The organism is Halomonas sp. GFAJ-1 (assembly GCF_000236625.2).
In the GTDB taxonomy this organism is placed as follows: domain Bacteria; phylum Pseudomonadota; class Gammaproteobacteria; order Pseudomonadales; family Halomonadaceae; genus Vreelandella.
Genome location: NZ_AHBC01000019.1, coordinates 1 through 87921 on the forward strand (window position 1 = coordinate 1; position 87921 = coordinate 87921).

An 87921-nucleotide genomic window follows, 5' to 3' on the forward strand; every position below is an offset into this window, starting at 1 on the left:
GGTGATCACGATGCTGTTGATCGTGCCGTTGGTTTCAACGCGGCCACTGAAGGTGACGTTGTCTTTTTCACCGTCGTTGATCAGGCCATCGGCGGCGTCGAAGGCGATGTTGTTGTTCTCGCCAGTGCCATCGCCGGGGGCGACGGTGTCGATAGCGCCATTATCAAAAGCGGTTGCTTCGTTTCCAGCCGCATCCGTAATACTGGCATCTACGGTGTAGTCGCCTTCGGCTAGCGGCGTGGTTACTTCAACACTCCATGTGCCGTCAGACCCCACTACTGACTCTAGTTCTTGGGTATTGCCTGCAGCATCGGTGACGATGACTGTGACCGTGCCGCCAACTTCATTGGAAGTGCCAGTAATTATCGGCGTATTGTCGTTGCCGCTGGGGGCGTCGACAGTAAGCGTGGGAGGTGTAGTATCAACAACGACAGTGTCTGCATCATCAGTGGCGGCAGCGACGGCTCCGCCATCAAACTCAACGAACTCCGCACCTTCTAGGCCTCCATCAGTGCTAAAGGCCAACGGGTCGGTTTCTTCCGCGACTCGCGCAACGCGCACGAAGCTACTCCCGCCACCGCCGCCACCACCGGCGCCAGCACCTGCTGCAGTGGCATCAAGTAACTCGAGTAGGTCACCGTCATCATCTAATGCTGACAAAAGTGCCTCAAGGTCATCATCCATCGCACTGGCGTCTTCTGTCGCTACGATGAGATCACTGTCTAACTCAGGAGTGACGGCAACTTCCTGACCACCTTCGACGACACTGGCGCCGCTGCCGTCGGCAAAATCTAGCTGCACTTGGCCATTGGCAGAGGTAATTAAGACCTCGCCTTCTTGCAGCACATCACCAATACGCAACTCGCGAATATTACCTGCTTCATCACGCGCCCAAGCTTGGCCAGAAATTGCAATAATGGTTGCAGCTGCCATGTGTCACTCCTCGATCACAAATGTAGAGCCACTGTTCTAGTAAATTGGCACCAGACTGAATAGCGGCATATATGTCGATACTAGGAGGTAAAACAACAGAAAAGTATTGTACCGATGGACAAAAAAGCGCGCCTTATGAGGAGGCGCGCTTCAGGTATCAACAAACTATCTCATTAGAGTAACTAGCTTATAGTAAGGGCTATTAATTAGCTGTTTGTTCAGAAACAGGCGCCAGCTTTAATATCAGCTGTAACCGGTCACGCACCGTTAGCTTTTTGAAAATAGCGCTTAGATGCGCTTTCACCGTACGCTCAGTAATATCTAACTGACGCGCTACCTCTTTATTAGTTGCACCGCGAGCAACTGCCAGGGCTACGCCCCGCTCACGCTCAGTAAGCACGTTCAAACATTCACTGTACTGATCCTCTTCCCCGCCTAAGCGGTTTTGCAGTGCCTTAAATGTTCCACCCATCACTTTTGCAAGCAGTTCTTGGCCCACCCAAACCCCTTGATTGGTCACGACAAGAGCCACTTGGTTAAGCACATCAGGCGCCGCAAACGTATGCACATAACCTCTCGCACCAAGGTCAAGTGCTTGCAAGGCTTCTCGCTCACCAGGGGCATAGCTCATCACTACTGCGATGGCTCCCTTTGTCGTAACTGCATTGATAAGAACATGCCAATCCTCAACCGTCGTTAGCAGCCAAACTACATCGTTGGGCTGAAGATGATCACTCAGCGTTTGAGGTGTCAAGATAGATGCCTCGGGGAACGCTTTTATCCAACGGGCTTTTAGGCTGCCATCTGTTGTTATAAACCAATGCTTCATTAACGCTCCCCCATGGAATCTCGCCATGCTCTTAAAACAGGCTTAAGCAGGAACTGCATCACCGTTCGCTTACCTGTCACAATGTCTACTTGTGCCGTCATGCCTGGAATAACCTGAAGCCGCTCGGCGATGTTTTCATCTTCCGTGCTACGCACACGCACCAAGTAGAAGGTATTGCCATCATCATCAGTGATAGTGTCCGCACTAATGTGATCAAGCTCTGCCTGCAATCCACCAAAAATGGCGTAATCGTAGGCAGTAAGCTTAATAGTCGCAGGCTGTCCAGGGTGCAGGAACGCAATATCTTGGGGGGCGATGCGCGCCTCTACCAGCAACTGCTCATCACTGGGCACAATTTCGACAACCTCTTGGCCGGGTTGGGCAACACCACCGATAGTGTTGATGTGAAGCCGCTGAACGACACCATCCACGGGCGAACGAATTTCGGTAAGTCGCACACGATCCTGTAAACCCGTACCCGATTGCTGAAGCGCATTGAGATCACCTGAGACTTGTGCCAGGTCGTTGCGCCACTCGCTCCTTCTCTCTGCCCCTAGCTCTCGTAGCTGTGTTTGGGCTTCCTCTACAGCGGCCTCTAAGCGTGATACGGCTGCATCTGCTTGATTACGCTCGCCGGTCGCTCTGGAAACTTCACGCTGCAGGCGAAGCACCTCCACTTCTGAAACAGCACCTGAAGCAAGTAGCGGCCGAGTTAAGTTCAGCTCTTGGCCAGCCATATTGGCTTCGCGTTGTGCAGTATCTCTGCGTGCCTGTGCTTCTCTGAGCTCTTCACGGCGCTGACGAATGCGATCATTCAGCACTGTTTCCTGCTCTCTAAGCTCCTCTCGTCTGCTTTCGTAGACATCGCGCTCTTGCATAACAATACCAGGCACTTCTTGTCGTAACTCCTCGGAAGGCTCAAACGCTGTATTAGTTGCTAACGCGCGTAAGCGCTCCGCCCGGGCTTCCAGCGCAAACCGCTGTGCTCGGTTTTCACGAAAGTCTGACACAAACCGAGTGGGGTCAATTTGCATAAGCACTTCGCCTGCACTGACCACCTGCCCCTCTCTTACCCTGATCTGCTCGACCACGCCACCATCAAACGACTGAATACGCTGTAACTGGCTAGCAGGTATCACGCGTCCAGAGCCACGGGTAACTTCATCAATTGGTGCAAAATATGCCCATGTTACTAATACAATAATCGTCAGCAACACCGTGTAGAGAAACAGACGAGCGCGAATAGGCTCTTGCTGCATTCGTGCCCAGTCAGTATCACTCGCCCAGTCACGACTGAGGTGCGCAGAAGTAACACGCCGTGCGAACAGGCGATCCATAAAGGGGCGAAACGGTTTTTGACCTTTTTCCGAGAAACGCCCTATGGCTTCGAAGCCTTTTTGCTCTGAGGTTGAAGAGGGTTTCTTAGTCATTACGACGCCCTCCCAATCTGCCCTTTCCGCAATGCTTCAACTACCGTATCACGAGGGCCATCGGCCACGACCTTACCGGCATCCATAACAACGATACGATCCACAAGGGAGAGTAACGAAGTGCGATGTGTCACCACCAGTATCGTTTTACCTGCGGCTACTTTGGTGAGATTGGCCTTAAACGCCTCTTCGCTGGCGTTATCCATCGAGCTAGTAGGCTCATCCAATAATAGGATAGGAGGGTCTTGCACCATCGCCCTGGCAATGGCGACTGCCTGTTTCTGCCCACCAGAGAGAGCCTGTCCACGCTCGCCTACCTGAAGATCAATGCCATTAGGATGGCTATTCACCAATGACTCTAAGCCAGCGATTTCGATAGCTCTTAGTAGCGCCTCATCATCTATGCGGTCACTTCCGCCGCCTGCCACAATGTTGTCGCGCAATGAGCCAGCGAAAAGACTTACATCTTGAGGTACATAACCAATGTGACGACGCAGCTGGAGAGGGTCTAACTGCCGAATATCGACGTTATCAATGAGCACCGCGCCCGATGTGGGTTGGTAAAAACCTAATAAAAGCTTATTGAGAGAAGACTTACCGCAACCAATACGGCCCAGCAAAGCAACTTTTTCGCCCGATTTTATAGAAATAGAAACATCTCGCAGCGCTTCGCGCTCTTCATCAGGGTAGCGTAACGTGACCTTATCCAAACGGATGCTGCCCGAAACACTCGGCTTTTCCACATAGGCTTTGCCTTCGTGACGCTCAACCTGTTTACCCATCACGTTATTCAGCGACTCTAATGCTGTCGAAGACTGGTGATACTGCGCCAACAAAGCGGCGGCTTGACTAATAGGCGCCATCGCTCGAGACGAAAGCATATAAGCCGCAATTAACCCACCTTGAGTCAGGTTGCCCTCAATGATCTGGTATACACCCACAATAATGACGCACACCGCTACGCTATGCTGGGCCCATTGAGCAACATTGGAGACTGATGTGCTCACCAGACGTAGTTGAGCAGAGGTTCTTGAAAGAAAAGCAGACGCTTTTTCCCAGTGCCGCTGAATCCGACTTTCCGCCCTTAATGCTTTTACATTTTCTAGCTGCGAGACCGACTCGACTAAAAGCGCGTTACGCTGTGCACTCACTTCCCAGGTGGTTTGTGAAAGCTCGTGAAGCTTGCCTTGCGCGGCCAGCGCATAAAGCAGCACAAATACGATACCCACCAGTACAGGTAGCACTAACCAAGGATTAATTAACGCAATAATGGCGGCAAAAAGCAGTACGAAGGGCAAATCAACAATGCCTATGACCGTCGCAGATCCGATAAACGCACGTACTGACTCAAACGACTGAAGTGTTGCCGTAAAAGAGCCAGTAGACGCTGGACGCTCTTCCAAACGCATCCCTAGCACTTTGGCCATGATTGAAGAGGAGAGCTTTACATCAGCACGACTAGCCGCCAAATCAACAAAACTACTGCGCATTAAGCGCAGCGCCAAATCGAAACACAACACAATAAAAATGCCTAACGCGAGCACCCAGAGGGTCTCCGTCGCCTGATTAGGCACTACGCGATCATAGACATTGAGCACAAACAGCGGCATCGCCAGTGCAAATAGGTTAATCGCGATTGAGCCAAGCACAATATCGCGATATAGCCGCCTATTTTCACGAATAACGCCCCAAAACCAGTGTTCATCCCGCCGTTTTTTAACGCCAGACTCCGAGGTGCTGTCAACGCGAAATTTAGGTCGTACGTAGATTGCCTCGCCACTGTAACCAGAATACAGCTCCTCCAAAGGCACTTCTATGTCGGCCTCTGAAAGCTCAGGGAAAATCACCCGAGCTTTTTGGTGCTTGAGGTCTAACCCTAAAAGCACGCAAGCGCGGCCAGGCTCCAACAGCAAAATCGCCGGAAAAAGAGCAGGATTGAGCGCTGACAAATTGCTTTTTACAATTCTGGCGGTTAACCCTGCCCGTGAAGCGGCTCGACCAAATACTGATGGAATAAGCTTGCCTTGCTCTAACGGCAAACCAGCCTTTAAAGCCTCAGATGACACTTCATGCTGATGATAGGAAGCAACCGTTTTCAAGCATTCCAACAGTTCATCGCTTGGCTCCTGCCCATTACTACGGGCAGCTTCAGACACTCTCAGCTGACTTTGCGCCACAGAAACCTCATTTTCCTTCCGAAATATGAACATCCCGGATGACTAGATGCACATAGCTCACAATTTAACCACGTGTAATAAACGCATCCGCATAGCCAAATCCTTGCAATTCAGACTGCAGTGACTTGGCATCATCAAAGGATTCAAAAGGCCCTACTTGCACACGGAAGTTCCCTGCGGCAGCTAACACTCTAGCGCCATCGGTTAACTGATTACTTAACTGGTTACTAAGCGCCTCAGCGCGCTCAATAGCACTTAAAGACGCCACCTGAACATAAAGACCTTGGACTGGTTTTGGCGCTGACATGTGTGTAACAGCCGCTTCAACAGGAGCAGCCATCACCACATTTTCAGATTCTGAGTAAGCGCTTTGCGGCATATCGTTTTGCCGCGCAGAGATTCCACGTGTGAAATCATCTAGGGTAAAACCACGCGGCCCCTCTACACCGCAAGCCATGCGAATATTGTCAGCCATATCCTCATAGCCAAGCTCGCTAAGGCTTGGGATGTCATCTCGGGTGACTTGCAGGGTATGCATGAGCTGACCCATCGCAGCAAGCGTACGCGCCTGGGCCAATGTCAGATCAAACTGCGCATTGGAATACGCGCGACTGGCTTCAAAGAACTCGTTTTCACTGTCCAGTACGTCTAGCAAGGTACGCTGACCAATATCAAACTGCTGTTGATACGCGCCACGGACGCGATCAATCGACTGGCGATGCTCATTTAAATAGCTAAGTTGCTCGCTCAAACGCTGAGTGTCGTTATAAGCAATTTGCGTCGTCTGCCTCACATTAGTGCAAGCGGTTTCACGCTGATTTTCAGCTTGTTCAATGCGTGTGCTTGCCGCATTAAAAGCTGCTTGGTCGGAACCACCACGATAGAGGTTCATGCTAGCGACTAACTGAATGCTATGCTCGTCCCGGCGACCTGCAATCGCATCATCCTGGTTATTGGTGCCTGTGCGCCCTTGAATATCCAACCGGGGCATGTATGCGGACCGAGCACCCTCTAACTCCGCCCGTTGCACGGCAATGTTCTCAATGGCCGCGTGGAATTCAGGGTTACCCTGAAACGCCATTTCTACCGCTTGGCTAACATCCTCTGGTAACTCATTTGCCAATGAAGGAGCTGGCAGCATATTTTGCGCGGGTAGCGTGCCTACAATACGCTGAAAACGTGCCGTTACGTCATGGAGGTTGGACGCCTCGGTCATGAGATTCGATTCAGCAAGTGCTAGGCGGCCGCTGATTTGCTCTAAATCAACACCGCGCCCCGCTCCCGAAAGCGCCCTTTCCTCAATTTGGCTAAAAACACGCTGGTGCTCTCGGTAATTATCTTGTGCTAAACGGACCAGTTCGCGATGCCGAAGCACATCAACGTAGGCCCTAAAAGCCTCTAGCGTTATCTCTTCACTTGCACCAAGTAATTGAAAATATGCGATCAGCCTAGCACGGTCTAAACGCTCAACTTCACTGCGGGTAGCAAAACCATCGAACACCATTTGCGTAAGCGTTAATTCTGCGAAATCAGAGCTATAGCTGCCACGACCGTCATTTTGCTGATCTTGCCGACCCACTCCAGCACGTACATCAATTGACGGCAGGTAATTGCCCCTTGCACCCCTTGCGTCACTACCCGTGGCACTAAAGTTAGCCCAGGCTGCATTTACTTCAGGGTTAGTAACAATGGTTTGCTGGATGGTGCTTGGCAAGTCAGTGGCACCAGGTGCGTACAAACTCGCTGGAAGCGATTGTGCAAGCGCTGAAAGTGGTAAAAACGCCAGGGTAGTGACCGTTAACGGCCGAAAAGCGTGTTGTGAAAATAGTTTTTTCAATTTCAAAGTGACGTTGCTTTTCATGGTCATAATTTCCTTGTGAACGTTTGAGGCTGCTCACAAACAAGCAGCCTGCACTTTTCAGCACCTGTAGAACCACTTACTTGGCTTTTTCTCACAGCCAAAATAAAAGAACTAGTTTGCCAACCAAAAACATCTCATAAAGCAAACTTCGTTTTAGTGAGACTAGCTTAATTTAATTACGCTAGCATTTCTATTCTCCCATCAAAGCAAAAGTCACAAAAACTTACAATAAAACTATTAAAAAAACATTACCCCTTGGTGCTAGTTTGCCCATGCCCTGGCAGCTGCTGAATCGCCAATCCCGATAAAATTAATGCTAATCCCACAAGCGTAGAAGCCAGCAACGGTTCACCAGCCACGAGATAGAGAAGCAACAATGAAACAGGCGGGGATAGAAAAATCAGATTAGACACCTTAGCTGTACGAGAGACTTTTTGAACCGCCATTTGCCAAAGTATGAAAGCGATGCCCATTTCAAATAGCCCCACGTACACACCTGCACCAATGGCTGGCCAACCAGGCCACTCAAAGCCAGGGCCCAAAAGCAATAACACCGTTAACACAGGCAGCCCAACGCTAAAATTCTGCCATTGGCCAACCAGGGGTTGACGCTTGTCCTTGGTATTGAGCAGCCAATAGAGCGCCCAAAGCAGTGTCGATGACAGCGCCAATACCACGCCTAATGGGTCTTCAAACGCAACGTCGATCACCTGCCCCCGTGTCGCAATTACCCATACGCCGGAATAGGCCACTAAACCCGCCAAAACGTCTAACCGCGTCAGCCGTTGACCCAGTAAGGGAACGGCTAAAAATGCCATGGCAAGCGCCCAGGTATAGTTCAGCGCCATCGCTTCTTGCCCAGGCAATCGGTCGTAAGCCCCGAAAAGAGCCAGGTAATACGCAACTGGATTCATCAACCCTGCCCAGGCGGCGGTCTTCCAGCCACTGCGTAAGGCCGATGCAAGGTTGCCTTGCTTAATCACTACCACGCCCATCAGTACCCATGACACCAGTGCGGCCAGCCACATAAGCTCCAGAGGACTCATCCAGACAAGGGCCACTTTGAAAGCAGTCGCAACCGTTGACCATAACGCAACGGCACCTAACCCATAAAAAATGGCCTGGCGATCCTGATTCATCGATCTACATGCCCAAGATTAAGGCTCGGCTCGATATGGTCTCTTACCTGTTGCTTTAGGGATTTAATGTCAGGGAAACCGCCATCACGCTGACGTTCCCACAGCAACGAGCCGTCACACCATATTTCAAATGTGCCACCATGGGAGGGTGAAAGCGCTACTTCAGATAAGCGCTCGCCGAAGGTGGATAGCAACTCCTGTGCGTACCAAGCACTGCGAAGCAACCATTGGCACTGGGTACAATAACGAATATGAATTCGCGACATACTGAACTCCGTAAGCTGTTAAAGCGTGTATGTTATTAAGGTGTAATAGCCCGGCATTTTGTCACCATCCATCAGCAACCGCCAAGGACCCCCTAATGGCTGAACACAACGTATCTCAATCACGTTTATACGAGTGGCTGACAGGGGACGACGACAGCCGCATGTGTGATGACATCCCTGAAGAAGCCTGCAATGAACAGCCTCGTAACTTTTTCAAGCATCTCATCGCATCGCTAGGTAATAAGCTGGCCGACGAGCTATCCAGCGCTCGCTTGGTGTTACCGTGGTTAATGGGCATTATCGGTGCGCCAGTTTGGATGGTGGGCCTTTTAGTCCCTATTCGTGAAGCAGGCGCGCTGCTGCCGCAGTTATTTGTGGCGGGCTTTATTCGCTTACGACCACAACGTAAATGGGCGTGGGTAGTCGGCGCTGCTCTACAAGCCCTGGCCGCCTTTGCTTTAGCACTGCTTGCCTTAATGGGCAGCGGCTCTTTGGGGGGTATGTTGGTGCTGTGCGTGCTGGTATTGCTTGCACTGGCACGAGGACTATCATCCATTGCCACCAAGGATGTATTGGGCAAAACCATTGCCAAGCGGCGGCGTGGCACACTAATGGGCTGGAGTGGCAGCGTAGCAGGTGCTGCCACGCTGGTGGCTGGCGGGGTACTGATGTGGTTCGGAGACCGCCCCGGCAATGTGGCTCTGGCCATTTTGCTTAGCGTGGCAGGTTTGGGGTGGCTGCTTAACGCCTTTTGCGCAGCCCGTATAAAAGAAACCCCAGGCGCGGTCGAGGGTGGCGAAAATGCCTGGGACAGCATTAAGCTAGGCCTCTCGTTAATGAAATCAGACCCCACTTTTTTACACTTTAACCTCTCCCGCTCTTTGCTCCTATCAAGTGCTTTGGCTCTGCCCTACTTAGCCCTTCTCGGCCAACAACAGAGCGGCACTGAACTAGGGGGGCTGGGGCTGCTAGTAGTCGTCTCTGGCATCGCTGCAATAGTAGCAAGCCCTGTATGGGGCAAGCGGGCTGACCAGTCGAGCCGCCGTGTGATGCGCGACGCTGCCATCGGCACAGTACTGTGCTGTCTGCTAGGGGCTAGTCTTGGCTGGCTTCCCGGGGAGTGGACCCAAAGCGTGTGGCCTTATGCGGTTATTTACGCCTTGCTAGTCATTGTGCACCATGGCGTACGCTTAGGGCGTAAAACTTACCTCGTTGATATGGCGAGCCAGGATAACCGCGCGCTCTATGTTGCTCTTTCTAATACACTAACAGGCGTTTTAATGCTTATCGTCGGGGGTATCATTGGCGCCATTGCGCAGTGGCTAGGCAGCGCTATGTTACTGGTGATACTTGCCGTGACTGCTTTCTGCGCCATGCTCAGCGCCCAGCGTTTACCTGAAGTAGAATAGCGCTATCGGTACTCTTTTTAGCATTCGCTTACGTTAAGGTTTGTCAATCGCCTTAACCCACCCGAATAGTTAACCTCAATAGTAGCAATAGTGGTTTGCAAAGCATGGCAACGCTCGCCATGATAGGGAGTAGATAGCGGTGGCTAGTTGGTTTTTTTTGCTATTTTTGCTTTGTTAGCGAACATAAAATGCAGCATAGTCCCGCATCAAGAGATTTCCACAAGGCAAGCCCCGCGTTGACTTACAACGTCATGGCTACGAAAGAATGAGAGCGGCAACAGGAACCCATTGATGAAACGATCTCCTTTAATTAGCCCTGAGCTACTCGAACGCATTGTTGACGCTTCAGAAGATGGTATTGTCGTTGCGGAGCAGGAAGGCGACGAAAATATACTCATCTATGTAAACAAGGGGTTTGAACGCTTAACCGGCTATAGTGCTGATGAAATTCTTTACCGCGACTGCCGTTTCTTACAAAACGAAGACCGCGACCAAGATGCCTTAGCATCCATTAGGGACGCCCTGAAAGATGGTCACCCCTCGCGAGAAGTGCTGCGCAACTATCGTAAAGACGGCACCATGTTCTGGAATGAACTGTCGATCACACCAGTCTATGACGAAGCCGATAACTTGATGTACTACATTGGCGTACAAAAAGATGTTACTGAGCGTGTAGAAGCGCAGCTAGCGCTTGCCGCGCTGCAAAAGCAGCAGGAGCATGCCAAATAATATTATTTGAGCGAATTTAAAAAATTGCGCTTGATCTTTAACCCAAGCAGCGTTATATAGCGGCTAAGTACTTATGAAGCAGTACATAGTGCTAGGCGCTTCTTATCTAACTAACGTTTAAGCAACGTAAGATAGGAAGCCATTGTGATGCCGGCGCGCCGGCTTGGGTTGGAGGGCATACCGTGAGCCGTGACCCCTTAAATCGTGAAACCTACACCACCGAGACACTTGACGCTGACGAGTTTGATAACTTGGATGCTGTTAACGATGATCATTACGGTAAAAGCAAACCCAGCAAAGCAGATACCCTACGCGCTCGACGACAAGTTGAAGCTTGGCTGGAAGAGCGGCGACTGCAACGTGCTATAAAAGACGACTGGGAGGAAGAAGAGTAGCTGATCGCCAATATAGCCGGCCGTGCACATAGCGCTATCAAGCCCGGGCATCAATGATTACGCTTCTTTATTTCAAAACCCTCTAGGTATTTATTGTTCAGCCGTTACCTTCTTGATGCTCCGCTTTGTCCAGAATAGCCGCAGCTTTATCGCTATTCTGGCCTTTGTGCGCCCTGAGCACTATCATCTAAGCCTAACGCCAGCACTCAGTGGCGTCTCTTTTTTCCATCAACCTAACGGATCTCCATGGCGCAATACGTATTCACCATGAACCGGGTTGGCAAAGTTGTGCCACCCAAAAAGCAAATTCTCAAGGATATATCGCTATCGTTCTTCCCTGGCGCCAAAATTGGTGTGCTCGGCTTGAACGGTGCTGGTAAGTCCACACTGCTGCGGATCATGGCCGGTGTCGATAAAGAGTTTGAAGGTGAAGCTCGTCCGATGCCTGGCATTAATGTGGGCTACCTCCCCCAGGAGCCGCAGCTCGATGACGAAAAGAGTGTGCGCGACACTGTTGAAGAAGCATTAGGCGCTATTAAAGAAGCCCAAGAGAAGCTGGATGCCGTTTATTCTGCCTATGCCGAACCTGATGCTGACTTTGATGCCCTAGCCAGTGAACAAGCGCGCCTTGAGAACATTATCGAAGCCGCTGACGCACACAACCTTGAGCGAAAGCTTGAAGTTGCAGCCGAAGCCCTGCGCCTGCCGCCCTGGGATGCCAAAGTAGGCAACCTATCCGGTGGTGAGCGCCGTCGCGTGGCGCTTTGCCGCCTGCTGCTCTCCAGCCCAGATATGCTCTTGCTGGATGAGCCTACTAACCACTTGGACGCAGAATCAGTTGCCTGGCTGGAGCGTTTCCTCCACGACTACAACGGCACCGTAGTGGCTATCACCCACGACCGCTACTTCCTTGATAATGTAGCTGGCTGGATTTTAGAGCTGGATCGTGGTCAAGGCATCCCGTTTGAAGGCAACTACTCTCAGTGGCTTGAGCAGAAGGATCAGCGCCTCTCTCAAGAAGCGAAGCAAGAAGCCACCCGCCAAAAAGCGATTAAGCAAGAACTTGAGTGGGTACGCAGTAACGCTAAAGGACGCCAAGCTAAAAGCAAAGCTCGCCTTAACCGTTTTGAAGAAATGCAGTCAGGCGACTTTCAAAAGCGTAACGAAACCAATGAAATCTATATTCCACCTGGCCCACGCCTAGGGGATAAGGTCATTGACTTTCACAACGTGGCTAAGCGCTTTGATGACAAACTGCTCTACCAAGACCTGTCGTTTAGTATTCCTCAGGGCGCTATCGTGGGCATTGTGGGCGGTAACGGTGCAGGTAAATCGACACTGTTTAAGCTAATCACAGGCAAAGAGCAGCCTGATGCAGGCGAGGTGGTGATTGGCGAAACGGTCAATATCGCTTATGTCGAACAGCTTCGCGATGCACTGGATGATAAGCAAACCGTCTGGGAAGCCGTCTCCGATGGCCAAGATGTTCTCAATATTAACGGGTATGAAGTTTCATCACGCGCTTACGTTGGCCGTTTCAACTTTAAGGGTAACGACCAGCAAAAGCGGCTAGACGAACTCTCCGGGGGTGAGCGTGGCCGACTCCAGCTTGCACAGACGCTGAAACAGGGCGCAAACGTGCTGTTGCTGGATGAACCCTCTAATGACCTGGACATTGAGACTCTACGGGCACTTGAGGAAGCGTTATTGGCTTTCCCTGGCTGCGCCATGGTGATCTCGCATGATCGCTGGTTCTTAGACCGTATCGCGACGCATATTCTGGCATTTGAAGGAGACTCTGAAGTAGTGTTCTTTGATGGCAACTACACAGATTATGAAGCTGATCATAAAAAGCGGGTCGGCAACGATACACCTAAGCGAATGAAATATAAGCGCATTGATGCCTAAAGTTGATGCCTAAAGAGCTATTACCGGCCCACACCTAGCTTGTATAAGCAAAGCATCTAAGTAGCAAAAAGCCCCTGGCTATTATATATAGACAGGGGCTTTTTGTTGTTCTCACATTACGTCACTTCAACGACGCCGACCGGTAAAAATCGATACCAAAAACAGAATCAAAAAGATTGCAAATAAAACCTGAGCAATAGTTGAAGCTACCCCAGCGATACCTGAGAAACCTAATACACCCGCAATAATGGCGATAATCAAAAACAGCATTGCATTGCCTAGCATCGTCTTACTCCTTTTCCATGGTGACGTTTCTGCTATAGCCGATAATAATCCTGTCATCAGAGAATACGCTCGAAAGCATATCTATCTCAGCGCTTATAGGGCACTTTTCTCCGCCTATCGACTACTTACCCTCATAAGGTTTGGCTATAAAACGCTATCCGTCAAGGACAAATATCCGCCAACCCTACGCATAATAGGCAATTTTCATAACGCCACTGGCCAGCAGACCCACTCCCCACTTGATCGGCGTGGGAAACCGGGTGCCACTAGCCTCAATAGCAAGCCGAGCATGATGGCCGTTATCCGCCGCCATTTGACGAAAAAGGGGACGAGAATTAAGGTCTTCAACAGGCAACTGGGTGGACTGCTCACTGAGTTGCTGGCTCATTAATTCTTTTGTGACCGCCGTCATACCCAAACCAAAACGGTCGCCGATAGCGCCCGCTGTTAATCCCAGCCCAAGAGAGAAACCATACCAAACAGGTGTAAAGTAACTTGTGCGGCTCTTAAGCTGGGCAAGCCGCTGATGGCACCAGGCAAGATGGTCCAGCGTTTCCCCGCACAGTGACTCAATTTGCCGACGTGAAGCCGGCAGTTTAATAAGCGCCATTTGCCCTTGATAAAACCCCTGAACACCTACTGTCGCAATATGGGCCGCCCGTACCAGCCCGGCAACATGTTGACGCTCAAACTCATCCAGCGCCACTTCAGCAACGGCAGCGGCTGGGTTGATTCGGCTTGCCACAACGGCATTAGGCACCAGGGTACGTAAAGCACTATCCATGTGAACAATTAGACGATCTGAACGGCTCAGCTGACGCTCCATCATAACGCTTACTCCGTTAAGCAGTGTTGTGGGCGACGTTACCTGCCCTACTAACCTGCAGGCCACGTAAATTGGCGCCCACCCATTAGATGCATATGAATGTGATAAACCGTTTGGCCCCCCATTTCATTACAGTTCATGACTACACGATAGCCATCATCGGCAAATCCTTGCTGCTTAGCTAACTGAGCAGCGGTGTACTGTAATCGACCAATAATCGCCAAGTCACCTGACTCAATATCGTTTAGCGTTGCAATGTGCTTTTTAGGGATAATGAGATGATGGGTAGGCGCTTGAGGGCTTATGTCATTGAAGGCGAGGACATGTTCATCCTCAAATACGATATCGGCGGGAATTTCACGGTTAATAATTTTGCAAAACAGGCATTCCATAGCGGCCTCCTTCATTATTGTAATAAAGCGAATTTCAATACAACAACACGTTCAAACGTAAACCAATAGGCTAGCGAAAACGGCGTTGAGCGAGCAAATGACGCACCAAAGGCGCTAGTATCAACTCCATCGCCAGCGACATACGTGCCCCAGGCACTACCAAGGTATGTGGGCGGGTCATAAAGGCGTCTTTAATCATCGCTAATAACCAAGGGAAGTCTACCGTTGATGGGTCCCTAAACCGTATGACCACGAACGACTCTGCATCCGTTGGAATATCCTGCACCTCAAAGGGGTTTGAGGTATCTACCGTAGGCACCCGCTGAAAATTAATGTGTGTACGGGAGAACTGCGGCTGGATATAACGCACATAGTCATCCATACGCCCTAGAATAGTATCGATGACCGCTTCTTGAGAGTAACCACGGAGCTTCGTATCACGGTCAATTTTCTGGATCCATTCCAGGTTCATGGTTGGCGCGACACCCACTAACAAATCAACATGGCGCGCAATATCATACTCCTGGGTCACCAACCCGCCATGCAACCCTTCATAAAAAAGCAGATCCGTGCCACAAGGTAGAGACTGCCACTCGGTAAAGGTGCCCACCCGATACCCTGCTTCGATTTTTTGCTTATCTTCGGCATGAATATAGTGGCGGAAAGTGCCGGTTCCGTGTTCGCCGTACTCAACAAAAAGCCCTTCTAGCCGATCAAGAAGATTAGCCTCCACTGCAAAGTGAGATAGCTCATCTTTGCGCTCTGGCTCTTCACGGAACATACGCTGCAAATCATCACGGGTATAACGATGAAACGCATCGCCATCTACCATAGCAGCATGCACATCTTCACGTAGGAACATGCGCTCAAAGCTACGCCTAACCGTGGTGGTTCCCGCGCCTGATGAGCCAGTTATCCCAATGATGGGGTACTCCCGGGACATTAGGTTCCCCTCGCCTGGGCTAAGGCCTGTTTAACGCTCTCAGGAACATCCACAGGCCGCCCAGTCGAAAGGTCCAGCAGCAGCTGATTCACCCTCGCGGTCGCTACTACTTTATCCTTTTCAGCGTTGCGAATACGCTGGTAAACCGTGAGTGCTTTGCCGGTCGGCTCGGGTACCGCCGTATCAATAACCAGTGCATCAGGCCAGCGTGCTTCATATTGATACTGAACCGCCAAATCCACCACCACGCTGGGATACCCCTGCATGTCCCACTCCGGCAAGCCAAGTGCCGCGAAGGCGTGCACCCGCGCTTCGTGGAGCAGCGACACCAGGGCATCATGCCCCAAGTGTCGCCCGTAATTCATATCGGTTACTCGTACCGTTAAGGGGTGACGATGAATAACCGCTGCCGCAGGAAACTCCAGCGTAACTCGCTCCATACATGACTCCTTATCGGTGAAAACAGGCGGTAAAACGTACTCTTTTGATTCGTGTTCACTCTTCCCGAGCAATGGCACGAAACGCAATATCCCGGCGATACTCTGCGCCATCCCAGTGAATCTTGCTGACGCCTTGGTAGGCCAGTTGCTGCGCAGCAGATACGCTCTCTCCTAACGCGGTAACACACAGCACTCGGCCGCCAGCGGTGGCGATACTGCCTTGATCGGTTTGCACGGTTCCTGCATGAAAAACTTTACAGTGTGTTTTCTCTGCCGCTTCCAACCCCTGGATAACATCGCCTTTACGATAGCTACCCGGGTAACCGCCTGCCGCTATCACAACGCCTACAGCAGCCCGGCTATCCCATTCGCACTGCTGTCCGGCAAGCTCGCCTTTTGCTCCAGCCAAGCAAAGTGCAGCAAGGTCTGACTGCAAACGCAGCATAATTGGCTGTGTTTCAGGATCACCAAAGCGACAGTTGTACTCAATGACTTTAGGATTTCCTTCGGCGTCAATCATAAGCCCAGCATAAAGAAAGCCCGTATACGCATTGCCCTCTTTCGCCATGCCCCGCACGGTTGGCAGAATGACCTGCTCCATGATGCGTTCGTCTACTTCTGGAGTAACTACCGGGGCTGGTGAATATGCACCCATGCCTCCCGTATTTGGGCCAGTGTCGCCATCGTAGGCACGCTTGTGGTCTTGGCTAGTGGCCATTGGCACCACATTCTCACCATCCACCATGACGATAAAGCTCGCTTCTTCTCCCTCAAGAAACTCTTCAATAACCACGCGAGCACCCGCGTCCCCGAAAGCATTAGCGTCAAGCATATCGCGAACCGCTGATTCCGCCTCCGCTTCACTCATCGCCACAATGACGCCTTTACCAGCGGCTAACCCGTCCGCTTTAATCACAATCGGCGCGCCTACTTCCGCTAAGTAAGCGAGCGCTGGCTCTACGGTGGTGAATGTTTGATAGTCAGCGGTAGGAATTTTATGGCGGGCCAAAAAATCTTTCGTGAACGACTTGGAGCCTTCCAGCTGAGCGGCCTGTTGAGTAGGACCAAAAATCGTTAGCCCTGCTGCCTGAAAACGGTCAACAACACCGTCAACCAAGGGGGCTTCAGGCCCTACTACAGTTAAACCAATTTGCTCGCGCTGAGCAAACGCGACTAATTCAGCCAAATCGGTCGCGGCAATATCAACATTGGTGAGGCCAGGCTCCGTTGCCGTGCCCGCATTACCTGGGGCGACAAACACCTGTTCGACATCACTAGATTGAGCCAATTTCCATGCCAACGCATGTTCACGGCCACCGCCACCTATCATCAAAACTTTCATGGTCGTCCTTCTTAAACGAGAGAGCGTTTATGGGGCGCATTATGCCACAACGCAGCCCCAAGTGGTCTTATGTGTAAGTAGAGGCTCTGACAGCGACAACGTGGATAAGTAGCGGCTTATGAACAGTGGCGTTACGGCTTTTTATCCTCTTTAGGTTCCGGCTTCTCTTCGTCTTCCGGTGGCGTTGGCTGGTTGATCGCTTTTTGCCAAAAACGCATGTTCTCTTCCGCCAGTTCGCGCATAAACTCTATGGGCGAATGGCGCATGGCCTGCTTCCACTGGGTTTGCATACGTTTTTGCTGTTCCAGCATCAGCTGAGTGCCCTGCTCAAGATAGCGAGCCAAAGGTAGCGGAGAAGACATATCGTAAACACGAATCAACTGGGCCAACAGGTCATTAGAAAACACCTCTGCCTCGCTATCCGCTTGCTCCTGTTCGATAATAATCGACAGTAAAATCGTGCGCGTTAAGTCTTCACCGCTTTTAGCATCCTCGACGCGAAAAGGCTCTTCTTCAATAATCAAACACCGCAGATCTTCAAGCGTTACGTAACGACTCTGTTGAGTATCGTATAACCTGCGGTTGGCATATTTGCGAATTACGCGCACTGCGCATCTCCTTAAACGTGATAGAGGCTTTTGTCGCCGTTGCTGGTATTGTGCCTGCAACACACGCTCATGCAAGCCAGCTTAACCGATTAGCCGCGTTAAGCGAGCCTCTCTTATGACAATAGACGACCACCATGAACCTGATTCTGCTTGATCCCAACGACATAGGCGCTGACCACCATGTTCGCATTACCGATGCCCGCCGTCTCAAACATTTAATAGAGGTTAATCGCGCCACCGAAGGCGAAAGCTTCAACGTGGGCATTCAAGGCGGCAACATGGGCAAAGCCGAACTTATTGAGCTAAGCCATGAGCAAGCTATTTTCTCACTAGGCCAGTTAGAAGAATTACCGCCACCTCCCCTGCCCGTTCATTTGGTACTGGCCCTGCCTCGCCCTCGCATGCTGGCTCGCACCCTGGAGCACGTCACTGCCCTAGGGGTAAAACAGATCACTCTGCTGCACACCAAGCGGGTAGAGAAAAGTTACTGGCAGTCGCCAGAGCTTCGCCCGGATAAAATACATCAGCACCTGTTACTCGGCCTTGAACAAGCCAGAGATACTCAGCTGCCCACCATCACTCTACGTAAAGGCTTTAGGCCGTTTATTGAGGTGCAGTTGCCGGCATTGCTGAATGAACGGCGTGGCTTAGTCGCCCACCCCGGCATGCCAAACCCATGCCCTAGAGGCATTAGCGATGAAACGCTGCTGCTTGTTGGCCCAGAAGGGGGATTCATAGAGTGGGAAGTAGAGCAGTTGCTTGCCGCAGGCTGCCAAGGCATGCACCTAGGCCCTCGCATTCTGCGGGTCGAAACGGCAGTTACAGCGCTGTTATCACGGCTGTTTTAAGAGGCTATGAGACAGACGACCCTGCGCCTGTGATTACACACTCATTAGGTCTGCTCATCGTCGGGGTCGTAAGGCACGTGCTCTGCATTATCCCCACACTTAGGGTTTTGCAAAAACGTGCTACGTACATCAAGCAAGCCTAAGTGACTGATCGTGCGGCGGCCTAAGAGCAGTGGGTAGATCATCTCTTCGCGATCACGCAGGCTAAACTGCTCTTCGTAAAGTGTATCGCCCATACAGACATCCATCAGTACTACTGGACGTTCATCGCGTCCCCCGGCGCCTCGCACCGTAAGCTCGCGATATAGTGGACGCTCAATTTGATCGCTAAACGTTTCACCACTCTCTTGATCTTCGAGCTTTAGGCGAAAACGTACCCACTCTTCGCCCGCTTTTTCAAAAAGCTCGATATCACGTGCATCCATCGATGACGTAAGGGCGCCGCTATCCAACTTCGCCTTAACCGCAATACCCCAAGGCTCGATAGTGGCATTTTCAACCCAACCAAAGACATCAGGCTTCTCAGCGTTAGCGTTGGTACCTATCATTAAGGTACCGACCATTACCGTAGTTGCTAATGCGCCTGCCCATGTCGCGCCTAAAAACGTTTTACCCATTGCATCTCGTCCCTGTTGAGAAATTAATTAGCGAAGCAGATCCAGCAACGCCTGGGTTGCGAAACCATCCGGCGTCAGCCCCTGATCACGCTGGAAAGCGCGCACTCCTTCCCGCGTATTGGGTCCCATAATACCGTCTGCGGTACCCACCGAATAACCAGCACTGTTCAAACGCTGCTGGAGAGTTCTGACATCATCACGGGTTAAAGGTGCCTGATCTCTCGGCCAAGAGCCGCTGATACCCGCTCGACCAGCAATGGCGTCGGCAAGTGTCGCCACGGCTAACGCGTAGCTGGTCGCGTTGTTGTAACGCAAAATAGCGCGGAAATTAGCCCCTACTATAAAGGCAGGCCCTTCTGCCCCCGCAGGGACTATAACGGCAGCGCTCTCAAATGCTGGAAGCTCACCACTCACCGCACGTACACCCTGCGCTGCCCACTCCGCACTACTGCGCCGCTCGGTTTGCGAATAATCAAACGATGACGGTAGCACGACCTCTGCGCCCCACGGCTGCCCTGACTGCCAGCCAGCACGCGCCAAGTAATTGGCCGTTGAGGCCATCACATCAGGAATACTACCCCAAATATCACGGCGGCCGTCGTTGTCGCCATCCACTGCATAGGCTTCAAAACTACTGGGTATGAACTGAGTATGTCCCATAGCCCCTGCCCACGAACCGCGCATTTGCTCAGCGGCGATATCCCCCTGATCTATAATCCGCAGCGCGGCGAGAAGCTCTCCCCGGGCAAAATCCTGGCGGCGCCCGTCATACGCCAGCGTCGCGAGTGACTCTAGCGTTGAGAAGTCGCCAAAATTGCTACCGTAGTTACTTTCGATACCCCAAATCGAGACAATAATTTCAGCGGGAACACCATAGCGTCGCTGCATTTCGAGAGCCGTGTCACGATGCTGTTCAAGCTTTTCACGACCATTATTGATACGTGTACTAGACACAGCCGTGTCCAAGTAGTCCCATATCGGGCGGACAAACTCAGGCTGATGGCGATCAAGTTCAATGACACGCTCGCGATAGCGCAGCCCGTCAAAAGCAGAAACAAGCGTTGCTTCACTAATGCCTTGAGCAGCAGCATAACGCCTAAACTCACTCAACCATTGATTAAAACTGGCATAGCGAAGCTCTTCTGCTGCCCGCGCATCTACTTCAGTCATTAACCGCTGGCTCGCCTGTGCGTCGACACTCACTACAGAGGCCGCACCTGTCGCGAGCAGTAATGATAAGCAAAACGCCGCACCAGAACCTAGTGACCCTTTATTTTTCAATAACATAGCAACACTCTCTCGGCAATCCTTAGCGTGAGCCTGATAATGACGTAGAAAGCCGACAGATACTAGCCCCGCGCTAGCCGCGTAAGCGTAACAACAGAAACCCATGGAGAATAGCAACCACCAACGTAAGCACAGCGCGAAGCAGAAGGTACCAGCGAGGAAAACCGACCCGCCCTTCGCGGCTCATGTCGTAACCACCTATTAGTATAAAACCCGCTAATAAAATCCAGAGACCAGAGACTGTGTTCATCATGAGTGCTGGCCAAGCAAGTAAACTCGGCACCATAGCGAGCACTAATCGGCGGCGACTGCCCTCCTGAGCGTTTTGAACAGCCGCCCCCCAATGCACCCCACCTAAGAAAGATAGGATCACCGCGCTGTAATAAACAAAACTGTAAGTGGCCACTACTTGCCACACAGTAGGGCCCCACCATACGAGCAACAGCGCAACCGCAAAAGGAATTAACCCAGCAACGCCCAATCCCCAGGCTAAACGGCGATCACTGCACAGCAGCTTCATTACTCCCCCCTTGTTTGTGCTCGGCATTTAAAGGCTCAGCTTCCGCAATCAACCAGCGCTGCCACTCGTCAGGCATCACCAGTGGCTCAGGGAACTGCGTCGGCGCTACGCGCCAAGGTTGATGACGCTCTAAGCCACACGGCAGTGACGCTAAAGCGGGTAGCCAATAGGCAACATACAGCCCTTTTGGATCATAGTGCCCAGCCTGCTTGAGTACATTAAAATAGCGATCCTGACGGGGGTCACGTCCAACGCCTGCAATATAGCGCCAGTTGCCCCAATTACTGGCAACGTCGTAATCAATCAAGCAGTGTTCGAACCACCACGCGCCTAGCCGCCAATCTACCTCTAAATCTTTTACCAAAAAGCTCGCTACATTCTGACGCGAGCGATTAGATATCCACCCAGTACGATAAAGCTCAAGCATAGCAGCATCAATAAAAGGCACACCGGTGGAAGCGTTGCGCCATGCATTAAAGGCTTCGGTTGGCTCGGGTAACTCTTCACGACCGAACAGTAAACGGCCTTCAAGCTGGGCTGCACGATGGAAATAGTCGCGCCACAGCAGTTCAAAAATAATCCAGTAGCTTGACTCCGTGCTGCCGTTCACCTCTTCCCATGCCTTAACCTCTTGATGGACTTGCCGCGCTGATAAGCAGCCGCGCGCTAGCCAGGGAGAAAGTCGCGTCGAAAAACTAGCACCTAATAAACCATTGCGAGTTTTCTTATACGACTCACCCCCTTTTTGCTGCCACAAATAGTTCTTCAGCCTATCGACTGCAGCAGCCTCACCGCCTATAAACGTAAAGCCTTGCCGATCATCCGGCTGCCATGCATCACTGTCTTGGCATACTGACTTAAGCGGCGGAAAGCCACGTGGCGCGTCTGGCCAGGATGGCAAGGTCACTGGCGCATGCATAGGGGGAGCAATGACACATTGTTTTTCAACACTTCTACGAAATGCTGAAAAATTTGCGGGCAGCAGCTCTGCTGCGAAGGGTAACGTATCGGCGCTAATTAAGTAGCCACTATCAACACAGGCTAACTGAATTGAGGCTGGAAGCTGCTGTGACACTTTAGCGATATGTGCCACTTCTTCGCTACCAGAGTGTGCTGCCGTTCGGACTTGCCGGGCATTTAATGACGTTGCTAGCTGAACAACCACCTCAGCAGGGTCGCCAATACGCACTAATAAGTCACTGCCACGTTGCAACAGCTCGCCACGGAGTTCCATTAAGCTTTGCCAGAGAAACCTCAGCCGGGCAGGGCCTAACCTGGGCGTTGGCTCTCCTGCCACACAAGGCTGCAACCAGTTCTGATCTAGCACGTAAAGGCAAAGCAATTGTTCAGGAGGAGAATCAAATTGTAATAACGGATTATCGGCTACGCGCAAGTTGTCTTGCAGCCAGACAATGTCAATCGTAGTGGTCATGCACTTGCCTCCTAGGCGTGCTTTACTGCTTGGATTCGCGACGACAGCGTTCGCTGCAGTAGCGCACTTCATCCCAACAGCGCGCCCATTTCTTTCGCCAACTAAAGGGGCGTAAGCAGTGGGCGCACTCTTTTTGCGGTAGATTTTGCTTGTGATGCATGAGTCTTTCTCTGTATCTCGCAGCGCGCTAACCTTAAATGTAACCTCAAAAGATAGACACGCCGAACACATTGGTACAATTATTGTACATGAAAAATATATTTATACGGCGCTATTTGTGATTTTCAGGCGTAAAAAAAGCCACCCCGTAGGATGGCTTGTGCTGATAGCGAGCGGAGAGAGCTTAATCTCAAACCCACATTAACGGTGATGTTTGTGCGGCCGCCATTAACAATAGCGTTTAGCGTCTGCTTAACTGGGATCAGTTTCCCGTGGATGACGTTTAGCGTTTTCGTGGGTTTCAAGGCCACTTTTTAGCTCATGGGTTAGCGGATCATAGTTAGGGCGCAGCTCATCTTTAACGGTGCCACTCCATAGCCGTGAACCAACAAAGTAGGCTGCTCGGCCAATCACGTGAGCGGCTACCGGCGCCGTCATTAGAATAAACACAATAATGGCAAACGAACGGGCCACTATACCCACTTCTGCAAAGTGCATGGCTGCTGCGAGCATGATCAAAATTACCCCTAGTGCAGCCGCCTTGGTAGTGGCATGCATGCGGGTTAATAGATCCGGCAAACGTAATAGGCCAATGGCCGCTAGCAGCATAAATAGTGAGCCCGCTATCAGCAGCGTACCTTTGATAAACTCAATCATCCCGCGGCCCCCCACGTTCCAAAAAGCGTGCAAAACCAATGGCCGCCAAAAAGCCCATTAGTGCAATAACAATGGCAGCATCAAGAAAGCTCGCCACGCCAGACTGAATAGCGTAGACCCCCACCAGACCAACCACCGTGGTAGAGAAAAGCTCCAAAGCTACTACACGGTCTGGCAGGCTAGGGCCTCGCACAACTCGTACAAAAGTCAAGACAAGCGCCATACCCATAATAATTTGGCTGATTAATATAACGGTATCCATCAACGAAATAACTCCAGTGCGCGATGCTCCATGTTTTTAAGGCTGCGCCGTAGCTCATCTTCATCATCTAAGAACATCGCATGAATATAGAGCACTTTACGATCATCAGACACGTCTAAACTTAGTGTGCCTGGTGTTAACGAGATAAGACTCGCCACCATGGTAATTTCCATTTCAGTCCGGGCCGAAAGGGGGAAGGCAATGACGCCAGGCTGCATATGCCAAGGAGGCGTGAGCACGTCAAACGCTACGCGTAGGTTGGCTTGCATTAGCTCTTTGATAAAAAAGCAAATAAAGCCAATTATTCTTGGCACTCGCGCTGGGTAGCCTTTTAGTGAGTCTACCTGCGGCTCAATGAGCACCAGCGCTATATAGCCAAACACCACACCGACCAGCATATTCAGCCCTGAAAAGTCGCCGCTTAACAGCACCCAGGCCAAGCCTAGCATAAGGTTCCAAATTGCACCGGTCATGGGGTTCCCTCCATGCTTTCACCTACCTGCTCTGCCTGTATCTCGGTGGGCGTTAGCAGCGCCGACTCAGCACTGGCAGAAGGCCCCAATACTGCTTCAATATAACCAGCGGGCGTCATGAGCTGATCACCAATAAGGTTCATTACCTGCATAATGGGCTCCGCAAAGACACCTATTAACAGCGACATCGCGGCTAATACCACTACCGGCAGGTACATAATCCAAAGGCTAGGTTTCAATAAGCGGCCATCATCCCCCACGGGGGTTTGCGATGCAGGCACGTGATTCTCTTCTGGCAAGGCCTTCCAAAACACCTCGTTCCAAATTTTCACCATGGAGTAAAGCGTCATAACACCCACTGCAAGGGCAATACCCGTCGCTACATAAGCCCCGGCCTCGATGCCAGCCCGCACCAGCACGAATTTGGCAAAGAAACCCGATAGCGGGGGAATACCCGCCAGCGAAAAGGCAGAGATAAAGAAGGCAACGGCTAACCATGGGCGCTCACGATAAAGCCCGCCCATTTTTTTAAGCTGATAAGTACCTTGTAAACGATGGGTGATACCACTGATCAAGAAAAGATTCGTCTTAACAATAATGTTGTGCATGATGGCAAAAACACCACCGGCAATCGCCAAGGGAGTGTAAAGCGCCAGCCCCAATATCATGTAGCCAATCTGGCTAACGATGTGAAAAGAGAGGATACGCCTGAACTCATATTGGGCGGCCGCCCCTAACACGCCAGTCACCATGGTCAACACGGCCCCCCACAGCATAATATCCTGCAGGTACCCCATGGTCTGATCAAACATCAGTGTAAAGACACGGAAAAGTGAATAAACGCCCACTTTTGTTAACAAACCGGCAAACAGCGCCGAAACCGCCACCGGTGGGGTGTGATAAGACGCCGGTAACCAGAAAAACAGTGGAAAAGCTGCCGCTTTAATACCGAAGGCCACCATAAACATGACGGCCAACACTTCAACCATGCCGCTGTGCTCGGCTTCGTCCAAGCGCAGCGCAATATCGGCCATATTGAGCGTACCGACAGTGCCGTATAAAAGGCCAATGGCGGTTAAGAAGATAACCGATGCCAGCAGGTTCAAGGTCACGTACTTAATTGCACCTTCCATCTGCGCCCGCTCACCGCCCAAGATCAGCAGCGCAAACGAGGCAACCAGCATGACCTCGAACCATACGTAGAGGTTAAAGATATCGCCCGTTAGAAAGCCACCGGCTACCCCTGCTAACAGCAAATGCATAAGGGGATAGTAGCCAAACTTTTCATGCCCTCGGCCGGTCGAGGCCAGCGAGTAAACCCCCATCGCCAACCCGATGATACCTGTCATCAGTATCATGACCGCACTGAGCATATCCGCGATTAACGTGATACCAAAGGGCGCTGGCCAATTGCCCATTTGCATAGTGACGTAGCCATCTGACAGTACTGCAACAAACAGCCATAAACTAGCTAGCAGGAGCGCTACGTTGCCCGCAACAGCAAAAAAGCGCTGCATAGGGCGTGAACGCCAAAAAAGCAGTGAAATTGCTCCAGAAAGCAGCGGCAACAGGACGGGAAGTGCAACTTCAGGCCTCACGTGTCGGTATCCTTCATTTTGTCCAAATCATCTGCCTTAACAATCTCGTAGGCTCGGCGAATCAATACCACCGCGAACGCCAGCACGCCAAAAGCGATCACAATAGCGGTCAAAACCACCGCTTGGGGGAGCGGGTCAGCCACCTCTCCCAAAGGCTGCAGCATGCCTTCAGGTATCAAGGGGGGTGCGCCTCTTGTCATTCCGGCCGTTGTAAAAATAAGTAGATTGGCGCCGTTGGAAAGCAGTAATAGGCCAATCACTAATTTAACAATTGAGCGGCGAAGCATCATAAAAATGGCGGCGGCGTACAGTAGCCCAATCGCCAATGCCATTATTGGTTCCATTGAAGGCCTCCTGTTAACTTAGGGTTCATCCTTATCCACCTCCATCAAGGCCATGACCATTCCCATTACCGAGCCAAGTACCGCAAGGTAAACCCCAACATCAAAAATAAGCGGGGTAGAGGCTTTAAAATCGATAACAGGGATCGTCCACCACTGAGCTGTTAGGAAGGGCTGCCCCATAAACCAAGCTGGCACCACAGAGATCATGCCAAGCAGTAGCCCCACGCCAATCAAATCCCGGGGGTCCACCATACGCAGCACTGCTTTAGTGGCACTGACGCCAAATGCAAACAGGTAGAGCGTGAACGCCCCTGCTGCCACTAGCCCGGCAATAAACCCACCGCCGGGTTCATCATGGCCACGCAGCAATAAAAAGACCGAAAACATTAACTGCAACGGCATTAAAAAGCGCGCGGCCGTATTAAGAATAATGGTGCCTGACTTAACCATCGTACGGCTCCTTAGCGCTATTTTTGTCGCCCTCGTTGGCTTTATCACCAGTGGTGTCATGACGCAGCTTCAGCATGGCGATTACGCCAATCGCGGCCAATGCAAGAACGAACATTTCTCCTAAGGTGTCGAGTGCACGGTAATCCACCAGAATGACGTTTACGATATTGCGGCCATGTGCCAGCGGCGCGCTATTCTCCACCATATAGGTGGAGATTGTTTCAAACTGATCGATACTCCACGCAGTCATGATGAGCAGAAAAATCAACACCCCCATCATGGCTGCGACAAAGCCGTCTCGTATACGCTCAAGACTGGTTGAGAGGTTCGAAAACCGCGGCAACCGGAACAATACTAATACCAGTAAGATAACGGTAAGGGTCTCGACCAGTAGCTGGGTAATCCCCAGGTCAGGAGCGCTAAAGAGAATAAAGAGCAGCGCGATAGAGAAGCCCATAATGCCGACGGACACCACAGCACCTAGACGAGAGCGGGAAATCGTCGCAAAGAGCGCACCCATCACCATCGTGCCCACAACGATTATTTCGTGAAAGCGAACATCCAACGTAAACGCTAGCTGGGGGGAGTGACGCAGCAAGATTGAGTTGCCGATCAATCCAATAAGCACCAGCAGCATCACCAGAATGTAATTTCGCATGTAGCCGTTTTGCAGCAGATGCGTTTGCCACTCGGAGAAGCGCACAACACCGTTCATGAATCCTTCGTAGCCAGCCTCAGGACCATGGCGCATGACCGGCGCCAATATAGACAGTTTTGCGCGAACGCGATCCCACCGCTTAAACAGTAAAAAGCCCAGCCCGAGGCTAACGATCGACATAATCAACGCAGCATTAATGCCGTGCCAAAGCGAGAGAGATACCGCTAGCGGCTTCCCGGCCACCGCCGTTGCGGCCGCTGTCAAGAGTGCATCGCCACCCAGTACGGCGGGGAGCAGCCCCAGCGAAAGTGACCCCACTACCAATAAGCCTGGGCCAAGCAACATACTAAAAGGTGCTTCATGGGGTGTTTTAGGCGTTTCGTGGCGATGCCCATAAAACGGCCGTAGGGCAATAATCGCCGCCACCGCGATGGTTAGAATGGCAGACATAAACGCAAAGAGTATCAATAATGCTCTGAACCCATCAGCGCCAAACACTGCCTCAAGCATCAACTCCTTTCCGATAAATCCAAAGAGCGGCGGCACACCCGCTAGCGAAAGTGCCGCTATCATGGCAATGGCTGCCGTTATTGGCATTTGCTTGCGTAACCCGCCCATGGCCGTCACGTCTTTGGTGCCGGTTTCATGATCCAAAATACCGGCCACCATAAAGAGCGCGCCTTTATACATGGAGTGGCCCAGCAAGAACGTCACAAAGGCAGTCATTGCATAATCAGTGCCGATCCCCACTAGCATGGTCAAGGTGCCCAAGGCCATGATGGTGGAGTATGCGAGCAGCTTCTTAATATTGGTATGCTGGATCGCCAGGAAAGCGCCCGTAAGCATCGTAGTCGCACCCACTACAGAGAGAATACCTACCCACAGCGCTGTACCGCCTAACTCCGGCTGCAACCGCGCCAGTAGATAAATGCCCGCTTTCACCATGGTCGCCGAGTGTAAGTAAGCGGATACAGGGGTGGGCGCCGCCATGGCGTTGGGCAACCAGAAATGGAAAGGGAACTGGGCCGATTTGGTAAAAGCGCCAAGCAGTAAGCAAATTAACATAGGTGTATAAAGAGCATGCTCACGCAAGTCGCTCTCCATTTGGCCGATGTCTGAGAATGACCAGCCACCGCTTGCCACACCTAGCAGCACTAGACCTGCCATCAGCGCAAGGCCGCCCGCTACGGTGACAAACAGCCCCTGACGTGCCGACTTCCGCGCCTCAATATCGGTGTGATTAAAACCGATTAGCAGGTAAGAGGTAATACTGGTGAGCTCCCAAAATATAAACAGGGTAATCAGCCCGTCAGCAAGCACTAACCCAAGCATCGAGACCATGAAGGCCAGCAGTGCTAAATGAAAGCGCGCAATATCCTCGTGCCCTTTTAAGTAGCCACCTGCGTAAATTAAAACGCAGGTGCCTATCACGGTAATCAGCAGCCCAAAGAGCAGTGATAACCCATCAAGCATAAACGTCAAGCTAATGCCTAGCGAAGGTACCCACTGCCATTCCAGTAGCAACGGGCCGTCATTAAGTACTGAGGGGGCTTGGCTGAATAGCCAAGCAGCCATCAAGGCTGGATACAGCGCTAGCACCATGCTTGCACGCTGACCAAACCAGCGGTTAAGCAGTGGCGACGACGCGGCCAGCACAAATCCTAATAATACGGCGAGTTGCATCTAGCAAAATCTCCTGAGTAACAAACTGCTTTTCCCGTATGGAAAAACCCCATGCGGCATGACGCCTTTTCACTATTATCCAAGGCTGCAAGCGGGCATAGAATCACTTATGCCTATGATGTAACACTAAAGTACGATAGGCGTAAGTCGCCTACCATCCAAGCGGCTGCCTCTATAAACTTGGCTGCGTTAGCAGACAAGGCCGTGTTAGATAACAGGAATCTTCAGGTTATAAACCTTATATCAGGCACCTGCGGGTTACCAGTCATGCATCTTAACGCGCCTTTTCGCTAGCACTAACCCCTCAGTCCTTATCTGCAGCGTAGTCTATCTATTGATAGCATCCGCTGCCGCCCAGAATGTGGAACGCTAGCAATGCCGCTGCTATGGATACCACTGTTAACCCTGGTTGGCACGTTAGTGCCGTTACTAACCGTCTCTCGCGGACGATTGTTCTGCACCGCCGCGACAGCAATCGTTCCCATTACCGCCCTAGCCTTACTGCTTAGCCACCTGCCAATACTACTAGACGATGGTACGGTATCACAGCAGCTAAGCTGGATACCGTTGTTAGGACTAGACCTTGCCCTACGAGTTGATGGCCTAACCCTACTGTTTGGTCTGCTCATCTTGGGCATCGGCAGTTTAATCATCATTTACGCGGGCTATTACCTCTCTAGCAGCGAAAATGACGGGCGGTTCTTCTCTTACATGATGCTGTTCATGACCGCTATGCTCGGCATTGTCATGGCCGACAATTTGCTGCTTTTATGGCTGTTCTGGGAACTTACTAGCGTTGCCTCTTTTTTACTGATTGGTTTTTGGGGACACCGTAGTGATGCGCGGCGCGGAGCACGCATGGCCCTTACCGTCACTGGTGCTGGCGGTTTGGCATTGCTAGCCGGTATTTTGCTTATAGGCCATGAAGTAGGTAGTTTTGCGCTGCCCGACGTACTGGCCGCTGGCGATCAGTTGCGCCAAGCATCCACCTACCCTGTCATTATGGCCTTGGTATTACTGGGCGCCTTTACTAAATCGGCCCAGTTCCCCTTCCATTTTTGGTTACCCCACGCCATGGCCGCGCCCACCCCGGTGTCCGCCTACCTGCACTCATCCACCATGGTAAAAGCAGGGATTTTTCTTCTCGCTCGGCTACATCCAGCATTAGGCGACACATCATTATGGTCGATCAGTCTAACACTAGCAGGCTTGGCTACGCTCGTGTACGGCGCTTGGTTCGCCTTATTAGAGCGTGATTTAAAAGGCACTTTAGCCTTTTCAACGGTAAGCCACCTTGGATTAGTGGTGCTACTGCTTGGCTTGGATACACCGCTGGCGATTGTCGCAGCCCTTTTTCATATTCTTAACCATGCGCTGTTTAAAGCAACGCTGTTTATGAGCGCTGGCATTATCGACCACGAAACCGGCACACGGGATATCAGGCGCCTAGGTGGGTTATGGTCCCTTATGCCTATCACCGGAACATTAACGCTCATGGCCGGCGCGGCAATGGCGGGTTTCCCTCCGTTTAATGGCTTTCTAACGAAAGAGATGCTGCTGACCAAGGCCTTAGCCACCGATCTATTTGGTGGCCTAGGCAGCGTGATTCCATTACTGGTGCTGGTAGGCGCCACCCTGTCAGTGGCTTACTCACTGCGCTTGGTATATTGCGTATTTTTTGCTCCTAGCGATAATCCGCCGGAGGAATCACACACTCCCCACGACCCGCCTAAAGGCATGTACCTACCGGGTTTAATGCTTGCCTGCTTGTGCCTGCTCGTAGGCCTGTTCCCCATGACGCTAGCCGCTCCCCTCATTCGCACGGCAAGCATCGCAGTACAAGGGGATAACACACCGCTTTTCGTTTTTGCACTGTGGCACGGGATTAACCTACCGCTCTTAATGAGCTTGTTCGCAATCCTCGGCGGTATCATTTTATTGTGGCGGCATAAAAACATTAGCAGCTTAGCCTCTTTGCTACCTACACCTAGCGCCCCGGCTCTGTTTGAAAAAGCTGTCACCCGCCTTATTAAAGCCTCGCTTTGGATAACGCTACGTTTAGAAAACGGCTCCCTACAGCGTTATCAAGCGCTGCTTCTATTATCGGCTCTTGGCATGACTGCTCTCGGCCTTAGTCAATTGGATACATTGTCTGGAAACATAGACATGCAGCCAATTGACGGGCTTACCCTACTAGGTGCCAGCGTGATGATGATTGGCGCCATTGGCAGCGCGCTTGCACACCGCTGGCGACTAGTATCACTGTTAATGCTTTCCATGGTGGGGCTTACTGTCTCGCTTACGTTTATCCGCTTTTCAGCACCCGACCTCGCAATGACGCAGCTATCCGTTGAAGTGGCGTCAATGATACTGCTAATACTGGCCCTGTTTTTCCTCCCTCAGCGGCCCCCTCGCTGGGTCTCCTCGCAGCGAATCGTACGGGATGTTTTACTGGCAGGTTCATTAGGGTTAGTTATTGCTGGATTGAACTACGCCCTTCTAACCCGGGAAGTGCTGAGCATTTCTGATTACTTCCTCACCAACAGTGTGCCTGGCGGCGGCGGCACCAACGTCGTCAACGTAATTTTGGTTGATTTCCGCGGGTTCGATACGTTAGGGGAAATTACCGTACTCACTCTTGCCGGGCTAGCGACCTATAAACTGCTTAACCGGCTGCGGCTGTTTAAGCCCTCCGGTAACCTTGAAGGGATTCGCTGGTCGCGCCACCGCTACCCGATGATTCTTGAAGTAGTCGCTCAAATCATTTTGCCGCTGGCACTGCTTGTCTCGGTCTATATTTTCTTACGTGGGCACAACCAACCTGGCGGCGGCTTTATTGCGGGGTTGATTACCGCTATTGCACTACTATTGCAGTACATTGCACGGGGCTACGAATGGACCAGCCGCCGCTTGCCGCTATCGTATCCAGTTATTTCAGTCATTGGTCTTGTCATAGCCGTACTCACCGGCTTGGGAAGCTGGCTGTTCGGGTATCCCTTCTTAACCTCCTCGTTCGGCTACTTTAATATTCCGCTTGTTGGCAAAACAGAGCTAGCAACGGCGCTACTGTTCGACTTGGGGGTCTATCTTGCGGTAGTGGGCGCCACACTGATGATTTTGGTGAACCTGGGCAGCGTTACCACAGCGCATCGCCCTACGCTCAAAACTACGGAACAAACGGCATCAAAAGAGGGCAATAAGTAATGGAGCTGCTTTTTTCGTTGGTAACCGGAGTATTAAGCGCTAGCGGTATTTATTTACTGCTTCGAGGCCGCACCTTCTCAATTATCGTAGGACTTGCGTTGCTCTCCTATGCGGTCAACCTGTTTTTATTTTCAACCGGTGGCCTGCATACCCATTCAGCGGCGGTGATAGGTGCCTCAGCCGCACCTGCCGACCCTCTCCCTCAGGCACTGGTGTTAACGGCCATCGTAATTGGTTTTGCCATGTCTGCGTTCATGGTCATTCTTGCGATACGAGCGCGCGCCGAGCTAGGTAATGACCACGTGGATGGTAAGCAAGGTGAAGAAGGAAGCACCCGCTAATGAGCCAGCACCTGCTAGTTTTTCCTATTCTTTTACCCATGCTGACTGCGCTTGGTTTACTGCTCATGGGGCAAGCCCCCAGCGCGCTACAGCGGCGTATTAGCATTATCTCAACCGCACTATTAGTGGTGCTATCGGGCTTACTACTGGTACATGCCAATAGCGATATTATCAATATTTATAACCTGGGGAACTGGCAGGCACCGTTTGGCATTGTGCTGGTATTAGATCGTCTCTCAGCACTGATGGTGGCACTCACCGCCGTACTGGCTTTAGGGTGCATCCTGTTTGCCAGCGCAGGAGATGATAGCCGCGGGAGTAACTTTCACGGCATTTTTCAGCTTCAATTGCTGGGTTTAAACGGCGCCTTTTTAACTGGAGACTTATTCAACCTCTTTGTATTTTTTGAAATCTTACTGCTGGCTTCCTACGCGTTGCTTATGCATGGCGGTGGTAAAGCGCGCATTGGCGCAGGACTTCACTATGTTGTGCTTAATCTAGTGGGTTCAGCGCTGTTCATAATTGCCCTTGGGATACTGTATGGCGCCACTGGCACGCTCAACATGGCAGATATGGGGCGTCGCATTGCCCAGATGGATGAAGCTAATGCCGCGCTGGTGACCGCGGGGGCTTTGCTGCTTACCGTCGTATTTAGTTTGAAGGCCGCTATTTTACCCCTCTATTTTTGGTTACCGAGCACCTATGCCTCTGCGCCCGCACCGGTAGCAGCGCTGTTTGCGATTATGACAAAGGTCGGTTTATACGCCCTGCTTCGGGTTCAAACGCTCGTATTTTCGGAAAGCCCAGCCATTGTTTATATCGATAATTGGCTTTGGTGGGGCGGCTTGGCAACCCTTTTGTTGGCGGGCATTGGCGTTTTAGCCGCTCGTGATCTTCGCACCCTAGTGGCATATTTAGTGCTTGTTTCTGTCGGCACGCTAATGAGCGGGGCTGGTATGGGTCACATCTCAGGCACGGGGGCTTTGCTCTATTACCTCGTGCACACCACGCTCATCGCTGGAGCGCTGTTCCTGCTAGCTGAGCTGATCGGTCTACAGCGGGGCAAGGCGGGCACGCGCTTAGTACGTGCCCGCAAGCTTCATCAACCAGCCCTGCTTGGCGGTATGTTTTTGATAGGAGCCGTCGCCATGGCGGGCTTGCCCCCCTTAGCTGGGGCATTGGGCAAATTGCTCTTGATGCAGGCTGCGGATAGCGCACAGAGGCCATGGCTGTGGCCACTATTACTTTTGGCTGGTTTAGCGGCCATGATTGCCCTCTCTCGGGCTGGCTCGGTGTTTTTCTGGGCGAGCTACAAAGGTGCTCCCAGCGGGCCACGTATCACTCCCTTGCAGCTATCTGGCGTAACGTGGTTATTGATTAGCGCGCCGCTGTTAGTGTTACTGGCGGGGCCTGTAAGCGAATACACCCAAGCCACTGCTGAGCAACTTGCTTCGCCACAGCGGACTATTCAGACCATACTGCCCGAAGTAAATCCTTCAGATTTTGCTTTGCGCGATGAGGAGGAGCAGTAATGTTTGCCCGCTATTTTCCCGCACCTGCCCTGTCACTAATACTATTAATCACCTGGCTTCTAATGGTGAGAAGCTTGGCTTTCGGCCAACTGCTACTAGGGGTGCTGCTAGCAATTGGCATACCGCTGCTAACCCGCGCTTTTTGGCTGCCTTTCCCCCGGGTTAAACACCCTATAAAGCTCGTACGCTTTGTCTTACGGGTACTTGCCGATATCGTAGTCGCCAACTTGCACGTTAGCTTATTAATTTTGAGCCCTAAGCGGACACCGCACCCTGGCTTTATTGAGTACCCACTACAAGTACAGGATCGGCTAGCCATTACTCTCTTGGCCAATACCATCACCATGACGCCTGGCACTGTTTCCACCAATATTCGGCTAGATCATACGTCGCTGCTTATTCATGTATTGGATATGGAGGATGAGCAGGCTCTTATTCAAGACATTCATGAGCGTTACGAGCGTCCCATAAAGGAGATTTTCGAATGCTAGCCATCGCCCTTTGGATCAGTTTGACGCTAATAGTGTTAGCACTCGCAATGAATGTTTACCGCTTACTTATAGGCCCAGACATACCCGATCGATTGCTAGCGCTAGATACCATGTATGTCAACGCAATTGCGCTTATCGTAATTGCTGGGCTTTGGTTCAACACAAAAACGTACTTTGAAGCTGCCATGTTAATCGCCTTACTCGGCTTTATCAGCACCATGGCAATTTGTCGATACTTGCTACGCGGCGATATTATCGAGTAACGGAGGCTGACATGACATTTGCTATTATGATTGAGGCTTTGGTATCGCTTCTGCTTATTTGCGGCGGGATGTTTGCCTTTACTGGCTCGCTTGGCATGCTGCAGTTCAAAGACTTTTTCATGCGCTTACACGGACCCACCAAAGGCACTACGCTAGGCATCGGCTGTGTGCTGATTGCTTCAATGGTTTACTTTACAACCACCCAGCGTGAACCCCACATGCAAGAGCTATTAATTACCCTGTTTCTGTTTTTAACTGCCCCCGTGACAGGGCACATGCTGGCAAAAACAGGACTACACATGCATTTACGCTTTACCACCAGCACTCGTGGCTCACTGCCTGAACTGCTGGATGAAGATGTGGGGCAAAACCGAGTAGCAAAACCCGGCCGCCCCAAACGCCCTGGCAGTATCAAAAACCGCCGCCGCCAGCTGCTAAAAACCCGTGGCAGATAAGCGCATTACGCTATACAGGTAGATAATTAACACAGCCAACCCGATAGTTCATTATTCACGACGGCTAACAACGCATCGATATGATCATCCCGGTCATTTAAGCAAGGGATATAGCTGAAGGTTTCGCCCCCGGCTTCCATAAAGCTGTCGTGGATTTCCTCTTTAATCTCCTCAAGTGTTTCCACACAGTCCGATGAGAAGGCGGGTGACATAATCGCGATGTGCTTATGCCCCTGCTTAGCCAACGCCGCCACGTGATCAACGGTTTGTGGCCCTACCCATTTTTCGGGGCCAAACTGTGACTGAAAAGCGGTATCTACTTCTTCTTTGGTGAAGCCAAGCTTCTCACGCATTAGCCGCGTCGTTTTCTGGCACTGGCAGTGGTAGGGGTCACCTTCTAACAGGTAGCGCTCCGGCACCCCGTGGTAACTCGCCACCAGTTTCGTGGGGCGGCTTTCAAAACTGTCGTAAGCCTCTTGCACCGAGTTAGCTAACGCCTGAATGTACGCTGGGTGTTCAAAGTAGGCAGGTACGGTCCTAATATAAGGCTGCCATTTCATCTTCATCAGTGTACGAAACGCCTGGTCATTAGCGGTGGCCGTGGTGGGCGAACCATACTGGGGATAAAGCGGGAAAAAGACGATGCGCTCGCATCCCTTCTCCTTCATCCGGTTTAGCACACTTTCAGTGGAGGGATTACCGTAACGCATACAAAAATCAACCTCTACATTATCGCCGTAGAGGGCTTTGAGTCGCTCGGCCATCTTTTCCGTTTGCGCACGGGTAGTCGTTAGCAGAGGGCTTTCGTTTTTATCGGTATTCCAAATACTTTTGTACGCATGACCCGACGAAAAGGGACGTTTCGTCAAAATAATGAGCTGAAGCAGTGGCTGCCATTTCCAACCGGCATAATCCACCACCCGCTTGTCGGATAGGAACTCATTCAGGTAGCGACGCATTGACCAGTAGTCGGTAGCATCCGGCGTGCCAAGATTGGCCAGCACTACCCCTACCTTCGCACGGGGCACAGCCGGATGGTCACTTGGCGCGTGGGCCAAGCGGCCTGCTCCTGGCTGATCCTTCACAACGCTATCGGTCATACGTCTACTCCTAAAAGACTACTTTTAATGGCTAAAATAGTAACACTTTCCAGCAAAGTTACGGCATAAAGTTATACTATCAACATTATTTGTATAACTATAGGCAAATTCATGTCCAAGCCTTTACTGCTCGTACTCGGTGATCAGCTGTCCCTTTCACTCACAGCGATAAAAGATGCCCCCCCTAATGCGGTGGTAGCCATGTGCGAAGTCGCGGATGAAGCTCGCTATGTCCCCCATCATATACATAAAATCGGCCTCTTTATGGCCGCCATGCGACACTTTGCCCAAACCCTGAGAGATAAAGGCTTCCAGGTTCACTACAGCCGAATTGACGATGCAGACAACACTCAGTCACTTCTTAATGAAGCCGAACGGATTGCCAAACAGTACGGCTGCGATCAGATACGTGTTACCCGCCCTGGAGAGTGGCGACTGTGGAACGATATAACGGCGCGCAAAGACGCCGCCTTGCCATGGACATTATTAGAAGATGAGCGTTTTTTCACCACCCCAGACGACTTCGCTAGTTGGGCCAGAGGGCGTAAACAGCTGCGCCTAGAATACTTCTATCGCGAACAGCGTAAGCGCACGGGGCTGTTGATGGAAGGCGATGCACCAGCCGGTGGTAAGTGGAATTTTGATCACGATAACCGTGAACCTATTAGTGCAGCGCTTAGCTTTCCAGCGCTGCCCCAGCACAGCCAAGATGAGTTAACCCGGGAAGCGCTCAGAGATGCGCAGCACCATTTTAGCGAGCATATGGGGTCACTGGATAACTTCAACTTGCCCGTGACACGCCGCCAAGCGCTGGTAGATTTAAAACACTTTATTGACCATGGGCTAGCGGACTTTGGCCGCTATCAGGATGCCATTAGTGATACCGAGCCGTTTTTATATCATTCTCGACTATCTGCGGCCCTCAATATTGGCCTGCTAACCCCCCATGAAGTGTGCGAAGCGGCGGAACAACAGTATCACATAGGCAAGGCCCCCATTAATGCCGTAGAGGGTTTTATCCGCCAAATACTCGGCTGGCGGGAGTATGTACGCGGGCTTTATTGGACGCAAATGCCCAGCTATAAGCAAAAAAACGGACTCAGCGCCAAGCGCGATCTACCAAATTTTTATTGGGACGGAAACACCGACATGCGCTGCCTACAGCGCGCCATACAAATGACCATCGACAATAGCTATGCCCACCATATCCAGCGATTAATGGTGACGGGTAACTTTGCCCTGCTATGTGGTGTAAAGCCTGAAGCGCTTTGCGACTGGTACTTAGCCGTGTATGCCGATGCCTGCGAGTGGGTGGAGCTACCCAATACGCTGGGTATGGTTCTCCATGCCGACGATGGCTTGATGGGCTCCAAGCCTTACTGTGCATCGGGTAAGTATATCGACAAAATGTCTGACCACTGCCAACACTGTCGCTACACCCCTAAACAAGTAACAGGGCCTAACGCCTGCCCCCTTAACAGTCTTTATTGGCATTTTTTAGAAACTAACGCCGAGCAACTAAATCGCAACCCCAGGATGAAGCTGATTTACGGCTCCCTTTCCCGCATGAAGGAAGAGAAGCGCGAGGCTATCCGTCAACAGGCAGAGCAGTTTCTCTCAACATTAGAAACGCGCCCAGGTTATGGGCTACCTAGCCACACTCAAGGTTATCAAAAGGAGTCGTATCAATGAGCCGTTTTTCTACGCTTCAAGCAGCTGCGCCCGTCACACTTTTTCACGATGGTCACTGCCCTTTTTGTCGGGTCGAAGTTGAATGGCTTTCGAAGCACCGACATCAAGAGCGGGTCAAACTGATAGATATTCAAAGCAACGACTTCAACGCCGCTAAACTTGGGCGTTCGTTTGATGACATGATGGGGCAGCTTCACTTACTTGATAATAAAGGGATATGGTATGTAGGCATGGATGCCAGCCGGGCCCTTTATGCAGTACTGGGTTACCGGCGGCTAGTAAGGCTATCTTGCTTACCGGGCCTGCGCAGCGCAATGGATGCAGGCTACCGATTTTTTGCCCGCCGCAGAATCTGGCTAGGGCAGTGGTGGGAAAAACGACAAGCTAAATAATGAACCGATTACACATATGCAGGCGTTTTTTTGACCAAACTCGCCAAACCCACTGCTTAAAACACGAGCGGCATGCGAGATGTTAACGGCTCGCTATAGTGGGCATCGCGTCCGATCACTTCATCTTGCGGCACATGCTGAACTAGATACGCGCGATGAATGCCTGCTCGCTTAAGTTCCAGATAGACGTCATCTAGCGAGCGAAACAGCATCGGTTTATGACGTTGCGTCAGCATATGTCGCTCACCTTCAACATCTTCAAGCTCAACCTGATAGAAGCGGCTGCCTGAGTGGGTAATAACGCGAATTTCGAAGTTGTCGTGGTTTGCGACAAACTGTTTAAGCTCTTTTAGCTCCATGGTTCCCTCCTGTTATTAGACATTGTCATGGGCAAAGCATCCCGTAAACCCATGACAATAATGTTACCTTGGCACTAACTTCATGAGACGGCAACTTAACAAAAGAGTTCCTGACCAAAACGTCAACTTATGCGTTCAATTATTGATATTCAGACGGGTCGATAGCCTTGCCTAGTGAATTGCGATCAATCCAGTTTCCGCCTTTGGTTTCCTTATAACGAAAGACAACCTTGTCACCAACCGCCACAGGCAACTCACCATCTTCGGTTTGGTAACTGTACTTCTCCCCTTCCACCACCAGGAAGTAGCGGTAAAGGTCAGGCATTCCCAACCACTCTTTAAATGGCCCTTCGCGCTCTAGCGACTGCAACTCCCCGCGGCCCTCCAGCTTAGGAAGACGCTTTCGGTTACCACGTCTAAAACCACCTGCCATTTTCTACTCCTGTCTATCTGCTTCGAAAGAGGGGCGAGCATTATACGACCTGCCCTGTTCCACACAAGTTAATTACCCGCATCTGCGTTAACCGCCTGCGCATACGTTAATCGCCAAACGCTTCGCCATAGCGATCGGGCGCTAGATCTTCAAACCGGGTGTATTTACCTATAAACGCCATGTGCACCGTGCCGATAGGCCCGTTACGCTGCTTGCCAATAATCAGTTCCGCAATCCCTTGGTTGTCAGGGTTGTCCGGATTATAGACTTCATCACGATAAACAAAGGCGATAACGTCCGCATCCTGTTCAATCGCGCCCGAGTTATGGCTAACGATACCGTCGGCTAGCCAACAAGCATCACCCGGCACCGTCAAATCAAAGACCTCCTCCTCTCCGCAGGGACGTATCTCGACAATTTGATCCCAAAAGAGGTCACTGGAAGCAACCTGCGATAAAGCATCATCACCGAGCAAGTCAGCATAGCTGCTTAACGTCGCCCTAGAAGGTGAAAAACTAAAGTGCGAAGAGCCTCCGTAAGCAGTACCCCGCATCGATGCCATTTGACGCTGGCTGATCCCCTTCTCCACCATAGCCTGCTTAACGTAATCAAATACTTCTTGTGGCAGGGTATCGATATTGGTGTTTAGATTGGCAGCCCCAGATTTAAGCGACTCTAATGCCGCTTTCTGGTGGCCAAACGCGCCAATGTACTTAGCAAAGCGCTTTTGCTGCTCTCCCCCAGACACATCGGCGGTATACCAGCCATCACCTTTCCCAGATACCACGTGACGAATTCTGGCTACAATGCCGAAGCGCAGCAGCAGTGCGCTAACATCATCAATTAAGCGGCGACTAACCGTAGAGAAATATAACCGAGTACGGCCATTTTTATCCGACGTAATGCTACCGTCGGTCGCCCAAAGGTGGCGCACAAATAAAGCAAGCTGCTGATTGGAAAGCTTAAAAATATCGCTAGGAATATATTTTTCGGCTGAACGCTGCCCAAAAATGCCCAGCATCTTCAACCAACGCCCTACCCCTTTTGCATGCCAACGGTTGCCATTACCGGCAATGACTAGCTGATGCCAGTTACCACGCCCAGCATGGCGGGTAACGGTTGAACCAAACTGCTCAGCAGAGCACTTAACGACCTCGCTATTCGCTTCACTGGCGGTGGTGTAACGCAGCGGCTGTCCTTTGACATAGCTGCCGTCACCCAGCAAATGGGCTAATAGAATAAGCGCATGCTCATCCCACTCCACCGGACTCTCAGGCTCGGGCAATTGCCTGGCGACTGCAACACGGTCACCCACCGCTAGATCGGCTACGGTTTTCCAATCCCACAGTGCTTTTAAGCGATGCTTGGCAGTGGCGCGAATACGCCGACCACTGGCGAGGGAAACTTCAAACACAGGCTTGGTGCCCACTGACCACACTAAATCCGTAGCGGAGCGATGGAGTCTTCCGTTTTCCCCTAACGAGACAACATTAGGCGTTTGCTCCACCAGCTCACGAATCGGCAATCGTTCTCCGCTTGCCAGCATAACTAATGTGTCTCCCGTGACACACTCCCTTAGATCCGACATCACTGGACGTTTGTTGGGACGCTGCTCCAGCGAGCGGTTAAGCTGCGAAAGCGCCACCACGGGGCACTGAAACTCTTTTGCCAACCCTTTTAAAGAGCGAGAAATCTCAGAAATTTCGCCCGTACGGTTTTCGGAAAAGCCAGGGATCTGCATAAGCTGCAGGTAGTCGATCATAACTAACGCCATATTGCCGTGCTCACGCACGACCCGACGCAGCCGCGAGCGCATCTCGTTAGGTGAGAGTGCTGCCGTATCGTCAATAAACAGTTGCTTGTCTTTCAGCAGGTTGACCGCTGAGGTAAGGCGCGGCCAGTCTTCGTCTTCTAACTGGCCTGAACGCACCCGAGTTTGGTCAATCCGGCCAAGGGATGAAAGCATACGTAGCATTAGCGATTCGGCAGGCATCTCCATAGAGAACACCATGACCGGTTTATCGCTGGCAATAACCGCGTGCTCTACCAAATTCATAGCGAAAGTGGTTTTACCCATGGAGGGGCGCCCGGCGATAATTACCAAATCAGAGGGCTGCAGCCCAGATGTCATCTCATCCAAATCGCGGAACCCGCTGGAAAGCCCGGTCATTTCACCTTTGAGATTGAACAGCTCATCAATGCGGTCAACTGCTTTGGTGAGTAGCTCACTCATGCCGATCGGGCCACCGGTTTTCGGACGCTCTTCAGCGATCTGAAATACCAGCCGTTCGGCCTCATTGAGCAGTTCGTCAGCTGGCCGCCCTTGTGGGGAGAAAGCTCCGTCGGCTATTTGATTTGCCGCCCGGATAAGCTTACGTAGCGTCGCACGTTCACGCACAATATCCGCATAGGCGCGGATATTACTAGCTGAGGGGGTATTACGGGCAAGCTCGGCTAGAAATGCCAGCCCACCCACCGTATCGAGCTGATCTCTGGCTTCAAGCGCTTCAGAGAGCGTTATCACGTCCAGCGGCTGCCCAGACTCCGCTAAATGAATCATCACGTTGAAGACGAGGCGATGTTCGTAGCGATAAAAGTCGTCGGTTACCAAGCGCTCTGAAACGTTATCCCAGGCTTGATTATCCAACATTAGCCCGCCTAACACCGACTGCTCCGCCTCTAGCGAATGCGGCGGCAACTTCAGCGCTGCCGTTTCCTGATCAGCAGAAGGCTTGTCCTGCATAGCGAGCTCCTTGACAGTAATACGTAGCCAACAACGATACTTATCTTAATGAGAAACCACTGCCCCAACCACGGAAGTTAGCAGATCCAATGGCGTTCTAAAAACAACGGCCTACCTATACAGCCGAGGGTTTTGAACGACACTTGGCTGGCATTTCATATAGCCAAAACAATGCCGATTACAATCGGGCGTCTACAAATAACAAAGGGCGCGGGAATCCCCGCGCCCTTTGAGGCGTCAGCGTTGGCGAGAGCGTTTACTCTGCGACAACGACCACGCGTACAACAGCGTCAACATCTACATGCAGGTGAAGAGCGATGTCATATTCGCCAGTTTGACGAATCGGGCCTTGCGGCATACGCACTTCGCTCTTGGCAACGTCGATGCCAGCGGAGGAAATAGCGTCAGCCAGATCGCGAGGACCAATAGAGCCGAACAGTTTGCCTTCATCACCGGCTTTAGAAACCAACGACAGTTCGATGTCGTTAAGTTGCTCTGCACGGGCTTCGGCTTCTGCTTTACGCTCAGCGGCTTGGGCTTCAAGCTCAGCACGCTGCGCTTTAAACGCCTCTACGTTCTCTTTGGTGGCCGGTACGGCTAAGCCGTAAGGTACCAAGTAGTTACGACCATAACCAGGCTTCACAGTGACCTTGTCACCCAGGCCGCCCAACTTACCAATATTATCGAGCAGAATGACTTCCATCTCGTAAACCTCTTGTCAATTGCTGCGGGCAAGGCGTGCGCGAACGTTCGCGAATGTGTCAATCAGCCCCAACAGCAGCACAATGAGAATCGTGGGCCAGGTCGTGATCAGTAGCACATAAAATGCTACCAGCCACAGCCCGTTCATCCCCTTTAATCCAATAAACCCGTGCACTAACGCAACGCCAGCAACCAATAGCGGAATCCAGCCCAACATTGCCAAAGCATGCGCCCCTAGCATCATCCCAGCCGCCCCGAGCACTACTAGAATAGCCAGCTCTTTGGGGGCTAGACGTAGCGAGTGAAACTCTTCACGAAAGCCGCCTGGGTTATAAAGCCCAGCCTGCCAACTTCGTGCTAAAGCTAAACACGCAATGCCTGCTAAAAGTACAACCAAGCCCGTCACACCTCCCACCACTATCGCGGCAAGTGTCTGGGTGTCATACCCCTGGTTAGCAAACTCTGTGAGCATACGATCGACTTCGTCGGAACCCTCTCGCAACTGCTCCAGCATTAGCTGGGTTCCACCTGGTGGGCTAAAGATGCCAAGCTGAACCATTACCGCAGCGGCTATTGCCCCTACGATTAAGGCTTCGCTCCAACGCATCCTTTCTCTCAAGATGACGGCCATTAGCGTTACCAGCAATACGCTGGCAAGCGGAATCACGTCACCCTGTGCCCACCAAAAACCTGCCGGCAGCGCGGCTGAGATAATGACCGGTAGCGCAGGGGCAAAGCCTTTGCGCAAGGTCATTAACGCTGCAATGGCTGCTCCTAACCAAAACAGCCAAGGCACTAGCGTTGCTAGCGCTGCCCCGCCTGCGGCATAGGGCGTGCCCCGCATCAGCCATCGTGCTAGTGCCAGCATCACGTTAAACGCTTACTGGTGGCTATCGGAGTAGGGCAGCAGTGCCAGATAACGCGAACGCTTGATAGCAGTCGCAAGCTGACGCTGATAGCGTGCTTTGGTACCGGTGATACGGCTCGGAACGATCTTACCGGTTTCGGTGATGTAAGCCTTCAGCGTGTCGAGATCTTTGTAATCGATCTGCTTGACGCCTTCAGCGGTGAAGCGGCAAAACTTACGGCGACGGAAAAAACGTGCCATGGACTAGCTCCTTAAAACGTGCAGTGGATAGAATCAGGCAGTTTCTTCAGCTTCTTCGCGCGGCTTTTCTTCGCGACGCGGACGCTTTTCTTCTGCCGGTTTCATCATCGGAGAAGCTTCAGTGATCGCTTCTTTGCAGCGAACTACTAGGCTGCGGATGATGGCATCGTTGAAACGGAAGATGTTCTCGATCTCGTCGAGTGTCTCGCCGGTACATTCAACGTTCATCAGCACGTAGTGGGCTTTGTGGATCTTGTTGATCGGGTAAGCCAAGTGACGGCGACCCCAATCTTCTAAGCGATGCACAGTACCCGCATTCTCGGTAACAATGCTGGTGTAGCGCTCGACCATAGCCGGCACTTGCTCGCTCTGATCCGGGTGGACCATAAACACGATTTCGTAATGACGCATGGAATCTCCTTGCGGTTTGACAGCTTCCGGTGTGTTTGCGCAAAAACGCTAGACGACAGGGAAGCAAGGAGTTAACTGAAATGCCCGGGCTTACCGCAAACAGCAATGGGAGCCAAGACATCAAGCAGAACTGTGTTTTGTACTGGCTATCAGCCAATAACGTGCGCCCGCTTATAGATAAACGGGCGCAAGTATTTTAGTGGGCAGGTAGTTAACTTGCAAGCTGTCGTTGACGAACAGCTTCAAACAAACAAATACCCGTGGCGACTGAAACGTTCAGACTAGAGACCTGCCCTGCCATAGGCAGCTTGGCTAAATTGTCGCAAGCCTCCCGCGTCAGGCGGCGCATCCCCTTCCCTTCGGCACCCATAACAAGCGCTGTTGGCCCGGTCATATCAATCTCAAACACACTAGCCTCAGCCTCCCCAGCCGTCCCGGTAATCCAAACGCCGGCGTCTTTTAGCTTGGCTAAGGTGCGTGAAAGGTTGGTCACTTGGTAAACGGGCACCACTTCGGCGGCTCCACAGGCTACTTTGCGCACAGTGGCATTCAGGGGCGCTGCTTTATCCTTAGCGACAATGACACCATGGGCACCCGCAGCATCGGCACTCCGCAAGCAGGCGCCAAAATTATGCACGTCGGTAACCCCGTCTAGCACCAACAGCAGCGGAGGTGTCGGCGCCTGCCAAGCACGCAGTTTTAGCCAAAGCGATTCTTCTCCCTCGGGCACCAGCGGCGGGCAAAATGCCACAACGCCCTGATGAGCCGCACCTTGGGTGAGCTGATCTAACAGCTCCCGAGGCTGCTCTTTAATACGTGCACCCCGCGCCTGCGCATTGGCAACCACTTCTTTTAGGCGAGTGCCTGCACCTTGCTGAACCCATAATTCACGGGGCGTTTCGCCTCGCTCTAACAGGCTTTCAAGTGCGTGAACGCCGTACACGTGATCTAACCCATCAGGGGTACGGACAACCGGACGCGAGCTGCGCCGAGATGACGCCGACTTCATGCTCACTCCTTATTCGGCGCAGGTTTACGCGAGCCGTTACGCGTACGACGCGGCCCCCGGCGCGTTGGCTGTTTATCTGATGGAGCCGCAGATTTTTCAGCGCCCCCGTCTTTTCCACCACTCTTTCCACCACTCTCTCCACCACGACGTTTGCGCGGCTGACGACGCGGGCGCGGCTTCTCATCGGCCAAGCCAAAATCAATCTTGCGGTCATCCATATCGACCCGCGCTACCTGCACCGTTAGGCCGTCGCCCAGTCGATAGGTAGTGCCTGTGCGCTCGCCCTTGAGCCGATGTTTTTCTGCCTCATAGTGGTAGTAGTCAGAGGGCAGCGAAGTAACGTGCACTAAACCTTCCACATAGAACGCATCAAGGCGCACAAACAAGCCAAACTGAGTCACCGAGGCAATGGTGCCGTCAAAGGTTTCACCCAGCTTATCTGACATAAACTCACACTTAAGCCAGCTTTCAACGTCGCGGGTTGCCTCATCAGCACGCCGCTCGGTCATTGAGCAGTGTTCACCCAGCTCAAGCATTTGCTCAAAGGTGTAAGGACACCACTTGCTCGGCGGCTCGACGGGCGCGCCTTCGACACGCACCACGGTGTTAGTCTGGCGCGGCCCGCGAATAACCGAGCGTATAGCCCGGTGCACCAGCAGGTCAGGATAGCGACGAATTGGCGAGGTAAAATGCGCATACGCCTGATACGCCAAACCGAAGTGGCCTTCATTCTGGGGCGAATAGACTGCCTGATTCATCGAGCGCAGCATCACCGTTTGGATGATGTCAGCGTCTGGGCGATCAATAATCACTTCGCGCAGCGCCTGATAGTCCTGCGGAGTAGGCATATCACCACCACCCACCGAAAGCCCTAGTTCGCTTAAGAAAAGGCGCAGCTTATCAAGTCGCTCTGGGGTTGGGCGCTCGTGGATGCGGTAAAGCGCCGGCAAGTCGTGCTTATCTAAGAAGCGTGCCGTAGCGACGTTTGCGGCAAGCATGCACTCTTCGATGATCTTATGAGCATTGTTGCGGGTGCGAGGCACAATTTTTTCAATCTTGCGCTCATCGTTAAAGATAATTGCCGTTTCGGTGGTATCAAAATCAAGCGCCCCGCGCTCTTCCCGAGCCTCACGCAGCAAATGATAAAGCTCGTGCAGATTTTGCAGCGGCTTCACCAGATCCTGGTGCTGATTGCGCAGCGCCTCACCCTCTTCGCTCTCATTATCAAGTATGGCCGCCACCTTGTTATAAGTAAGGCGAGCATGTGACTTCATGACCGCTTCATAGAAGGAGTAGCGGCTAATGGCGCCGGTCTTTGAGATATTCATCTCACAGACCATCACCAAGCGATCGACATGGGGATTGAGTGAACACAAGCCATTAGAGAGTAACTCAGGCAGCATGGGCACTACTTGGCCAGGGAAATAGACCGAGTTGCCGCGCGTACGCGCCTCATCATCAAGCGCAGAGCCCGGACGCACATAGTGGGAAACATCAGCAATCGCGACCAACAGTTTCCAGCTACCCGACTTGGTTTTCCAGGCACATACCGCGTCATCAAAGTCTTTCGCAGACTCATCATCAATAGTCACCAGCGGTGTATCGCGCAGATCTATCCGATGCTGCTTATCCGCTTCCAGCACTTCCGCTGAAATACCGCTTGTTTGATCCAGCACTTCAGGCGGGAACTCAGCAGGAATATCGTAGCTGCGGATGGCGATATCAATTTCCATGCCGGGGTCCATACGCTCACCCAACACCTCAATCACTTCACCCACCGGCTGAACGCGGGTTTCCGGCTGCTTAACAACTTTAGCGGAAATCACCTGACCATCTTTAGCACCTGCGCTGGCCGTATGAGGAATTATCACTTCTTGAGTGATGCGCGGATTCTCAGGAATAAGCACGCCAAACTCCGGCGTATTGCTACGATATACGCCCACTATGGTTTGGGTGTTACGTGAAATCACATCCGCAATAGTGGCTTCATCCCGGCCTCGGCGGTCACGCCCGCTCACTCGAACCAGCACGTGATCACCGTGGAAAACGCGACGCATTTGCCGCGGAGGCAGTACCAAGTCCGGCTTTTTGCCATCATCACGCAAAATAAAGCCAAAACCATCACGATGCCCCAGCACCTTGCCTTTGATCAAATCAAGCTTATCAATGAGTGCGTAGGCACCACGACGATCGCGCAGCACTTGGCCGTCGCGCTCCATCGCCGCCATCCGACGACGCACCGCCTCAAGATGATCCTCATCTTCAATGCCGAGCATCCGACTCATGTTTTCATGCGTAATCGGTTTGCCGTAGCTTTCTAAAGCAGCTAGCAAGTATTCGCGGCTAGGCGCTGGATTATCGTACTTTTGCGCCTCGCGCTCGGCGTGCGGATCATCACTCAACGTCCAATACTTCATGCGATCAACATCCTTAATTGCGTCTGCGGGAGGCGAATAATAGACGCAGCCAGTAAATGCTGCGGGTGAGAGTATTCAGCTAGCGTTTTACAAGCTGGCTCAGCGGCTGGTTCAATTCCCATAAGGCTGAGTAAATTCATGTTTTGTTTGGTCATGTATGCAGTATAGCGCCGCATGTTCAATCACCCAACCATCTGGCGTCGTAAATGTGCGATTTATGGTATAAAAAAGGCCCTCTGGGGCTTGCATTTAACCGCGACCCGGGTATCATACGCGCCACTTGCCCAGATGGCGGAATTGGTAGACGCGCTAGCTTCAGGTGCTAGTGTCCGTATGGACGTGGAGGTTCAAGTCCTCTTCTGGGCACCAAACTACGTTGTGTTACCCCCTTTACACGATGTAGCTAGGTGCAGCCAAGTAGTAAGACTTTAAGCAGTAAGGCTTATAGCAATAGGCAGTATGTTTGTATTCGCCCAGGTGGCGGAATTGGTAGACGCGCTAGCTTCAGGTGCTAGTGTCCGTATGGACGTGGAGGTTCAAGTCCTCTCCTGGGCACCATACGAATACAAACAGTTGTTAGAGATGATGCGCCCAGGTGGCGGAATTGGTAGACGCGCTAGCTTCAGGTGCTAGTGTCCGTATGGACGTGGAGGTTCAAGTCCTCTCCTGGGCACCATTTTCAATAGCCCCGTTTGCATCTCTTTAAACGAAATTCTACGTAAAATTATTTCTGTTTATACCCCCCTCTGTTTATCCATTGACTTAGAATCCATTATAGCCCAAAGCTAATACGCTCTCTGTGGCGATACTTTTCTAAGCGTAGCCAGTCGCATTTGCAGGCATGGCGCCTTAATCAACTCTCGACGCCACTGCCCACCAGATATTAGCTAATCGCTTTCTTTCTAATCCCTTTTTTTGTTCTATTGAAAGCGCCCGGGCCTACGAGAGACATCTTCCAGCGCCCACCCTTGGGTACGTAGCTCTCCTTCCAGTACAGCCTCAAGCTCTGCCGATAGGTCTGGAAAAAAGTTAAGCCCTGTTCGCGCTTCAACTTCATCAATGGTGACAAGGTAATCTTCAAGCGGCTCATTGCCCCTCACGTCTTGGGGCATAATAAAGGCAAGTGCAAGCGGTGCCTCATCGTGAGGCGCTACGATAATTTTGTAAAAGGCCTCAGGCACTTCTACAAAGCCCACCCGATTAAACACGTTATCCATAAAGCGCTCAGGGAATACTGGCCCGGTTACCACCTGCAAGCGCTCAAAGCGCGGAGCAAAATGATCCATCACGGACTGTTCAAGACGCTGCCAAAGCTGACGATTTAAGTTGGGCCGCTGGGGCGTCATATTGCTCATTAAGAACGTATCCACTTGAGCACTTCGTCCGTGCACGGCAGCAATGGCATAGTTGGGCGCTAGATGGCCTCTGTCGTAGCCACTGCCTGCATAGCTATCAGCACTAATAGGCCATAACGTGCGCCAATCAGCTTGAAAGTTAGGCCTTGAGCCAATCCTCATATCATCTGGCACCGCAGTAACTTGATAGCTAACCCAGAGAGGGTTTACCCGCACGTCTGACCACCCCACTAGAAACCCATCGTTACGCAACACCCGGTGAAACGTAGTGGGATGAAACCCATCCCAGGTGGGCACGCCCATCCACGTGTAGGCATCCTGATGCTGGCGCCCCTGGAACTCCCATAGTCCGGTTCCCACCACCACAAACAGCACGGCAATACCCAGACGTCGACCCTGGCGACGCCAGCGCAAAAGCGATTTCCCCAACTACCTTACTCCCCTGGAATACTTACCTACTAAGCACCTATCTTCTAAGCACTTATTTTAGTTGATTTTTCTATTTGATTATTTTTACGTGTTTGTAGTGTTCATTTGGCACTAACGTTCGCAGGTGAAACGGCTACCAGCCAACCGAGAACATCGTTTCTAAATCGTGACGGGAGTGCACCTGCATGGCATTAAGGGTTTCGGTATCACTGATTCCCTCTACGGCGTTAAGCCGCTCGGTAACCAGTTCGGCCAGGCTTTCAAAGTCGCGGGTTCGCGCAATAGCAACCAAGTCGTAGCGGCCACAAGTGGAGTAAACCTCGCTGATGCCTTCAACATCGGCTAGACGCTCGGCGACCGCTTTGACCTGGCCCTTTTCAGTATTAATTAAAATAACTGCGTTTTGCATGGCGCCCTCCTTGAAAAATAAATATAAAAACCGCAAAGCGGCAATCGGCCGAGTATAACAGCCCACCGGACAAGACCAAGCACTGCGGCGTAACGTGACCAATTGTCGCGCTTTTCATAAGGTTATTCGCACAAATTTTTAGCATGCGCTAGCATATAGCTGGCAACGTTTATGCACCATGTGTTGAAACGTTAAAGAGGTGGAACCACCACCCGTAACTATGATCTAACGTCAGTCCGTGACGATAAGGAGATACCATGGCTAATCAAAGCCGTCGTAAGTTCATGCGTAACAGCGTTTTAGGTCTTGCTGCTCTGCCGCTGGGTGCTGGGATTCTTTCTAAAACTGCATTTGCACAAGAACTGCCGCGCCTAGACCCTTCTTCATCCACCGCTCAAGCACTTAACTACGTTGAAGTTGCAAGTGACGCAAGCGATCACCCCGCCTATGAAGAAGGCGAAGTTTGCGATAACTGCATGTTCTGGGTCGCCGATACAGAAGGTTGCCAACTGTTCCCGCAGAACAGCGTTGAGCCCAAAGGCTGGTGTCAGTCTTGGACCGCGCAAGCATAACGCCTAATCGCTTTGCTAACGCTATAAGTCATTACCCCGCGCCTGTCGCGGGGTAATTTTTTGGGAACCACTAGCCAGTGTCTTTGTTTTCCTCTTCTACCGGCCAGCGAAATCGATGGGTAACTCTACCCTCCTCTATTGACACCAGCTGTACCGGAAACCCCCAGAGCTGCTGTAAATGGCGTATAACTGGATAAACACTGCGGCTTAAGGGTCGACGGCTATCCTGAACGTGGTGCAGTGTTAACGAGCGATCACCGCGAATGGCGGCTTCTACCACTTGGATATTAGGTTCACGCAATGAAAGCGCATACTGGCTTGAAAGTGCATTGCGCACTCGCTTATACCCTCGGTCGTCATGAATCGCGGCCACCTCCATCGTTTCTGACTGATCATCATCGACGATTAAAAAAAGCTTAAGATCGCGCATGACCTTGGGCGACAAAAACTGCTGGATGAAGGATTCATCTTTAAAGTTACGCATAGCAAACTCAAGGGTGTCTCGCCACGCGCTGCCCGCTATATCCGGGAACCACTCTTTGTCCTCCTCAGTGGGAGCTTCACAGATACGCTTGATATCCATAAAAATCGCAAAGCCCAACGCATAGGGATTAAGGCCGCTGTAGTGGGAACTATCAAAGCCTGGCTGATTGATGACCGCCGCGTGGGATTGCAAAAACTCCAGCATCAGGCCTTCATCCACCTTGCCTTCGTCATAGAGCCGATTCATTAAGGTGTAGTGCCAAAAACAGGCCCAGCCTTCGTTCATCACCTGGGTTTGCCGCTGTGGATAAAAGTATTGCGCCAGCTTACGCACAATCCGCACAATTTCACGCTGCCAGGGCGCCAGTAACGGGGCATTTTTCTCGATAAAGTAGAGCAGGTTCTCCTGCGGCTCCGGTGGGTAGGAGACCCCATCATGCAACCCCAACGGATCATCATTGCTTGGTAGGCTACCCGGCAGCGGAACGATACCGCTAGGCGGCTCTGGGATCGTTCGCCAAAGCATGTTGACCTGGGTTTGCAGGTAAGTTTCGCGCTCCTCTTGCCGCTTGGCTTCTTCCTCCGCAGAAATAGGCGAAGGACGCTTATAGCGATCGACACCATAGTTTTGCAGCGCGTGACAGGCATCCAATAGCTGCTCTACCGCATGAACGCCATGGCGCTCTTCGCACTGAGCAATGTATTTACGGGCAAAAACCAGATAATCAACAATGGAGTCTGCATCAGTCCAGGTGCGAAACAGGTAGTTGCCTTTGAAAAACGAGTTATGCCCATAGCAGGCGTGGGCAATGACCAGCACCTGCATCATCAGGGTGTTCTCTTCCATCAAGTAGGCAATACAAGGGTTAGAGTTAATCACCAGTTCGTAGGCAAGCCCCATCTGACCACGTTTATATGCTTGCTCGACAGCAAGAAATTGTTTGCCAAACGACCAGTGATGGTAGCCCACCGGCATACCTACACTGGCATAAGCATCCATCATCTGCTCGGTGGTGATTACCTCTATTTGGTTGGGATAGGTGTCCAGCCGATACTCATCAGCGAGCCTGGCGAGTTCTTCGTCAAAGCGCTCTAGTACACTAAAATTCCAGTCGGAACCGGTGGCTATTGGTTTGCGGGTTACACTCATAGCGCACTCCTCTACTCGCGTTACCGCTCCTGGCTTAAGCGGCGCTTAAACAGCTCACGGAAGACAGGGTAGATATCTCCCGCATCAACAATCTGACGCATGGCAAACCGCTCAGAAAACTGTGCGGCCACCGTTTCATACTCATGCCAAAGCGACTGATGGTCGTGAGGGGTAATTTCTACATAAGCGTAGTACTGCAGTTGCGGCATAAGCTGTTTGATCAGCAAATCCCGACAAATATTTGAGTCGTCGTCCCAGTTATCACCGTCGGAAGCTTGCGCCACATAGAGATTCCACAGCCCGGCCGGGTAGCGCTTCTCAATGATTTTATTCACCAACGTGAGCGCACTAGAAACAATCGTACCGCCCGTTTCCCGGGAGTAGAAAAACTCTTCTTCGCTGACCTCCCGCGCCGCTGTGTGGTGGCGCACAAACACCAGCTCGACCTTTTCGTAATGTTTCTCTAAAAACAGATAGAGCAATAAAAAGAATCGCTTAGCGATGTCTTTATGGTTTTGCGTCATGGAGCCGGATACATCCATCACACAGAACATCACTGCTTGGCTTGAGGGCTGAGGCTGTGCGGCCAGCTGGTGATAACGCAGGTCGTAGGTATCAATGAACGGCACCGCTTCGATGCGTTTCTCCAGGCGCTCGACCTCGGCCTTCAGCTCGGCAACACGTGCAGGGTTGCGCAATACTGGGTCTTTACGCTCTTCGGCAGCTAGCGCGTCTTGAGCCTCTTTTAACGCCCGCTTGATAGGCGCACGCATGGCAATACGGCGTGCATAGGCTTCCCGCATTGAGCGGGTAATGCTAATACGTGATGGCACACCATCCCGAGCTAGCCCTGCCCGCACCATCTTGATTTCTTCGAGGGATTTAAGCGGCTTGCGTTGCAAATGAGGCAGCTCTAAACCGTCGAACACAAACTCCAGAAACTCCTCGCGGCTAAGGGTGAAGGCAAATTCATCGTTACCCTCGCCCTGGTTAGAAGCCCCCCCTTCCCCTGCGCCATCACCACCGCCCTGACCGCTAGGGCGGCGTATTTTATCGCCTTCCAAGAACTCCTTATTCCCCGGCGATACAATATTTCGCGCACCGCCGGGGCCGTGTTGAAAGACCGGCTCAGAGATATCTTTAGTGGGTATGGATATTTTCTCTCCCCGCTCCATGTCGGTGATGGAGCGGCGGTTCACCGCCTCCTCCACCGAACGCTTGATGTGCTTACGATAACGCTCTAGGAAGCGCTGTCGATTGACCGCGCTTTTGTGCTTAGCGTTGGGTCTGCGATCAATAAAGTAGGTCATACGACCTCCTTAACCGTGGCCTTAAGCGCTAGCCCTATTACCCGGCACTAGCCTTAAGAACCATCCGCTACTGGGATTTGCGTACACGTAAGTACCACTCCGACAGTAGCCTAACCTGTTTTTCGGTGTAGCCACGGTCTACCATGCGCGCCACAAAATCCTCGTGTTTTTTCTGGTCAGACTTCGAGGCCTTGGCATTAAACGAGATCACCGGTAGCAGCTCTTCAGTATTGGCGAACATTTTGTGTTCGATAACACCTTTGAGTTTTTCATAGGACTGCCAACTGGGGTTCATGCCGTTATTTTGCGCCCTAGCACGCAACACAAAGTTAACTACCTCATGGCGGAAGTCTTTCGGATTGGAAATCCCTGCCGGTTTCTCAATTTTCTCAAGCTCCTCGTTCAGCGATTGGCGGTTAAGCAGCTCGCCGGTTTCGGGGTCGCGGTACTCTTGATCCTGAATCCAAAAATCAGCATAGGTTACATAACGGTCGAAAATATTCTGGCCATACTCGCTGTAAGACTCCAGGTAGGCGGTTTGGATCTCTTTGCCAATGAAGTCCACATAGCGGGGCGCCAAAAACTCTTTAATAAAACCGATATAGCGCTCAAACACTTCAGAGGGTAGCTGCTCGCGCTCTAGCGCCTGCTCCAGCACATAGAGTAAGTGCACGGGGTTGGCCGCGACTTCTGTGCTATCGAAATTGAATACTTTGGAGAGAATCTTGAATGCAAAACGGGTCGATAACCCTTGCATCCCCTCATCAACACCGGCCGCGTCACGATACTCTTGAATCGACTTAGCCCGAGGGTCAGTGTCTTTCAGGTTCTCGCCATCATAAACGCGCATCTTCGAATAAATGCTGGAATTTTCTGGCAACTTTAGCCGCGAAAGCACCGAAAACTGAGCCAGCATACGCAGCGTATCCGGCGCGCAGGGCGCTGCGTTGAGGGAAGAGTCCTCCAGTAGCTTTTGGTAAATCTTGATCTCTTCAGAGACCCGTAGGCAGTAAGGCACCTTGACGATATAAACCCGGTCTAGAAACGCCTCGTTGTTGCGGTTATTACGAAACGCCTGCCATTCCGACTCATTGGAGTGGGCTAAAATCACGCCGTCAAAAGGAATAGCCCCCATGCCTTCGGTGGGGTTGTAATTCCCCTCTTGGGTCGCGGTAAGTAGCGGGTGCAGCACCTTTATCGGCGCTTTAAACATCTCCACAAACTCCATCAGCCCCTGGTTAGCGCGGCACAGCCCGCCTGAGAAGCTGTAAGCATCGGGGTCATCTTGTGAGTAAAGCTCTAGCTGACGGATATCCACCTTACCTACTAAGGAGGAGATATCCTGATTGTTTTCATCGCCCGGCTCAGTTTTAGAAATGGCGATCTGATTCAGCCGTGAGGGGTAAAGCCGCACTACCCGAAACTGGGAGATATCACCACCGGCTTCTTTAAGTCGTTTAGCAGCCCAGGGCGACATCACGCTGCGCAGGTAGCGGTGGGGAATGCCGTACTCCTGTTCCAGTAGTTCGCCGTCCTCCTCAGGAGAAAATAGCCCTAGCGGCGACTCATAAACGGGGGAGTCTTTAATGGCATAAAAGGGGATACGCTCCATCAGCAGTTTCAAGCGCTCAGCCAACGACGACTTACCGCCACCCACCGGCCCTAATAAATAGAGGATCTGCTTACGCTCTTCTAGCCCTTGGGCTGCATGGCGGAAGTAAGCCACAATTTGCTCAATGGCTTCTTCCATGCCGTGAAATTCGGCAAAGGCAGGGTAGCGGCGAATCACCTTATTCGAAAAAATGCGTGACAGACGCGGGTCTTTCGCCGTGTCGATCACTTCAGGTTCGCCTATTGCTTCAAGCATGCGCTCAGAGGCACTCGCATAGACCTTAGGGTCTCTGCGGCAAAGCGCTAGATACTCCTCCAGGCTAATGTCTTCTTGCTGTACGCGGGCGAATCGGTCTTGGACGTGATCAAAGATGCTCATTGAACTCTCCTGTAGCCCATCCTCAGGCAGCTACCGCACAAACACAGCGTTGTAACGGCGTACAAAACGAGGTGTCGCTTTATCAGCGTAGTCAGCATTAGCAAAAAGTAATTACTAATTCTTCAACGCTGCAGCGTTATGGTTATGAGCATGACAGAAGAGGTTTAGTTGCGTTGAAATCGCTCAGCGCATATTCGCTAAATCAAAATCAGCAGCCGTGAATAGAACGCAAAACGCCGCCATAAGGCGGCGCATCGACAATAAAAGCTGCATGGCGCGTTACTCTAGTACTGCTTTTACATCGACTAATAGCTGATCTAACAATTCAACGGTGGTGTTCCAAGCGCAGACAAAACGCGCACCACCGGCGCCAATAAAGGTGTAGAAGGTCCAACCTTTAGCTTTCAACGCTTCGATGGCCTGGGGGGGCAGTTCAACAAAGACGCTGTTCGCCTGGGTAGGAAACATCAGTGAAACACCGGGAAGTGCCTGCAACCCTTCCGATAAATAGCGTGCCATCGCGTTAGCGTGCTCAGCATTGGTCAACCATGCACCGCTTTCCAAAAGCCCCAACCAAGGCGCGGAAACATAGCGCATTTTTGATGCCAACTGCCCTGCCTGCTTACAACGGTAGGCAAAGTCTTCAGCCAAATCACGGTTGAAAAACAGAATAGCCTCACCAAACGCAAGGCCGTTCTTAGTGCCTGAAAAGCACAGAACATCGACACCCACCTGCCACGTGAGCTCGGCGGGGCTCGCATTGAGACCGGCGCAGGCATTGGCGAACCGCGCGCCGTCCATGTGCAGACGTAGGTCATGTTTATCGGCCATCGCGCGAATGGCGAGCAGCTCTTCACGCGAATACACCGTGCCTACTTCAGTCGCCTGGGTAAGCGAAACCACTTTGGGCTTGGGGTAGTGAATATCGCTGCGCTTGGTTACTAACGCCTCAATACCTTGCGGCGTTAACTTGCCATTCGCCCCTGGTGAGGTAAGCAGCTTAGCTCCATTGGAAAAGAACTCGGGCCCACCGCATTCGTCAGTTTCGATATGCGCCAGCTCATGGCAAATGACGCTGTGATAACTACGCCCCATCGCAGAGAGCGCCAATGAATTAGCGGCAGTGCCGTTAAAGACAAAAAACACATCGCAATCGTAGTCGAACATTTCACGAAAACGATCAGCAGCACGGGCGGTCCAACGGTCGTTACCGTAGGCTAAGTCATCGGCTTGATTAGCTTCTAGCAGATATTGCATGGCCTCCGGACAAATTCCGGACGTATTATCACTGGCTAAAAATCGTGGGGTGCACTCCGAGGGCATGGCAATAGTCCTTTTTATCTCGCGGTCGTACAGCGCGGGCTGGGTGCCACCCGCGCCTTGGAGATTTAACCGTGGTTAACAGCTAAATTGGTTAACCAGTCTATCGCCATTTAAACGTTTACGTCACCCGCGCTAATAACTTGACTAAAGCGCAGCGGCAAGACGCGTGCCTTGGTCAATAGCACGCTTGGCATCCAGTTCGGCCGCTTCATCTGCACCACCAATCACGTGGACACGACCGCCAGCCTGGCTGAGGGGGGCAATTAAATCACGCACCGACTCCTGGCCTGCACAAACAACAATCGAATCTACCGCCAGCACCTGCTCCTCGTCATCACGACGGATATGTAAGCCTGCATCGTCGATTTTAAGGTATTCGCAGCCGGTCAGGGTTTTCACACCACGCTGTTTTAGCGATGCGCGGTGCACCCAGCCCGTGGTTTTACCCAGATTCTTGCCGGGCTTAGAACTTTTACGCTGCAGCATAACAATTTCACGGGATGAGGCTGGTGGCATTGGCGATTTTAAACCACCCCGCTCGCCCATAGCGAGGTCGACACCCCACTCATCGCACCAGGCATCTAGATCCAGTGAGGGATGCCCTTGGTGGGCCAATAGCTCTGATACATCAAACCCAATGCCACCCGCGCCAATGACCGCTACGCGCTTGCCTACCCGCTCGGGTTGCTCAATCGCTTCAGCGTAGCTAAGCACGCTGGGGTGATCAGCCCCTGGGAGTGCCAGCTCTCTGGGCATCACGCCGGTGGCAACCACCACCTCATCAAACTCAGCGAGGTTGTCGGGAGTGGCCGCCGTGTTTAAACGCACTTCTACCCCATGCTTTTCCAACATAACGCGGAAGTAACGGAGGGTTTCATTGAACTCCTCTTTGCCGGGGATTTTGCGGGCATAGTTAAACTGCCCGCCCAGCTCGCTGCGGCGCTCAAACAGGACCACGTGGTGCCCTCTACTTGCCGCTGCGACAGCAGAAGCCAGCCCCGCTGGACCACCGCCCACCACTGCTACCTGCTTAGGCGTTTGCGCGGGGTCAAGGTTTAACTCGGTTTCGTGACAAGCACGGGGGTTTACCAAGCATGAAGTCAGCTTGCCCATAAAGGTGTGATCCAAGCAGGCCTGGTTACAGGCGATGCAGGTATTAATTTCTTCCGCCAAGCCTGCTTCGGCTTTGCTTACCCACTCTGGGTCAGCCAGAAAAGGACGCGCCATGGAAACCATATCGGCGTGACCTTCAGCCAGCACGCGCTCGGCCACCTCCGGCATATTGATGCGATTGGTGGTAATCAGCGGGATAGAGAGCGCTGATTTAATACGCTTAGTGACTTCGGTAAAGGCGGCGCGGGGAACGCTGGTGACAATGGTTGGCACCCGCGCTTCATGCCAGCCAATACCGGTATTAATCACGTTAGCGCCGGCAGCTTCAATGGCCTGCCCAAGCTGAACCACCTCTTCCCACGTGCTGCCCTCCTCCACTAGGTCAATCATCGAGAGGCGGAAAATCAGCAAGAAACGCTCGCCGACCGCTGCACGAATACGCGCAACAATTTCCACGGGGAAGCGGATACGCTGCTCGAAGCTACCGCCCCATTCATCATCGCGCTGATTAGTACGCTGGCAAATAAACTGATTGATCAGATAGCCTTCGGACCCCATGACCTCAACACCGTCATAACCCGCCTGCTGGGCAAGCGTTGCGCAGCGCACGTAGTCAGCGATTTGCTGCTCAACGTCATCGCTTGAAAGCGCCCGCGGGGTGAATGGGTTGATAGGCGCCTGTATAGCGGAGGGGGCCACTAGCTCAGGAGAGTAAGCATATCGGCCAGCGTGAAGGATCTGCATACAGAGATGCCCCCCCGCCTCATGCACAGCGTCCACCACCTGCCGATGCTCTTGTACCTGGGACTCATCCATCAGCGCATTAGCGCCCTGAAAAACCGCGCCTTCGGCATTTGGAGCAATACCCCCGGTAACGATCAGACTAACGCCCGCGCGCGCGCGCTCGGCATAAAACGCGGCCAAGCGCTCAAAGCCGTTGGGCGCCTCTTCTAAATTGGTATGCATCGATCCCATCAGCACACGATTGGGAAGCGTTAAATGGCCGAGGGTCAGCGGGCGAAAAAGGTTGGGATAAGCGGGCGTATGGTTCATCACGGTGCTCCTACAGTGTTAGAGCTTCACTATTGTTAGAACTTCTAAATTTTAGAACTTCTTGCCGAAAACATTCAAACAAGCGTATGACATACTTGCCACGACGTACAGACCTTTACCCATCTTAATATCACGCTTTGAAATCACGACGGTACTGGGCCGCCTTAGGCCTTGCTCATCACGGCAAAGCGCGTCACATTAACCGGCTAACAATTAGGGAACGTGCTATGCCATTGATTTATTTTTTACCGCCACTGGCCACGGTGTTGATCTGGTCAGGGAATATGACTATTAACCAATTAACCGTCGGTGCTATTGCCCCCAGCAGCATCGCTTTTTTACGCTGGTTGTTAGCTCTGGTGGTCATGACTCCGTTTGTGCTGCCTGCAGTACTACGCCACCGTGAGGAGATATATCGCAACTGGCCTAAACTGGCGCTACTAGGGCTATTAGGCATGGGGCTGTGGCAAGGCTTAGCTTATGTGGCGGCTGAAACGACCACTGCAACCAATATGGGCATACTAGCGGCCATGGTGCCTCTATTAACAGTGCTGTTAAGCGCGCTCATTTTACGCGAACCGCCCACCTTAGGCGGGGTCGTTGGCGGTGTGCTGGCTTTTGTGGGGGTAACCGTGCTGCTTGGCCGAGGTAACCCGCTCTCCTTACTGCAGCTCCAGGTCGCCTACGGTGACGCGCTGATGGTCGTCGCCGCTACCTGTTACGCCTTGTATGGCGTGATGCTTAAGCGCTGGGCAATGAACTTACCGCCCTGGGTAATGCTCTATGCTCAGGTCTGCTTTGCGGTGCTGTTCTTGCTACCACCTTATTTAATGGGCCCAATGACACCGGTGGATAGCCACAATATTTGGCTGATTCTCTACGCGGGCATTCCTGCCTCAATTATCACTACTTTTTTATGGATGCGCGCAGTGCGCCAAATCGGCGCTAACCAGTCGAGTATTTTTATCAACCTGATGCCGCTGTTTAGTGCGCTTATTGCGATGGCATTTTTAGGTGAGCGGGTGGCTGGATTCCACTTCATCGGCGGGCTGTTAATTTTGGCGGGTGTGATCATGGCGCAGACGCTAACGCGGCCGCTGGTGCGTTCGGTGGCAGCAGATAAAACGAGCAGCGCTCAGCAATGATACAATAGGCTAACTTCATTCGACGGCCGGGAACCTTATACATGTCCCTAGAAGACCTGCATCTTAATCTTCGCAATCTCAACAGCGATGACTACGAACAGCTCAAAACGCTGATGGACGCGGTGTATCACGACATCGGCGGTGCGTGGCCAAAGCACACCATTGACAAGCTCATCAAGGAATTTCCCGATGGCCAAATTGCCATTGAGGATGATGGAATATTGGTGGGCGTAGCACTTACTGTACAGGTAGATTACGACGAGTTTTCTAATCCGCATAAATATGACGACCTCATCGGCCATCGTGAAACGATCCTCAACAATGAGGATGGCGATGCCATGTACGGGCTGGATGTGCTGATCCACCCCGACTACCGTGGCTACCGTCTAGGACGGCGTTTATATGAAGCACGCAAAGAGCTGTGCCGGTCACACAACTTGCGCGCTATTTTAGCCGGGGGGCGGATACCTGAATATCATCAACACGCGGTAGAACTTACGCCAGCCCAATATATTGAAAAAGTCTCTCGTAAAGAGATTTACGACCCCATTTTATCGTTTCAACTGGCAAATGATTTCCAGGTAAAGCGACTACTGCGTAAGTACCTGCCAGAAGATGAACAGTCACGTGGCTACGCCACTCTACTTGAGTGGAATAACATCCTGTTTGAACCCGCTGAAAGCGTGCTCGATACCCGCCCCACGCAAGTTCGCGTAGGTGCCGTGCAGTGGCAAATGCGTGAGTTCGCGTCTGCTGAAGCAGCACTACAGCAGATTGAATACTTTGTAGATGCGTTATCAGATTACCAAAGTGACTTTGCCGTTTTTCCCGAGCTATTCACAACGCCACTGATGGGCTTGCAAGATCGCGCCGCCCAAAAAGACCAGACGGCCGCTATACGCTTCCTTGCAAGCTTTACCGACCGATTCAAGAGCGAGCTGTCGAGAATGGCAGTCTCATACAACATCAACATTGTTGGTGGCTCTATGATTGAGGTGGGTGAAGATGATCGACTCTATAATGTCGCTTATCTCTTCCACCGAGACGGCGAAGTAGAGAAGCAGTTTAAACTGCATATCACCCCACAAGAGCGCCGCGATTGGGTGATTGAGGGTGGCGACGAACTGCAAGTATTCGACACCGACGCAGGACGCGTAGGCATTTTAATCTGTTATGACGTGGAGTTCCCGGAGCTTGGCCGCCTACTGGCTGACCAGGATATGGATATTCTTTTCGTACCATTTTGGGTCGACACCAAAAACGGCTACCTGCGTGTACGCCACTGTGCACAGGCACGTGCCATCGAAAACGAGTGCTACGTGGTGATATGCGGCAGCGTCGGCAACTTACCCTCGATTGAAAACTTGGATATCCAGTACGCGCAATCAGCTGTGTTTACGCCGTCTGACTTTGCCTTCCCCCATGATGCAGTACTGGCAGAAACGACGCCTAACACCGAAATGATCTTCTTCTCGGATCTCGATTTAACGCGCCTGACGGTGGTGCGTGCCGAAGGCTCGGTGACCAACCTAAAAGACCGCCGCAAAGATCTGTTTGACCTTCGCTGGCGCGACTGGTCCTGGAAGTCTGGGGCTAACCTGGAAGAGTAAACCAATAACGCCGCTCAATTCGAGCGGCGTTATTTTTTAGCGCGCGTCACTTAGCTCAATCAGGCCAGACAAGATGAGCGGGCACCCGCCCTTTGCTATCAAACACCACGCCTTCGTCACGTAGCTTTTGATGCTGGCGCGCAGCACCACCATGGTCAGCTAGCGTCAGCGACGCGGCGATTACCCGGTGCCAGGGCAACTGATGCCCGTCTGGCAAGTGACGCATGGCCGAGCCCACCATGCGCGGGGTAGCGCCCTCTGTCATTGCTGCAACACGCCCATAGGTCGTCACCCGTCCAGCGGGAATCTGATCAACGATGGTATAGATTTGTTCAAGCAGCTCCGGGCGCGGCATTGCTTTCTCGACTGGTTTTTCTTAATGACTGCTTGTCTCAGCGGCTAGACGGTGTTTTAGAGCGCTTCGACCAACTGATCAATGGCTTGAAACGCTTCTTTTAGCGCCGCATCGCGCTTTTCATCGCCCATGTTTAAACCTTCAGCAAAAACGACCTCGACATCGCTAATGCCCATCAAACCAAGCATGGTTTTTAGATGTGGCGTTTGGCTATCAAGCTCGGTGCCCGCGTACTGACCACCACGGGCAGCGAGAATAATCGCCCGTTTGCCTTCAATCAAACCCTGGGGGCCATTTTCAGTGTAGCGGAAGGTTTCACCGGCACGTAGTACCCGATCGAACCACGCTTTTAACTGAGAAGGAATGCCTAGGTTATACATCGGCACCGCCAGTACCAGCACATCGTTGGCACGCAGTTCTGCCAATAGCTCATCGGAGTAGGCCGCTAACGCTTTCTGCTCAGCACTGCGCTCTTCGGCAGGGGTTTGCCAGGCACCTAGTTCCTCAATCGCCAAATGGGGGAGTGCATTGGCTACCACGTCCCGGTGAGTGACCGCTACGCCAGAGCGAGACTCCGCCAGCGCTTTAAAATGGTGGGCAAGCGCATTCGACTGCCCGTTGTCGCCCAAAATAGAAGAAGTCACCAGCAGCGCTTGAGTGGTCATAAGATAGCCTTTAACAAATAAGTAGTTGGTATTGGGGCTATTTTACGGTGCTTTTAGATAAGCAAAAGCGCAACGTTTTCCCAGTTTTATTCGACAAAATCGAATCATGATGTCGTAAAAAAGCCCCACCCTGCTTTTTCAGGGTGGGGCTAGACGACCATTAAGATCAGGTTACTGCTTTTTAGGCCAAGCGTTCGGGTCTACCTTGTTAGCCAGTTTGGGGAATCGGCTAGGGTCGAACACCGGCTCTTTGCCCGCTTTAAGCTGCTCGTCATAATCTCGGAACAGCGCAAACGCGATGGGCGACAGCAGTAAGATAGCCACCAGGTTGATAATCGCCATCATCCCCATGGAAAGGTCGGCAAAGTTCCAGATAGCACCAAGACTCGCCACCGAACCCACCATAATCATACCCAGTACCGCTAAGCGATAGATCAGCACAGCGACCGGTGCCCGGCGTCCTGCCAAGTACTCGATATTCGATTCACCGTAGGAGTAGTTAGCAATGACCGAGGTAAACGCAAATAGCAAGATAGCCACGGCAATAAACATACCGCCCCATTCACCCACGTGGCTGGAAAGCGCCATCTGGGTTAGCTGAATACCGTTACTCTCTTCGCTGGTTAACAGCTCAGGCCCCGCCATAATGATAATCGCCGCCGTCGCAGTACAAATCACTAGCGTATCCAAAAACACACCCAGCATTTGGATAAACCCCTGGGCAGCGGGGTGGTTAGGTCGTGTACTGGCGGTAGCTGCCGCGTTAGGTGCCGACCCCATACCCGCCTCGTTGGAGAACAGACCACGCTGAATACCGTTCATAATCGCCTGAGAAATGGCGTAGCCCATTGCGCCACCGGCCGCCTGCTCCAAGCCAAACGCGCTTTGTATAATGGTCATAAAGGCAGCGGGTAAATCGCTAATATTCAGCGCCACAACGATCAGCGCAAGCACCAGATACAGCAGCGCCATTAACGGCACCACCAGCTCGGCTACTTTGGCGATCGACTTCAGACCGCCAAAAATAATCGGCGCCACTACAACCATTAACACCAGCCCCATCACCCAAGTGGGAACTGCAAAAGCCTGCTCCATCGCTTGGGCAATAGAGTTGGCCTGCACACTGTTAAAAGCCAGCCCAAAGGCAATAATCAAGCAGATAGAAAACAGCACCGCTAGCCAACGCAACCCAAGACCGCGCTCAATATAACGGGCAGGGCCACCACGGAAGGTGTTATCACCGTGGTCGGTTTTGTATGCCTGAGCCAGGGTAGACTCCACAAAGCTGGTAGCCATACCCACCATGGCGGTCATCCACATCCAGAAAATCGCGCCGGGGCCGCCAAAGTAAATAGCCACCGCCACACCCGCAAGGTTGCCAGTACCTACCCGTGCCGCCAAGCTGGTGGAGAGCGCCTGGAAAGAGGAAATACCACCGTTAGATTGGCGAGATGTGCGCAGCAGTTTGAACATATGGCCGAAATAGCGCACCTGAATGCCACGTGTCATCACAGTGAAATAGAGGCCCGCGCCGATCAAAAGATAAATCAGCACGCTGCCCCACAGCAGTCCGTTGCCGCGATCAACCATCGCCGTCAACAGAGGAGGAAGAGTAAAATCCATACCAAACACGCCTTTTTGAAACTATGAAGGCGCATCATTCTTCACGGCTGCACTAAAATGGCAAGAAAATTGGAAAAATAATCTAAAAATAGCAAGAAAACCCTTACTAACCTTAACATCCAGTCAATGTCACCAACAAACGCCGCAGACCGCCCTGCTCCCGATGCTCCCCGAGCCACACACCCTGCCATGTACCTAGCGCTAAACGCCCATCGCGCACAGCTAAGGTAAGCTGTGTCCCAAAAAGGCTCGCCGCCACATGGGCGGGCATGTCATCTGGCCCTTCAAGCGTATGACGAAAATAAGTCAGCCCATCGGGCACCAAACGGCGTATAAACGCATCCATATCGAGACATACATCAGGGTCGGTGTTTTCATTTAAAGTAAGCGATGCGGAAGTGTGCATAAGCTGCAAATGAAGCAACCCTTGGCTGCAATCAGCCAAACAGGGCAATGCCCTGGCAATATCATCGGTCACATGATGAAAGCCCCGCGGCATTTCTGGGAAATGGATCTCCTGCTGATGCCACATAGACACTCCTTGTTTGTTGTTAAAATTATTGATCGTGCTGCCGAAGAGTATGAGTGGTAAGCCACTGCTGCCGTTAAGTGTAGTCGACGACAACCATGGCGCTTACTCCTCGACACTGCTAGCGTTAGCGTTTTTAAGTTAAATGAATAGGAGAGCATGATGCTTAAATCGGCCTGTTACGCTGCGGCAAAGCCAGGGATCGCAGCATGTTGCGGCCTATTGTTAGCAGGCTGTACCGGCATACCTGCAGGTACCGAACCTGTCACCGACTTTGAACTTAACCGCTACCTAGGCAAATGGTATGAAATAGCGCGCCTGGATCACTCTTTTGAACGTGGTCTTGACTGCGTCACCGCCGACTATAGCCTGCGTAGCGACGGGGGCGTAAGAGTCATTAACCGGGGCTATAGCCTAGACGATCAAGAGTGGAATGAAGCTGAAGGGCGCGCCTATTTTATTGACGACGAAAGCGTTGGACGTCTTAAAGTCAGCTTCTTTGGCCCCTTTTACGGTGGCTATAATGTGCTTGAGCTAGATGACGACTACCAGTGGGCGCTGGTCTCTGGCCCCAACCGCAACTATCTCTGGATTCTCGCTCGCACACCGCAAATCGATAGCGAGCTAGAACAAAGCCTGCGCCAGCGGGCAGCCGAGCTTAACTTCCCAACCGATGAGTTGATCGACGTCGTGCAGGATCAAAACTGCCCGCCGCGCTAAAAGGTACTGCCTTAATAAGTTCAGCCTTGGGGCAACGCAGGCACCCGACCGGCCATTTGGTCGGCTAAAAACGCTACAAAGGTATTGATGCGGGCAGGAACATGGCGGCGGTGCTCATATACCGCATAGAAATCCGCCCGCACCCCCTGCCAGCTTGGCAATAGTGGTAAAAGCGCCCCGCTGGCAAGATGCTCGTTAACATCCCACCAAGAGCGCAGCATGACACCATGCCCATCAAGCGCTAAGCGGGTAATCACCTCGCCGTCATTGCTGGCAAGCGGGCCACTCACTTTGACGGATTGAACATTCTCAGGGGCATCGCAGCGCTCAAAACGCCACAGCGGAAAATCGCTATCGTTTTCACGGATCACCAAACAGCTGTGCTGAGTAAGATCAGCGGGCACGTTTAACCCCGGCATGCGTTTAATGTAGCTAGGCGATGCACATAGCACACGCCGGTTCGCCAAAATGCGCCGCGCCACCAAGCGAGAGTCTGGCGGCGCCCCAATTCGTACGCCTACGTCAAAGCCGTGGTCACTCAAGTTAAGCGGGAAATTGGTCAACTCCAGCCAGCTTTCGACACCTGGGTTCTGAGTCCTAAAGCGCGACAGCAGCGGTGCAATATGACGTCGACCAAAACCAAAAGTGGCGTTTACCCGCAGCCGTCCACTCAGCATTTGGCTGGTAGAATCGCTTAAGGCAGCTTCCAGTTCCTTAAGCTCTTCCAGAATCAGCCCACCCTGTGAAAGGTAGCGCTCGCCTTCGGCGGTGAGCGTTAAACGCCGCGTGGTGCGTGCAGCAAGCGACACCCCAAGCCGCCCTTCCAGCTGCTTGAGCCGTTTGCTCACCGCCGAGAGTGAAAGCCCCAACTCACGGGCAGTGGCGGTTAAGCTACCTGCCCGCGCCAGCTGCTGAAAAAAAGCCAAGTCATCTAATGGGGCCATCAATTCTTCACTTTAAAGCAATAGTAAATTGAAGTTTAGCCTGATTATCTCTACTGCCATAGGTACTACACTCATCTCCCATAAGGATATTTTTCATCGTCTACTCTTAATAACTTATTACCTAAGGAAGTCTCCATGGCCCACCGTATTGCAGTAATTGCTGGCGACGGTATTGGCACCGAAGTAATGCCTGAGGGCCTAAGCGCCCTGGAAGCAGCTGCGAGGCAGTTCAACATCGCCCTTGAGTTCACCACCTTTGAATTTGGCAACTGCGACTACTACCTTGAGCATGGCAAAATGATGCCCGATGACTGGTTTGAGCAGTTAAAAGAGTTCGACGCGCTGTTTTACGGTGCCGTGGGCTGGCCCGACAAAGTGCCCGACCATATTTCTTTATGGGGATCCCTACTGCAATTCCGCCGCCAGTTTGACCAATACATTAACCTACGCCCCTGCAAGCTAATGCCCGGCATTAAAAGCCCGCTAGCAGGACGCAATGCAGGCGATATCGACTTCTACGTTGTGCGCGAAAACACCGAGGGTGAGTACTCAAGCATTGGGGGCAAAATGTTTGAGGGCACGGAGCGTGAGATTGTTATTCAAGAAACAGTGATGACCCGCACTGGCGTTGACCGCGTACTGAAATATGCCTTTGATTTGGCCCAAACCCGCCCGCGCAAAAAGCTTACTTCCGCAACTAAATCCAACGGCATCTCAATCACCATGCCCTACTGGGACGAGCGCGTTGCTGAAATGGCGAAACAGTACCCGGATATCGAGGTGGATAAATTCCACATTGATATTCTCACCGCTAACTTTGTCTTACATCCAGACTGGTTTGATGTCGTGGTCGGCAGCAACCTGTTCGGCGATATTCTTTCCGATCTTGGCCCCGCCTGTACCGGTACTATCGGCATTGCTCCCTCGGCCAATATCAACCCGGAAGGCAAGTTCCCCAGCTTATTTGAGCCGGTACACGGCAGCGCGCCAGATATCGCCGGTAAAGGGATCGCCAACCCTATTGGCCAGATCTGGTCCGGCGCTATGATGCTGGAGCATCTAGGTTATAAAGAGGCCGCTGACGCCATGGTAAGCGCCATTGAAGCGGTACTCAGCGAAGGCGATAGCCAAGTGCTTACCCGCGATGTAGGCGGCCAAGGCACCACGGCAAGCCTGGGTAAAGCCATTGCTGAGCGTATTAGCCGTTAAAAAAAGCCTCACTGCAACAGCAGTGAGGCTTGTCTGGGCATCAGCGTGTGAGTGCTAGCTCGCCAGTTTGGCGGCAATCCCGGCAACGTGTTTGCCCTGGAAACGAGCAATTTTAAGTTCACGCTCGTCTGGCTGGCGGGAACCGTCGCCACCAGCCAGGGTAGCGGCACCGTAAGGCGTGCCACCGCTGACTTTAGAAATATCAAACTGCTCTTCAATACCGTAGCCAATCGGCACAATCACCATGCCGTGGTGGGCAAGGGTGGTCCAGGTAGAGGTAATGGTCATCTCATCACCGCCACCGGTACCCGTCGAGGTGAACACACTGGCCACCTTACCGCGCAGCGCGCCTTTGGCCCACAGGCCACCGGTTTGATCAAGGAAGGTACGCATTTGGCCCGCCATGTTGCCAAACCGCGTTGGGGTGCCAAAAATAATCGCGTCGTAATCGGCAAGCTCCTGGGGGGATGCTTCAGGCGTCGTAAAATCCTGCTTACCGCCAGCATTTTTAAACGCATCTTCTGGCATCGTCTCAGGTATACGTTTAACAGTGACCTCTACGCCATCCACCTCTTTAACGCCTTCCGCTACGGCGGCGGCTAGGGTATCGATATGGCCGTACATAGAATAATAAAGCACCAATACTTTCGTCATTGTTCACTCCTTTGCATTGCGATGGGCCGCCCTTAGCGGGCTTACGAAAATCAGACTGAATACGATTTTGAAAGGCTGGCTACACTTTAGACCAGGGTGAGGTAGAAAAAAGCGAATGTTTTCGACGCCCTCCTTCGATTTCATCGATGTGAGCGCCTTGCGCTTTATAGGGTTGAGCACTAGCTTTTTAACATCCCGCAAACGTTCTAATCCAAGGAGCCTGGAATGACCATTTTTGAAGCCCTACGCAAGGATCACGACATTCAACGGGATTTACTGGCTCGCCTAGTAGAAACTCACGGCGATAGCGAAGAGCGCGACACGCTCTATCAGCAGGTGCGCGCCGAATTGAAATACCATGCTAACGCTGAGGAGCGTGCCCTCTATATACCCATGATGGATATCGATCTCACCCAGGAAAAAGCCCGCCATAGCGTTGCCGAGCACCACGAAATTGACGAGCTGATCGAGCTTTTAGATACAACCGACTATAGCGCTACCAACTGGTTAACCCACGCCAAGCAACTTCAGCACTTGGTTACCCACCACCTAGACGAAGAAGAGCAGGAGGTTTTCCAATTGGCAGGCCGTGGCCTGCAAGAGAAGCAGAAAACCGCGCTGGCGAGTGAGTACCAATCAGAAATGAAGCGTCAGCGTACTGAGTAATTAAGACGCCTCTCGTCGCTAACCTAAGCGCTTATACCCGAATGGATATAAGCGTTTTTTTATCCACGTATTTTCATGTTCGCACCCACCATTTTCATGCGAACGACGCATCCTCTTGTGGCGAAGCTCATGCATGGTAAAGGTAGAGCATCTTAAAAGCTGATTCCCTATGCCAAGGAACCTCCCATGCTAGGCCAATGGCTCGACTGGACGCTCGACGACGAAAGCCCCACACCTCGCAAGGGTCGCTTTGCGAGCGGTACCTATGACTTTCATGCGCCAGGCATTTTGGAGCTAACGCCCGATGTTGTGCGCCCTAATGCTTACGCCTGCGTGTTTTCAGCGGCTGTTCATGGCAATGAAACCGCGCCGGTAGAGCTACTCGGAAACTGGCTATGTGCCCTTGAAGCCAGCACAGTGCAGTTAGGTGCTCCAACACTGGTGATACTGGGCAATATACCGGCCCTGAAAAAACAGCAGCGCTTTCTTACTACTAATCTAAACCGCTTATTTAAACGGGACTTGGAAGATAAAGGCGACGAGCCCGACCGCGCCCGTGAGCTAATGGCAGCTGTCGACACTTTTTACGCCCGGCATCAGGCGCTACCAGCGCTGCATTACGACCTGCATACCGCCATTAGAGAGAGCCTCTTTACACGCTTTGTGGTGGAGCCCTTCGCAGAGAGCCCTACCGAACCCGCCCAATGGGCGTGGCTAGCCGCAGCGGATATGCAGGCGGTATTGCACCAGCATCAACATAGCTGGACGTTTTCCCATTACAGCAAGCACTACCACAGTGCCCAATCGTTTACCTTCGAGCTGGGACGTGTGGCGCCGTTTGGGCAAAACGATATGGCCGCCCTTGAGCCTATGCTCACGCTTATTTGTGCGCTGGGCAGTGGTGATGAGCCGCCCCGTCAACCCGCTGATACCATGACGTTTTTTCGAGTAAAGCACGAGCTAATGCGGCAGTCAGAAACATTCTCCCTCTGTTTTGACGACGATGTGCCCAATTTTAGCCGCTTTGAACCAGGCACCTGCCTTGCTCAAGACAGCATCGCCGGTGATTTTATTGTGGAAGAAACGCCGCTACGCGTGGTATTTCCCAATGCAAACGTAGAAATAGGCGCACGGGCAGCGCTGCTTGTGGTGCCCTGCCAACCGGCAAAGCCACTTTAAAGCCACTAACCACACAACCAAAATATTTTTAAAAAGCTTTGATAACAACAACGTAGAGGTGGCTTCAGGCTGGCAGGTAGGCGTTAAGATAAAAGCCAATCTTATAAAACACGCGTATCATGCAGAGTCCTGATAGAATCGCCCCTTTTTCGCGCCAGCCGCCTACCAAGCACGCGTTTTAAACTCGTTGCTACCGCGGCAACCCTGTACTGGAGCCTAAGTTATGGCTAATACGCCTACTCCCCTTGAAGTGCGTAATATAAAAAAGCGCTTTGGCGATACAGAAGTCCTTAAAGGCCTCTCCCTTGAAGCCCAAAAAGGTGACGTGATCACCCTCATTGGTGCATCAGGGTCAGGCAAAAGTACCTTCTTACGCTGTATGAACCTGCTGGAACAGCCTGATGAAGGCGAGTTGTTTGTCCACGGCGAACAGATCCTCTTCAAAACCACCCGACATGGCCGTGAGCCTGCGGACTGGAAACAAGTGGTGCAGATGCGCGCCAAGCTATCGATGGTGTTTCAGAGCTTCAATCTCTGGGCTCATATGACACTGCTCGAAAACATTATCGAAGCGCCTATTCACGTGCTAGGTAAGCCCAAAAAAGAGGCCCTCGAGCATGCCCACGCGCTGCTAGAGCGGGTTGGGTTAAGTGCACGCGCAAACGCCTACCCTGCCCAAATGTCCGGCGGCCAGCAGCAGCGCGGTGCCATTGCCCGAGCGCTGGCCATGGACCCAGAAGTGATGCTGTTCGATGAGCCCACGTCTGCCCTCGATCCAGAGCTGGTGGGCGACGTTTTGAAGGTAATGCACGGCTTGGCCGAGGAAGGGCGCACCATGGTAGTGGTCACCCACGAGATGAGCTTTGCACGGGATGTTTCCAGCAAAGTGGTTTATCTCCACCAAGGCTTGGTAGAGGAAGCGGGGGCCCCAGCAGAAGTACTCGGTAACCCGCAGTCACCGCGCTTAAAACAGTTTCTAGCCCCCAAATATTGATCTGCGAGGCACGTACACTATGCTTGATTTGCAAGGTTACGGCCCCCGCCTGATCGAAGGGGCGGGCGTCACCATTCAGCTAGCGGTGCTATCGCTGATACTGGCCATTGTACTTGGCCTGCTCACTGCTACCGCCAAAATGTCACGCAGCTGGCTACTTCACCGCACTGCAACGGTCTATACCACTGTGATTCGCGGTGTTCCTGACCTTGTATTGATGATGCTGCTGTTTTTCGGTGGGCAAATCGGCGTGAATGCCATCAGCGACGCGCTGTATTACAACTATGGCATTGATATTTACATCAATTTCAATGCCTTCGCGGCAGGTGTAATTACCATCGGCTTTATATTCGGTGCTTATATGGGCGAGACGTTCCGCGGCGCCTTTATGGCGGTGGAAAACGGCCAAATTGAAGCAGGTAAAGCCTATGGAATGAGCAATGCGCTGGTCTTTCGACGCATCCGCTTTCCACAAATGATGCGCCACGCGCTGCCGGGGCTTTCCAACAACTGGATGGTACTGCTCAAAACCACCGCTTTGGTCTCTGTTATCGGTTTAACCGATATGGTGCGTGTCGCCGCCGAGGCATCTCGAGCCACTCACGAACCCTTTGTGTTTCTACTGCCGGTAGCGGCGGTTTACCTGCTCATTGCCAGCGTGTCCGAGTGGATTTTCGCACGGCTACAAAAACGTTACGACATTGGCTTTGGGGGGCAGTGAGATGCTAGATATTTCTGCGTGGTTCAACGACCTGCTCGCTGGCAATCTGATTTTCACTCCCACGACGCTGGGCTACTACTGGGAAGGACTGGTCACTACGACGCAGCTTGTCTTCTTATCCCTGGTAGCAGGTTTAGTGCTCGCGGTGCCGCTGGCCATCATGCGCAGCTCTAAGCGTAAGTGGATCAGCCTGCCGGTTTATCTGTATACCTATGTGTTTCGCGGCACGCCGCTACTCATTCAGCTCTATATCATTTACTACGGCGTCGTGTTTATCGACGGCATTCAAGAAACATTTCTGTGGCCAATTCTGCGAGAAGCGTTCTACCCCGCGCTAATCGCCTTTACGCTTAACACCGCAGCCTACACCACCGAGATTTTCCGTGGGGCGATCAAGGCAACGTCTAAAGGTGAAATTGAGGCAGCAAGGGCCTACGGCATGTCCCAAAGCTTAATGATGCGTCGCATTATTATGCCCAGTGCGTTTCGGCGCGCGCTGCCCGCTTATGGCAACGAAGTGATCTTTATGCTGCATGCCAGTGCTATTGCCAGCGTTGTCACACTGATGGATCTCACAGGCGCTGCACGTTTTGTATATGCACGCTTTTACGCCCCTTTCGAAGCCTTTCTGTTTGTGGCAGCCATCTACCTTTGCCTCACTTTTGCAATTTTGTACTTTTTCCGTTTTCTGGAGAAAAAGCTGCTGGCCCACTTAAGGCCACAAACGAACTAAGCCGTCAGCTGTAAATAAAAATAAAACAACCGTCAAACAAACGTTGGTTCTGAATAAAACTCCCTCTTTCCGTTAGCCTCAACCTGGGGTACGTTAAGAGGGATCACTTCACGTGAACCTGTTAACTACGGAGTATAAAAAATGAAAAAACTCTTAACTGTTTCGGTACTTGGCTTTGCCATTGCTGCAGCCTCTTCCGCTCAAGCGCGCAATTATGATCACGTGCGCATTGGTGTTGACGTACCTTATGAGCCCATGGAGTACCGCACCGCTGATGGCGAGCTAACCGGTTTCGACATTGATCTTGGTAACGCCCTGTGCGAGAAAATCGGCATTACTTGTGAGTGGATCGAGCAGGAGTGGGACGGCATTATTCCTGGCCTAATGTCGCGTAACTACGACGCGATCATGTCCTCTATGACGATTAACGAAGAGCGTCGCCAGCAGGTGCTGTTCTCTGACCCCTACATCACGATGCCTTCCGCTTGGTTCGCGCCCAGCAGCTTAGATATCAGCGAAGCTAACGAAGAAACCCTGGCGGGTAAAACCATTGGTGTTCAGCGCGGCACACTACAAGATAATTTCGTGACCGATAATTTCAACAGTGTTGCCAATATCAGCCGCTACTCCACCGCTGATGACATGGTGCTGGATATGCAGGCACAGCGCCTGGACATCGTGTTCCTAGACTTCCCAATCGGCCAGTCTACGCTGCTAAACAACGATAATGCTGATTATGTTGTGGTCGGCGAACGCATCAGCGAGCCTAAAGAGTACTTTGGCGACGGCTTTGGCATTGCCTTCCGCCAGCGCGACGAAGCACTGGCAGAAAAATTCAATGACGCCCTCGCCGAGCTGAAAGACGATGGCACCTATGATGAAATCTTCGAGCGTTACTTCAGCGAAGATTAATTCTAGCGAGTTTTATAAGCCTCCCCGACTTGGGGAGGCTTATACCGCCAGAGGCCAATATGCATACACCTCTTTCTCTTTTTATAGCGCAAGTACTGTGCACACTTCGCCCAGGAAATAGCGGCAACATTGCTTGTTTCTACCTGAGCGAATGGTTCGACGAATAGCCTTCCCTTCTTGGCACGCCCGTGCCATCTCACGCCCCTACGCGTGATCCTTGCTATACGTTAATAATAACGTAAAGCAACTCTACGCTTAGCGCACTCCCCTACTATAGCTAACGTGAATTACCGCTAAGCATGCCATTATCAATATCAAAAAAAATCGCTTCAGGAGACTACTATGCGTTATGCAACGCTACCCCTCGCCGCTATGCTCGCGGCTGGTGTTTCTATGCCTTTCGTGACCACGACTGCAGTGGCGCGTGACTATACAGATATTCGCCTTGGGGTCGACATCCCCTACGAGCCTTTCATGTACCGAGAAGCAGACGGGACACTTACCGGCTTTGAAATTGAGTTAGGTAACGCGGTTTGTGATTACTTAGAAGCTAACTGCACCTGGGTTGAGCAAGACTGGGACGGCATTATTCCTGGGCTGCTCGCCCGTAACTACGATGCCATTATGTCCTCTATGGCGATTACCGATGAGCGTGCACAGCGGGTGCTGTTCTCTGAACCTTACTACACGACGCCCAGCGCCTGGATTACCACCCACGAACACGACATTGATATTGAAGACCGCGCCAGCCTTGAAGGCCTAACCGTAGGCGTTCAGCGCGCCACGCTGCAGGATAACTATGTCACTGAGCTATATGGCGACGTGCTTGAAATCCGCCGCTACACGGGTGTGGATGATGTCGTCACCGATCTTTTGGCCGGACGCTTAGACCTTACCTTCATGGATTACCCCATTGCCGAAGCAGCGATTGATATCGATACACCTGAGAGCGATTTCCAACGCATCAGTGATTTCATCAAAGAACCAGAGCATATCTTTGGTAAAGGCGTTGGCGTTGCTTTCCGTCCCCGTGACGAAGCTCTGGCAGAGCGTTTCAATGAAGCCTTGAGCGCACTCAAAGAGGACGGTACCTACGATGAAATCATGGGCCGTTACTTCAATTACGATGTGCGTTTATAAATACGCTTCGTACTCACTTTTCATAGGCACGATCTCTGCGCCGACCACTGGTCGGCGCATATTCACCACCTGCTGATTCCCCCGGGAAACACATGCTGACACTTGTTAAAAACGCCCAGCTGTTTACGCCAGAACCTCGCGGCCTTTGCCACCTATTAATTGCCGACCAGCGTATCGCAGCGGTATTGGATGCCGCTGAACCAGTAAACGCAGGGGCGCTAATTGCCACTATAGACCTTGAAGGACGCAGGGTAATTCCTGGGCTAGTTGACTCGCTAGTTCACTATATTGGTGGCGGCGGCGAAGGTGGGTTTGGCAACCGCACCGCCGAACTTAGCTTAGAAGATGCCTGCGCATCAGGCGTCACCACGTTAATTGGCGCGCTAGGCACCGATGCCCTAACCCGCACGCCGGCTAACTTAATTGGCAAAGCACGAGAACTCGCCGCTGGCGGCTTGACCACCTACGCCTATACCGGCTCTTACCAGCTGCCGCCGGTAACGCTTACCGGTTCGATTGCCAGCGATATTCTCTATATCCCAGAGTTTATCGGCGTAGGTGAAGTGGCGATTAGCGACCATCGCGGCTCTCAGCCCAGCACCCATGAACTAACACGGCTAGCCTCCGATGCCCGCACCGCTGGCTTGCTGGCAGGAAAATCCGGCATTGTGTTTATTCACACCGGAGACGCCGACACTCACCTGGAGCCGCTTCGCCAAGTGGCAAAGCATAGTGCTATACCGCTTTCACAGTTCTACCCCACTCACATCAATCGTACCGCCACTCTGTTTGAAGATGGCCTACGCTTTGCCCGGGAGGGTGGCCGAATCGACTTCACCACCAGCACAACACCGGAATTGCTGGCGGGCGGCGAAGTCCCTGCATCAGAGGCAGTGGCACGGGCACTAAAAGCACGTATTGAGCCTAGCCAGCTAAGTCTCTCTTCAGATGCCAATGCCTCGCTGCCAGAATTTGATAAGCAGCACCGTTTTATTGGTTTAAAACCCGGCAGACTAAGCAGTTTGTTTGACGTACTGGGCGAGTGCGTGAACGAGCATTGCATTCCTATGGAACAGGCGCTGCGCTGCGCTGCTACGACTGCCGCAGATGCACTAAAATTGCCCCATAAAGGCCGCTTACACGCCGGTGCTGACGCTGACTTTATCGTGCTTGCTGAAAATCGCTGGTCGATTGATCAAGTATGGGCATTAGGCAAACCGATTTACGATAGTGAATCCAATGGTAAAGTGCGCTAGCAAATAGCACTGTTTCAAAAACCGAACTTGCGCAGCCAAATCGGGTCTTTACTCCAGCATGGACACTTACAAGGAGGTACCATGGCTGAACAAATGGCAGCGCACTCGTCACCCGCGCCAGGTAAGGTGGAGGCGTTTCGCCCTTCATCGCACTGGACCGCATGGGGGCAGTGGCTCGCGCTTTTCACCATGACGGTGGATCATCTCACCCGCTATGTGCTGCCCGGCGCATGGGAATTAGACTGGGCAGGCTCGTCTATTGGCCGCATTGCTTTTCCGCTATTTGCGGCTATGGTGGCGTGGCATGGGCTGTTTAACACCCGTAACCCGTTGCGCTATTCCTGGCGAATTTTAATTATTGGGCTAGCGGCTCAAGTGCCTTATATGATGATGCCGCGCGCCTCCGATGCCTTTATTCTTAACGTCTGTTTTACCTTGGCAAGCGGTTTAGCCCTAGGTGCTTTAGTACGCCAGGGCTGGCAACACTATCTTCAGCAAACCCTTAGTTTGGGCTGGCTGATGCTGGGTGCCGGGCTTGGGGTGACTGCTTGGTACTTGCTAGGATTTTGGGTGGAGTATGGCCATAACGGACTGCTGCTGATACCGCTATTTATGTTCGCTATGCAGGCGCTTAGTGAAACCCGCGATGCGCTAATATCACGCCTTTGGGCGGGGTTAGCTGCTTTTCCCGTGTTATGGATTGCAGGTCAGATGAACGCCTCCGACATGGCAAAGTCGTTCACGGTGGCTACCTGTGTGGTTGTGCTCATGCTGGCCGCAGGCGCGGCACAGCGTGTACCACCCGTGGCGCTCGCCATGCCGCGACGACTCTGGTTAGCCTGGTACCCGGGGCACTTTGCACTTATTGCCCTGTGGCTACTGCTTAGCGGCCAGCTGGCAGGCTAGAAATTTCTTCAGCCACACGCTTGTTTACTTCATCACGCATCCAGGGCTGGTAGCGCTTTAGCCGCGCCCGGCCTTCGGTTTTCGCTTGGTACATCGCCGTATCAGCTTCTTTTAACACTTCAGCATGGTCGCACTTAGCCGCATTAAAACAGGTGTAGCCCATGCTAGGTGTTACCTCAACGGCACGATTCTCTAGCTGATACTTGCCAGATAAACTCTGCTGAACATTTTGCATATAGCTCTTCGCCTGGGCTTCCAATGCCTTAGGGGCCACCTCGTCAAACAGTGCTAGCAATACAAACTCGTCGCCACTTAAACGTGCGGCCATATCGCTCTCTTTTAAGCACTGCTCCAGGCGGCGAGCAACCTGTACCAATAGCTCATCACCAGCGGCGTGGCCCATGGTGTCGTTGATCAGCTTGAAACGATCCATATCTAGAAACATCACCAAGCCGCTACGCTGCTCGCTTTCATGCTCATTGCACAACGCTTTTAAACGCTCAATAAAGCACCGGCGGTTGGGCAGGTCAGTGAGCGCATCATAGAACGCCTGGCGATAAATAATCGCCTCATTGTGTTTACGCTCAGTGAAGTCTTCAATAATCGCCACTCCACCTACGCGCTCATCGTTGGCACTATTCACACCGTTAAAAAAAGCACGGAGCGGGGTGCCTTCTTTAGCGCTAGGCATGCGGAAAGTACCTTCGTAATACCCCGAGCCGTTTTCCAGGGCATCCTTGACTGCTTGCGCTACCTCACCATCCGCTGAGCGCGCCAGCATCCGGTAACCAATGAGCTGGGCACGGTCAACGCCGAGTATCTCTAGAAGTTTATGGTTACAGTCGGTGATCCAGCCATGGGCATCAAAATGCAGCACTCCTAATGGCGAATGGTGGAAAATAGAGCGGTAGCGATTCTCACTCTCTTGCAGCTGCGCTTCCCGTGCTGCCATGCTCACTCGAAGGGCAATATTATCGTGAATCGTGTAGCTAAAGCGCCGGCTGGCAATCAGAATCAGTGCTAAAAACAGCACGAGCATCAAGCCGATCAAAATCGACAGAGACGTGCCCATCAGCATGAACTGAATTTTTAATGGCAATAAAATGGGCAGCACAAAGCCCAGCGCTACCCACCATACCGAAGAGAGCGTTGTGACGCCGCCTGCCGCAATGCCTGCTAATACAATGGAAAGCGCCGCCACTTGTCCTGGGTGTTCCGTGCTAAATAGCAGTATCCCCGAGGCCCCCCACACACAGCCAGCAGCAATTGCTCCCATGGTAAACCAGCGCAGCCAGCGGTGGCGCTGCTGCTGCGTAATAGGCAGCTGTTTAAAGCGATAGGCCAATGAGAGTCGCAAGCCGGACACGACCGCAAGCGTCACAAACCAGCCAACCAGTAAAACAGCGTTAACCACGGGCCACATAGCGGCGACCAGTAACCCACCCGCGAGCACGCTACTTAGCACCGGCTGCCACAGGTTATCGTAGAGTAAACGTACTTTTTCGCAGCGTAAGCGCTGCTGTGTCAGAAGATGGTCGCGCTGATAACCACTGCGCAGCCCAGACGCCGTAGCCGTTGTGGCTAAAAAGCTGGGGGGCGGCATACAAACTCCCTGTATTTATGTCGGCTTATAACCAATCTTATTTGCTTGTGCGAACAATGTTCACACGTTTGTTTTAGCACGTTTACGAAATAAAAGTAGCCTATGAGCTAATAAAAAGCCGCCTGAGGTTAGGCGGCTGGTAAAAAAAGCTTTAAAAGAAGCTTTTTTACTGAGAAATATTAAAACTCCACGCCACGGGCGGGGCATCAGGTATCAGCGCTTGGCAGGCGCGCACCTTTTCAATCAGTTCAGCGTGGTTAGCGGCGACGACGTTCACATGGGCCAGCTTACGTCCGGTGCGCTCGGCTTTATCGTAGCGGTGAAGGTGCGCATGCCCCAGCGCCAGCAGCGCAGCGTTGTCGCCTTCGCGGCCAATCACATTAACCATGCAGGTAGGGGCTATCGCCTCAGTGCTGCCCAGCGGCAACCCCTGCACGGCGCGCAGGTGATTCTCAAACTGGCTAGTGACCGCACCATCCATGGTCCAGTGCCCAGAGTTGTGCACGCGGGGCGCCATTTCATTCGCTAACAGCCCACCATCGCGGGTTTGGAACAGCTCTAGCGCCAGCACGCCTACGTAGTCCAATTCATCCAACAAGGCACGGATATAGCCATCGGCGGTTTGCTGAACGCTGGCGTCTAAATCGGGCAGTGGCGCAACGGAGTAACGCAAAATACCATCAACGTGCTGATTTTCTGCCATGGGGTAGAACACCACCTCACCATCGCGGCCGCGCACAGCAATCATCGAGACTTCGCGCACAAAATCCACAAAGGCCTCAACGACCAGCTGCGGGTGGCCAATAGCCTTCCACGCGTCATGCGCTTGCTCTGGTGCTTTTAGTACCGCCTGCCCTTTGCCGTCGTAGCCCTCAGTCACCGACTTAGCCACCACCGGGCAGCCTAACTCAACCGCTGCAGCTTCAAGCTGCTCTGCGCTCTCCACCACACGGTAAGCAGGCGTGGGGATACCCAAACGATCAAACAGGGTTTTCTCTTCAACACGATTTTGACACACCGCAATCGCGCGGCTGCTGGGGTATACCGGTTTGTGCTGCTCAATCTGCTGCACAAGCTCAACCGGCAAGTGCTCAAACTCGTAGGTCACCACATCGACCTTATCGAGAAACTCCGCCAAACGCTGGTTATCAGGGTCGACAATCACCTCACCAATCCCCGCGCTCGGGTTGCCGGTAGTATCTAAAAACGTAAAGCGATTACCTAGAGGGTAGCCCGCCAGCGCTAACATGCGACCCAACTGGCCGGCACCTAAGATGCCAATGTTCTTTGAGATGCCAGAACTCATTACCAGAACTCCTTAGTTCGCTTCCGCATCGGGGCGCGGGTCAGGGTTATCCAGCACTAGCTGGGTTTGCTCGGCACGGAAAGCTTCCACTGCTTCGCGGATAGCGGTGTCTTGCAAACCAACAATTTGCGCTGCCAGCAAACCGGCATTGGTGGCCCCGGCCTTGCCAATGGCCAGCGTACCCACCGCAATACCGCCGGGCATTTGCGCAATAGAGAGCAGCGAATCCAAGCCTTTCAACGCTTTGGATTCAACCGGCACGCCCAGCACCGGAAGCGCCGTTTGCGAGGCCACCATGCCTGGCAAGTGGGCCGCACCGCCTGCACCCGCCACAATTACCTGGAGGCCACGCTCAGCAGCACTTTTCGCATATTCGAACAGCAGGTCTGGGGTCCGATGCGCTGACACCACGCGGGTTTCATAGGCAACGCCCAACCGCTCTAACATCGCCACCGCGTGCTCCATGACCGGCCAATCAGATTTTGACCCCATGATCACGCCCACTTTAGGTGCGCTGTTCGACATGCAAAAACTCCTCGGCCAACGGCCTCGTTAAGCAAAAAAGCAGTGGAAAAAGCCGCACACAGTGCGCAGCTCACTCAGAAATAGGAAGGCGCGTAGTTTACCAGAGCCGTAACCGTTTGCGGGCGTTTGCGTGATCGTGAAATTTTCATCAAATTAGGCATTGAAAAGCGCGCGACTTGGCGGCATTGTGTGATTGTCATTTCAGACTGATGGAGTCCCATGAGTACGGCATACTCAACCGCTTACGCAGAAACGCTGGATCCTCCGCGAAGCAGCCCTGACCTCGACGTCAGGGATTTAGAAAAACGTACGCGCCTAATGCGTATTATTACCCGTCTGATTGCTATTTCAGACCTAGGAAGTCGTGATATCGCCCGCCGGGCGGGTCTTCCAGTGCAAAAGGTCAGCGACCTGCTCGCCGGAAGGCTTGAGCACCTCAACATTGACGAACTCAATGTACTGCGTCGCACCCTAGAGCTGGAGGCGCCATAGCAACAGCTGCTACATCAGAATCTCCCCTCTTTTCAATACAGGCTGGCCCATTGGGTCAGCCTGTTTTTATTTGTACCGCTTAATAGACGATATTTCGTTAAAACAATCAGTTAGCGCTCTAAGATTAAGAAAGCATTAAGAAATCCACGCTAACCCATTGACGGTAATCAATTTTTTCCTTCAGCTTGAGGCGTAACCTTAGCCTATACCGACCATTCGCCCCCTGCGAATGACGCTTTATCCGCTAAGGAGGCGCTATGGACGCCATACGCCGTTCGCTACTCGGCCAATTAGCCCGCTTAAGCGCAGGCGCTGCGCTAGTACCGCTTTCAAGCCTTGCCCAAGCCGGCATTAATCAACAGCCGGCCCGCCGCGAAGGTGACCCCACTAAACGCTACGGCATGCTGATTGATCTTCGCCAGTGCATCGGCTGCCAAGCCTGCACGGTGTCGTGCCATATTGAGAACGCCGCTCCGCTTGGCCAATTTCGCACCACGGTCTCCCAGTACGAAGTGCAACACCAGGAGAGTGGTGAACTTGCCACGTTTATGCTGCCGAGGCTGTGCAATCACTGCGAAAACCCACCCTGCGTGCCCGTTTGCCCCGTTGAAGCCACCTATCAACAGCAAGATGGCATCGTCGTGGTGGACAGTGACCGCTGCGTGGGCTGCGCTTATTGTGTTAACGCCTGCCCTTACGATGCCCGCTTTATTAACGAGCGAACCCAAACCGCCGACAAGTGCACGTTCTGTGCGCATCGTTTAGAGGCGGGACTACTGCCCGCCTGTGTCGAAAGCTGTGTTGGAGGGGCGCGGATTATTGGTGATATGCGCAATCCGGACAGCCAAATCAGCCGCATGATTCAGGAGCACCGTGATGCACTGATGGTGCTTCAGCCAGAAAAAAATACGCTTCCCCAAGTGTTTTACCTCGGTATGGATGAGCGGTTCACCACACGCCCCGTAGCGGAACCGGTGGCTCTTGAAGTGCTCGACCCCCACGGCCAGGAGATGGGCTATGAATTCCACCATTGAACTACTCGCTCCCCGCTATGACATCGCCTGGTACCCCTGGGCGGTACAGTACTTTTTTCTGATCGCAATCTCCTACGCAAGTGTGTGGCTAACTGCCCCGGCCTTAATATTTGGCAAACAAGCGTGGTTACCTACAGCACGTCTGGCGCTTATCGCCTGCGTTAGTACGACGCTAGTAGCACCGGTAGCCTTACTGGCAGATTTACACCAGCCGTTGCGTTTCTGGCACTTCTACGCCTACGCCAACACCCATTCGTGGATGTCGATTGGCAGCGTGGTACTGCCAGTTTACCTGATCAGTGTATTAGGCCTTGCCTGGCTGGCCTGGCGCCCTGCATTGCAGGCTCAGCGGAGTGCGTCAGGGCTTGGCGGGCTTATCGCAAAGTGGCTGAGCCTAGGCAATGGAGCCACGCCGAGAGTGCTGGTGGCCATTGTTGGGCTAACCGCGCTACTGCTTTCTAGCGGCATTATGCTCTACACCGGGGCGGAGCTGGCCGTTGTTAAAGCGCGTCCGTTATGGAACACCCTATGGCTGCCACCCATGCTGGTCGCCACCGGATTTATCGCTGCGGCTGGACTAGTGCTGGTACTAAACCGTGCAAGCGGGCTGCGTTCAAACGACGCTACCCGGCAAATGCTCTATGTACTGTTAGCCTTCTGTGCAGTCGCTGGTTTGATAGCGCTTAGCTGGTTATTAGATGGCATGAATGCCCACGTAGGTTCTGTGGCGGCGGCGCTTGAATCTGTGCGCCACAGTCCCTCTTGGCGCAGCACTGCGCTGTGGGGCAGTGTGACCGGAGCAGCACTCTTTGCAGTTGTTGCGCTTTTACTCTTGCGCCCACCCCATCGCCAGCCCGCACTTTTTGCCTGGGCATGGCTACTAGGCCTCGTGGCGATTCATATGGGCTGGATGTTCCGCTGGGTAGTACTGATGGATGTTCAACATGTGGCCCGTAACAGCGCAGGTTTCCACCACTACGGCATTCCCGCTGGCTCTTCCGGCATCTTAGGCATCGTGGGTACGTTTGGGCTTTGGCTCGCCGCTATCTTACTGATTGAGCTATTTATTCCATGGCGGCAAGCCCAGCAAGGTGGCGTTAAACCGCCGCCCTCTTTCGATACCAATACACCCAGTGACTCGCTTAACGCCGAACAAGGAGCGCCTAACCATGGCTAAGTCTGCTCAAGACCCCTCACGCCGCCGGTTTCTAAAAGGCGCTGCTGCCGCGGGCGGTGCCGCCACCTTTGCGGTGGGCTATGCCGACCCACTGGCCAAAATGGCCAAGGGCGTTAGCGGCAGCGCGGGTGAAAAACCTAAGCACAATATTCATGGCAACTCGCTAACACCGGAATACCGCGTTGATTTAGACACCGGCGAGCTAACCCTCACACCCGACCAACGCACCGCCTTTACCATTTGCTACGGCTGCACCACCCAGTGCGGCGTCAGGGTGCGAGTTGATGACACCCAGGGCGAAGTGCTGCGAGTGTCTGGTAACCCTTACCACCCTCTCTCTGCCGACGATCATCTACCTATGCGCACCCCAGTGGCCGATGCGCTTCGCAGCGTCAGCGCTTACGGCGAACAGGGCCAAGTAAATCGCTCTACCGCTTGCGCCCGTGGTAACTCAATGATGAGCCAGATCACCAACCCTTTCAGGATCGACCACTGCCTTAAACGGGTGGGTAAGCGCGGTAATCGGGAGTGGCAAAAAATCTCGTTTGAACAGCTGATTGAAGAGATTTGTGAGGGGGGCGATCTGTTTGGTGAAGGCCATGTGGATGGGCTGCGCGCCATTCACGACCACGACACGCCTATCGACCCTGCCAACCCAGAGTACGGCCCCAAGGCGAACCAGCTGATGGTGATGGAAGCCACCGACTACGGGCGCTCCGATTTACTCAAGCGCTTCACGCTCAACGCCTTTGCTACCCGCAACTACGGCCACCACGGCGCTTATTGCGGCTTGGCGTTCCGCATGGGGTCGGGGGCCGTGATGAACAATATTGTCACTAATGCCCATGTAAAACCCGATATTCAGAACGCACAGTTCATCATGTATATCGGCTGCGCGCCCAGCCAAGCAGGCAACCCGTTTAAGCGTCAAGGCCGCTTGCTTGCTCAGGCACGCGCCGCAGGAACCCTTGAGTACGTGGTAGTCGACCCCGCGCTAAATGCCGCCACTTCCCACGCGGCGGATAATAACCGCTGGGTGCCCATTCGCCCCGGCACCGACAGCGCCTTTGCCATGGCGATGATTCAGTGGCTACTGGATAACGAGGGTTACGCCAGCGACTTCCTCGCCCTGCCGGGCCAGTCCGCCGCCGATGCCGCAGGCGAGACCACACACTCCAACGCGACGCATTTGGTCATTGATACCTTCGAGCACCCACGCCGTGGCTACTTTTTGCGCGCCAGCGATTTGGGCCTTTCCGAAGCCAGTAGCGATGCGGATATACCGGTCGTGGTGGCCGACGGCGAACTCGCCCTAAGCGAAGATGTCATGGCCGCCGAGCTATTTGCCGAGCGCGCGGTAGAGCTGGCCGATGGCAGCACCGTCACCGTTAAAACCAGCCTAACGTTGCTGCGTGAATCGGCCCATGAATACGACATGGACACCTACGCGGAACACTGTGGTATTCCCAAAGCAACGATTATCGATTTAGCCAAAAAGTACGCCAGCCACGGGCGTAAGGCAGCCGTTAATTGCCACGGCGGTATGATGTCAGGCAACGGCTTCTACGCTGCCTTTGGCGTTCAAATGCTCAACCTATTGGCTGCCAACTACAACATAAAAGGTGGCAGCGCGGTGGGGGGTGGCACCTACAGCGGTACGGGAGAAGGCCCGCGCTACGATTTAGCCAACTTCCCCGGCAAGCGTGGCCCTCAGGGCGTGTTCCTTTCACGCTCACGCTTTCCTTATGAAAAATCATCGGAGTACCAGCGCAAGGTCGCCGCCGGGGAAAACCCATACCCTGCCAAGGCGCCCTGGCGCTCCTTAGCACCACCTACACTCACCGAGCATTTACCTTCAGCACTCGATGGCTACCCTTATCCCATTAAAGCGGTGATTGGCTGCATGGCTAACCCGGTTTATGGCCAAGCGGGCTTAAAAGGCGTGGTTGTTGATAAGTTGAAAGATCCCAAGCGCTTGGGGCTGTTTGTCGCGGTTGATGGCTTTATCAACGAGACCAACCGCTACGCCGATTACATCGTACCGGACTCAGTGATGTACGAAGTATGGGGCTTTGCAGGCTCCTGGAAAGGCACGCTGGGCAAGCTGACTACCGCCTGCTGGCCAGTGGTGGAACCGCGCCAACAAAAGACCGCCGACGGTGAGCCGGTATCCATGGACAGCTTCTTTATTGCCGTGGCCAAACGGCTAGGGCTACCCGGCTTTGGGGACAACGCCATTCCCGATGCCGACGGCAACCTTCACCCGCTCAACCGCGCCGAAGACTATTACTTGCGTGCGGCCGCCAATATCGCCTTTCAGGACGAGCCGCTGCCGGAAGCAAATGACGCCGATGTTGCTCATAGCGGTATTGCGCCACTGCTACCCAAGCTTGAACGCACGCTGAAAGCCGCCGAGCGCAAACGTGTAGCGTACCTTTACGCACGAGGTGGGCGCTTTGAAGATGCCAGCGAACACTTTGTTGGCGAGCATTTGAAACACCAGTGGAAACAGACCTTATGCGTTTACAACGAAGCGGTAGGCACCAGCATTGACACCACTAACGGCCTGCCCAACATCGGCGTGCCGTGCCATAAGCTGCCCCAGCTGGCGAACAAACAGGCCATGCGTGAGGTGTTCTCAGAACAGGAATGGCCGCTGCTGGCGTTTTCGTTCAAATCTAACCTGATGAACTCCTATGCTATCGGCAACGAGCGGCTGCGGATGATCAAGCCTTATAACCCAGTACAAATGCACCGCCAAGACGCCGAGCGCTTTGGTATTCAGCATGGCGACACCATTCGCATTGAAAGCCCTGGCGGCAGCGTGGTGGGGCTAGCCCTGGTAAGCGAAAGCGTTGTGCCCGGCGCCCTGGGCATAGAGCATGGCTACGGCCATAAAGATTTAGGCGCCACACCGCATATTATTGACGGTAAGTCCCAGCCAGATATGCCGTGGATGCGGGCAGGCATCAACATCAACGACTTGGGGTTTAAAGACCCTACGCGGTCGGTAGATGGCACTTGGCTGGAGCCTATTAGCGGTGCCAGCGTGCGCCAAGGGTTACCGGTTAAAGTAAGCCGCGTATAAACCGTTTGGGGTAGTGACGCTACAGAGTGATCACTACCCCACCTAAAGCAACCACAATCACCACTGCCCATGCAGGCAGTTTCCAGATGGTTAACAGTAAGAACCCAGTGAGCGCCAGCGCAAACTCGTAAGGCCCTACAATGGCGCTGGTCCACACGGGGTTGTACAACGCTGCCCCTAAAATGCCCACTACCGCCGCATTGGCCCCGCGCATCAACGCCTGAGCGCTGCCCCACTGGCGGAAGCGGTTCCAAAACGGCAGCACGCCTACCAACAGCAAAAAGCCTGGCACGAAAATCGCCAGCAGCGCCAACAGTGTGCCGATCATGCTGGGCAACCCAGGTAGTAGTGCCCCTAGGTAGGCCGCAAAGGTGAACAGCGGCCCCGGCACGGCCTGTGCAGCCCCATAGCCAGTCAAGAACTCATCCGCCGTTATCCAGCCCGACTGCACTACTTCAGCTTCCAGCAGCGGCAACACCACATGACCACCACCAAAGACCAGCGCACCCGAACGGTAGAACGCATCCACCACGGCCAACCACATCGCCCCACCGGCCAGTAGCGGCAATAGCACCAGCAGTGAAACAAACAGCCCCAAAGAGATCATGCCCACCTTCCGGGACACCGCAACATGCAGCGAGTCCGCCAGCTCGCCCTGAGCGCTTTCGCGGCAGAGCATTAGCCCCGCCAAACCACCCAGCACAATCGCACTCACCTGACCCAACGGCCCACTTACCATGACCACCACGGCAAACACCGCCGCAAGCGCAATACCTGCTCGGGTTTTATCCGGGCAGAGGTTACGCGCCATCCCCCACACCGCATGGGCCACAATGGCCACCGCCACAACCTTCAAGCCGTGAATAATGCCACTGGCAATTGGCCCATCCAGCACTGCCGCACCCATGGCAAACAGCGCCAACACCGACGCCGAAGGCAGCGTGAATGCCAGCCATGCCATGGCCGCGCCCCAAGGGCCTGCCCGCATTAACCCCAACGCAAAGCCTACCTGACTGCTAGCCGGCCCCGGCAAAAACTGGCATAGCGCGACTAAATCCGCGTAGGCCTGCTCAGTAAGCCATTTGCGCCGCGCCACAAACTCCGTGCGAAAGTAGCCAAGGTGTGCGACCGGCCCACCAAACGAGGTAAGCCCCAGGGCCAGAAACGCCCAAAACACTTCACTTATCCGCCCTTTTGGCGGCGCCTGTTCTGCCATTGTTCCCACCGTTTAGCCAATTAAAAAGCGCAAGGCTCAATGTTAAGCCTTGCGCTTGACTGCTTGATGACATTCCCTATGGTCATCTATAAGGGGCAGCATGGTGACGCCGCTTTACGCTTAGTCGGTGACCGCACCCGTACTCGCAGAACTGACCAACTTGGCGTATTTCGCCAGTACACCGCGCGTATAACGAGGTGCTGGCTGCTGCCAAGCCGCGCGGCGGCGCATCATCTCCTCGTCACTGATATGTACATCAATGGTGTCCTCTTCGGCGTCGATGGTGATGGCATCGCCATCTTCTACCAGCGCCAGCGGGCCACCGTCGAAGGCTTCCGGCGACACATGCCCCACCACAAACCCGTGGCTACCGCCAGAGAAGCGGCCGTCGGTAATCAGCGCCACATCGTTGCCCAGTCCACGGCCCATAATCGCCGAGGTAGGCGTGAGCATTTCGCGCATGCCAGGGCCGCCTTTCGGGCCTTCGTAGCGAATCACCACCACATCGCCCGCCACCACGGTGCCGTCGTTGATGCGTGCCTGGGCTTCCTCTTCCGAGCCAAACACCCGCGCCGAGCCGCTAAAGCGCGTGCCCTCTTTGCCGGTGATTTTCGCCACCGCGCCTTCCGGCGCTAAGTTACCAAACAAAATACGCAGATGGCTTTCGCCTTTAAGCGGGTTACCCAGCGGCGCGATGATCTGCTGATCAATGGGATAAGGCTCCACATCGGCTAAGTTCTCTTCCAGCGTTTTACCCGTGACCGTTAGGCAGTCGCCGTT

General features: G+C 52.7%; 84 protein-coding genes, 3 tRNA genes and 1 pseudogene. 34 read left to right on the forward strand and 54 right to left on the reverse strand.

Going from position 1 to position 87921, the window contains the following annotated elements; genetic code table 11:
• From MOY_RS16655 to MOY_RS04705, 7 genes are all read right to left on the reverse strand, one after another.
• Positions 1-933: retention module-containing protein (locus tag MOY_RS16655; RefSeq protein WP_009097046.1), on the reverse strand; the 933-nt coding region annotated here is incomplete at its 3' end.
• Between the two features lie 202 nt (positions 934-1135).
• Positions 1136-1762: a response regulator transcription factor gene (locus tag MOY_RS04680; RefSeq protein WP_009097047.1), complete on the reverse strand. Its 627-nt coding sequence runs from the start codon at positions 1760-1762 to the stop codon at positions 1136-1138.
• Positions 1762-3192 carry an HlyD family type I secretion periplasmic adaptor subunit gene (locus MOY_RS04685; protein ID WP_009097048.1) on the reverse strand — a complete coding sequence of 477 codons (1431 nt, stop codon included), beginning with the start codon at positions 3190-3192 and terminating at the stop codon, positions 1762-1764. Before MOY_RS04685 ends, MOY_RS04680 begins: the two co-directional genes overlap by 1 nt.
• Entirely contained in the window at positions 3192-5369 is a 2178-nt protein-coding gene (locus MOY_RS04690; protein ID WP_009097051.1) for a type I secretion system permease/ATPase, read from the reverse strand. Before MOY_RS04690 ends, MOY_RS04685 begins: the two co-directional genes overlap by 1 nt.
• A gap of 64 nt (positions 5370-5433) precedes the next feature.
• Complete coding sequence (locus MOY_RS04695) at positions 5434-7230, reverse strand: TolC family outer membrane protein (protein ID WP_009097052.1); 1797 nt, start codon at positions 7228-7230, stop codon at positions 5434-5436.
• Positions 7231-7478: 248 nt separating this feature from the next.
• On the reverse strand, positions 7479-8369 hold the full coding sequence (locus tag MOY_RS04700; RefSeq protein WP_009097053.1) for a DMT family transporter: 891 nt from the start codon (positions 8367-8369) through the stop codon (positions 7479-7481).
• Positions 8366-8635, reverse strand: a complete 270-nt coding sequence (locus MOY_RS04705; RefSeq protein ID WP_009097054.1) for a SelT/SelW/SelH family protein — start codon at positions 8633-8635, stop codon at positions 8366-8368. The genes MOY_RS04700 and MOY_RS04705 overlap by 4 nt, the downstream gene beginning before the upstream one ends.
• A gap of 95 nt (positions 8636-8730) precedes the next feature.
• Here MOY_RS04705 and MOY_RS04710 point away from each other — a divergent pair, with 95 nt between their 5' ends.
• From MOY_RS04710 to ettA, 4 genes are all read left to right on the forward strand, one after another.
• Positions 8731-10044, forward strand: a complete 1314-nt coding sequence (locus MOY_RS04710) for an MFS transporter (RefSeq protein ID WP_009097055.1) — start codon at positions 8731-8733, stop codon at positions 10042-10044.
• Between the two features lie 291 nt (positions 10045-10335).
• Entirely contained in the window at positions 10336-10773 is a 438-nt protein-coding gene (locus MOY_RS04715; protein WP_009097057.1) for a PAS domain S-box protein, read from the forward strand.
• A gap of 182 nt (positions 10774-10955) precedes the next feature.
• Complete coding sequence (locus MOY_RS04720; RefSeq protein ID WP_009097059.1) at positions 10956-11168, forward strand: PA3496 family putative envelope integrity protein; 213 nt, start codon at positions 10956-10958, stop codon at positions 11166-11168.
• 246 nt (positions 11169-11414) lie between these two features.
• A complete protein-coding gene (gene ettA / locus MOY_RS04725) occupies positions 11415-13076 on the forward strand; it encodes an energy-dependent translational throttle protein EttA (protein ID WP_009097061.1) in 1662 nt (553 codons plus the stop codon).
• A gap of 126 nt (positions 13077-13202) precedes the next feature.
• Here ettA and MOY_RS16850 read toward each other — a convergent pair whose 3' ends face one another.
• The 7 genes from MOY_RS16850 to phaR form a co-directional block, all read right to left on the reverse strand.
• Positions 13203-13361, reverse strand: coding sequence for a DUF1328 domain-containing protein (locus MOY_RS16850; RefSeq protein ID WP_009097063.1), 159 nt, complete (start codon positions 13359-13361; stop codon positions 13203-13205).
• Between the two features lie 184 nt (positions 13362-13545).
• Positions 13546-14190 (reverse strand): 3-demethoxyubiquinol 3-hydroxylase, encoded by a 645-nt coding sequence (locus tag MOY_RS04735; RefSeq protein ID WP_009097065.1) that lies wholly within the window; start codon positions 14188-14190, stop codon positions 13546-13548.
• Between the two features lie 47 nt (positions 14191-14237).
• Complete coding sequence (locus MOY_RS04740) at positions 14238-14579, reverse strand: histidine triad nucleotide-binding protein (protein ID WP_009097068.1); 342 nt, start codon at positions 14577-14579, stop codon at positions 14238-14240.
• A gap of 70 nt (positions 14580-14649) precedes the next feature.
• Positions 14650-15522: a phosphoribulokinase gene (locus MOY_RS04745; protein WP_009097071.1), complete on the reverse strand. Its 873-nt coding sequence runs from the start codon at positions 15520-15522 to the stop codon at positions 14650-14652.
• Positions 15522-15962 (reverse strand): acyl-CoA thioesterase, encoded by a 441-nt coding sequence (locus tag MOY_RS04750; protein WP_009097072.1) that lies wholly within the window; start codon positions 15960-15962, stop codon positions 15522-15524. The genes MOY_RS04745 and MOY_RS04750 overlap by 1 nt, the downstream gene beginning before the upstream one ends.
• Before the next feature lie 55 nt (positions 15963-16017).
• Positions 16018-17304: a phosphoribosylamine--glycine ligase gene (gene purD, locus MOY_RS04755; RefSeq protein ID WP_009097073.1), complete on the reverse strand. Its 1287-nt coding sequence runs from the start codon at positions 17302-17304 to the stop codon at positions 16018-16020.
• A gap of 131 nt (positions 17305-17435) precedes the next feature.
• Positions 17436-17912, reverse strand: a complete 477-nt coding sequence (gene phaR / locus MOY_RS04760; RefSeq protein ID WP_009097075.1) for a polyhydroxyalkanoate synthesis repressor PhaR — start codon at positions 17910-17912, stop codon at positions 17436-17438.
• Positions 17913-18046: 134 nt separating this feature from the next.
• On the opposite strand from phaR, the gene MOY_RS04765 reads away from it, so the two are divergent.
• On the forward strand, positions 18047-18760 hold the full coding sequence (locus MOY_RS04765) for a 16S rRNA (uracil(1498)-N(3))-methyltransferase (protein WP_009097077.1): 714 nt from the start codon (positions 18047-18049) through the stop codon (positions 18758-18760).
• A 44-nt stretch (positions 18761-18804) separates the two neighbouring features.
• Here the strand turns inward: MOY_RS04765 and rloA3 are convergent, their stop codons facing one another.
• From rloA3 to MOY_RS04820, 12 genes are all read right to left on the reverse strand, one after another.
• A complete protein-coding gene (gene rloA3 / locus MOY_RS04770; RefSeq protein WP_009097078.1) occupies positions 18805-19377 on the reverse strand; it encodes a retropepsin-like aspartic peptidase RloA3 in 573 nt (190 codons plus the stop codon).
• Positions 19378-19404: 27 nt separating this feature from the next.
• Positions 19405-20664 carry a lytic murein transglycosylase gene (locus MOY_RS04775; RefSeq protein WP_009097080.1) on the reverse strand — a complete coding sequence of 420 codons (1260 nt, stop codon included), beginning with the start codon at positions 20662-20664 and terminating at the stop codon, positions 19405-19407.
• Between the two features lie 73 nt (positions 20665-20737).
• Positions 20738-21184 carry a DUF3429 domain-containing protein gene (locus MOY_RS04780; RefSeq protein WP_009097082.1) on the reverse strand — a complete coding sequence of 149 codons (447 nt, stop codon included), beginning with the start codon at positions 21182-21184 and terminating at the stop codon, positions 20738-20740.
• Positions 21165-22616 (reverse strand): DASH family cryptochrome, encoded by a 1452-nt coding sequence (locus MOY_RS04785; protein WP_009097085.1) that lies wholly within the window; start codon positions 22614-22616, stop codon positions 21165-21167. Before MOY_RS04785 ends, MOY_RS04780 begins: the two co-directional genes overlap by 20 nt.
• Before the next feature lie 22 nt (positions 22617-22638).
• Positions 22639-22776, reverse strand: a complete 138-nt coding sequence (locus MOY_RS16855) for a DUF2256 domain-containing protein (protein WP_009097087.1) — start codon at positions 22774-22776, stop codon at positions 22639-22641.
• A gap of 251 nt (positions 22777-23027) precedes the next feature.
• The gene (mnhG, locus tag MOY_RS04790; protein ID WP_009097090.1) at positions 23028-23432 is read right to left on the reverse strand and encodes a monovalent cation/H(+) antiporter subunit G; all 405 of its coding nucleotides are present in this window, start codon (positions 23430-23432) and stop codon (positions 23028-23030) included.
• Positions 23425-23694: a monovalent cation/H+ antiporter complex subunit F gene (locus tag MOY_RS04795; protein ID WP_009097091.1), complete on the reverse strand. Its 270-nt coding sequence runs from the start codon at positions 23692-23694 to the stop codon at positions 23425-23427. Before MOY_RS04795 ends, mnhG begins: the two co-directional genes overlap by 8 nt.
• Positions 23694-24167, reverse strand: coding sequence for a Na+/H+ antiporter subunit E (locus MOY_RS04800; protein ID WP_009097093.1), 474 nt, complete (start codon positions 24165-24167; stop codon positions 23694-23696). Before MOY_RS04800 ends, MOY_RS04795 begins: the two co-directional genes overlap by 1 nt.
• Positions 24164-25765: a Na+/H+ antiporter subunit D gene (locus MOY_RS04805; protein ID WP_009097095.1), complete on the reverse strand. Its 1602-nt coding sequence runs from the start codon at positions 25763-25765 to the stop codon at positions 24164-24166. The genes MOY_RS04800 and MOY_RS04805 overlap by 4 nt, the downstream gene beginning before the upstream one ends.
• Positions 25762-26109: a Na+/H+ antiporter subunit C gene (locus MOY_RS04810; RefSeq protein WP_009097098.1), complete on the reverse strand. Its 348-nt coding sequence runs from the start codon at positions 26107-26109 to the stop codon at positions 25762-25764. Before MOY_RS04810 ends, MOY_RS04805 begins: the two co-directional genes overlap by 4 nt.
• Before the next feature lie 18 nt (positions 26110-26127).
• Positions 26128-26559 carry a Na+/H+ antiporter subunit B gene (locus tag MOY_RS04815; protein ID WP_009097100.1) on the reverse strand — a complete coding sequence of 144 codons (432 nt, stop codon included), beginning with the start codon at positions 26557-26559 and terminating at the stop codon, positions 26128-26130.
• Positions 26552-28900: a putative monovalent cation/H+ antiporter subunit A gene (locus MOY_RS04820; protein ID WP_009097102.1), complete on the reverse strand. Its 2349-nt coding sequence runs from the start codon at positions 28898-28900 to the stop codon at positions 26552-26554. Before MOY_RS04820 ends, MOY_RS04815 begins: the two co-directional genes overlap by 8 nt.
• A 375-nt stretch (positions 28901-29275) precedes the next feature.
• On the opposite strand from MOY_RS04820, the gene MOY_RS04830 reads away from it, so the two are divergent.
• From MOY_RS04830 to MOY_RS04855, 6 genes are read left to right on the forward strand one after another with little or no spacing between them, the layout of a single operon-like run.
• Complete coding sequence (locus MOY_RS04830) at positions 29276-32104, forward strand: monovalent cation/H+ antiporter subunit A (protein ID WP_009097106.1); 2829 nt, start codon at positions 29276-29278, stop codon at positions 32102-32104.
• Entirely contained in the window at positions 32104-32445 is a 342-nt protein-coding gene (locus MOY_RS04835; RefSeq protein WP_009097107.1) for a Na+/H+ antiporter subunit C, read from the forward strand. The genes MOY_RS04830 and MOY_RS04835 overlap by 1 nt, the downstream gene beginning before the upstream one ends.
• Positions 32445-33977, forward strand: coding sequence for a monovalent cation/H+ antiporter subunit D (locus MOY_RS04840; protein ID WP_009097109.1), 1533 nt, complete (start codon positions 32445-32447; stop codon positions 33975-33977). Before MOY_RS04835 ends, MOY_RS04840 begins: the two co-directional genes overlap by 1 nt.
• Entirely contained in the window at positions 33977-34468 is a 492-nt protein-coding gene (locus tag MOY_RS04845) for a Na+/H+ antiporter subunit E (RefSeq protein ID WP_009097111.1), read from the forward strand. Before MOY_RS04840 ends, MOY_RS04845 begins: the two co-directional genes overlap by 1 nt.
• Entirely contained in the window at positions 34462-34731 is a 270-nt protein-coding gene (locus MOY_RS04850) for a K+/H+ antiporter subunit F (RefSeq protein ID WP_009097114.1), read from the forward strand. Before MOY_RS04845 ends, MOY_RS04850 begins: the two co-directional genes overlap by 7 nt.
• Before the next feature lie 11 nt (positions 34732-34742).
• A complete protein-coding gene (locus MOY_RS04855) occupies positions 34743-35186 on the forward strand; it encodes a Na+/H+ antiporter subunit G (protein WP_009097115.1) in 444 nt (147 codons plus the stop codon).
• A gap of 26 nt (positions 35187-35212) precedes the next feature.
• Here MOY_RS04855 and hemH read toward each other — a convergent pair whose 3' ends face one another.
• Positions 35213-36286 carry a ferrochelatase gene (gene hemH, locus MOY_RS04860; RefSeq protein WP_009097117.1) on the reverse strand — a complete coding sequence of 358 codons (1074 nt, stop codon included), beginning with the start codon at positions 36284-36286 and terminating at the stop codon, positions 35213-35215.
• A gap of 111 nt (positions 36287-36397) precedes the next feature.
• On the opposite strand from hemH, the gene MOY_RS04865 reads away from it, so the two are divergent.
• A complete protein-coding gene (locus MOY_RS04865) occupies positions 36398-37978 on the forward strand; it encodes a cryptochrome/photolyase family protein (protein WP_009097119.1) in 1581 nt (526 codons plus the stop codon).
• Complete coding sequence (locus MOY_RS04870; RefSeq protein WP_009097121.1) at positions 37975-38370, forward strand: thiol-disulfide oxidoreductase DCC family protein; 396 nt, start codon at positions 37975-37977, stop codon at positions 38368-38370. Before MOY_RS04865 ends, MOY_RS04870 begins: the two co-directional genes overlap by 4 nt.
• 56 nt (positions 38371-38426) lie before the next feature.
• Here the strand turns inward: MOY_RS04870 and MOY_RS04875 are convergent, their stop codons facing one another.
• From MOY_RS04875 to rnr, 9 genes are all read right to left on the reverse strand, one after another.
• Positions 38427-38729, reverse strand: coding sequence for a DUF6482 family protein (locus MOY_RS04875; protein ID WP_009097124.1), 303 nt, complete (start codon positions 38727-38729; stop codon positions 38427-38429).
• A 139-nt stretch (positions 38730-38868) separates the two neighbouring features.
• Complete coding sequence (locus MOY_RS04880) at positions 38869-39162, reverse strand: hypothetical protein (protein WP_009097126.1); 294 nt, start codon at positions 39160-39162, stop codon at positions 38869-38871.
• 106 nt (positions 39163-39268) lie between these two features.
• Positions 39269-41926 carry a replicative DNA helicase gene (locus tag MOY_RS04885; RefSeq protein WP_261341327.1) on the reverse strand — a complete coding sequence of 886 codons (2658 nt, stop codon included), beginning with the start codon at positions 41924-41926 and terminating at the stop codon, positions 39269-39271.
• A 235-nt stretch (positions 41927-42161) separates the two neighbouring features.
• On the reverse strand, positions 42162-42608 hold the full coding sequence (gene rplI / locus MOY_RS04890; protein ID WP_009097131.1) for a 50S ribosomal protein L9: 447 nt from the start codon (positions 42606-42608) through the stop codon (positions 42162-42164).
• 15 nt (positions 42609-42623) lie between these two features.
• Entirely contained in the window at positions 42624-43475 is an 852-nt protein-coding gene (locus MOY_RS04895; RefSeq protein ID WP_009097133.1) for a hypothetical protein, read from the reverse strand.
• 12 nt (positions 43476-43487) lie between these two features.
• Positions 43488-43715: a 30S ribosomal protein S18 gene (rpsR, locus tag MOY_RS04900; protein WP_009097135.1), complete on the reverse strand. Its 228-nt coding sequence runs from the start codon at positions 43713-43715 to the stop codon at positions 43488-43490.
• Positions 43716-43748: 33 nt separating this feature from the next.
• Positions 43749-44126, reverse strand: coding sequence for a 30S ribosomal protein S6 (gene rpsF / locus MOY_RS04905; RefSeq protein ID WP_009097138.1), 378 nt, complete (start codon positions 44124-44126; stop codon positions 43749-43751).
• Positions 44127-44337: 211 nt separating this feature from the next.
• Entirely contained in the window at positions 44338-45135 is a 798-nt protein-coding gene (rlmB, locus tag MOY_RS04910) for a 23S rRNA (guanosine(2251)-2'-O)-methyltransferase RlmB (RefSeq protein ID WP_009097142.1), read from the reverse strand.
• Between the two features lie 2 nt (positions 45136-45137).
• On the reverse strand, positions 45138-47552 hold the full coding sequence (gene rnr / locus MOY_RS04915; RefSeq protein WP_009097145.1) for a ribonuclease R: 2415 nt from the start codon (positions 47550-47552) through the stop codon (positions 45138-45140).
• Positions 47553-47834: 282 nt separating this feature from the next.
• Between rnr and MOY_RS04920 the strand changes: the two genes are divergently transcribed.
• The 3 genes from MOY_RS04920 to MOY_RS04930 all read left to right on the forward strand — a co-directional run bounded on the left by MOY_RS04920 (position 47835) and on the right by MOY_RS04930 (position 48228).
• A tRNA-Leu gene (locus MOY_RS04920) sits at positions 47835-47921 on the forward strand.
• 102 nt (positions 47922-48023) lie between these two features.
• Positions 48024-48110 (forward strand) — tRNA-Leu (locus MOY_RS04925).
• Between the two features lie 31 nt (positions 48111-48141).
• A tRNA-Leu gene (locus MOY_RS04930) sits at positions 48142-48228 on the forward strand.
• Between the two features lie 244 nt (positions 48229-48472).
• Here the strand turns inward: MOY_RS04930 and MOY_RS04935 are convergent.
• Both MOY_RS04935 and MOY_RS04940 read right to left on the reverse strand, forming a co-directional pair.
• Positions 48473-49321 (reverse strand): DNA/RNA non-specific endonuclease, encoded by an 849-nt coding sequence (locus tag MOY_RS04935; RefSeq protein WP_009097148.1) that lies wholly within the window; start codon positions 49319-49321, stop codon positions 48473-48475.
• Between the two features lie 148 nt (positions 49322-49469).
• A complete protein-coding gene (locus MOY_RS04940; RefSeq protein ID WP_009097150.1) occupies positions 49470-49745 on the reverse strand; it encodes an Lrp/AsnC family transcriptional regulator in 276 nt (91 codons plus the stop codon).
• A gap of 257 nt (positions 49746-50002) precedes the next feature.
• On the opposite strand from MOY_RS04940, the gene MOY_RS04945 reads away from it, so the two are divergent.
• Complete coding sequence (locus MOY_RS04945) at positions 50003-50317, forward strand: high-potential iron-sulfur protein (protein WP_009097152.1); 315 nt, start codon at positions 50003-50005, stop codon at positions 50315-50317.
• A 70-nt stretch (positions 50318-50387) separates the two neighbouring features.
• Here MOY_RS04945 and MOY_RS04950 read toward each other — a convergent pair whose 3' ends face one another.
• The 5 genes from MOY_RS04950 to MOY_RS04970 form a co-directional block, all read right to left on the reverse strand.
• The gene (locus tag MOY_RS04950; RefSeq protein WP_009097153.1) at positions 50388-51950 is read right to left on the reverse strand and encodes a SpoVR family protein; all 1563 of its coding nucleotides are present in this window, start codon (positions 51948-51950) and stop codon (positions 50388-50390) included.
• A 20-nt stretch (positions 51951-51970) separates the two neighbouring features.
• Positions 51971-53260 (reverse strand): YeaH/YhbH family protein, encoded by a 1290-nt coding sequence (locus MOY_RS04955; RefSeq protein ID WP_009097156.1) that lies wholly within the window; start codon positions 53258-53260, stop codon positions 51971-51973.
• A 67-nt stretch (positions 53261-53327) separates the two neighbouring features.
• Entirely contained in the window at positions 53328-55250 is a 1923-nt protein-coding gene (locus tag MOY_RS04960; protein WP_009097158.1) for a PrkA family serine protein kinase, read from the reverse strand.
• A 279-nt stretch (positions 55251-55529) separates the two neighbouring features.
• The gene (locus tag MOY_RS04965; RefSeq protein WP_035540112.1) at positions 55530-56573 is read right to left on the reverse strand and encodes a threonine aldolase family protein; all 1044 of its coding nucleotides are present in this window, start codon (positions 56571-56573) and stop codon (positions 55530-55532) included.
• Between the two features lie 144 nt (positions 56574-56717).
• Positions 56718-58739 carry an NADPH-dependent 2,4-dienoyl-CoA reductase gene (locus tag MOY_RS04970; RefSeq protein WP_009097162.1) on the reverse strand — a complete coding sequence of 674 codons (2022 nt, stop codon included), beginning with the start codon at positions 58737-58739 and terminating at the stop codon, positions 56718-56720.
• A 227-nt stretch (positions 58740-58966) separates the two neighbouring features.
• On the opposite strand from MOY_RS04970, the gene MOY_RS04975 reads away from it, so the two are divergent.
• Together MOY_RS04975 and MOY_RS04980 are read left to right on the forward strand one after the other, a co-directional pair.
• A complete protein-coding gene (locus MOY_RS04975; protein WP_009097164.1) occupies positions 58967-59884 on the forward strand; it encodes a DMT family transporter in 918 nt (305 codons plus the stop codon).
• A gap of 41 nt (positions 59885-59925) precedes the next feature.
• Positions 59926-61494 (forward strand): carbon-nitrogen hydrolase family protein, encoded by a 1569-nt coding sequence (locus MOY_RS04980; RefSeq protein WP_009097166.1) that lies wholly within the window; start codon positions 59926-59928, stop codon positions 61492-61494.
• A 55-nt stretch (positions 61495-61549) separates the two neighbouring features.
• Here MOY_RS04980 and MOY_RS04985 read toward each other — a convergent pair whose 3' ends face one another.
• The 4 genes from MOY_RS04985 to MOY_RS05000 all read right to left on the reverse strand — a co-directional run bounded on the left by MOY_RS04985 (position 61550) and on the right by MOY_RS05000 (position 64669).
• On the reverse strand, positions 61550-61849 hold the full coding sequence (locus tag MOY_RS04985; RefSeq protein ID WP_009097168.1) for an MGMT family protein: 300 nt from the start codon (positions 61847-61849) through the stop codon (positions 61550-61552).
• 56 nt (positions 61850-61905) lie between these two features.
• Positions 61906-62514, reverse strand: coding sequence for an FMN-dependent NADH-azoreductase (locus tag MOY_RS04990; RefSeq protein ID WP_009097170.1), 609 nt, complete (start codon positions 62512-62514; stop codon positions 61906-61908).
• A 171-nt stretch (positions 62515-62685) separates the two neighbouring features.
• Complete coding sequence (locus MOY_RS04995) at positions 62686-64137, reverse strand: alanine/glycine:cation symporter family protein (RefSeq protein WP_035540114.1); 1452 nt, start codon at positions 64135-64137, stop codon at positions 62686-62688.
• Between the two features lie 112 nt (positions 64138-64249).
• On the reverse strand, positions 64250-64669 hold the full coding sequence (locus MOY_RS05000; protein WP_009097174.1) for a secondary thiamine-phosphate synthase enzyme YjbQ: 420 nt from the start codon (positions 64667-64669) through the stop codon (positions 64250-64252).
• A 159-nt stretch (positions 64670-64828) separates the two neighbouring features.
• Between MOY_RS05000 and MOY_RS05005 the strand changes: the two genes are divergently transcribed.
• Positions 64829-65386, forward strand: a complete 558-nt coding sequence (locus MOY_RS05005) for a lipocalin family protein (RefSeq protein WP_009097175.1) — start codon at positions 64829-64831, stop codon at positions 65384-65386.
• A gap of 20 nt (positions 65387-65406) precedes the next feature.
• Here the strand turns inward: MOY_RS05005 and MOY_RS05010 are convergent, their stop codons facing one another.
• On the reverse strand, positions 65407-66330 hold the full coding sequence (locus MOY_RS05010) for a LysR family transcriptional regulator (protein ID WP_009097177.1): 924 nt from the start codon (positions 66328-66330) through the stop codon (positions 65407-65409).
• Positions 66331-66465: 135 nt separating this feature from the next.
• On the opposite strand from MOY_RS05010, the gene MOY_RS05015 reads away from it, so the two are divergent.
• Positions 66466-67539: a tartrate dehydrogenase gene (locus tag MOY_RS05015; protein WP_009097180.1), complete on the forward strand. Its 1074-nt coding sequence runs from the start codon at positions 66466-66468 to the stop codon at positions 67537-67539.
• A gap of 54 nt (positions 67540-67593) precedes the next feature.
• Here MOY_RS05015 and wrbA read toward each other — a convergent pair whose 3' ends face one another.
• Positions 67594-68193 carry an NAD(P)H:quinone oxidoreductase gene (gene wrbA / locus MOY_RS05020; RefSeq protein ID WP_009097182.1) on the reverse strand — a complete coding sequence of 200 codons (600 nt, stop codon included), beginning with the start codon at positions 68191-68193 and terminating at the stop codon, positions 67594-67596.
• Between the two features lie 225 nt (positions 68194-68418).
• Between wrbA and MOY_RS05025 the strand changes: the two genes are divergently transcribed.
• The 9 genes from MOY_RS05025 (at position 68419) to MOY_RS05065 (ending at position 76700) form a co-directional block, all read left to right on the forward strand.
• On the forward strand, positions 68419-68859 hold the full coding sequence (locus MOY_RS05025; protein WP_009097185.1) for a hemerythrin domain-containing protein: 441 nt from the start codon (positions 68419-68421) through the stop codon (positions 68857-68859).
• A gap of 186 nt (positions 68860-69045) precedes the next feature.
• Entirely contained in the window at positions 69046-70038 is a 993-nt protein-coding gene (locus MOY_RS05030) for a succinylglutamate desuccinylase (protein ID WP_009097187.1), read from the forward strand.
• 223 nt (positions 70039-70261) lie between these two features.
• Positions 70262-71032: an ABC transporter ATP-binding protein gene (locus tag MOY_RS05035; protein ID WP_009097189.1), complete on the forward strand. Its 771-nt coding sequence runs from the start codon at positions 70262-70264 to the stop codon at positions 71030-71032.
• Between the two features lie 19 nt (positions 71033-71051).
• Positions 71052-71753: an ABC transporter permease gene (locus MOY_RS05040; RefSeq protein WP_009097192.1), complete on the forward strand. Its 702-nt coding sequence runs from the start codon at positions 71052-71054 to the stop codon at positions 71751-71753.
• A gap of 1 nt (position 71754) precedes the next feature.
• A complete protein-coding gene (locus tag MOY_RS05045) occupies positions 71755-72486 on the forward strand; it encodes an ABC transporter permease (protein WP_009097194.1) in 732 nt (243 codons plus the stop codon).
• Between the two features lie 141 nt (positions 72487-72627).
• Entirely contained in the window at positions 72628-73398 is a 771-nt protein-coding gene (locus tag MOY_RS05050; protein ID WP_009097196.1) for a transporter substrate-binding domain-containing protein, read from the forward strand.
• A gap of 342 nt (positions 73399-73740) precedes the next feature.
• Positions 73741-74538 carry a transporter substrate-binding domain-containing protein gene (locus MOY_RS05055; RefSeq protein WP_009097198.1) on the forward strand — a complete coding sequence of 266 codons (798 nt, stop codon included), beginning with the start codon at positions 73741-73743 and terminating at the stop codon, positions 74536-74538.
• 92 nt (positions 74539-74630) lie between these two features.
• Positions 74631-75794 carry a beta-aspartyl-peptidase gene (gene iadA, locus MOY_RS05060; protein WP_009097200.1) on the forward strand — a complete coding sequence of 388 codons (1164 nt, stop codon included), beginning with the start codon at positions 74631-74633 and terminating at the stop codon, positions 75792-75794.
• Between the two features lie 81 nt (positions 75795-75875).
• Complete coding sequence (locus tag MOY_RS05065; protein ID WP_009097201.1) at positions 75876-76700, forward strand: TraX family protein; 825 nt, start codon at positions 75876-75878, stop codon at positions 76698-76700.
• Here the strand turns inward: MOY_RS05065 and MOY_RS05070 are convergent.
• The 3 genes from MOY_RS05070 to purE form a co-directional block, all read right to left on the reverse strand.
• Positions 76678-78303 (reverse strand): diguanylate cyclase domain-containing protein, encoded by a 1626-nt coding sequence (locus MOY_RS05070; protein WP_009097203.1) that lies wholly within the window; start codon positions 78301-78303, stop codon positions 76678-76680. The two genes, MOY_RS05065 and MOY_RS05070, sit on opposite strands and share 23 nt — an antisense overlap.
• A gap of 166 nt (positions 78304-78469) precedes the next feature.
• On the reverse strand, positions 78470-79609 hold the full coding sequence (locus MOY_RS05075; RefSeq protein ID WP_009097205.1) for a 5-(carboxyamino)imidazole ribonucleotide synthase: 1140 nt from the start codon (positions 79607-79609) through the stop codon (positions 78470-78472).
• A gap of 12 nt (positions 79610-79621) precedes the next feature.
• Entirely contained in the window at positions 79622-80134 is a 513-nt protein-coding gene (purE, locus tag MOY_RS05080; RefSeq protein ID WP_009097207.1) for a 5-(carboxyamino)imidazole ribonucleotide mutase, read from the reverse strand.
• Between the two features lie 219 nt (positions 80135-80353).
• Between purE and MOY_RS05085 the strand changes: the two genes are divergently transcribed.
• From MOY_RS05085 to MOY_RS05100, 4 genes are all read left to right on the forward strand, one after another.
• Positions 80354-80626 carry an XRE family transcriptional regulator gene (locus tag MOY_RS05085; protein ID WP_009097209.1) on the forward strand — a complete coding sequence of 91 codons (273 nt, stop codon included), beginning with the start codon at positions 80354-80356 and terminating at the stop codon, positions 80624-80626.
• 257 nt (positions 80627-80883) lie between these two features.
• On the forward strand, positions 80884-81660 hold the full coding sequence (dsrO, locus tag MOY_RS05090; RefSeq protein WP_009097211.1) for a sulfate reduction electron transfer complex DsrMKJOP subunit DsrO: 777 nt from the start codon (positions 80884-80886) through the stop codon (positions 81658-81660).
• Positions 81644-82837, forward strand: coding sequence for an NrfD/PsrC family molybdoenzyme membrane anchor subunit (nrfD, locus tag MOY_RS05095; RefSeq protein ID WP_009097214.1), 1194 nt, complete (start codon positions 81644-81646; stop codon positions 82835-82837). Before dsrO ends, nrfD begins: the two co-directional genes overlap by 17 nt.
• Positions 82830-85925, forward strand: coding sequence for a molybdopterin dinucleotide binding domain-containing protein (locus MOY_RS05100; protein WP_009097216.1), 3096 nt, complete (start codon positions 82830-82832; stop codon positions 85923-85925). The genes nrfD and MOY_RS05100 overlap by 8 nt, the downstream gene beginning before the upstream one ends.
• 19 nt (positions 85926-85944) lie before the next feature.
• Here the strand turns inward: MOY_RS05100 and chrA are convergent, their stop codons facing one another.
• The gene (gene chrA, locus MOY_RS05105; protein WP_009097217.1) at positions 85945-87141 is read right to left on the reverse strand and encodes a chromate efflux transporter; all 1197 of its coding nucleotides are present in this window, start codon (positions 87139-87141) and stop codon (positions 85945-85947) included.
• Positions 87142-87261: 120 nt separating this feature from the next.
• Positions 87262-87921: pseudogene (locus tag MOY_RS05110) on the reverse strand (dihydroxy-acid dehydratase domain-containing protein); the annotation flags it as partial.

Bases quoted from the DNA above. Each gene is read 5' to 3' on its own strand.
- MOY_RS04985 (WP_009097168.1), bottom strand. From the start codon at position 61,849: ATGCCGCGCCCGGAGCTGCTTGAACAAATCTATACCATCGTTGATCAG.
- MOY_RS05100 (WP_009097216.1), top strand. From the start codon at position 82,830: ATGGCTAAGTCTGCTCAAGACCCCTCACGCCGCCGGTTTCTAAAAGGC.
- hemH (WP_009097117.1), bottom strand. From the start codon at position 36,286: ATGACCGATAGCGTTGTGAAGGATCAGCCAGGAGCAGGCCGCTTGGCC.
- MOY_RS05075 (WP_009097205.1), bottom strand. From the start codon at position 79,609: ATGAGTTCTGGCATCTCAAAGAACATTGGCATCTTAGGTGCCGGCCAG.
- MOY_RS04975 (WP_009097164.1), top strand. From the start codon at position 58,967: ATGCCATTGATTTATTTTTTACCGCCACTGGCCACGGTGTTGATCTGG.
- ettA (WP_009097061.1), top strand. From the start codon at position 11,415: ATGGCGCAATACGTATTCACCATGAACCGGGTTGGCAAAGTTGTGCCA.
- MOY_RS16850 (WP_009097063.1), bottom strand. From the start codon at position 13,361: ATGCTAGGCAATGCAATGCTGTTTTTGATTATCGCCATTATTGCGGGT.
- MOY_RS04710 (WP_009097055.1), top strand. From the start codon at position 8,731: ATGGCTGAACACAACGTATCTCAATCACGTTTATACGAGTGGCTGACA.
- MOY_RS04695 (WP_009097052.1), bottom strand. From the start codon at position 7,230: ATGAAAAGCAACGTCACTTTGAAATTGAAAAAACTATTTTCACAACAC.
- MOY_RS04685 (WP_009097048.1), bottom strand. From the start codon at position 3,192: ATGACTAAGAAACCCTCTTCAACCTCAGAGCAAAAAGGCTTCGAAGCC.
- MOY_RS04835 (WP_009097107.1), top strand. From the start codon at position 32,104: ATGGAGCTGCTTTTTTCGTTGGTAACCGGAGTATTAAGCGCTAGCGGT.
- wrbA (WP_009097182.1), bottom strand. From the start codon at position 68,193: ATGACGAAAGTATTGGTGCTTTATTATTCTATGTACGGCCATATCGAT.
- MOY_RS05045 (WP_009097194.1), top strand. From the start codon at position 71,755: ATGCTAGATATTTCTGCGTGGTTCAACGACCTGCTCGCTGGCAATCTG.
- MOY_RS04780 (WP_009097082.1), bottom strand. From the start codon at position 21,184: ATGAAGCTGCTGTGCAGTGATCGCCGTTTAGCCTGGGGATTGGGCGTT.
- MOY_RS04815 (WP_009097100.1), bottom strand. From the start codon at position 26,559: ATGGTTAAGTCAGGCACCATTATTCTTAATACGGCCGCGCGCTTTTTA.
- MOY_RS04960 (WP_009097158.1), bottom strand. From the start codon at position 55,250: ATGAGCATCTTTGATCACGTCCAAGACCGATTCGCCCGCGTACAGCAA.
- MOY_RS04970 (WP_009097162.1), bottom strand. From the start codon at position 58,739: ATGAACCATACGCCCGCTTATCCCAACCTTTTTCGCCCGCTGACCCTC.
- MOY_RS04880 (WP_009097126.1), bottom strand. From the start codon at position 39,162: ATGGCAGGTGGTTTTAGACGTGGTAACCGAAAGCGTCTTCCTAAGCTG.
- MOY_RS05040 (WP_009097192.1), top strand. From the start codon at position 71,052: ATGCTTGATTTGCAAGGTTACGGCCCCCGCCTGATCGAAGGGGCGGGC.
- purE (WP_009097207.1), bottom strand. From the start codon at position 80,134: ATGTCGAACAGCGCACCTAAAGTGGGCGTGATCATGGGGTCAAAATCT.
- MOY_RS05000 (WP_009097174.1), bottom strand. From the start codon at position 64,669: ATGTGGCATCAGCAGGAGATCCATTTCCCAGAAATGCCGCGGGGCTTT.
- MOY_RS05030 (WP_009097187.1), top strand. From the start codon at position 69,046: ATGCTAGGCCAATGGCTCGACTGGACGCTCGACGACGAAAGCCCCACA.
- MOY_RS05055 (WP_009097198.1), top strand. From the start codon at position 73,741: ATGCGTTATGCAACGCTACCCCTCGCCGCTATGCTCGCGGCTGGTGTT.
- MOY_RS04820 (WP_009097102.1), bottom strand. From the start codon at position 28,900: ATGCAACTCGCCGTATTATTAGGATTTGTGCTGGCCGCGTCGTCGCCA.
- MOY_RS05010 (WP_009097177.1), bottom strand. From the start codon at position 66,330: ATGGCCCCATTAGATGACTTGGCTTTTTTTCAGCAGCTGGCGCGGGCA.
- rnr (WP_009097145.1), bottom strand. From the start codon at position 47,552: ATGAAGTATTGGACGTTGAGTGATGATCCGCACGCCGAGCGCGAGGCG.
- MOY_RS04810 (WP_009097098.1), bottom strand. From the start codon at position 26,109: ATGGAACCAATAATGGCATTGGCGATTGGGCTACTGTACGCCGCCGCC.
- MOY_RS04795 (WP_009097091.1), bottom strand. From the start codon at position 23,694: ATGGATACCGTTATATTAATCAGCCAAATTATTATGGGTATGGCGCTT.
- MOY_RS04945 (WP_009097152.1), top strand. From the start codon at position 50,003: ATGGCTAATCAAAGCCGTCGTAAGTTCATGCGTAACAGCGTTTTAGGT.
- purD (WP_009097073.1), bottom strand. From the start codon at position 17,304: ATGAAAGTTTTGATGATAGGTGGCGGTGGCCGTGAACATGCGTTGGCA.
- MOY_RS04840 (WP_009097109.1), top strand. From the start codon at position 32,445: ATGAGCCAGCACCTGCTAGTTTTTCCTATTCTTTTACCCATGCTGACT.
- MOY_RS04965 (WP_035540112.1), bottom strand. From the start codon at position 56,573: ATGCCCTCGGAGTGCACCCCACGATTTTTAGCCAGTGATAATACGTCC.
- MOY_RS04875 (WP_009097124.1), bottom strand. From the start codon at position 38,729: ATGGAGCTAAAAGAGCTTAAACAGTTTGTCGCAAACCACGACAACTTC.
- MOY_RS04715 (WP_009097057.1), top strand. From the start codon at position 10,336: ATGAAACGATCTCCTTTAATTAGCCCTGAGCTACTCGAACGCATTGTT.
- rlmB (WP_009097142.1), bottom strand. From the start codon at position 45,135: ATGAAGTCGGCGTCATCTCGGCGCAGCTCGCGTCCGGTTGTCCGTACC.
- chrA (WP_009097217.1), bottom strand. From the start codon at position 87,141: ATGGCAGAACAGGCGCCGCCAAAAGGGCGGATAAGTGAAGTGTTTTGG.
- MOY_RS04680 (WP_009097047.1), bottom strand. From the start codon at position 1,762: ATGAAGCATTGGTTTATAACAACAGATGGCAGCCTAAAAGCCCGTTGG.
- rplI (WP_009097131.1), bottom strand. From the start codon at position 42,608: ATGGAAGTCATTCTGCTCGATAATATTGGTAAGTTGGGCGGCCTGGGT.
- MOY_RS04705 (WP_009097054.1), bottom strand. From the start codon at position 8,635: ATGTCGCGAATTCATATTCGTTATTGTACCCAGTGCCAATGGTTGCTT.
- MOY_RS04995 (WP_035540114.1), bottom strand. From the start codon at position 64,137: ATGGATTTTACTCTTCCTCCTCTGTTGACGGCGATGGTTGATCGCGGC.
- MOY_RS05050 (WP_009097196.1), top strand. From the start codon at position 72,628: ATGAAAAAACTCTTAACTGTTTCGGTACTTGGCTTTGCCATTGCTGCA.
- MOY_RS04870 (WP_009097121.1), top strand. From the start codon at position 37,975: ATGAGCCGTTTTTCTACGCTTCAAGCAGCTGCGCCCGTCACACTTTTT.
- MOY_RS04895 (WP_009097133.1), bottom strand. From the start codon at position 43,475: ATGCTGGCACTAGCACGATGGCTGATGCGGGGCACGCCCTATGCCGCA.
- MOY_RS04850 (WP_009097114.1), top strand. From the start codon at position 34,462: ATGCTAGCCATCGCCCTTTGGATCAGTTTGACGCTAATAGTGTTAGCA.
- MOY_RS04955 (WP_009097156.1), bottom strand. From the start codon at position 53,260: ATGACCTACTTTATTGATCGCAGACCCAACGCTAAGCACAAAAGCGCG.
- rpsF (WP_009097138.1), bottom strand. From the start codon at position 44,126: ATGCGTCATTACGAAATCGTGTTTATGGTCCACCCGGATCAGAGCGAG.
- MOY_RS04745 (WP_009097071.1), bottom strand. From the start codon at position 15,522: ATGTCCCGGGAGTACCCCATCATTGGGATAACTGGCTCATCAGGCGCG.
- MOY_RS04740 (WP_009097068.1), bottom strand. From the start codon at position 14,579: ATGGAATGCCTGTTTTGCAAAATTATTAACCGTGAAATTCCCGCCGAT.
- nrfD (WP_009097214.1), top strand. From the start codon at position 81,644: ATGAATTCCACCATTGAACTACTCGCTCCCCGCTATGACATCGCCTGG.
- MOY_RS05005 (WP_009097175.1), top strand. From the start codon at position 64,829: ATGCTTAAATCGGCCTGTTACGCTGCGGCAAAGCCAGGGATCGCAGCA.
- MOY_RS04785 (WP_009097085.1), bottom strand. From the start codon at position 22,616: ATGACCACTACGATTGACATTGTCTGGCTGCAAGACAACTTGCGCGTA.
- rpsR (WP_009097135.1), bottom strand. From the start codon at position 43,715: ATGGCACGTTTTTTCCGTCGCCGTAAGTTTTGCCGCTTCACCGCTGAA.
- MOY_RS05085 (WP_009097209.1), top strand. From the start codon at position 80,354: ATGAGTACGGCATACTCAACCGCTTACGCAGAAACGCTGGATCCTCCG.
- mnhG (WP_009097090.1), bottom strand. From the start codon at position 23,432: ATGATTGAGTTTATCAAAGGTACGCTGCTGATAGCGGGCTCACTATTT.
- MOY_RS04830 (WP_009097106.1), top strand. From the start codon at position 29,276: ATGCCGCTGCTATGGATACCACTGTTAACCCTGGTTGGCACGTTAGTG.
- MOY_RS04765 (WP_009097077.1), top strand. From the start codon at position 18,047: ATGAACCTGATTCTGCTTGATCCCAACGACATAGGCGCTGACCACCAT.
- rloA3 (WP_009097078.1), bottom strand. From the start codon at position 19,377: ATGGGTAAAACGTTTTTAGGCGCGACATGGGCAGGCGCATTAGCAACT.
- MOY_RS04735 (WP_009097065.1), bottom strand. From the start codon at position 14,190: ATGATGGAGCGTCAGCTGAGCCGTTCAGATCGTCTAATTGTTCACATG.
- MOY_RS05015 (WP_009097180.1), top strand. From the start codon at position 66,466: ATGGCCCACCGTATTGCAGTAATTGCTGGCGACGGTATTGGCACCGAA.
- MOY_RS04775 (WP_009097080.1), bottom strand. From the start codon at position 20,664: ATGTTATTGAAAAATAAAGGGTCACTAGGTTCTGGTGCGGCGTTTTGC.
- MOY_RS04800 (WP_009097093.1), bottom strand. From the start codon at position 24,167: ATGACCGGTGCAATTTGGAACCTTATGCTAGGCTTGGCCTGGGTGCTG.
- MOY_RS04750 (WP_009097072.1), bottom strand. From the start codon at position 15,962: ATGGAGCGAGTTACGCTGGAGTTTCCTGCGGCAGCGGTTATTCATCGT.
- MOY_RS04700 (WP_009097053.1), bottom strand. From the start codon at position 8,369: ATGAATCAGGATCGCCAGGCCATTTTTTATGGGTTAGGTGCCGTTGCG.
- MOY_RS04855 (WP_009097115.1), top strand. From the start codon at position 34,743: ATGACATTTGCTATTATGATTGAGGCTTTGGTATCGCTTCTGCTTATT.
- MOY_RS04845 (WP_009097111.1), top strand. From the start codon at position 33,977: ATGTTTGCCCGCTATTTTCCCGCACCTGCCCTGTCACTAATACTATTA.
- MOY_RS04940 (WP_009097150.1), bottom strand. From the start codon at position 49,745: ATGCAAAACGCAGTTATTTTAATTAATACTGAAAAGGGCCAGGTCAAA.
- MOY_RS04865 (WP_009097119.1), top strand. From the start codon at position 36,398: ATGTCCAAGCCTTTACTGCTCGTACTCGGTGATCAGCTGTCCCTTTCA.
- MOY_RS05065 (WP_009097201.1), top strand. From the start codon at position 75,876: ATGGCTGAACAAATGGCAGCGCACTCGTCACCCGCGCCAGGTAAGGTG.
- MOY_RS05070 (WP_009097203.1), bottom strand. From the start codon at position 78,303: ATGCCGCCCCCCAGCTTTTTAGCCACAACGGCTACGGCGTCTGGGCTG.
- MOY_RS05035 (WP_009097189.1), top strand. From the start codon at position 70,262: ATGGCTAATACGCCTACTCCCCTTGAAGTGCGTAATATAAAAAAGCGC.
- MOY_RS16855 (WP_009097087.1), bottom strand. From the start codon at position 22,776: ATGCATCACAAGCAAAATCTACCGCAAAAAGAGTGCGCCCACTGCTTA.
- MOY_RS05025 (WP_009097185.1), top strand. From the start codon at position 68,419: ATGACCATTTTTGAAGCCCTACGCAAGGATCACGACATTCAACGGGAT.
- dsrO (WP_009097211.1), top strand. From the start codon at position 80,884: ATGGACGCCATACGCCGTTCGCTACTCGGCCAATTAGCCCGCTTAAGC.
- iadA (WP_009097200.1), top strand. From the start codon at position 74,631: ATGCTGACACTTGTTAAAAACGCCCAGCTGTTTACGCCAGAACCTCGC.
- MOY_RS04990 (WP_009097170.1), bottom strand. From the start codon at position 62,514: ATGACCACTCAAGCGCTGCTGGTGACTTCTTCTATTTTGGGCGACAAC.
- MOY_RS04980 (WP_009097166.1), top strand. From the start codon at position 59,926: ATGTCCCTAGAAGACCTGCATCTTAATCTTCGCAATCTCAACAGCGAT.
- MOY_RS04950 (WP_009097153.1), bottom strand. From the start codon at position 51,950: ATGAGTGTAACCCGCAAACCAATAGCCACCGGTTCCGACTGGAATTTT.